The sequence below is a fragment of the Halobacillus halophilus genome (genome assembly GCF_020171985.1).
In the GTDB taxonomy this organism is placed as follows: Bacteria; Bacillota; Bacilli; order Bacillales; family Halobacillaceae; genus Halobacillus; species Halobacillus halophilus_A.
The window spans coordinates 1-115,343 of the sequence record NZ_JAIVAL010000008.1 but is presented as its reverse complement, the minus strand read 5'-3'; the positions used below and the strand labels follow the sequence as shown (position 1 = coordinate 115,343).

At 41.8% G+C, this 115,343-nt stretch carries 87 protein-coding genes, 2 tRNA genes, 1 pseudogene and 1 riboswitch; of the genes and pseudogenes, 65 read left to right on the top strand and 25 right to left on the bottom strand.

Annotated features, from left to right (window positions below):
• Positions 1-188 precede the first annotated feature (188 nt).
• Positions 189-1,004: a histidinol-phosphatase gene (locus tag LCM11_RS13830; RefSeq protein ID WP_224894876.1), complete on the bottom strand. Its 816-nt coding sequence runs from the start codon at positions 1,002-1,004 to the stop codon at positions 189-191.
• A 167-nt stretch (positions 1,005-1,171) separates the two neighbouring features.
• Between LCM11_RS13830 and LCM11_RS13825 the strand changes: the two genes are divergently transcribed.
• The 4 genes from LCM11_RS13825 to dnaB all read left to right on the top strand — a co-directional run bounded on the left by LCM11_RS13825 (position 1,172) and on the right by dnaB (position 6,078).
• Entirely contained in the window at positions 1,172-2,116 is a 945-nt protein-coding gene (locus LCM11_RS13825) for a YybS family protein (RefSeq protein ID WP_224894875.1), read from the top strand.
• A gap of 30 nt (positions 2,117-2,146) precedes the next feature.
• Positions 2,147-4,120: a DHH family phosphoesterase gene (locus tag LCM11_RS13820; RefSeq protein ID WP_224894874.1), complete on the top strand. Its 1,974-nt coding sequence runs from the start codon at positions 2,147-2,149 to the stop codon at positions 4,118-4,120.
• Positions 4,117-4,563: a 50S ribosomal protein L9 gene (gene rplI, locus LCM11_RS13815; RefSeq protein ID WP_089750437.1), complete on the top strand. Its 447-nt coding sequence runs from the start codon at positions 4,117-4,119 to the stop codon at positions 4,561-4,563. Before LCM11_RS13820 ends, rplI begins: the two co-directional genes overlap by 4 nt.
• A gap of 153 nt (positions 4,564-4,716) precedes the next feature.
• Positions 4,717-6,078, top strand: coding sequence for a replicative DNA helicase (gene dnaB, locus LCM11_RS13810; protein WP_014645346.1), 1,362 nt, complete (start codon positions 4,717-4,719; stop codon positions 6,076-6,078).
• A 105-nt stretch (positions 6,079-6,183) separates the two neighbouring features.
• On the opposite strand, the gene LCM11_RS13805 is transcribed toward dnaB, so the two are convergent.
• The gene (locus LCM11_RS13805; RefSeq protein WP_224894873.1) at positions 6,184-7,038 is read right to left on the bottom strand and encodes a Cof-type HAD-IIB family hydrolase; all 855 of its coding nucleotides are present in this window, start codon (positions 7,036-7,038) and stop codon (positions 6,184-6,186) included.
• A complete protein-coding gene (locus tag LCM11_RS13800; protein WP_224894872.1) occupies positions 7,029-7,808 on the bottom strand; it encodes a DeoR/GlpR family DNA-binding transcription regulator in 780 nt (259 codons plus the stop codon). Before LCM11_RS13800 ends, LCM11_RS13805 begins: the two co-directional genes overlap by 10 nt.
• 227 nt (positions 7,809-8,035) lie before the next feature.
• On the opposite strand from LCM11_RS13800, the gene LCM11_RS13795 reads away from it, so the two are divergent.
• On the top strand, positions 8,036-9,325 hold the full coding sequence (locus tag LCM11_RS13795) for an adenylosuccinate synthase (protein ID WP_224894871.1): 1,290 nt from the start codon (positions 8,036-8,038) through the stop codon (positions 9,323-9,325).
• Positions 9,326-9,400: 75 nt separating this feature from the next.
• Positions 9,401-9,955 carry a TIGR00730 family Rossman fold protein gene (locus LCM11_RS13790; RefSeq protein ID WP_224894870.1) on the top strand — a complete coding sequence of 185 codons (555 nt, stop codon included), beginning with the start codon at positions 9,401-9,403 and terminating at the stop codon, positions 9,953-9,955.
• A 30-nt stretch (positions 9,956-9,985) separates the two neighbouring features.
• Here the strand turns inward: LCM11_RS13790 and LCM11_RS13785 are convergent, their stop codons facing one another.
• Positions 9,986-10,468: a hypothetical protein gene (locus LCM11_RS13785; RefSeq protein WP_224894869.1), complete on the bottom strand. Its 483-nt coding sequence runs from the start codon at positions 10,466-10,468 to the stop codon at positions 9,986-9,988.
• Positions 10,469-10,624: 156 nt separating this feature from the next.
• Here LCM11_RS13785 and LCM11_RS13780 point away from each other — a divergent pair.
• The 9 genes from LCM11_RS13780 to LCM11_RS13740 all read left to right on the top strand — a co-directional run bounded on the left by LCM11_RS13780 (position 10,625) and on the right by LCM11_RS13740 (position 20,070).
• A tRNA-Asp gene (locus LCM11_RS13780) sits at positions 10,625-10,701 on the top strand.
• A 197-nt stretch (positions 10,702-10,898) separates the two neighbouring features.
• Positions 10,899-10,971: transfer RNA gene (locus LCM11_RS13775), tRNA-Phe, on the top strand.
• A 312-nt stretch (positions 10,972-11,283) separates the two neighbouring features.
• Complete coding sequence (locus LCM11_RS13770; protein WP_224894868.1) at positions 11,284-12,585, top strand: M23 family metallopeptidase; 1,302 nt, start codon at positions 11,284-11,286, stop codon at positions 12,583-12,585.
• A gap of 535 nt (positions 12,586-13,120) precedes the next feature.
• Positions 13,121-13,825 (top strand): response regulator YycF, encoded by a 705-nt coding sequence (gene yycF / locus LCM11_RS13765; protein ID WP_224894867.1) that lies wholly within the window; start codon positions 13,121-13,123, stop codon positions 13,823-13,825.
• Positions 13,826-13,832: 7 nt separating this feature from the next.
• Positions 13,833-15,662, top strand: coding sequence for a cell wall metabolism sensor histidine kinase WalK (gene walK, locus LCM11_RS13760; protein WP_224894866.1), 1,830 nt, complete (start codon positions 13,833-13,835; stop codon positions 15,660-15,662).
• The gene (locus LCM11_RS13755; protein ID WP_224894865.1) at positions 15,659-17,014 is read left to right on the top strand and encodes a YycH family regulatory protein; all 1,356 of its coding nucleotides are present in this window, start codon (positions 15,659-15,661) and stop codon (positions 17,012-17,014) included. The genes walK and LCM11_RS13755 overlap by 4 nt, the downstream gene beginning before the upstream one ends.
• Positions 17,015-17,031: 17 nt before the next feature.
• On the top strand, positions 17,032-17,976 hold the full coding sequence (locus LCM11_RS13750; RefSeq protein ID WP_224894864.1) for a two-component system regulatory protein YycI: 945 nt from the start codon (positions 17,032-17,034) through the stop codon (positions 17,974-17,976).
• Positions 17,973-18,767, top strand: a complete 795-nt coding sequence (locus tag LCM11_RS13745; RefSeq protein ID WP_224894863.1) for an MBL fold metallo-hydrolase — start codon at positions 17,973-17,975, stop codon at positions 18,765-18,767. The genes LCM11_RS13750 and LCM11_RS13745 overlap by 4 nt, the downstream gene beginning before the upstream one ends.
• Positions 18,768-18,846: 79 nt before the next feature.
• Positions 18,847-20,070, top strand: coding sequence for a S1C family serine protease (locus LCM11_RS13740; protein ID WP_224894862.1), 1,224 nt, complete (start codon positions 18,847-18,849; stop codon positions 20,068-20,070).
• Between the two features lie 450 nt (positions 20,071-20,520).
• Here the strand turns inward: LCM11_RS13740 and LCM11_RS13735 are convergent, their stop codons facing one another.
• Positions 20,521-21,216: a DUF2306 domain-containing protein gene (locus LCM11_RS13735; protein ID WP_224894861.1), complete on the bottom strand. Its 696-nt coding sequence runs from the start codon at positions 21,214-21,216 to the stop codon at positions 20,521-20,523.
• A 133-nt stretch (positions 21,217-21,349) separates the two neighbouring features.
• On the opposite strand from LCM11_RS13735, the gene ltaE reads away from it, so the two are divergent.
• Entirely contained in the window at positions 21,350-22,369 is a 1,020-nt protein-coding gene (gene ltaE / locus LCM11_RS13730; RefSeq protein ID WP_224894860.1) for a low-specificity L-threonine aldolase, read from the top strand.
• Between the two features lie 118 nt (positions 22,370-22,487).
• Positions 22,488-22,664: a hypothetical protein gene (locus tag LCM11_RS13725; RefSeq protein WP_224894859.1), complete on the top strand. Its 177-nt coding sequence runs from the start codon at positions 22,488-22,490 to the stop codon at positions 22,662-22,664.
• A 142-nt stretch (positions 22,665-22,806) separates the two neighbouring features.
• On the opposite strand, the gene LCM11_RS13720 is transcribed toward LCM11_RS13725, so the two are convergent.
• Positions 22,807-23,382, bottom strand: coding sequence for a hypothetical protein (locus LCM11_RS13720; protein ID WP_224894858.1), 576 nt, complete (start codon positions 23,380-23,382; stop codon positions 22,807-22,809).
• 353 nt (positions 23,383-23,735) lie between these two features.
• Positions 23,736-23,839: riboswitch (purine riboswitch) on the top strand.
• Positions 23,840-24,025: 186 nt separating this feature from the next.
• Between LCM11_RS13720 and LCM11_RS13715 the strand changes: the two genes are divergently transcribed.
• Entirely contained in the window at positions 24,026-24,895 is an 870-nt protein-coding gene (locus LCM11_RS13715; RefSeq protein ID WP_224894940.1) for a 5'-methylthioadenosine/S-adenosylhomocysteine nucleosidase, read from the top strand.
• A 125-nt stretch (positions 24,896-25,020) separates the two neighbouring features.
• Here LCM11_RS13715 and LCM11_RS13710 read toward each other — a convergent pair whose 3' ends face one another.
• The gene (locus LCM11_RS13710; RefSeq protein ID WP_224894857.1) at positions 25,021-25,197 is read right to left on the bottom strand and encodes a hypothetical protein; all 177 of its coding nucleotides are present in this window, start codon (positions 25,195-25,197) and stop codon (positions 25,021-25,023) included.
• A 260-nt stretch (positions 25,198-25,457) separates the two neighbouring features.
• Between LCM11_RS13710 and LCM11_RS13705 the strand changes: the two genes are divergently transcribed.
• From LCM11_RS13705 to rbsK, 4 genes are all read left to right on the top strand, one after another.
• Positions 25,458-25,919, top strand: a complete 462-nt coding sequence (locus LCM11_RS13705) for an NUDIX hydrolase (protein ID WP_224894856.1) — start codon at positions 25,458-25,460, stop codon at positions 25,917-25,919.
• A complete protein-coding gene (locus LCM11_RS13700) occupies positions 25,909-26,388 on the top strand; it encodes a hypothetical protein (protein ID WP_224894855.1) in 480 nt (159 codons plus the stop codon). The genes LCM11_RS13705 and LCM11_RS13700 overlap by 11 nt, the downstream gene beginning before the upstream one ends.
• Before the next feature lie 81 nt (positions 26,389-26,469).
• A complete protein-coding gene (locus LCM11_RS13695) occupies positions 26,470-27,732 on the top strand; it encodes a M48 family metallopeptidase (RefSeq protein WP_224894854.1) in 1,263 nt (420 codons plus the stop codon).
• Positions 27,733-27,888: 156 nt separating this feature from the next.
• Positions 27,889-28,773, top strand: coding sequence for a ribokinase (gene rbsK / locus LCM11_RS13690; RefSeq protein WP_224894853.1), 885 nt, complete (start codon positions 27,889-27,891; stop codon positions 28,771-28,773).
• Positions 28,774-28,840: 67 nt separating this feature from the next.
• Here the strand turns inward: rbsK and LCM11_RS13685 are convergent, their stop codons facing one another.
• Positions 28,841-29,818, bottom strand: coding sequence for a Gfo/Idh/MocA family protein (locus tag LCM11_RS13685; protein ID WP_224894852.1), 978 nt, complete (start codon positions 29,816-29,818; stop codon positions 28,841-28,843).
• 216 nt (positions 29,819-30,034) lie between these two features.
• Between LCM11_RS13685 and rlmH the strand changes: the two genes are divergently transcribed.
• Both rlmH and LCM11_RS13675 read left to right on the top strand, forming a co-directional pair.
• Positions 30,035-30,514, top strand: a complete 480-nt coding sequence (rlmH, locus tag LCM11_RS13680; protein ID WP_224894851.1) for a 23S rRNA (pseudouridine(1915)-N(3))-methyltransferase RlmH — start codon at positions 30,035-30,037, stop codon at positions 30,512-30,514.
• 273 nt (positions 30,515-30,787) lie between these two features.
• Positions 30,788-32,038, top strand: coding sequence for a GTPase family protein (locus tag LCM11_RS13675; RefSeq protein ID WP_224894850.1), 1,251 nt, complete (start codon positions 30,788-30,790; stop codon positions 32,036-32,038).
• A gap of 481 nt (positions 32,039-32,519) precedes the next feature.
• On the opposite strand, the gene LCM11_RS13670 is transcribed toward LCM11_RS13675, so the two are convergent.
• Entirely contained in the window at positions 32,520-38,339 is a 5,820-nt protein-coding gene (locus LCM11_RS13670) for a DUF3320 domain-containing protein (RefSeq protein ID WP_224894849.1), read from the bottom strand.
• 412 nt (positions 38,340-38,751) lie between these two features.
• On the opposite strand from LCM11_RS13670, the gene LCM11_RS13665 reads away from it, so the two are divergent.
• The 5 genes and pseudogenes from LCM11_RS13665 to LCM11_RS13645 all read left to right on the top strand — a co-directional run bounded on the left by LCM11_RS13665 (position 38,752) and on the right by LCM11_RS13645 (position 42,615).
• On the top strand, positions 38,752-39,702 hold the full coding sequence (locus LCM11_RS13665; protein WP_224894848.1) for a LytTR family transcriptional regulator DNA-binding domain-containing protein: 951 nt from the start codon (positions 38,752-38,754) through the stop codon (positions 39,700-39,702).
• 205 nt (positions 39,703-39,907) lie between these two features.
• On the top strand, positions 39,908-40,756 hold the full coding sequence (locus LCM11_RS13660; protein WP_224894847.1) for an ABC transporter ATP-binding protein: 849 nt from the start codon (positions 39,908-39,910) through the stop codon (positions 40,754-40,756).
• Positions 40,756-41,454, top strand: coding sequence for an ABC transporter permease (locus tag LCM11_RS13655; RefSeq protein ID WP_224894846.1), 699 nt, complete (start codon positions 40,756-40,758; stop codon positions 41,452-41,454). The genes LCM11_RS13660 and LCM11_RS13655 overlap by 1 nt, the downstream gene beginning before the upstream one ends.
• A gap of 198 nt (positions 41,455-41,652) precedes the next feature.
• A pseudogene (locus tag LCM11_RS13650) lies at positions 41,653-41,853 on the top strand (23S rRNA (pseudouridine(1915)-N(3))-methyltransferase RlmH); the annotation flags it as partial.
• 216 nt (positions 41,854-42,069) lie between these two features.
• The gene (locus LCM11_RS13645) at positions 42,070-42,615 is read left to right on the top strand and encodes a GNAT family N-acetyltransferase (protein WP_224894845.1); all 546 of its coding nucleotides are present in this window, start codon (positions 42,070-42,072) and stop codon (positions 42,613-42,615) included.
• A gap of 267 nt (positions 42,616-42,882) precedes the next feature.
• Here LCM11_RS13645 and LCM11_RS13640 read toward each other — a convergent pair whose 3' ends face one another.
• Positions 42,883-43,959 carry a hypothetical protein gene (locus LCM11_RS13640; RefSeq protein WP_224894844.1) on the bottom strand — a complete coding sequence of 359 codons (1,077 nt, stop codon included), beginning with the start codon at positions 43,957-43,959 and terminating at the stop codon, positions 42,883-42,885.
• Positions 43,960-44,195: 236 nt separating this feature from the next.
• On the opposite strand from LCM11_RS13640, the gene LCM11_RS13635 reads away from it, so the two are divergent.
• The 4 genes from LCM11_RS13635 to LCM11_RS13620 all read left to right on the top strand — a co-directional run bounded on the left by LCM11_RS13635 (position 44,196) and on the right by LCM11_RS13620 (position 48,579).
• Positions 44,196-45,446 carry a PucR family transcriptional regulator gene (locus LCM11_RS13635; protein ID WP_224894843.1) on the top strand — a complete coding sequence of 417 codons (1,251 nt, stop codon included), beginning with the start codon at positions 44,196-44,198 and terminating at the stop codon, positions 45,444-45,446.
• A 103-nt stretch (positions 45,447-45,549) separates the two neighbouring features.
• Complete coding sequence (gene ald, locus LCM11_RS13630) at positions 45,550-46,680, top strand: alanine dehydrogenase (protein WP_224894842.1); 1,131 nt, start codon at positions 45,550-45,552, stop codon at positions 46,678-46,680.
• A gap of 60 nt (positions 46,681-46,740) precedes the next feature.
• Entirely contained in the window at positions 46,741-47,859 is a 1,119-nt protein-coding gene (alr, locus tag LCM11_RS13625; protein WP_224894841.1) for an alanine racemase, read from the top strand.
• A gap of 219 nt (positions 47,860-48,078) precedes the next feature.
• A complete protein-coding gene (locus LCM11_RS13620) occupies positions 48,079-48,579 on the top strand; it encodes an RDD family protein (protein ID WP_224894840.1) in 501 nt (166 codons plus the stop codon).
• Between the two features lie 128 nt (positions 48,580-48,707).
• On the opposite strand, the gene LCM11_RS13615 is transcribed toward LCM11_RS13620, so the two are convergent.
• Together LCM11_RS13615 and LCM11_RS13610 are read right to left on the bottom strand one after the other, a co-directional pair.
• Positions 48,708-49,451 carry an ABC transporter permease gene (locus LCM11_RS13615; protein ID WP_224894839.1) on the bottom strand — a complete coding sequence of 248 codons (744 nt, stop codon included), beginning with the start codon at positions 49,449-49,451 and terminating at the stop codon, positions 48,708-48,710.
• Between the two features lie 17 nt (positions 49,452-49,468).
• Positions 49,469-50,380 carry an ABC transporter ATP-binding protein gene (locus LCM11_RS13610; RefSeq protein ID WP_224894838.1) on the bottom strand — a complete coding sequence of 304 codons (912 nt, stop codon included), beginning with the start codon at positions 50,378-50,380 and terminating at the stop codon, positions 49,469-49,471.
• Positions 50,381-50,597: 217 nt separating this feature from the next.
• Between LCM11_RS13610 and LCM11_RS13605 the strand changes: the two genes are divergently transcribed.
• From LCM11_RS13605 to LCM11_RS13590, 4 genes are all read left to right on the top strand, one after another.
• Complete coding sequence (locus LCM11_RS13605) at positions 50,598-52,082, top strand: type I restriction-modification system subunit M (protein WP_224894837.1); 1,485 nt, start codon at positions 50,598-50,600, stop codon at positions 52,080-52,082.
• The gene (locus LCM11_RS13600) at positions 52,075-53,373 is read left to right on the top strand and encodes a restriction endonuclease subunit S (RefSeq protein ID WP_224894836.1); all 1,299 of its coding nucleotides are present in this window, start codon (positions 52,075-52,077) and stop codon (positions 53,371-53,373) included. Before LCM11_RS13605 ends, LCM11_RS13600 begins: the two co-directional genes overlap by 8 nt.
• Positions 53,370-56,318, top strand: a complete 2,949-nt coding sequence (locus tag LCM11_RS13595; RefSeq protein ID WP_224894835.1) for a type I restriction endonuclease subunit R — start codon at positions 53,370-53,372, stop codon at positions 56,316-56,318. Before LCM11_RS13600 ends, LCM11_RS13595 begins: the two co-directional genes overlap by 4 nt.
• A 78-nt stretch (positions 56,319-56,396) precedes the next feature.
• Positions 56,397-57,476 (top strand): endonuclease NucS domain-containing protein, encoded by a 1,080-nt coding sequence (locus LCM11_RS13590; RefSeq protein ID WP_224894834.1) that lies wholly within the window; start codon positions 56,397-56,399, stop codon positions 57,474-57,476.
• A 42-nt stretch (positions 57,477-57,518) separates the two neighbouring features.
• Here LCM11_RS13590 and LCM11_RS13585 read toward each other — a convergent pair whose 3' ends face one another.
• Positions 57,519-58,247, bottom strand: coding sequence for a M48 family metallopeptidase (locus LCM11_RS13585; protein WP_224894833.1), 729 nt, complete (start codon positions 58,245-58,247; stop codon positions 57,519-57,521).
• Between the two features lie 168 nt (positions 58,248-58,415).
• A complete protein-coding gene (locus LCM11_RS13580; RefSeq protein ID WP_224894832.1) occupies positions 58,416-59,414 on the bottom strand; it encodes a tRNA dihydrouridine synthase in 999 nt (332 codons plus the stop codon).
• Positions 59,415-60,025: 611 nt separating this feature from the next.
• Between LCM11_RS13580 and LCM11_RS13575 the strand changes: the two genes are divergently transcribed.
• The gene (locus LCM11_RS13575; RefSeq protein WP_224894831.1) at positions 60,026-61,888 is read left to right on the top strand and encodes an ATP-binding protein; all 1,863 of its coding nucleotides are present in this window, start codon (positions 60,026-60,028) and stop codon (positions 61,886-61,888) included.
• Between the two features lie 624 nt (positions 61,889-62,512).
• Here LCM11_RS13575 and LCM11_RS13570 read toward each other — a convergent pair.
• Together LCM11_RS13570 and LCM11_RS13565 are read right to left on the bottom strand one after the other, a co-directional pair.
• Positions 62,513-63,961, bottom strand: a complete 1,449-nt coding sequence (locus tag LCM11_RS13570; protein WP_224894830.1) for a 3'-5' exonuclease — start codon at positions 63,959-63,961, stop codon at positions 62,513-62,515.
• A 13-nt stretch (positions 63,962-63,974) separates the two neighbouring features.
• Complete coding sequence (locus LCM11_RS13565; RefSeq protein WP_224894829.1) at positions 63,975-65,789, bottom strand: UvrD-helicase domain-containing protein; 1,815 nt, start codon at positions 65,787-65,789, stop codon at positions 63,975-63,977.
• Positions 65,790-65,919: 130 nt separating this feature from the next.
• Between LCM11_RS13565 and drmA the strand changes: the two genes are divergently transcribed.
• From drmA to LCM11_RS13495, 15 genes are all read left to right on the top strand, one after another.
• Complete coding sequence (drmA, locus tag LCM11_RS13560) at positions 65,920-69,258, top strand: DISARM system helicase DrmA (RefSeq protein WP_224894828.1); 3,339 nt, start codon at positions 65,920-65,922, stop codon at positions 69,256-69,258.
• Positions 69,259-69,261: 3 nt separating this feature from the next.
• Positions 69,262-71,046 (top strand): DUF1998 domain-containing protein, encoded by a 1,785-nt coding sequence (gene drmB / locus LCM11_RS13555; protein WP_224894827.1) that lies wholly within the window; start codon positions 69,262-69,264, stop codon positions 71,044-71,046.
• Complete coding sequence (locus LCM11_RS13550; RefSeq protein WP_224894826.1) at positions 71,039-71,812, top strand: phospholipase D-like domain-containing protein; 774 nt, start codon at positions 71,039-71,041, stop codon at positions 71,810-71,812. Before drmB ends, LCM11_RS13550 begins: the two co-directional genes overlap by 8 nt.
• Positions 71,813-71,851: 39 nt before the next feature.
• A complete protein-coding gene (locus LCM11_RS13545; RefSeq protein ID WP_224894825.1) occupies positions 71,852-73,279 on the top strand; it encodes a DNA cytosine methyltransferase in 1,428 nt (475 codons plus the stop codon).
• Between the two features lie 22 nt (positions 73,280-73,301).
• The gene (locus LCM11_RS13540) at positions 73,302-73,958 is read left to right on the top strand and encodes a hypothetical protein (RefSeq protein WP_224894824.1); all 657 of its coding nucleotides are present in this window, start codon (positions 73,302-73,304) and stop codon (positions 73,956-73,958) included.
• 646 nt (positions 73,959-74,604) lie between these two features.
• Entirely contained in the window at positions 74,605-74,757 is a 153-nt protein-coding gene (locus tag LCM11_RS20565; RefSeq protein WP_412098150.1) for a restriction endonuclease, read from the top strand.
• A gap of 21 nt (positions 74,758-74,778) precedes the next feature.
• A complete protein-coding gene (locus LCM11_RS13530) occupies positions 74,779-75,186 on the top strand; it encodes a hypothetical protein (RefSeq protein WP_224894823.1) in 408 nt (135 codons plus the stop codon).
• Positions 75,187-75,254: 68 nt separating this feature from the next.
• On the top strand, positions 75,255-75,386 hold the full coding sequence (locus LCM11_RS20425) for a hypothetical protein (RefSeq protein WP_263622578.1): 132 nt from the start codon (positions 75,255-75,257) through the stop codon (positions 75,384-75,386).
• Positions 75,379-79,032 carry an AAA family ATPase gene (locus tag LCM11_RS13525; protein WP_224894822.1) on the top strand — a complete coding sequence of 1,218 codons (3,654 nt, stop codon included), beginning with the start codon at positions 75,379-75,381 and terminating at the stop codon, positions 79,030-79,032. The genes LCM11_RS20425 and LCM11_RS13525 overlap by 8 nt, the downstream gene beginning before the upstream one ends.
• A 145-nt stretch (positions 79,033-79,177) precedes the next feature.
• Complete coding sequence (locus LCM11_RS13520) at positions 79,178-81,604, top strand: UvrD-helicase domain-containing protein (RefSeq protein ID WP_224894821.1); 2,427 nt, start codon at positions 79,178-79,180, stop codon at positions 81,602-81,604.
• The gene (locus LCM11_RS13515) at positions 81,579-84,089 is read left to right on the top strand and encodes a hypothetical protein (protein WP_224894820.1); all 2,511 of its coding nucleotides are present in this window, start codon (positions 81,579-81,581) and stop codon (positions 84,087-84,089) included. The genes LCM11_RS13520 and LCM11_RS13515 overlap by 26 nt, the downstream gene beginning before the upstream one ends.
• Positions 84,073-85,725, top strand: coding sequence for a UvrD-helicase domain-containing protein (locus tag LCM11_RS13510; RefSeq protein ID WP_224894938.1), 1,653 nt, complete (start codon positions 84,073-84,075; stop codon positions 85,723-85,725). The genes LCM11_RS13515 and LCM11_RS13510 overlap by 17 nt, the downstream gene beginning before the upstream one ends.
• 1,052 nt (positions 85,726-86,777) lie before the next feature.
• Positions 86,778-90,143, top strand: a complete 3,366-nt coding sequence (locus LCM11_RS13505) for an AAA domain-containing protein (RefSeq protein WP_224894819.1) — start codon at positions 86,778-86,780, stop codon at positions 90,141-90,143.
• A gap of 15 nt (positions 90,144-90,158) precedes the next feature.
• The gene (locus tag LCM11_RS13500) at positions 90,159-91,775 is read left to right on the top strand and encodes a hypothetical protein (RefSeq protein WP_224894818.1); all 1,617 of its coding nucleotides are present in this window, start codon (positions 90,159-90,161) and stop codon (positions 91,773-91,775) included.
• Positions 91,772-94,231, top strand: coding sequence for a TrmB family transcriptional regulator sugar-binding domain-containing protein (locus LCM11_RS13495; RefSeq protein WP_224894817.1), 2,460 nt, complete (start codon positions 91,772-91,774; stop codon positions 94,229-94,231). The genes LCM11_RS13500 and LCM11_RS13495 overlap by 4 nt, the downstream gene beginning before the upstream one ends.
• A gap of 253 nt (positions 94,232-94,484) precedes the next feature.
• On the opposite strand, the gene LCM11_RS13490 is transcribed toward LCM11_RS13495, so the two are convergent.
• On the bottom strand, positions 94,485-94,940 hold the full coding sequence (locus LCM11_RS13490) for a hypothetical protein (RefSeq protein ID WP_224894816.1): 456 nt from the start codon (positions 94,938-94,940) through the stop codon (positions 94,485-94,487).
• A 457-nt stretch (positions 94,941-95,397) separates the two neighbouring features.
• Between LCM11_RS13490 and LCM11_RS13485 the strand changes: the two genes are divergently transcribed.
• Complete coding sequence (locus LCM11_RS13485; RefSeq protein WP_224894815.1) at positions 95,398-96,267, top strand: alpha/beta fold hydrolase; 870 nt, start codon at positions 95,398-95,400, stop codon at positions 96,265-96,267.
• A gap of 39 nt (positions 96,268-96,306) precedes the next feature.
• Here LCM11_RS13485 and LCM11_RS13480 read toward each other — a convergent pair whose 3' ends face one another.
• The gene (locus tag LCM11_RS13480; protein WP_224894814.1) at positions 96,307-96,753 is read right to left on the bottom strand and encodes a hypothetical protein; all 447 of its coding nucleotides are present in this window, start codon (positions 96,751-96,753) and stop codon (positions 96,307-96,309) included.
• Between the two features lie 717 nt (positions 96,754-97,470).
• Between LCM11_RS13480 and LCM11_RS13475 the strand changes: the two genes are divergently transcribed.
• Positions 97,471-97,842: a CidA/LrgA family protein gene (locus LCM11_RS13475; RefSeq protein WP_224894813.1), complete on the top strand. Its 372-nt coding sequence runs from the start codon at positions 97,471-97,473 to the stop codon at positions 97,840-97,842.
• Positions 97,839-98,528, top strand: coding sequence for an LrgB family protein (locus LCM11_RS13470; protein ID WP_224894812.1), 690 nt, complete (start codon positions 97,839-97,841; stop codon positions 98,526-98,528). The genes LCM11_RS13475 and LCM11_RS13470 overlap by 4 nt, the downstream gene beginning before the upstream one ends.
• A gap of 61 nt (positions 98,529-98,589) precedes the next feature.
• Here LCM11_RS13470 and arr read toward each other — a convergent pair whose 3' ends face one another.
• Complete coding sequence (gene arr / locus LCM11_RS13465; protein WP_224894811.1) at positions 98,590-99,006, bottom strand: NAD(+)--rifampin ADP-ribosyltransferase; 417 nt, start codon at positions 99,004-99,006, stop codon at positions 98,590-98,592.
• A gap of 214 nt (positions 99,007-99,220) precedes the next feature.
• A complete protein-coding gene (locus tag LCM11_RS13460) occupies positions 99,221-100,807 on the bottom strand; it encodes a solute:sodium symporter family transporter (RefSeq protein ID WP_224894810.1) in 1,587 nt (528 codons plus the stop codon).
• A gap of 422 nt (positions 100,808-101,229) precedes the next feature.
• On the opposite strand from LCM11_RS13460, the gene LCM11_RS13455 reads away from it, so the two are divergent.
• From LCM11_RS13455 to LCM11_RS13420, 8 genes are all read left to right on the top strand, one after another.
• Positions 101,230-101,790, top strand: coding sequence for a sugar O-acetyltransferase (locus LCM11_RS13455; protein ID WP_224894809.1), 561 nt, complete (start codon positions 101,230-101,232; stop codon positions 101,788-101,790).
• 930 nt (positions 101,791-102,720) lie between these two features.
• The gene (locus LCM11_RS13450; protein ID WP_224894808.1) at positions 102,721-103,983 is read left to right on the top strand and encodes an MFS transporter; all 1,263 of its coding nucleotides are present in this window, start codon (positions 102,721-102,723) and stop codon (positions 103,981-103,983) included.
• A complete protein-coding gene (locus tag LCM11_RS13445) occupies positions 103,937-104,563 on the top strand; it encodes a TetR/AcrR family transcriptional regulator (protein WP_224894807.1) in 627 nt (208 codons plus the stop codon). Before LCM11_RS13450 ends, LCM11_RS13445 begins: the two co-directional genes overlap by 47 nt.
• A gap of 337 nt (positions 104,564-104,900) precedes the next feature.
• Positions 104,901-105,272: a VOC family protein gene (locus LCM11_RS13440; protein ID WP_224894806.1), complete on the top strand. Its 372-nt coding sequence runs from the start codon at positions 104,901-104,903 to the stop codon at positions 105,270-105,272.
• Between the two features lie 207 nt (positions 105,273-105,479).
• A complete protein-coding gene (cls, locus tag LCM11_RS13435; protein ID WP_224894805.1) occupies positions 105,480-106,982 on the top strand; it encodes a cardiolipin synthase in 1,503 nt (500 codons plus the stop codon).
• Between the two features lie 11 nt (positions 106,983-106,993).
• Positions 106,994-107,170 carry a hypothetical protein gene (locus LCM11_RS13430; RefSeq protein WP_224894804.1) on the top strand — a complete coding sequence of 59 codons (177 nt, stop codon included), beginning with the start codon at positions 106,994-106,996 and terminating at the stop codon, positions 107,168-107,170.
• A gap of 216 nt (positions 107,171-107,386) precedes the next feature.
• The gene (locus LCM11_RS13425; RefSeq protein ID WP_224894803.1) at positions 107,387-108,322 is read left to right on the top strand and encodes an aldo/keto reductase; all 936 of its coding nucleotides are present in this window, start codon (positions 107,387-107,389) and stop codon (positions 108,320-108,322) included.
• A gap of 199 nt (positions 108,323-108,521) precedes the next feature.
• The gene (locus tag LCM11_RS13420; RefSeq protein WP_224894802.1) at positions 108,522-110,024 is read left to right on the top strand and encodes a malate:quinone oxidoreductase; all 1,503 of its coding nucleotides are present in this window, start codon (positions 108,522-108,524) and stop codon (positions 110,022-110,024) included.
• Positions 110,025-110,088: 64 nt separating this feature from the next.
• Here the strand turns inward: LCM11_RS13420 and LCM11_RS13415 are convergent, their stop codons facing one another.
• The 4 genes from LCM11_RS13415 to LCM11_RS13400 all read right to left on the bottom strand — a co-directional run bounded on the left by LCM11_RS13415 (position 110,089) and on the right by LCM11_RS13400 (position 113,488).
• The gene (locus tag LCM11_RS13415) at positions 110,089-110,895 is read right to left on the bottom strand and encodes an NlpC/P60 family protein (protein WP_224894801.1); all 807 of its coding nucleotides are present in this window, start codon (positions 110,893-110,895) and stop codon (positions 110,089-110,091) included.
• Between the two features lie 258 nt (positions 110,896-111,153).
• The gene (locus LCM11_RS13410; RefSeq protein WP_224894800.1) at positions 111,154-112,599 is read right to left on the bottom strand and encodes an esterase/lipase family protein; all 1,446 of its coding nucleotides are present in this window, start codon (positions 112,597-112,599) and stop codon (positions 111,154-111,156) included.
• Between the two features lie 78 nt (positions 112,600-112,677).
• On the bottom strand, positions 112,678-112,863 hold the full coding sequence (locus tag LCM11_RS13405) for a hypothetical protein (protein ID WP_224894799.1): 186 nt from the start codon (positions 112,861-112,863) through the stop codon (positions 112,678-112,680).
• A 271-nt stretch (positions 112,864-113,134) separates the two neighbouring features.
• Complete coding sequence (locus tag LCM11_RS13400; RefSeq protein ID WP_224894798.1) at positions 113,135-113,488, bottom strand: hypothetical protein; 354 nt, start codon at positions 113,486-113,488, stop codon at positions 113,135-113,137.
• 182 nt (positions 113,489-113,670) lie between these two features.
• On the opposite strand from LCM11_RS13400, the gene LCM11_RS13395 reads away from it, so the two are divergent.
• Positions 113,671-114,870, top strand: coding sequence for a DUF819 domain-containing protein (locus tag LCM11_RS13395; RefSeq protein ID WP_224894797.1), 1,200 nt, complete (start codon positions 113,671-113,673; stop codon positions 114,868-114,870).
• Between the two features lie 288 nt (positions 114,871-115,158).
• Here the strand turns inward: LCM11_RS13395 and LCM11_RS13390 are convergent.
• Positions 115,159-115,343, bottom strand: a 185-nt coding sequence (locus tag LCM11_RS13390; RefSeq protein ID WP_224894796.1) for an IS3 family transposase, incomplete at its 5' end; no start/stop codon positions are given.

Here is a 115,343-nt window from a genome sequence, read left to right as displayed (position 1 = left end):
TCAGCACATGCCCGCGAAAAGCGAAATCGTCCCCCGCAGGACCAAATTCTCACAAAAGTCTCGAAATCGAGTCTTCAAGTAATGGGAGCTTTTCTGTAAGAAGCAGTAGCGAATTTGATAGTAGTTATTGGGCCACTATTCCTGATTAAAAAAGAGCCGGTTTTTCCGGCTCCTTTAAATTTTCCTATTTATTTAAGAGGGTGGACGGAGGCTTCACGGTTCGTAAACACGTGGACTTCCTCATATCCAGCAGATTTTGCAAGCTCAACGGCCTCTTCATAACGATGACCTACATGATCCGGTTTATGAGCATCGGAACAGAGAACGATTCCAACGCCCGCATCCTTACAGATTTGCAGCAGTTCAGGATCCGGGTACATTTCTCCTACCGGTTTTCTGAGACCAGCTGTACTAATTTCAATACATGTACCTGTAGAAGCCAGTGCTTCAGCTGCTCGTTTATACTGTTCACGCAGGAATTCCTGATCGTCAGGACGGTAGCCAAATACTTTAATAACGTCAATGTGACCGACAAAATCAAATAAGCCGGACTCGGCAAGCGTCACGACGCGGTCGAAGTATTGTCGGTAGACTTCATAAAGATCCCTTTTCTCATATTCTTCACGGAAAGTAGCAAGGTCAATTCCCCACTCATCAATCCAGTGAACGGAGCCAATCACATAGTCAAAAGGATGCTCAGAAATAAAAGCTTCCATTTCTTTTTCTTTCCCAGGCATATAATCCATTTCAATGCCCATTTTGATCGTCAGACCTTCCTTTTTAGCCTGGTCAAACATATTCTGATAAGTACTGAAATCGAGCGTTCGGCGGTTTTCCACCCACGGATTTGAGAGGATCGGTCTCGTCTCCTGAAAAAAGTAGGCGTGTTCAGAAATGCCTAGCTCTTGTATTCCTTCTGCTTTTGCTTTTTCAATGTAAGTTTTTAAATAATCGACCTCAAGGTTACCGGTTTCGGCCATGTGTACATGATAGTCAGTCCGCATGATCATCCTCCTAAAATTCGCAATATTACATTTAATCATATCAGACAACAGACATTTCTACCAAAATCGTCACTTTCTATAAGAAGAATGAGAAGAATAGGAAAAACGATATATGTTAAAATAGATAAGCTAGTAGTTGGATGATAGAAATAGAGGTGTTTCTGGAAATGAATGACACAAAAAGAATTACGGAAGGGGCTTTAATGACAGGCGTTTATCTGCTATTGTTATTGGTAATTATTTTCATGCCAATCTGGTTTGGACCTGTCCTGTTATTTACGCTTCCCATTCCTTTCATATTTTACAGCTATCGGCACGGCTGGAAAGCAGGAGCTTTAATGTTTACGGCTGCTTTATTGTTTACCCTGCTATTTGGACCCGTTTTTTCAATGTTCACTTTATTAGCAGGGATTGGCGGGGTCTTCTTAGGCGGAGCCCTGTATAATAAACAATCTTCTTTAGAGGCGTGGGCTTTTGGATCAGTCGGCTTTAGTATTGGCGCAGCCGGTATTTATCTGGCCTCTCAGTTCCTATTCGATATTAACTGGGGAGAGCAGATTAGTGCGAGTCTAGATGAGGCCTTCACCAGGACGAATAATATGCTTCCGGGAATGGTCGGAGGCGAGAGTACAGAAGCTTCCTTAGAAGCTTTACGTGAAACGATTGAATTCCTGCCGGATATTATTCCAAGTATTCTGGTTATGACAGGGATTGTTTTTGCTTTCATCAGTCAGTGGCTGACGTATAAAGTGATTAACCGAGTGGATAAAAAACAATTCCGCTTTCCTCCATTTAAAGAATTTAAGCTGCCGACCGCAGTTTTATGGTATTACTTCTTTGCATTGATTTTAACCTATATTCCTACGAATGAAGAAGGATTGCTTTACTTAGGGTCGATCAACGTCTACACGTTGGCCGGAAGCCTGCTCGTATTGCAAGGGTTCTCTTTTATCTTTTACTATGCAGAAGTGAAGAAATGGTCAAAGGCCATACCAGTCGTAATTGTCGTGATTTGCCTTTTACTTCCACAAATCTTACTGTATCTTGTGCGAATCTTAGGTATAATTGATATAGGATTTTCTCTTAGAGAACGGATTAAAGGAAAGAAATGAGCTCGTATAAGATGGTAGGAGCTGAATGGAATGCCTAACTTTTTTAAAAAGCCAACGATGAGCGGACACTTATGGATTATTTATTTGATTTCCTTAGTGCTGCTTGCATTTATTTGGTATTATCAGTGGACGCTTGGGATGATGATGACGCTGTTTTTAGCAGCCTCCATCTTCTACAGTGTTCGAACTGAGCAGAACATGATTAACGAAACGGAAGAATATATATCGACTCTTTCCTACCGGGTGAAAAAAGTAGGGGAAGAGGCGCTGCTTGAGATGCCTATTGGAATTATTTTATTTAGCGAAAACTATAAGATTGAATGGGCTAATCCTTATATGAATCGATTTACAAAGGATGACACGATCGTAGGTAAATCTCTTAAGCAATTATCTGAGCAGTTAATTGCACCTATTAAAGAGGACGAGAGTGAAGTCTGGATTACAGTAGGGGACTACAAACTTCAGACGATAATTAAAAAAGATGAACGCTTACTCTATTTATTTGATCGTACAAAGCAAACGGAGATTCATAATCTTTATCAAAACGAACAAACCGTTCTGGCCATCATATTCCTGGATAATTACGAAGAAATTACGCAGGGAATGGATGATACGGCCAAAAGTCACATAAATTCGCAGGTTACCTCTATCTTAAATAGATGGGCTGGTAATTATGGAATCTACTTGAAGCGTACCTCTCAAGAACGCTTTGTGGCTGTCATGAACCAGGAAATTCTGAAGAAATTAGAGAAAGCCAAATTCGAAATCCTTGATGATGTACGTGAGTTGATCACAGATCAGAACGTGCCTCTCACGCTGAGTTTCGGTATCGGCGTAGGGCCGATCAGTCTTCCAGAACTGGGCGAACTTTCCCAGTCAAGCCTGGACCTTGCTCTCGGGCGCGGCGGTGATCAGGTTGCGATCAAGGATGATACAGGAAAAGTACGTTTCTATGGCGGTAAAACGAATCCAATGGAAAAAAGGACACGTGTTCGTGCCCGTGTTATTTCCCACGCCATGAAAGAATTGGTTCAGGAAAGTGAAAAAGTTCTGATTATGGGGCATAAATCCCCGGATATGGACTCGGTTGGGGCATCCATCGGGATTTTGAAAATTGCTCAGGCTAATGATAAACAGGCCGCTATTGTACTTGACCCCAATGATATTGATACGGGCGTTCAGCGTATGATCGAAGAAATTGAGCAGGATGAAGAGCTGTGGCAATACTTTATCCCGCCGGAAGATGCTCTGGAAATGGTGACGAATAACTCCCTTCTGGTCGTAGTGGATACGCATAAGCCTTCCTTAGTCATGGAAGAGAAATTACTCTCCAAAACTGAGCATGTGGTCGTCATTGACCACCACCGCCGGGCGGAAGAGTTTATCTCTGATCCTACACTTGTCTATATGGAGCCATATGCTTCATCAACAGCGGAACTGGTGACGGAATTGCTGGAATATCAGCCTAAGAAACTGAAACTTTCCATGCTTGAATCTACGGCCCTGCTTGCAGGGATTATTGTTGATACGAAGAGCTTTACGCTGCGGACCGGATCCCGGACATTTGATGCTGCTTCTTATTTGAGGTCAAAAGGAGCGGACACGGTCCAGGTTCAGAAGTTTATGAAAGAAGATCTGGATGTTTATATCCGAAGAAGTAAGTTGATCGAGCGAGCGGAAGTGTACCGGGACGGAGTAGCCATTTCAACTGGTCATAAAGGGGAAACCTATGGCCCCGTCATTATTGCGCAAGCTGCCGATACACTCCTTACGATGAGTGGTGTTGTCGCATCCTTCGTTATATCCGAGCGTAAGGACGGTCGTATTGGAATCAGTGCCCGCTCTCTAGGTGATATTAACGTTCAGGTTCTTATGGAACGGATGAATGGAGGCGGCCATTTAACGAACGCCGCTACTCAGCTTGAAGACACAACGATTGAAGATGCAAAAGGATTGTTGCAAGATATAATTGACGAGTATTTTGAAGGGGGAGACACAGAATGAAGGTAATTTTTAATCAAGATGTAAAAGGTAAAGGGAAAAAAGGCGAAATCAAGGACGTATCTGATGGCTATGCCCGCAACTATCTTCTTAAAAATAACTTAGCGGTGGAAGCGACTAAAGGAAACGTCCAGGCTCAGAAAGCCATTGATGCCAAGCAGGAGCAGAAAGCCCAGGAAGAAATCGATGAAGCTGAAAAGCTGAAAGAAACCTTAAAAGATATGGAAGTCAAACTAACGGCTAAGTCCGGCGACAATGGTCGTCTTTTCGGTTCTATTACAAGTAAGCAGATTGCTGAAGAATTGAAGAAAGCTCATAATATTAAAATCGACAAACGAAAAATCGAACTGGATGACCCGATCCGTAATCTTGGTTACACGAATGTACCGGTGAAGCTTCACCCAGAAGTTACGGGTACGATCCGTGTTCACATCGAAGAAAAATAAACGACCTGACGATGATCTGAATGTTCGTTTATGAAGCATCTATTATGAGCGCCTGGCCTTTTAACCCTCAGCACGATTGGAACATGTGTGTGAAGCAGTGAAGGGGTCGGGTGCTTATATTTTGTTTGGAACCAACCAGAGGAGGAACAGCTAGTGAGTGAAGTATGGAATGACCGGACGCCGCCCCATAATATTGAAGCTGAACAGGCGGTACTGGGTGCGGTCTTTTTAGAGCCTGAAGCCATGTCCACTGCCTCAGAATATTTGCTGCCCGAAGACTTCTATCGTGCCAGTCATCAGCGGATTTTTGAAGTGATGATGACGCTGGCTGATAAAGGAGAACCAATTGACCTGGTAACGGTAACTTCGGCTTTATCCAATAATAAAGTATTAGAAGAAGTGGGAGGGGTCTCCTATCTTACCGATGTGGCAAACTCCGTACCTACGGCAGCCAATATTACGTACTATACGAAGATTGTCAGCGAGAAATCAACGTTAAGAAGTCTGATCAGGACAGCCACGAACATCGTAACCACCGGATATTCGGAAGAAGAAGACCTGGAGGATGTCCTGAACTCGGCTGAAAAAGATATACTGGAAGTTTCCCAGAGAAAGAACTCCAGTGCTTTTAAAAGTATTAAAGACGTACTAATCGATGTTTACGATAATATTGAACAGCTTCACAATCAAGAAGGCGGCGTAACCGGAATTCCCACAGGTTATCGTGATCTTGACAATATTACCTCCGGTTTTCAGCGGAATGACCTGATCATCATCGCAGCCCGTCCTTCTATGGGTAAGACCGCCTTTGCTTTGAATATTGCTCAGAATGTGGCTGTTCATACAGAAGAGAATGTGGCAATCTTCAGTTTGGAGATGGGAGCGGATCAGCTGGTTTCCCGTATGCTATGTGCGGAAGGGAATATTGATGCTCAGCGGCTTCGTACAGGTCACATGGAAGCAGAAGACTGGAATAAGCTGACCATGGCGATGGGGAGTTTATCGAATGCCGGAATCTATATTGACGATACCCCCGGTATCCGTGTGAGCGAAATTCGCTCCAAATGCCGACGGTTAAAGCAAGAACACGGTCTTGGTATGATCCTGATCGATTATCTGCAATTAATTCAGGGAAGCGCTAATTCCAAGGAAAACCGACAGCAGGAGGTTTCTGAGATTTCACGTTCCCTGAAGGGGCTCGCGCGTGAGCTTAACGTTCCTCTCATTGCCTTGTCTCAGCTGTCACGTGGTGTGGAGTCTCGTCAGGACAAGCGCCCCATGATGTCCGACCTGCGTGAATCAGGGTCAATCGAGCAGGATGCCGATATCGTTGGCTTCTTATACCGTGATGACTATTACGACCAGGAATCTGAGAACCAGAACATTATTGAAATTATTATATCCAAACAAAGAAATGGTCCTGTCGGCAACGTCGAACTTGCCTTCGTGAAGGAGTATAATAAGTTCGTAGATTTGGATCACCGCTATAGCGAAGCAGACATTCCTCCGGCCTAATTCTTATCATATCAAAACCCCCGTCAGAAGCTGATCATCAGCTCCTGGCGGGGGTTTTTGTCTGTCTAATATTTCCACCTCAGGTCATCCATATATTGGGATTCATTATTTTAGCCAATGGTAGATGGCCTGGGCTACGCCGTGGCTGTCGTTGTGAGCGGTTATAAACTCACTGGCTTCTTTTACGACATCTTTGGCATTTTCCATAGCCGCACTATGGCCGGCCGTATGAAGCATGGATAGGTCATTGGAACTGTCTCCAATCGCAGCGGTTTCGCTGATTGGAAGGTACAGATGGGCAGCGAGCTTTTGCAGGGCAAGCCCTTTGGACGCATTTTTATGCTCAAACTCAAAGTTATGGTTGGCTGAACTGACAAGGGTAAGGTCTGGGTTCGATTCAAAGGTGTGCCAGCCTTTGTCGAGCTTTTCCTGTTCAAATGAGAAGGCCAGAATATTATAGACAGGTGATCCCGACTCCGTAATATCCTTGTAGGAATCCACATGATAAAAACCGGTCTGGCTGAATTGTTTTTCCAGGGCTTTTTCAAGCTCTTCTATATCAGCCTCGGGGTTGGCGCTCTTAATGCGATCCATTTCTATTTGTAAGAGGCGGCGTCCATTTTGAGGGGTTAAGATGGAAGAATCACTGAATACTTCGTAATAGAATTGCTCCTGTTCAAGCCAGCTTAATATAGCTTCCGCGTCTTTTTCTTCAATAGGTACCGAATCGAACAGCGTGCCGTTCGGGCGGTGGATGGTAGCTCCATTTGCGCCAATGACCCAGGTGGCGAGATCCGTATGAGCGAATACTTCCCGGACATCGAACTCAGCCCGTCCAGTAGCGACGACCACTTCTACTCCTTGAGCTTGCGCGTATTTTATGGCCTTTATATTCTCTTCGCTAATCTTGTGGCTGCTGTTAAGCAGGGTACCGTCTAAATCTATTGCAATTAACTCCATATGTCTTTCTCCTCCTCCGTTACAAGTAATTCTACCTGATTCATTTCCAGCAGGTCGCGGAAATTCTGTTCAGGCGTGCGGTCTGTTATCATAACGTCAATATCTTCTAATGTAGCGAACTGAAAGAACTCCGTGACGCCGATCTTAGTGTGGTCGGCAAGCACAATCACCTGCCTGGCTTGTTCCATCATCTTGCGCTTCACCATTCCATCCTCTTCATGCCCAATAGTCAATCCTTGCTCTGATATACCTACCACACCTATAAATGCTTTATCGACATGATACTGGTTCAGTTTGTCGATGGTAGAAGTTCCGTACAGGAAACCATGTTCTTTATGAAGCTCCCCGCCAAGAAGATGAATCCTGAGATGATGGTTGCCTGATAGAATCTCAGCCTGATGGATGGAATTCGTGATGACGGTCATCTCCGTGTCTTCGAGTTCTCCCGCACATGCCTGCACAGTGGTGGAAGTATCAAGAATAACGGTATCACCTGGGGCCAGGATTGAAGCGGCCCGCTTTCCAATTTCTCTTTTTTCAGCCGTTACGCTATGAAGGCGGTGCCGATAATTCTTGATTTCAGGGCTGGTTCCAGGTGAAATGGCCCCCCCTCTGGTTCGGACAATCGCTCTTTTATTTTCTAATTTAACAAGGTCTCTTCTTGCGGTATCTCTGGATACATCAAATAACTCACAAATTTGATCCACGGAAATACGCCGATTTTCGTTTATGTAATCCACGATCTCCACCAATCGTTCTTCCTGATACATCGATTCCCTCCCTGTATGTATTATATAAGTCATCATAAGTCAGGAAGGATAATATTTCAATCCTTATAAGTAAATGTAAGCAATCATAATGAAATGCGATTTGTGATAACCGAACTATTAAATGGATGAATTGGTTTATTGTTCGGGAATTGCGTTGACTTGCAAGGATATCATTGGTAAACTGACGGTGGAAATAATATAAAACAAATTTTTGGCGGAGGTGCCTTATGTCGTCAGTAGTTGTAGTCGGAACCCAGTGGGGTGACGAAGGAAAAGGCAAGATAACCGATTTTCTATCACAAAATGCCGAGGTTGTTGCACGTTATCAAGGTGGAAACAATGCCGGGCATACGATTAAATTTGATGGCGTTACTTATAAATTGCATTTAATACCGTCTGGAATCTTTTTTAATGATAAAACTTGTGTGCTGGGCAATGGAATGGTCATTGATCCTAAAGCGCTGCTTGAAGAACTGAAATACTTACATGATAAAGGAGTATCTACAGATAACCTTCGAATCAGCAACCGTGCACACGTCATTCTTCCTTACCACTTGAAGCTCGATACCCTGCAGGAAGAACAAAAAGGTGCAAACAAAATCGGTACCACGAAAAAAGGGATCGGACCGGCCTATATGGACAAAGCCGCACGTATGGGTATTCGTATAGCTGATCTGATGGATAAAGAAAGCTTTAAAGAAAAGCTTGAACAGAACGTGGAAGAAAAGAATCGTTTGTTTGAAAAAGTTTATGAAACAAAACCGTTTACGGTCGAGGAAATCCTCGAAGAATACTACGAATACGGACAGCAAATCGAAAAATATGTCTGCGATACCTCTGTGGTGTTGAATGACAGCCTGGATGAAGGCCGCCGCATTCTATTTGAAGGCGCACAGGGAGTTATGCTTGATATCGATCAAGGAACCTATCCTTTCGTTACCTCTTCCAACCCAATTGCCGGAGGAGTCACCATTGGTTCCGGTGTCGGCCCGTCTAAGATCAAGCATGTAGTCGGGGTGTCTAAAGCCTATACGACTCGCGTAGGAGACGGTCCTTTTCCAACCGAACTGGATAATGAGACGGGTGATCAAATCCGTGAAGTTGGGAAAGAATACGGCACCACGACAGGCAGACCCCGCCGTGTCGGCTGGTTTGACAGCGTAGTGGTCCGCCATGCCCGCCGCGTGAGCGGAATTACAGACCTGTCCCTTAACTCAGTCGATGTATTAACGGGTATTGAGACGTTAAAAATTTGTACCGCTTATAGGTACAGAGGAGAAATTATGGAAGAATTCCCGGCCAGCTTGAAGGTGCTCGCTGAATGTGAACCGGTATATGAAGAACTGCCGGGCTGGACAGAAGATATTACCGGTGCCAAAACATTGAGTGATCTTCCAGTCAATGCACGCAATTACATCGAACGCGTTTCACAGCTTACGGGGATCCCTCTTTCTGTATTTTCGGTAGGGCCGGATCGTAACCAGACTAACATTGTACGGAGTGTTTACAGCGAATAAATGATGTTTCAACGCCTGGCTTGGCTAAGTCAGGCGTGTTTTGCTTATGATAAGAGAAGAAGGAGAGTGTTTCACGTGAAACAAATATGTGTATTTGCGGGATCAAGCGCCGGTCACAACCCAGCCTATACGGAAGAAGCCAAAAAACTCGGAAAAGCATTTGCTGAGAAAAATATTGAGCTGGTGTACGGGGGAGCCAAAAGTGGATTAATGGGTGTACTTGCCGACAGCATTCTTCAGCAGGGAGGAAAAGTCACGGGGGTCATGCCTACGGAATTATTTGACCGTGAAATCGTTCATACGGAACTGAGCGAATTTATAGAAGTGAACACGATGCATGAGCGAAAAGCAAAGATGAGTGAACTTGCTGATGGATATATCGCGCTCCCAGGAGGATTTGGAACGTTCGAAGAATTATTTGAGACCGTGAGCTGGGCACAGATAGGACTGCACAAAAAGCCAGTTGCTTTATTCAATATTGAAGAATACTATACCCCTTTAAAACGATTAATTGAGCATGCCATTGAGGCGGGATTTGTGCCTGAAAGCAATCGGAGCATTGTTGTAGATTCTTCTGATCCGTATGAACTGTTAAACAAACTGAATACTTATCATTCAACCGATCAATAAAAAAAGATCAGCGCCTGCGCTGGTCTTTTTTTATACATTAATGGTTTTTACGAATGAAATCCCCAGGTAGCGATACGTCACATTGATCCGTTCAATCGGGGTGTTTTCCGTTATGCTTAAACCATAGATTCTTGCAGGGTTTTCAGAGCCCGCTTTGGCCTGCTTGGAGAATGGTATCGGAGCACTTTTGGGTTCGAGTGTAATCGTCTCGTAGTCTTTCATTCCGTATTCTTCTTCATAAGGCTGATAAGTATCTGTAATGATAAAACCTTTCGTAGAGTTACTGACCTGCATCCGTACCTTCGCAGGCGCCTGGTTGGCATTTATCGAAACGTCGGTAATGTGGATGTCCCCTAATAAATTCTTGTTACCAAGGGCCACAATAACAGACAGCTTGTCACTTGTCGTTCCAATCGAACCCTGCGTCAGGGGCGGGTTCATTTTTAAGTAGCCGAGCACGGCAATCAATAAAATAATAAGGACCAAAGAAATAGAACGTAAAGTTTTCTTCAAAGGATCCCTCCTTTCTAAAACGTAGTCTTGTAAAAATTATATGTGAGCTTGCACGGGTGATATGAAAAGCAAAATACGTCCGATAAGAAAAAATAGTATTGCGCCTGATATATGCATATGATATGATGTTAAACGTCGCAGTAAGAAAGCGATCATGGTCCGGTAGTTCAGTTGGTTAGAATGCCTGCCTGTCACGCAGGAGGTCGCGGGTTCGAGTCCCGTCCGGACCGCCATTGCTATTATAACATGTTGAAAGTTAGAAATTTAACGAATAAACGTGAATAGTTTTTGACAAATATATGTTTTTTTACTTCATGGACTTGACGAAATTCGTCCAATTGTAAAGGTATAAGTAACTCTCTGGCTCGACGGCTGGTGGAAACGTCGAAATCCATTTATGTGGAGCGACAAAAAGAAAACTTTATAGTACGGCTCGGTAGCTCAGTCGGTAGAGCAACGGACTGAAAATCCGTGTGTCGGCGGTTCGATTCCGTCCCGAGCCACTCTCTCTAGAAAGTCTGCGATAAACTCGCAGGCTTTTTTTATATTTAATTTTCTCAGTTCCTGCTTCTATTACTAATATTTTCATATAGTTTAATGAAAAATGTGGAAAGTTAGTATAATTTATAATATTTTTGGGTATGCATAAGGCGGAAATATTAGCACTGGTACCTGGTTTTGGTAAGTATATGATAAGAATATTACATTTTCTCTCCCCTATTTTATTAATAATTTTCATATGATAGGTTTATTAAGTGAAAATATTAATAATAATGATGATAAAAGAGATAGATAGATTCACAGGGGGAAAGAAAATGAAGAAAGATAGAAAAGCGGTTGTGACAAAGGCTGCTTTTACAGGAGCGCTGGTATTAAGCTTAACCGTGGGCACAGCTTATGCAGAGAAGAATTTAAATACGGTCTATCAGGTATATGTGGATGATGAACCCATTGGAACGGTAGAAAATAAGGAAGACATTCAGTCCTTTATCGAGGATCGTGTTCATAGAGCGGAAATCACATATAGTGAAGAAGATCTTAACTTGAACGAAGATATCACCTTTACGCCTGAGAAAAATCTTTCGTCTGAGAGTAAGAAAGCGAAAGTGCTGGAACGACTAGGGGAATCGATTTCGGTTTCCGCTGAATCCGTTCAAGTAAACATAGATGATCAAACGGTCGCTCACCTTTCTGCCGATGAGGAAATAGAAGAAGTTAAACAGCGGTTGAAAGAAAAATATGTGGAAGAGGAAACTCTTACTCAATTAGAGTCCCAAGATTCGAAAGGTAAACCAATAGAGATGGAAGAAAGGGCATCCGGTATTTTATCGGTTGAACTCAGCCATGAAATTAAAGGAGAGAGCTCGGAAGTACACCCTTCCCAAATATCTTCCGTTTCGCAAGTCGTGCGAGAGGTGAAAAAAGGAACCGTGGTGGAAAATAGCCAGGGAGGAAATAAGCCGGTGGAGGGGGAAGTTTCCGAACCTCTGACCGAGGTCGTCGTTCAAGAAAAAGACGTGGAAGAACAAACGATAGAGTCCTCCCGAAAGATTGTAAAAACCAATGATCTATTAAAAGGTGAAACAGAAACAAAACAAGAGGGCAGTGATGGAAGAAAAGAAATCCATACTTTGATTACCAAAAAGAATGGAAGCGTGGAGGCGAGAGAAACCTTAAAAGAAGAAGTGGTCGAAGAACCTGTCGAAGAAGTGATTCTTAAAGGAACGAAAATCATCCCTTCCCGTGGAACGGGGACGTTCGCCTGGCCTGCAGTTGAAGGAACGATTACGAGCCATGTGGGTGAAAGATGGGGAAGGTATCATAAAGGAATCGATATTGCAGGTGTGGATGACCGTACAATCAAGGCCGCTGATAATGGAGAAGTCGTTACGGCTGAATATCAGTCTGGGTTTGGAAATAAAGTCGTCATTGATCATAATAACGGCTATGAAACGATTTATGCTCACCTTGATTCGATTGACGTGGAGGTAGGAGAAACTGTTCGAAAAGGAAACAAACTAGGTGTTATGGGGACAACAGGCAACTCCACAGGTATCCACTTGCACTTTGAAATTCACAAAGATGGAAAACTCGAAGATCCAGATTCATTTTTCTAATAACCCTGTTCTATTTCCATGGTGTTAAAGAAAAGCTCCGTTACTTGAAGACTCGATTTCGAGATAAATGGGTCCGTTACGTTAGATGGATAAGGGTTGGTGGGGAAATAAATCGCTTTCCTGTGGCCCTACATGACGTAGGGTCGATCGACATTGCCACAGGACGTGGCGAATTTAGTCGATCCTCCTTTTTTCCATGAGCCTCCTCAGTCATTTCACTCCTTGTGGGGTCTCACCTAGATCCTTCTCCCACGGGAGTCTCGCCATTTCCTCACCACCCCAGCCTGATTGTGAAAAACGGACCCTTCTGGAAGAGAAAGGTTCTCCTTCTTAATATGAAAAATCAATAAGAATTTTTAACGGAGCATTTAAGTCAGAAACCGCTGTGGCATGTTGGTCACAGCGGTTTTTTGGTAGAAAAAATTATGTTTTCTGAATACATTTTTCATAACTTTTTATTAGAAAAAGACATTTTTCCATAAATAAGTTAAAATAATAGATGGTATAGAAGTCGAGGAAAGGGATGTGACAGTGTATGGCACTGAAGATCTTAGTTGTAGACGATGAAAAGCCAATTGCAGATATATTGAAATTCAATTTAGAAAAAGAAGGATATGAGGTCGTGTGTGCCTATGACGGCGATGAAGCCATTCAAAAGGCAGACGAAGAAGACCCTGATTTAATTCTATTAGATATCATGCTTCCGAATAAGGACGGAAACGAAGTCTGCCGGGAAGTGCGCAAGAATCATAATATGCCAATCATTATGCTGACAGCCAAAGATGCGGAAATAGATAAAGTCCTTGGACTTGAAATGGGTGCCGATGATTACGTGACTAAACCGTTCAGTAATCGCGAACTGATTGCCCGCGTCAAAGCTAATTTGCGGCGTCAGCAGCAGGAGCCGGAAGAAAGCTCCCAGCAGCCTAAAGACATCACCATAGGCAGATTATCGATTCATCCAGATGCTTATACCGTGACACGGGACGGTTCTTACATTGAATTGACCCACCGTGAATTTGAATTATTACATTACTTAGCCCGTCATATCGGCCAGGTCATGACGCGTGAGCATTTACTGGAAACCGTCTGGGGCTATGATTATTACGGAGATGTGAGGACGGTAGACGTCACCGTGCGTCGACTGCGCGAGAAAATTGAAGAAAATCCTAGTAATCCTGTTTGGATCGTTACCAGACGCGGGGTTGGGTATTATTTAAGAAATCCAGAGCAGGAGTAATGTTTTTATGAAGAAAGTAGGTTTTTTTCAGTCCGTCAGACTGAAGCTGATTCTCGTTTATATTCTGCTTCTTTTATTAGGCATCCAAGTGATTGGTGCCTATTTTGTTGAGAGGTTGGAAAATAATCTGACGGAAAATTTTACAAACTCGATTGAAGGACGCTTAAATTCACTCACGTATAGTCTCCAAAATGCCTTTGAGGCAGAACGAGGCGAGGGTGATCCCTCTTTGCAGGCAGAAGTAGAGGGGTTAATCAACGAATTTAATGAATCCGATATCAAGAAATTACAAGTGATTGAAAAAACAGGGCCGAATATTATTGCCTCGTTTGACAGTGGCAGTGATGATCGCGCCAATATCGGTAAAAAAGTGACCGATGCCCGGATTACTAAAGTATTTATTCTGGGCGAGACCGATCCGCGGACTGTACGGCAGGATGGCAAAAACTTGTATGTAGGAGAGAAGCCTATTACAACGGAAGCCGGAGAAATAGTCGGGGTACTCCACTATCAGGCCCGCATGGATGGTATCTACGAACAAATGCAGTCGATTAATAGTATATTTGCCAAGGGAACCCTGCTTGCGATCACGGTCACGGCTCTGCTTGGGATCCTGGTCGCCCGTACCATTACCAAGCCCTTAACGGAAATGAAAAAGCAGGCTCAGATTATGGCTACCGGCGATTTCTCCCAGAAGGTTGATGTAAAAGGTAATGATGAAATTGGACAGCTCGGTCTTACGTTTAACGACTTGAACGATAAACTGAAGTTAGCCCAGGCAACAACAGAAGGGGAGCGGCGAAAATTAAGTTCCGTTTTGTCGAATATGTCGGATGGTGTCATTGCTACGGACCGCATTGGAGCTATCATTTTAATGAATGCGCCAGCCTCTAAGCTGATTGGACAATCGTTTGAAGAAGTCCAGGGTCAGTCTTTAATCGATGTTTTTGATTTAGGCGACCAGATGGATGATATTTCAGAAGTCGAAGAAGCGGGCTCGATGATTATTGACCTCAGCAGTGAAGATAAGCATCTGCTGATCAAGGCTAATTTTTCAGTGGTAGAAGATGAGAATGAAGAAATGGACGGATTTATTTCGGTAATTAGTGACGTTACAGAACAGGAGAAAGTAGAGCAGGAACGCAGGGAGTTCGTGTCGAACGTTTCCCATGAGCTGCGTACACCGCTTACGACCATGCGTAGCTACATTGAGGCCTTAAACGATGGAGCCTGGCAGGACCCTGAGATTGCTCCGAGATTCTTAGATGTCACCCAGAATGAAACCGATCGTATGATTCGTTTAGTCAACGATTTGCTGCAGCTAACGAAGATGGATCATAAAGAAACGACCTTAATGAGAGAGCGTGTCGAGTTTGTCGGCTTCTTTAATCAGATTATTGATCGTTTTGAGATGAATAAAGATGAAAATATGGAATTTGAAAGAAACCTTCCGAAGAAAAACATGTACGTTTGGATGGACAAGGATAAATTGACACAAGTGCTGGATAATGTCATATCCAACGCTGTAAAATACTCACCTGAAGGCGGCACGATTCGTTTTGATGCGTATTCTACAAGGAAGCAGCTTCGTGTGAGTGTGACGGATGAAGGAATCGGGATGCCGTCAGATACAGTAGATAAAATCTTTGACCGATTTTACCGGGTAGATAAATCACGGGCTAGAGAAATGGGCGGAACCGGTCTTGGTCTCGCTATTGCCCGGGAAATGATTGAAGCCCATCACGGTAAAATATGGGCAGAAAGTAAAGAGGGTAAAGGGACCTCGGTGCACTTTACACTTCCGTTAATGAGTCAGAAGCGGAGGGCAAATTCATGAACATGGAAACAATGAAGTCCGTAACTTTAGTTATACTAATTGCTCTTAGTCTAGTGTTAACTGTCGCTCTGTGGAACTATCAGCCAAGCGGTGAAGTCGTTGAAGAGGGAGAAGAAGTCATTGATACCACTCAATTAGACGGCGAAGAAAATGATATTGTGAGCCTTGTGGAGCCGGAGCAGTTCGTTTTTCACGAAAGCGGCGCTTCTTATTCCTATGAAGATCCGGCAGACAAAACGGCAATGTACGACAGAATGCAGCAATGGGAGCTTTTGAATGTGGACGAAACTCCAGAACAGCCCCGTTTTGATGAGGATAGTCATGTAGTGGAAGCCATTTTTTCTGAGGAGCTTCCTCTAAAGGTACTTGCGAACATTTTCACTGTCAGTACAAAAGAGCTTTCCGAGACACAGGTGTTTAACAGGCTGTTCTTTATTCATGGACACGATGATAATTCGTCTTCTTTTTATCAGGTGCTGGCCGTCGATTCGACGGATGATGTAGCCCCGGCTAAGCTCAGGGCCACCATTGATGGAGACTATGGGAGCCAATTATTTAATGAACTCGAGGAGAAGAATGACTTAATCGAGCAGATTGCTTTGGATGGTACGATCCCCCTTCTCGGGGATTCAGAGATTGAAAGTACGATCTATCTTCCTAAAGGTCGTGTGGCATATCCTGAGGAAGTCCTGCAGACTACTCCAATACCACTTGTTCCGATTCAAAACGATCTTTTTCCACCTAATGCCGTGGTCTCATCTTCATCGATTAATGGTCACCGGCGTCTGGCTACAACAGACCGGCGATTGGATGTTCTGGATAATGAAACAAGACTTAAATATGAGTATATGATTCCTAACCGTGCGAACCCGAGTCCGCTGCTTGAGTATGATTTATTAACTCGGAGCATCAGTGACGTGAACAACCACGTTGGCTGGACCAACACGTTTTATTTGGACAGTATTTCCTCGACTATGGAGAAGGCAACGTACCGCATGCATTTCAATGGCCTGCCTATTCTTTCAAGCGAAACCAATGTAGAAATCATGTCTATGAAATATGAGCAAGGTTCGATCCAGGAGTATATTCGCCCGCTTGTCAGTTTTGAGCGTTATCCTTATGATAATACGTCCACGGACGAGCTCGCTTCAGGAGAAGAAGTGCGGGAATTTCTAATGAACACAGACAAATATAATTTAGACGAAGTGGACGGAGTGAAGATCGGGTATCAGTTGAAAGAGCAGCGGCCAAACCTTGCTTATTCCCTTTTTCCTGGATGGTTTGTTAGACTTTCGGGAAGCTGGGTCCCTCTGGAAATGGAAGAATTAAGCCAAAATGAAGAAGTATCCTAGGAAGGAGAAGGGTGTAAATGCAATGGGGACAAATTAAAGTATTATTTATCCTTAGTTTTTTAGTGCTGGATATCTTTCTCCTCAATCAGTTTATGGAAAAGCAGCAGGCCTCGGAGCTTGGTCCGATTGCTACAGCTAACTCTGAGGATTTTGAAGACGAGCTTGAAAACAATAACATTAAGGTTTCCTGGGATAACATCCCAACCGAAGTGCCGTCCGTTCCTCAGACGATTTCTTCAGGCAGCGAGTTTTCAGAGGGGATCCTTTCCCAGATCCAACAATTACGAGAAGGTGACGAGCAGACGGTTGCTGTACAGAATAACAGTGTCTTAAAAGGCAAACTCGATGAGCCTGTTGAAGTTACAGAAGAAAATGTCGAGGAGCAGGTCAACCGTGTGGTTCCTTTTAGTAATCAGTATGAATATTGGAACTGGAACAAGGAAGAAGGAGTGATCCTGTTCTTCCAGAAGAAAAATGAGCGCACCATCTTTTATAATAGTGGAGGCTTCTTAATGCTTCAGGTTGCAGACGGGAAAATAACAAGCTATATCGCTACGTTAATATCGTTCTCGGATGGAGAAGAACAAGCATCAAGCTCCAGTACTAAGGATCCGCAGTTGATTCAGCCGAGTAAGGTCATCCAGAAATTAATGGATGAAGAACACTTAGTCTCTGGAGACGAGGTTACCAATATGACGGTCGGTTACTACAACAGTATTAATTTAGTACCAGGCGAGGAGAATGGCCCTCAAGTATTTGCACCAACGTGGAAAGTGACGGTAAATGGAGAGAAGATCCTGTTTGTCTATGCGATCACGGGAGCGATTATTGACGAAGAGGAGTCAGCCTTTATCGAGAAGATTAACAGATCCTTTAATTTAAGTGTGAATAATACACCTGCCCCTCTGGTGGATAATGAGAAAAGTAATGAAGAAACAAACAATGGAGTGTCTAATGAATGACTTTACGTATGAGTGTACTAGCTTCTGGCAGTACAGGTAATGCTTTTTATATAGAATCTGGGGAAGAAAAGATTTTAGTCGATGCAGGATTAAGTGGGAAGCGTATCGAAAGTTTATTGCAGCAAGTGCATATTGATCCGAATGAGTTATCCCGAATTTTAGTTACGCATGAGCATAGCGACCATATTAAGGGACTTGGAATTATGGCAAGACGTTATAATCTCCCTGTCTATGCGAATGAAAAAACGTGGCACGCCATGGAAGGGCATATCGGAAAATTATCATTGGATCAGAAATTTCATTTTAATATGGAAGAAACGAAAACGTTCGGAAATCTTGATATAGAATCATTTGCAGTCTCGCACGATGCTGCGGATCCAATGTTTTTCACCTTCCATCAGGACGGAAAGAAAGTAGCGCTTGTAACCGATTTGGGCTATGTATCTGAAAGAATTAAAAAAACGGTGGAGGATGCCGACGCTTATATTTTTGAGTCCAATCATGACGTAAGTATGCTCCGCATGGGACGATATCCGTGGAATGTAAAACGGCGTATATTAGGAGATTCCGGTCACGTCTCGAATGAAGATTGTGCTCTCGCCTTAACCGATATTCTGACGGACCGCACGCAGCGTATCTATCTGGCCCACTTGAGTCTGGACAATAATATGAAGGACCTGGCGCGTATGTCCGTGAGAAACATTTTAGAGGAACGGGGATTCCACATTGGCTCTCGCTTAGAGCTTCATGATACCGATCCGAAACAGGCAACTCCGATTTATGAGGTGTAACAGCGTTTTATTTTTGATAAAACTGGAAAGAATACGTGAGTAGATCATAAACGAGCGAAGAAAGGATGGGTGAAGCCGCGTGGGCTACTATGATGACCACTCCCCAGCTGCCCAGCAGAAGAACAGTCGACGACGTTGGGTTATGCCTACCATTGTAGGTGTGATCCTTGGTGCAGTTTTAATCTTATTAGCACTTCCAGCACTAGTTCAAACCGAATTACTTCCTTATGAGATTACCATTCCTGAAGATGACAGCGGACTGGTCGATGATGACCAGGGGCTAACAGGAGATACGACGAAAAATGTGAAGCTTGACGTAACGACGCAAATCACAGAAGTCGTAGATAAAGTAACTCCTTCCGTAGTAGGTGTGGTTAACCTTCAATCTCAGCAGAATTTCTGGGAGCAGAATGGTTCCAGTCAGCAAAGCAATGTAGGCTCAGGCGTTATCTACAAAAATGAAGATGGCACGGCTTATGTGGTGACTAATAATCACGTTATCGAAGGGGCCAGTGAAATTGAAGTGGTCCTTGCCGATGAAACGAGAATTAAAGCCCAGCTTGTCGGAAGCGATGTATTTACCGATCTAGCGGTTCTTAAGATGCCCGGGGATCAGGTGGAGCATACGATTGAACTCGGAAGTTCAGAAAACCTTAAAATCGGTGAACCTGCGATTGCTATCGGTAACCCATTAGGGCTTCGTTTTTCCGGATCGGTCACGCAGGGAATTATCAGTGGCAAGCAGCGCGCTATTCCTCAGGATTTTAATGGAGATGGTTTAGAAGACTGGCAGGCAGAGGTTATCCAGACGGACGCGGCCATCAATCCAGGAAACAGTGGAGGAGCCTTAATCAACATAGACGGTCAGTTAATCGGGATTAATTCTATGAAGATTGCTCAATCGGCTGTGGAAGGGATAGGATTCGCTATTCCGATTGACTCAGCTAAACCGATTATTCAAGAACTGGAACAATACGGACAGGTGAACCGCCCGTATATTGGAATCGAGGCTTACGGCCTTAATGAAGTTCCAAGCTCGGAATGGGAAGGTACGCTGAATTTACCAGAGGAAGTGGAAGGCGGTCTGTATATACGAAGTATTAAGCAGATGTCGCCGGCAGCTAAAGCTGGATTGCAGCCACTTGATGTCATCACTTCACTCGATGGCAATAAAGTGAAGGATATTATTGATCTTCGGAAATACTTATACAACGAAAAAGATGCCGGAGATGAACTTGAGATCACGTACTACCGTGATGGTGAAAAGAATACGACGACCGTAACCCTTGGTTCACAAGAATAGAACGTGCAAAAAAGAGGTATCCTTAAAACTTAAACCGTTGGGGATATCTCTTTTATTGTCGAAAAACCTCATATTATTGTCCACAGCCTGTGAATAGTGTTCTGGATAAATAGCATATATGGTGGCGAACGTAAATTCTACTACCATATACCCCTCCCATTTTGTGTATATGTGGATAGTTTTGTGGATAACCTGTTTACATCAGGGGAAAACCTGTGAATATTAGAAAATTAACAATAATTGTGCATAAGTCTGTGGACAATTGTGGGTAACTAAAATCGTTAGTTAGATTTTCCACATGTGGGTAACTTTTGACCCTTAAATTATGAAGCGCATGTAAGGATAATGAAAGCTTCGTAAAGGAGGTAAACAAATAGGAAGAGTAATTTTATACTGTAGTTGTAGTTGGACTCCCATTTCTCTAACGATATACGAAAGTGTGGATAAATATCACTTGATTGTAGATATTCGGAACTTTTTCCGGTAATAACGTGAAAAACCAATAATCAATGGCGTGAGGACTACAGTTGGTAAAAACCACAGAAAGATGCTGATCGACGAAATATTTAATAAGCGCGGGGCGCCGAAAACGGTAAAAGCAGTAATGGTGGCGATGGAACACCCAATTAAGTTGCCGAAGTGTTCAAAATACCAGTGCATTTTCGTTTGTGGAGGCGTGAGCCAGTATTTGAGCTGTCCATAACCTAAAAAGAGTCCAATCACCGGAAAGTACTGCAACAAAGGAAACTGATTCACCCAGCCGATCGCGATCGTAATGATGGAACTGAGAACGAGTAACAACGAAATCCCTGTATCTATACTGAATAAACGGTGTCTCTTTGTTCTTCGCTTGAATCTCAGCACCCGTATTCCGTTCCAGGCTGTAGAAGCGCTCAGAATCGCTATAAACAGTAGAAAAAAAGCAAAAGATTTGTCTGCCGCATTTTGTGAATCGTCAAATCCGATTCGATACGTCCCCATGTAAAAAGCGGTAGCAGCTACGATCCCCATGGCCCACACATACACCCACCCCACACGTTTATGAATCCTCCCTCCTTTTTTTGTGACTAAAGGTATCCAAAATACCGTAAGTGCCGTAAACCCAGCCAGGACGTGAAGATATAGCAACATTTGAAACGTATTCACCTGATTTCCCCCTTTGGTCATCGATCGTTGTTAGTTTATTTATATCATAAGAAGCAGGCGAATCGTCTTAGTTATTCCTATATTTCCATCTTTCTGAATTGTTTCGTACAATAATAGCAGAGGAGGAGATAGTGTGATTGATCTACGAAGTGATACGGTAACCAAGCCCACCCGCGCCATGCGTGAAGCTGCCTTCGAAGCAGAGGTGGGAGATGATGTATATGAAGAGGATCCAACGGTCAAAAAGCTTGAGAATCGAGCTGCTGAAATCACAGGGAAAGAAGCCGCTCTTTTTGTGACGAGTGGTACGCAGGGGAATCAAATCTCTGTGCTGACTCATTGCAATCCCGGGGATGAGGTTCTAATGGAAGCGAGTGCCCATCTGTTTTTATACGAAGGAGCTTCCATGTCTGCCCTGGCCGGCGTACAGCCGAGAACGCTGCAAGGTATAAGAGGGGCGATGAACCCTCAGGAGGTTAAAGCGGCGATCCGGCCTGATGATATTCATTTTCCGGAAACGGGACTGATTTGTCTGGAAAATAGCCACAACAAGGCCGGAGGAGCGATTCTTCCGTTAGAAAACATGCAGGAGATTTATCAAACGGCACAGGCCTCTGGTATTCCGGTTCATTTGGACGGAGCACGAATATTTAATGCTTCGGTGGCCTCTGGTATTACTATAAAGGAGTATGCCGAGCAGACGACGACTATTCAATTCTGCTTATCCAAGGGGTTAGGAGCACCGGTGGGCTCTATGATCGCCGGATCAGAGGATTTTATCCGTAAAGCGCGCAAATGGAGAAAGCGTCTCGGCGGCGGTTTGCGTCAAGTGGGAATGATTGCGGCGCCAGGTCTTGTGGCTCTGAATGACATGGTGGAGCGGCTGGCGGAAGATCACGAGCATGCGCGTCAGTTAGCGGAAGGGTTAGGAAATATAAAAGGGCTGGAAATTGAGAATCACGTGGACACGAATATTGTCTTAGTCAATGTGGAAGGCCGGGGGAAGACTTCCCATGAGTTTCTCGAAGAGCTGAAGCATGAGGGCGTGCTTGCTGTACCTTTTGGACCCTACACAGTTCGGTTTGTTACCCACTACGATGTTTCACGTGAAAACATCGGTCACGTGATTGAACGAGTCAATCAGTGCTTGTAATATATGGAATTGTACATATTCGGCGGCTCTCCATCATAAGGTGAAGTATGAGATCACCTGGAGACAGTTCATCAGTCAAAAGAGGGACTCGAAAGTTTACACTTTGGAGGTGAGTTCCATGCCGGAACTTGAGACTGGTCAAGGTATGAGAAAGCATCTGTCAGCCGCCCAGCACCGCATTTTCGCTGAAATGTTTGATAAGGATCGCTTTGTGGACGGTATTCCATTGGATGAACTCAGTAAGCATGTTAGGAAATCTAAATCGTATAAGAAAACCACTAAGCGAATGAAATGACCTCCCCTCACCCCTTTGGAGAAATCCGGAGGGGTTTTTTTTATGGGGGGCTATTTGTATAATTGTAGATATTCGCTAAAATGAACAGGCTGTTTTGAAATGAAGCGCTTAGGTCTCAGAGAATATGTAGATTTTGCGCGTATTATCCATGGAAATTTAAGTCTATGATAAGTCCAAGTGCTATAAATAGATTATAGTATGGCGATAGTGGATCTTTAATATCTATTTTATATACATCGAAAGAATCGAAAAAGTTTTTGAGGCTTGAAGGGAGCGTCGTTTTCTTTACACTCATTAATAAACTATTGTTATTATCAAAGAATTCAAACCTGTAAGCACTAAAATCACCTTTTCCTTTAATAATTTCTTCATCACCGCTATAAATAGTGAGGGATGTTTTCGGATCACTTAACCCGGCTTTAGCTTCAATAGAATAAATTTCCTCATCAAAAGATCTATATGTATAGGTATTTGAAAAACCTTTTTGTTTTTTTAACTCTCCAATAAGTTCGTTTTTCTTAGTCATTATATTTAAATCAACACTGGTAAAGGCAAACAAGCTGATACTTTTTAAAAGCCTGTTAATTGTGTCTCTGGAACTGGATGTATCCTCTTCAATGATCCCGACAACTTTCTCGTTACTTGCTAGTCTGTAATTTTTACTCTGGCTTCTAAATCTGTTTTCTTGCTTTAAATAAAGTACACTATAATTTTCCACCAATGACTCTCCTTTATATGAATGAAATTCCAGGGGGATGGTTGTGTTTTCAGAGTTACAACTTGATTTGAAATCGAAAGCAACCTGAACCTTTGCTTAGTATGGTTAGAATGCTCACGTCTTTAGCCAAATAGAATCCAATTATCCCTTTATTATAATGATATCAAATAAAACATCTATCAATCCCTAAGCTATTCGTGAGCAATTACGGAGCGGTAGAAAGATAAAATGTGAATAGGGAAGACTTGTTCAGTTCCTAATTTTTGTATAAATACGAACATTGATGTATATATTTTTATTTTTGTTCGTTTTTTGGTTGAATGTGTCGAATGAGTCTGCTATATTATCACAGTAGCCCAATTACATATCCAACTCGTATATTCTCGGAAATAAGGTCCGAGCGTCTCTACCCGGTTCCCAATGAAAGAACTGGACTACGAGTTAAAGTACACCCATAATCAGCAGGTTTCTGATGGTCTGGTTTATCATACTTGAACAGTGGTGTGCTTTGACTTTGTAGGTCTAGAAGGTAGAGAATTCTACTTTTCTAGGCCTATTTTTATGGACGGAAGAAGAGAGTGCGAGGAGCATATGTGGGTTCTGGAAAGCTATTATTCTATTGGTTAAGGAGAGATTTATTTTGATGAAAAAATACGCACTACTCGCTATTATTTCTATTCTATTCGTATCATTACTTGCAGCATGCACATCATCCGATCAGGCAGCGGCTGAAGATGAAGAAAACGCCAAGCAGCCGATTATTGTGCAAGGCCCAATGCCGATTGAAGCGGAAAAGTTTGCTGAGCGCTTAGAAGATGTGGAAGAGGAAAAATCCGGATCGTTTGTTTTTTATAAAGGAACCGTGAATGATTATCCCGTCATCGTAGCCAAGACCGGTAAAGGAATGGAAAACACAGCGGCAGCTACGGCGATCGCGATTGAAAAATACGATCCGGCAGCGATTATTAACCAGGGAACATCTGGCGGACACGACCCGGACCTGCATGTCTATGACATCGTCTTAGGAGAACGTACGACGAATATCGGGTCACTGAAAACAGGAAGCAGAGCAGATGGCGAAGGGATCGCTCCGAAAGAATGGATTCCTATGGACCTCATGGCTTCTGAAGGAAGCGCAGGCGAAGATCCTGATGCAGAAAATATCCGTTACTTTGAAGCGGACGAAGAACTACTTGCTGCGGCTCAGGCTGTGAAAGATGTTCATGAGAAAGGAAAAGTGGTTGAAGGTACGATTGGCTCAGCGGACGTCTGGAACAATGAAGTAGACCGCATTCAGTGGTTCCACGAGAAGTATGGAACTTCCGTTGAGGAAATGGAAGGGGCTGCCGGCGCGCAGATCGCCAAAGAGTATGATGTGCCGTTCTTAGGGATCCGTATCCTTTCCAACAACAAAGTGAACGGGGGAGAGTACGACCCGAATACAGCGGAAGCGAACCAGGCTTATGTGTATGAAGTCGTGAAAGAATATATTTCTACCCAAACAGGCGAATAAGATAGGAAAAGCCCCTGGTCAAGCTGCTAAACGGACCAGGGGCTTTCTTGTATTCTTCATATCTTTTAGAGAGCGGATTGTAGTCCTGCTTTATTAATAAAGTTCCAGGGCTGATTAAAGTGCGGTTAGAAGAAGAAATCCACGTAGCCTAGTTCTTCCATCTTCATTCCGCTTTGGATGCAGACACTCATCGTATTGATCGATTGTGTAACGTCTGCTTTGGAAATCACCTGTGCAACTAGTACCCGGTGGGTAGCCGGATCAAACGTGACTTTTAGCTGTAAATTTTCAGGGGTTGGCATAAATCTCGGGTGATGGTTATCTTGATTTTGTGTGATAATGTGAAATCATTCACATTATAAACTATGAATCTATTATATAAGCGGATTGAATAAATAGCAAGAGTTTTGTTCAACATTTCACATAGTGAGGTTGAGGTATTTTTTGGCACCTCAGGTCATCCATATTCTGGTTAACCCATAATTTGGATGACCTGAGGATCCAGATTATTCCTGTGTGTGGTACATTAGAGGGTAGACAATTCTATGGGGGAGGAATGGAAATGGATGTTAGGTTTCAGACGGGATCGAAGCGTTTTAATTATCGGGCGGCGGGCATACTGATTGAGCAGGATCATGTGTTACTACATAAGCAAGTGGACGACAAGTACTGGGCGCTGCCAGGGGGCAGAGTCAAGCTTGGTGAACAGGCAAGAGACACGGTCGTCAGGGAAATGAAAGAGGAACTTGGGTACGAGGTGCACGTAGACCATACACCGTGGATTGCGGAGAATTTCTTTCACTATGATGGACATGACTATCATGAGCTTGGCTTTTACTGCACGTTAATTTCTAATCAGTCCTATTTCCAGAAAGGACCGTACCACGGGCTGGAAGGGGAGCGGCTCATTTATCAATGGATTCCGATCAATGAACTGAATGAAATCGTTGTGCAGCCTGAGTTTCTGACTGCTGGACTGCGCAGGGTTCCTGAACATACGGAGCATGTGATCGTTGAGAATTAAAACTATCCTATTCGTGCTGTTCATCCTGGCTGTCCTCCCAGGGTGCAGCTCGGAAGTGCCACTTTATGATTACGATCGAAGTTCAGTCTTTGAGGTGTCCGATAAATTGCCTGAAAATGCTAAGCTCCCCGAACAGCTTCCTTTTAAGGCATTCGACGTTCAAGTTAGTAATGATATGGTCGGCGGGGGCTCTGTTATATCCTTCATTAATGAACACAACAGTGTATTACGTGTTATGGTCAGTGATTATGATTTTCAATCGAATAATGCCCTTTCCTATGAATCAGAACCGCTTAAAATCTCCGATGATTGGAGGGGGGAGTACATTGTAGATGCCGAGGGGCACTCGATTTTATGGAAGGAAGAGAATCTTTATTACAGACTTGATTACCACTCGTTTTCAAGTGAAGATGATCTCTCCAGAGAACAAGTCCTCCAAGTGATTCGGCAGTTTGAACCTCTGCCCTGATCTTGTGACCGGGAGCCTTTTGTTCTAAAATGATTTCAATGCTCGTACAATAAGGGGTAGAAAACATCCGGAGGTGACGAAGTGAAGAAACGATTCCTCACTTGGACACTCATACTATTTGCGATTTATGGCGTCCTGATCGGTCTATACTTATTTCAATGGGCCGGGTTCGGTGTGCCCGAAGCTTACCAGGGAACATCGGCTGACCCAGCTACTTTTATGACGGCAAAAGAGCTCGCGCAGAGTCAGGATTATTCCCGTTATAAAGATTTTCTCTACTTTGTCAGTCTGCCGCTCGAGTGGATCATTTATTTAGGTGTGATGATCTTTGGAATATCCACGGTTTTTAAACAGTCCGGCGAGAAAGTGTCCCGTTTTTCAATTGTACATATCCCGGTGTATGTCCTGCTTCTTTCCACATTAACCTGGATACTTACGTTTCCGGTTGATTACATCAGCCGCAGGCTTTCGCTCAGCTATGGCATATCTACCCAGACGTTTTCCGACTGGATGAAAGATGAACTCATCAGTTTCTGGGTGGGCTATATCATTATGGCGCTGCTCATTACGGTTTTGTACACGCTGATGAGAAAGTTCGAAAAACGCTGGTGGCTGTACGCTTCGATTTTAATGGTGCCGTTTTTAGTGTTTATGATGTATCTTCAGCCGGTGGTGATTGACCCGCTATACAATGAGTTCTCGGATCTGAAGGATAAAAACTTAGAAGAAAAGATACTGAACCTCGCGGATGAAGCGAATGTTCCGGCTGAGCGGGTCTATGAAGTGAACATGTCAGAAGAAACGAACAGTATGAATGCTTACGTGAACGGCATTGGATCCAATTTACGCATTGTCCTCTGGGATACGACACTTAACCGCCTGCAGGAAAAAGAAGTGCTGTTCATCATGGCGCATGAAATTGGCCATTATGTGATGCATCACCTGTACTGGAACCTGTTCGGAGCGGTCGCTGCCGCGTTTATTGGACTGTATCTGGCGTATCATCTCATGAAATATTCCGTACGTAAGTGGGGAGATCAGCTAAACATAAAGTCCGTCTCCGATATCGCCGGGCTGCCGGTCCTCTTCATCATCCTGTCGTTACTAAGCTTTGCAGCCACTCCTGTGGAGCTCGCGATTTCGAGAAACGCAGAGATGGATGCGGACGTGTACGCGATTGAAATGACACAAAATCCAGAAGCGGCGGTCGGCGCCTTTCAGGAGCTGACGGTGAACGGACTTAGTGAAGTGAATCCTCCGGCTCTAGTGAAATACTTGCGCTACGGTCATCCGACCATGATGGAGCGCATTCACCTGCTCGAACAGTACCAGCAAACCGAATAAAGGGAACAACCAAAAAATACCACCTCAGGTCATCCATTTTCTGGATGACCTGAGGTGGTAAAAATTAGCACCTTTAAGGGTGCTTTTTTTATTTGTGCTAGCTGTATTGGTATGATGGTTAAAGAGAGAATATTCCCGCATGAAAGGAGCTCACTTATGGAGAAGAGACCAAAGGTTACCATAGTCGGCAGTATTAATATGGATTTGACCGTACAAACGTCCATTATGCCCAAGCAGGGAGAGACGGTGCTCGGTGACCACTTTGCTACATATCCAGGCGGAAAAGGAGCCAATCAGGCAGTAGCCGCCGCTCGTCTGGGGGCAGATGTCTGTTTACTGGGCGCTGTTGGTGACGACGATTTCGGTACAAACCTTCTAAATCATCTAAAGGAAGAGGGAATTAGTACATCGTCTGTATCTATGGAGGAGAACATGTCCACCGGTACAGCTACGATTATCTTATCGAATCAGGATAATCGGATCATTGTGGCTCCCGGAGCTAATCGAATGGTTACTCCTGATTATATTAAGGAGCATCTACACGTCATAAAAGAGAGCGACATTATTCTGACGCAGTTAGAAATTCCCCTCGACACGATTACTTATCTTGCTTCTTTATCCAAAGAGTTAAAGATTCCGATGATCTTAAATCCTGCACCTTACCAGCCGCTGCCTGCTTCTGTAATTGAAGCCTTTCGCTACATAACCCCGAATGAAACAGAAGCAGAGCTGTTCAAAAAAGAATTACAAGAAGGAATGGAAGGGGAGCAATGGATCACGACGAAAGGGAAAGAGGGCGTCATTATCTATCAACAAGGAGAAGAACTAAAGATTCCAGGCTACCCAGTGAACGTAGAAGATCCTACAGGTGCCGGTGATACCTTTAATGGAGCTCTGGCTGCCTATCTTGGACGTGGAGACACGCTTGATGATTCCGTCAGGATAGCGAATGCAGCCGCTGCTTTATCGGCTACACGGAAAGGAGCTCAAAGCGGGATGCCGACCCAGGCAGCTGTGGAACGCTTCATGAAAGAGAACTAAAATAAAGGAAAAAACAACCACCTCAGGTCATCCATATTATGGATGACCTGAGGTGGTTTTAAATGCATTAATGATTGGTTTGTTTACTCATCTCTTCCTGTAATTTCTCTACGACATCCAGATATGTTTTGGTTGCTTCATGATAGGGTTGTAAAGATTCCTGGTTGTTAATCGCATTCATAAACGTTTCCACCTGGAGGCGGTATTGATCCCCTGTTTCATGATAAACCAGCTTTTCTCCATTAACTTTGGTTAAGGTGATCTTTCCTAAGTGTTCTTTCGCATCGGGTCGATAGGCGTGGTGGACGTGGATCATCCCTTCTGTTCCTACTACCTGATATTCATCTCGGAATAGCACGTCAAAGCTGCATTCGATGGATACTTTCACATCATTCTCTAATGTAAGGGCGGCCAATGTCGTCGTGTCCACATGGTAAGTGGGGTGAATACTGGATGAAACATTCCAGTCTTTCACTTGTTCATTTACAAGATTTAAAGCTGAGTGGACCCCGTAACATCCCAGATCCCAAAGAGCGCCCCCGCCCTTGTCAGCGTCCAGGCGAATATTGTAGCTTGATGGATCCAGGTTGAACGAAAAGGTGGGCTTGATCAACCGAACATCTCCAATATGCCCCTCCTGAATCAACTCTTTAACACGCTGGTGCTGAGGGTGGAATTGGTACATGAACGCTTCCAGGAAATAGACACCATTTTCGTTACAAGCCTCAATCATGTCTTCGACGTCCGCCCGGCTCAAGGCGGCAGGCTTCTCGCACAACACGTGCTTCCCTGCACGAGCGGCTTTAATGGTCCATTCTTTATGAAGATGATTTGGAAGCGGAATATACACGGCCTCCACTTCCTCATCGGCAAGCAGCCCTTCATATGTATCATACGTTTTCGGGATATCGAAGGATGCGGCGGTTTCTTCAGCATTTCCGCTCAAGCTGGCAATGGCTTCTATCTCCGCATTTTCTGCACGTTGAATGGCTGGAATCACCATTTTCTTGGCGATATTCGCGGCACTCATGATGCCCCATTTCATTAGAATTCCTCCTTTTAATATGACAAAAATAGGTATTGATTATAATGGTAGCGTTTTTGTAAGGGTTTTACTAATGAAAAGGTTTTCTTACAGAGAGCGAGTCTTTATCGTATAAAAGAAGTGCTGGAGCAGAGGGTATAAGCGTTCCCAGGGAAAGGTTGAGCCTGCAGGTTTTGTGATACACTAAAACCAACATAAATTACGGAGGATTTACCTATGAAAATTACAATCGTGACTGTCGGAAAACTAAAAGAAAAATACTTAAAACAGGGAATCGAAGAATATGTGAAACGACTCGGCCCATATGCCAAAGTGGACATTATCGAAGTTCCGGATGAGAAAGCACCAGAAAACCTGAGTGAAGCTCAAATGGAAGAAGTGAAGCAGAAAGAAGGGGAGCGGATCCTGTCTAAGATTTCCCAGGACACGTATGTGATGACGCTTGAAATTGAAGCGAAACAGCTGACTTCTGAGAAGCTTGCCAGTCATATGGACAGTCTTGCGACATATGGAAAGAGTAAAGTGGCGTTTGTGATTGGCGGATCGCTTGGGTTGAGTGACGAGGTGCTGAAGCGGAGTGACTTTAGCCTGTCATTTTCTAAGATGACGTTTCCGCATCAGTTGATGCGTTTGATGCTGGTGGAGCAGGTGTACCGGGCGTTTAAGATTATGAAGGGGGAGCCTTATCATAAATAACGTTCAATAGAATTATTTGGATATCAAAAATGTTTCCTCTGTTAAAGTTTAGGGTTCATGACTAACAAAAAAAGAGCTTCACACTGTGTTGTGGGACACTATTGGTTTATTCTCTATTTTAATTACAAATGGAACATTACATTTTATTAATTAATAAAGCTTTTACTAATAAACAAGGAAGTTTGGCTTTTATGTCGAATTATATAGGCATATTAGAACATTTCAAGACCGCAAGAAGCTTCAAAAACTTTTCTATACGAGAGGAGATTGTTAGTGGCAATTGATAAAGAAAAAACAAAAGAATTGTTAGAAGCTATTGACGAGTTATTTGATGTTTTTGCAGGAAATTTAAATGAAGAAAACAAGAATTTCGTGAAAAGAGTTGTAATGGGGCCAGCTATAGAAGAAATTAGAAAGTTAGTGGAAGATAGCAGACCTCCAATTATGTTGTTGATGGGAAGAAGTGGACATGGGAAATCTTCAATTATAAATGCACTTTCAGGGAAGCAAGTAGCTACTATTAATGATGTGAAGCCCCAAACTCCTGAATCAATACCTTATGTGATCACATTTCCAGAGTCACATTCAACATGGCAAGTTATAGATACAAGAGGAATATTTGAAACTACAAAGCCCTCTGAAACTTTAGAAGATGATGCAGTGGCTGTGTTGAAAAATAGCATAATCAAGTATTCTCCAGATGTTATAATGCATGTCATTAGTACTCCTGAAACTCGTAATCTATCCAATGATTTTTCAATTTATAATGAAATTATGGAGGAAGTAAAAAAAGAACATAAGTTAAAAATCCCTACTATATTAGTACTAAATAAGGCAGATACAATTGGAAACCCAAGAGAGTGGCCGCCTGAAGAGTATGCGAAAAAAGCTGGTCTTCTAACTGAAACTTTAAACTATATGGTTGATGATGTATTAGGTTTGGAAAAAGCAAACTTGAACCATAATAACCCTTATTATGGTTATGAAACGACTGAAAGCAATTATGTTGGTGTTGTTCCTGTTTCTTCATTAGAGGGTGATTTATGGAATATAAACACTTTGTCTGATTTAATAGGTAATCATTTAGAAGAGTCTGCCAGATTGGATTTTTTTCAAGCACAGAAAAGGTCTGAACAATTAAGGGGAATCTCATCTTCACTAATAAAGCGGTTTACCGGTATTTCAGGAGGTATAGGTAGCTCTACAATACCGTTATCTGACATAGCTTTGTTGACACCTCTTCAGTTGTTGCTAATATCAATAATTGGAGCTTTATCTGGCAGAGATGTTTCAAAAGATACCGCATTTGAATATCTAAGTGCAGCAGGGATTAATATAGGGGCGGCATTTGGTATAAGAGAAGGAGCAAGGCAACTAGTAAAATTGTTACCAGTTGGTGGCGCGGCAATATCAGGGTCAATCGCTGCTGGAGCTACATACTCTATTGGTAAATCAGCAGAAGCATATTTCTTTTATGACAAAAAGGTAAAACCCGAAGAGTATAAGAAAGGATATGAGGAATAATCTTTGCATGTTAAAGTCTATTACGCATTAAATGAGTATCAACTTTTGAAGAAATAAGTAACGGGGGCATATCATAGTGATTTGCTCCTTTATCTATGTTATGAAATTTTACACTTGGAAGCAACATTTAAAGATATATTTAACTATAAAATAATGTGGGGAAAAGGAATCCTCCATATAAATTATACTTTTGATATTGAATTCAAAATCCTTCTTTAGTGGGGGTGAACTATAATAAAGAACCACTGCTTGTGTAAGTAAAAATTCTAAGTACATAGAGTAAATTTACCGGGGAGCAGTATGTATTTATAGCACAAAATTAAAATTTTAATGAACTAAATAAAATGAATGAAAAGCTTGATTAATTAAATGGACCTAGTCCATTCAGAACACGAATTATAATTTTGCTAGTAATCATCACTAAACTATAACAGAACCAATAAAAACAGAGTCCTATACGAGATAGGACTCCTAGTTACCATTAACCCCCAATAAACTCAATATACCCCTCAGAATCCTCTCGAATCCATCCCTTCTCCACATTTAAATCTAGGGCTTTCTTTACATATACCTCCGCCTTCGTGCTGGTCCTGCTGTAACCCAGCTGTTTAGAAATCTCTCTCATTAAATCAGCCTTAGGCAGTCGAAGAGCTGTTTTCATAATTTGAATCACGCCATTGGAATATTCAACCGTACTAATGTCTTCTAAACTTCTGCGATGCTTTTCCTTCACACGGAATTCACGATAGACTTCGATTTGTTCCGCATCCTTCCATAGAAACTTCCTGTCATCTTCCATGGTTTCGTAAGCCATCAACCCCCTTAAGGTGTCCTTTATGACTTTATCCAGCATAGCCCCACTTCTGGTGAAACCCCACGCATTAATAATGGTTTTGGATAACTTTGAAAAGCTAACAGGTGCTTCATTTTCAATGATTGTTTTGATCTGCTCCTGAATAATTGGTTTACCTTCAAGAGTGTAGAAATAATCATTCGAAATGTTTACCTCTTCTAACACCGTTGGAACATAATAGCTTACCTGCTGTTTTGAAGCAGTAGGTATAGTAAGGTTACTGATCTTATCCTGTATGGTTTCTTTATCCTTCCTAACAGGAGGAACTTTTTTAAACTGCTCTGTATCTCGAGGAAGTTTTTCAATTTCATGAAGCTCGGCTAACAAATCGTCCATTTGCTTTTCTTCATTATGCCACCATTCGACGGACCACACTTTGATCATGTGCCACCCCAATTTCTTTAACATCGTTTCTCCGAGTTTGATCCGATCCCGGGTGGCTGTAAAACTAGCATATCGATGTCCATCAACTTGAATGGCAGCCAGATATTTCTCTTTATCTTTCTTATCCACGACGGCTAAATCTACTTTAAAGTCACTGTGTCCCACGTTAGTTTCTACTTGATAACCATGTTGCTCCAAAGCGACTTTTATTTTTGGAATAATCACATTCGAGTTTGTTTTAGTTGATTTTTGATTTCCAATGGGGGTAGGGATTTTCCCTCTTTTTGCAAATTCCATAAAGGATCTCAGACTACGAACCCCTTCAGCATTTGTCTTGGAGAGGTTAATTTGATCAGGTTCCATGGAAGCGAAAATAACCATCTCTTTTTTTGCCCGGGAAACTGCAACATTTAGCCTTCGCCATCCACCATCTCGGTTTAATGGACCAAAATTCAAAGATACATTTCCTTCCTGATCAGGGCCATAGCCTACGGTGAAAAGAATAAGATCTCTTTCGTCTCCCTGCACATTCTCCAGATTTTTAACAAAGACCGGATCTTTGACCTCGTCTGTAAAATACTTCTCGAGAGCAGGGTCTTCTCTAAGCCGCTCGTCAATCATATCCTCAATCAAGGTCTGCTGCGGCTGACTGAATGTGACTACCCCTATACTTTCGCCCTGGGTTTCAGGGTTGAGCAACCTTAGAAAAATTTCATTGACGATGGCCTCAGCCTCTATCTTATTCTGTCTGGTCTTCCCCCGGTCATAAGTACCTTCCACATTTAAAAATGAAACTCTGGAATGAATGTCATCAATAGAGGGGAAGGTGACTAATTTATTATCATAAAAGTGACTATTCGAGAAGGATATTAAACTCTCATGTTCACTTCGGTAATGCCATCTCAAATGCTTCTGAGGAAGCTGTACGGCAAGACTATCATCCAGGATACTTTCCATGTCCTGCAGATCAAAATTTTCTTCTTCCTGTTTCGTTCCAAAAAAATCAGTAGGAGGCAATTGTTTAGGGTCGCCTACGACTACCACATTCTTGCCTCTTCCCATAGCGCCAATGGCTTCACTTGTGGGCAGCTGGGAGGCTTCATCAAAAATGACTAAATCAAATTTAGGGAATGACGGTTCCAGGTATTGAGCTACAGATAATGGGCTCATCAACATACAAGGTTTTATTTTGGGAAGAAGGGTTTTAGTTCGGTCAAATAGCTGACGAATGGCAATGCCTCTTCCTTTACTTTTAATCGCTTTGGCTAAGATGCCAGGTTCAGAGGTTTGGATAGAATTGTTCATTAAATCCGGAACGCGAGCCATTAATTTTACATACACCTCTAGTTTGGTTAGTTCACTAAGTTCCTCATCAAATGCATGAAATTTATCAACCTTATTTTCAAAGCTTATCTTGGAAAACTGTGCTAAATCTTCACGTGCAGAGATCTCTCCATCGATCCTGATCCGGTAAAATGCGTAGAGATAAGATGAAAGAATCTTATCGTTTTCCAGCTTTCCAGCCAGGTAAGGTTTCGTTACATTACCCAGACTAGCTTCTTCGGCTTTCTTAATAACACTAGCAAGCTGGCAATTATCTTTCAGCTGGGGTAATGCGTCAATGAGAGAGCAGGCCTTTTTGCTGCTATAGTCAGCCCAGTCCGGCCGAGAGGGTTCATGAAAATCCTCAAGGAGTAACTCTTTTTCAATGGCCTCCCAATGCTTCATAGTTTTCTGGAAACCAGTGGTATAATTATCCATTTCTTTTTTAAGCTCACTGCTCATAAACTCTTTTTTATGAGCATGAAGATTACTGGCGTTTTGAGAAAGCCATTCTTGGGATGGCTGCAGTTCTTTAATCGCCTCACGTACATCTGTCATCCACTGCAGGGCATTATCAATATCTATCCAATCTCCACTAGCTTCATCTTCATTCCACAAATTTGGAAAGTACTGATTCATCACATTACTATGTTGAATTAAAATTTCTTTCTTCTGCTGTATGTCTCGAATGCTTTTTATAATGGTTTCAATTTCATCTGTTTCTATTTTATCTTTGGCTATTAAATATTTCTTTAGTTCTTTTTTAATTTTCATCTTGTCCAGCATTTCCTGGAGAAACCAGCTGTTCTCAGCCACTCTAAAATTTTGCAGCAGTGTTTCTGCGTCTAGTTTCAATATCGAGGGATCGAAGCGATCTTCTATTTTACCTTTCGCTTCATCATGCGATTCCCCGGCACGAATGACCTTATTAATTTCAGATTTCACACTTTCAAACTGTTCCTCTCCAATAAGCTTTAATTCAGCATCAGGCAGATTGTGCAGGAAAGGAATCATCTTATAGATGAACAGGTACCAGCTATGATCTTTTAGACTATGAGAAAAACCGAGCTCCGCTAAGCTTCTATCTAAAGAAAGAAGTTTTTCCTTTTCGTATTGAATTCCAGTCAGTTCTTCTTTCAGAGCGTCATGCAGACTTAAGGAATAATGCGTTTGCTTGATTCCCAGCCAGGGGTTATCTTTTACACGTCCGCAAGCCTTGCTGATCACTTCTAATTCTTCGATGATTTGTTTCGTACGCCGCAGTTTAATCTCATCCATTTGCATAACGGGTTTTTTTTCAAACTCAATTAATTCTTCAGGAGCGGCAATTTTTGAATAGGTTTCAATCATTTCAAAAACACTCTGACCGAGTGAAGTCCTTTGGTGAAGTTCGTCAACATACTTATTTAATTCTTTTTTTAAAGATTTTACTTCCTCAAATTTCCGTTCCCAATTCGTCCCTTTAACTTCTTTGTGCAAATCGAAGGATTTCTCCAGCTGCTTAAGTATATCTTTCTTCTGTCCTTTATTGGAATGGACCTCAAGGCAGAAGTCATCCAGGCCAAGCGAAGCTAATCGGTTTTGTACGACATTGAGAGCCGCCATTTTTTCAGCCACGAAAAGAACAGACTTCCCGGTAGCCAGTGCATGAGAGATCATGTTCGTGATCGTTTGTGATTTACCTGAACCAGGCGGCCCATGTAAAACAAAACTCTTGTCACTGCTTGTGGCCAGGATCGCTTCTGTCTGGCTGCCATCGGAGCTTAATGGAGCATATACTCTGGTTTCTTCGTCGTCCTTTCTCGTCAGATAATTAAACGTCTCATCGTGAGGGTTAGAATAACTTCCTTCGATCAGACTTTTCACGATCTTATTCTTCTTTAGTTCCTCTGAATGATTGACGAGGTCATTCCACATCACAAATTTAGAAAAGGAAAATACACCTATGCTGGCTTCTTCATAGACATCCCAATTCTTCATCTGCATAATCATTCTTCGCATATTCGTTAACACTTTTCTAACGTCTGCTCCATGTTCGTCTTTGGGGATCGTGTAGAGCATGGAGGCATCAATACCGAAAGACTGCTTTAAGTACTCAATTAAAGAGATGTTGATTTGTATTTCTTCATCCCGGGCTCTTATGTAGTATCCCTTCTTAGCAGAAAGCCTGACCAGGTCGACGGGAAGAAGAAGGATAGGCGCAAACCGTTCCATGGATGGAGATTTAGGATCAAACCACTTTAAGAATCCTAAAGCGATAAATAACGAGTTAGCTCCGGTTTCTTCAAGGGTATTCTTAGCTTTTCGATAGAGTTTTACGAGTTCTTTCTCTAATTTCACTTCGGAATGAAGCGATCGTAACCTGTTGTTCTTCACATCTTCCGATAAAATCTTACTGTTTACTAATTCTTTTTGGTCTTTAAAATCTCGTATTCTATTTCGCCACTCGTTTGGTAAAGGTTCTATGAAAACTTTTTTGCCCATGGCCAGGATATCCTCGATCTTGTCAATGTCCGAGGTAACCACAGGGATTCCCTGGCTCTGAATCCGATAATTAAGCAGATTGTTACGCAAACTCATATCAATTAATTTATTTTGCCAATAGGTGATTTTATCTTGAGAGTCGTCCGGGTGAATAGCGGAGTGCTCATCTTCAGGGATAACCTCCACTTTTTCAAAAGCAAAATTGCTGTTAATTCGCACAGGCTCTTCTGGCTGCACCTCAACCTGCATGTTGGAATCAGGGCTGAATTTTAAAGAGAGAGGTTTAATTTGACCAATTCTGCTTCTGCGTACATCTACGAAAAAATGAAAATAATAGGGTTTATTTAAACTGCTCTCTGCAGCTTGAACCGCGCTACTAAACGTGGAATGTTCATCAGTGAGATAAGTAGATTCTACGGCAATAACCTCATTTATACCGCCCGCCATACTTTTCGTTAATATGCTTTTATCATCCTGATAACTCTCCGGAGAGGCAAATTCTTTCAGCCAGAAAGCAGGATAGGCATGTCCCTGGAAAAAAACAATGAGAGGGTGAATACCTATGGCTTCTGCACACGCGGCATACAAGAGGGTTAAATCAAGACAAGTGCCTAATTTGTGTTTTTTAATCAAATCAGGAAATCGTACCTTCTGTCCCTCAGCTTCAAAGCTTGCAGGAGGGTTAGCATACGTGATTCTTTGCTCTGAGATAGCGGAGTAGATCGCTGACAGTTGGGCAATTACACGATTAGGATCTCCGCTTTGATAGCCATCCATAGAGGAAATTCCGGTGTTTTTATGCATAATTCCAGATGCCTGTTTTATAATTTCCATAATAAAAGGACGGTTTGGCGTTACAAAACTCGAAATGATTTCAGGAATGACACTGGAGCCCGGCCAGCTATCGAAGGACAAAATATCCACAGCTAAGTTTTTCTGATAGACTTCCAGCTCGCCCATTTCTATTTTTATGCTGAAATAACCTTTCATGCTTTCCTCAAGATTACTAAGGTAATCGGCAGACAATTGGATATCTGGTTTTAATTCAATAGATTCTTCAGGATTTAATGAGTCTAAATAGATGGTTTTGGTTTCAAAAAAGGAAGGGTTGGAGGTAAGAGTTATTTTAATACCGTTATATTTTTCTTTACTAGGATTCTCAAGCGTTAAACGATTAATAAAAGGGACATGGTTCTGTTGGAGCGCAAAACAAACTCTCTCATCATATTCGCAATCACAGGAAATGAGCTTTTCCACTAATTAACCACCTCGTATTTAATAAGATAGGTACTTTATATATTATACCAACCCCACAGAGTAATTTGTTCAAAAAAGTATAATATTGTAAATTGCGTCTTCTTTTTTTTACTGATAAAGGGATCAATTTCTTTAGTTGCTTCCTTTACTTAACGCTATGGTTGTTCTGAAAATAAACGACGATTAAAGTGTTCCCTCAAGTTTCAATGATGATCTGCGCACAGGTATTGCTTTAATCAGTGTAGAATAACTAAAGGCGTATCACTCATATCGAGGCGCGATACGAATGACAAATTCGGTTTGAAGATACTTAAATGAAGTCGTTAATGTAAAATTACTATTTCCTTATTTTTCACTCACCGTGTAAGCTGTATATAGAAGCGAGAATACTAATAATCCTGGAGTGATTTGGATGTCAGAGCAGCCCATCATATCAATACAAAACCTAGGTAAGGTCGATGGAGATAAAGTATGGTTTCACCCTTTTACCTTCCAGCTCAACCAGGGAGAAGTAGCAGCCATCCAATGCGACCATATCGTGGGTAAAGTACTATTAAGCATCTTGACCGGACAGGACGCCGGCTCAGGAAAGGTGTGTTATTTTGGCCAAAATGATTACCCTCCTTCCCGCTGGAAGCGATATAGTAATCGAATTGGATTAGTGCAGCATGAGGAAGGAATCTATGAGCGGTTAACTCCTTATGAATATTTGAAATTTCACCAGCAGCTTTATGGCAAAAAGGCGGATATTGATGAGTTATTACATAAAGTAAATTTATCCGCTAAGAAGTCTCAAGGGATTAAAAAGCTTACTTTCTCGGAAAGAAAGCGCCTGTCCTTTGCTAAGGCCCTTGTTCATAAGCCCGCTCTGGTGATTTTGGAAGAGCCTGATCAGAATATTGATTTAGAGAGTAAGGTGATCTTGAGTAGCTTAATTAATGACCATAAAGCAGAGGGTGGAGCGGCTTTAATTATAACGAGCAATATGGAAAGTGCGGTCATTATTACGAATGAAGTGTATCGCCTGAATGAAGATGGATTAAAGAAAATGGATGTGCAGGAACCTGATGAGCAACAGGAAGAGGTTGAAAATGAACAACAGGAACCTGAATCCAGCACTCAGGTTCATTTGGAGAGGATTCCTGCAAAGGTAAAAGAAAAAATTATTCTTTTTGATCCTACAGAGATTGATTACGTGGAAAGTGTAGATGGCACCGTTCAGCTGCATGTGAAAGGCGGAGTATTTCCTTGTACGATCACTTTGCAACAATTATCGGAGCGGTTGGAGCCATTTGGATTCTTTCGCTGTCATAGATCCTATATTGTGAACCTGCAGGATCTAAAGAATGTATTGCGGATGTAAGTAAATATTTCCCGGGAAATGTCGGTAGAAGTCGTTTGCTGGACCGGTTATGATTACGAGTAAGCCATTTCGGTGTTCCATTCACAATCGTATAGCTCCATTCATCTAATCATACCCTCCTTCCATGCTTGATTTAATGCTGTGACCATAAGTTCCTTTTAAACTTAGGATAGTCACTTGCGAAAGCAGGAAAGGGGAAATAATGATGAAGGAGATTATTGAGGTTTCAAATGTTTATAAAGATTTTGACGGGAAGCGAGCACTGGATGATCTGTCGTTTTCCATCCAAACAGGAGAAACATTTGGGTTTTTAGGGCCGAGCGGGTCTGGAAAAACGACGACCATTAAGCTGCTGACCGCGCAAGAAGGTTATCAGTCCGGCAGCATTCAAGTGTTTGGAAAGCCAGCAGAAGACTTAAAAAACCCGAAGCAAATGAAACGAATTGGTGTGTTAACCGATAATACCGGTTTGTATGAACGTTTAACGGTAAATGCAAATTTAAAATTGTTTTGTAAACTGTACGGTGTGTCCTATAAGCGTATAGGTGAGGTGCTGGATGAAGTGGGATTAAAAGGGGAAGAATCTAAAGTGGTCAGCAAGCTGTCGAAGGGCATGAGGCAGCGTGTGACCTTGGCGCGGACGATTCTGCATAAGCCGGAATTGTTATTTCTGGATGAACCGACGTCTGCCCTGGACCCTGTAAGTACCGAGCGGATTCACCGCATTTTACGAACGTTGAATGAAGAAGGAACCACCGTTTTCTTAACGACCCACGATATGTATGAAGCGGAACGAATCTGTGATCGAGTGGCTTTTCTAAATAAAGGAACCATTCAATTGCAGGGGCCGCCACGCGAACTGCGGGTCAGACATTCGGATTCCTCCATCACTCTCTTGTTGAAGGATGGGAGAGAACAACTCGTCGGTAACGATCATGCGGGAGCGGAACGTATTCAGGAAGTGATCGCCCACCAGCAGCTGGCTTCTGTGCACTCCAATGAGCCAACCTTAGGCGATATTTTCGCACGAGTTACAGGAAAGGAGCTGTTATAATGACTTCCATCAGACGAATCCAGGCTGTATTCATCAAGGACTATCGCGATTTTCTAAAAAATGCGTATATGCTTTCCACGGGTGTTATACCGCTGTTCTTTGCTTTTATTTTCAACCAGGGAGAAGGGGTTCAGTCAGAGGCCGCTTTTATGCCGATCGTCCTGTCCATGGTGATGGTAGGTTCATTTATTCAGGCAGGCGTCATTGCGGAAGAAAAAGAGAAGAACACGCTAAGAGGGCTCCTTCTTTCCCCATTGAACACCGCAGAAATTTTCATTGGAAAAAGTTTACTTTCGGCTGTCTTAAGCGTAATTATGATCGCTGCTGTCATTTTCATAGGGGAAATTCCTATGCCTGATCAGATCTTCCTCGTCGCTGCAGCGATCCTGATAAGTCTCGTGATCTTTATCAGTATCGGGACCATACTCGGGCTGATTTCGCGTACGGTAATGGAAACCTCGGTCATCGGCATCCCTGTTTTATTTATTTTCGGTGTGGGAGATATCTTTCAAACGATGATTGAATCCGAGCGGGTAATTCAAGTGATGGGCTATCTGCCGGATCAGCAATTTGGCCATTTGCTTATGCAGTTAAGGGAGGGACAGTCGGTTGGGGAGCCTTTCCTGGTTTTATCTCTGTGGGCAGTAGTCAGTATAATAGTAACCATCTTTATATTTAAGAAGCGTCGTTTTGATTAATAAATCATTATAGAGGAGAAGAGAGCTGCGGTGAAGTACTGCAGCTTTTTTGTTATTCCAACTATAAATCGTGAAGAGGTGAGACGTTGTATAAAATCTGCGAGCTTAATCCAAATTCTCTTTAGATTTCACTTTATGTTTTCTATTCTTAACCTCGGTAAACAGGTTATCTGAGTCACCTTACAGCTGACATCTGCAAAGCTTGCCAGTCATATGGACAGTAAAGTGGCGTTTGTGATTGGCGGATCGCTTGGGTTGCGTGATGAGGTGCTGAAGCGGAGTGACTTTAGTCTATCCTTTTCCAAGATGACGTTTCCGCATCAGTTGATGAGGCTGATGCTGGTGGAGCAGGTGTGCCGGGCGTTTAAGATTATGAAAAATGAGCCTTATCATAAATAGTGGAAACTCCAAAATTAGTATCACTTCCATTAAACAGTAGTTATTACACTGTATGTGAACTAATGATCAAACAGAACTACAACCGTTGGAGAAGCCCGCCACTCCCACGACGACCTGTATCGAACGTAAACTCAAATCAAACTTGTTTTGGTATATCCTTTAGGGGAAATAATAGGACATAAGAAAGTGGAGTAAAAATTGTAAAGGGGATAAATAGTGACTAAATCAAAAAGATTATTTCAAACAGAGCGTTTAATAGTAGATCGCGCAAATCATAATGATATTTCAAAAATTATAGAAATGGAAGAGGCTGAAGGGGCACGTGATTTTGTTTGGAGTGGCACTTATGATGAACACAAATTAGAGGTCGATGACCCAAATTATGAGCTTATGATTATCAAGTTGGAGAATAAAGATGATCCTGTAGGTTTTTCATTAAGTCGGTTAGATTTTCAATCAAATAAATGGGAATTGAAACGTATTGTTATTACAAAAAAAGGTGAAGGTTATGGGAAGGAAATCTTAATTGGGCTTCTTAAGTACGCGTTTGAAACTTTGGCCATGAATCGTTTTTGGCTAGAGGTATATCTTGATAATGTCGTAGGAATTAAACTGTACGAAAAAGTAGGCTTTTATCGTGAAGGTGTTTTAAGAGCGAGTTATAAAAGTGAAAGGGGATATTTAGATCAAGCAATCTATTCTATGCTTCGTGAAGAATATAAACAGAGGCAATCCAACTTAACAGGAAATACTTTTAACTAGTTTCAACTTGCTTTCTGAACGAGAATCTAGGTACTATTCCTCCACTTGCGGATTACGTGCGTACGAAAATTTCTTAAAACTTACGGATAAGATGAACTTTGAAAGTACGAAAACCATGAATAGTCATGTAACCATCAAACCTCAGTTTAAATGGTTACGGTGAGCCTTATCATAAGTAAGTCAAAAGCACATCCGTACCGAGGCAGAGAACGTAGAAATCCATCTAAACAATGAAAAAAGGCCGCCAAATAGAGGCGGCCTTTTAATTTATGCAGATAAACGTTCTTCTTTCTGTTGGGATTTCTTCAACCGGAACGGAGCGGTAATTAAAGCTAAGATCAGGAACAGCCCCATGTATCCAATCAATGGATAGAAGAATGCGACAAGTTCGGTGAATCCTACAAAGCTGAGTCCGAAAGCTACTACACCAGTAACAAGGACAAACTTTTTGTGATTGCTTGTTCCGACTTTTGTGTAACGAGCAGCAAAAGAGAAGAACATGCTGACGGCTGTATTGAAGACCATCCCGAACAACACCACAGAATAGAACATGCCTAATATTGGGGACAGGTTATCGACAAGTGCAAGAAGCGGCATATCATAGGCAGCTACCGTGTCGACTTTCGAGAAAATCGCCAGGTGACTGAGGACAATCATGATGCCGAGTCCGAGACCTCCAAGCAACCCGCCAATAGCAGATGTCCGCTCGTTCTTTTCATTTCCTCCCATCAGTAACGACATGGATGCCCCCACGGCTACGTTAAAGGAAACGTAATTAATAGCGGATAGAAACCAATTAGATAAGGCTGAAGGCTGTTCGACCGCTGCAGAATTTAAATCACCAAAGGACTGATCCATCGTAAACAAACTGTAGATGGATATGATGATCACGGTCAAAATTAAAAACGGGGTAATACTGCCGATGACATTGACGACTTTGTCCACGTTCATCATCACGGTGGCCATAACGATAAGGCTCATAATAATAACCCCTACAAGCGGAGACATTCCGAACTGCTGGCTTGGAATGGAACCCGCTCCTGCGATCATGACGACTCCGACACCGAACAAGGTCAGAATGATGACGTAATCTACAATCACTCCTAAAGGTTTGTATCCACTTACTTTGTAGATCGCTTCTTTATGCGAGGTGGCCTGCGTTCGTGTACCAAGTTTGACCAGCATCATCCCCATGTAGGCAAACAAAGCGGTGGAAAGAATCGTGCCAATCGTCCCTAAGTATCCGAAACTCGTAAAGTATTGAAGAATTTCCTGTCCCGATGCAAAGCCGGCACCGACAATAATTCCTATGAAGGCGCTTGCAATTTTAAGTACTTGTTTCATGAATGGGTCCTCCTATGTACCGTAATGTCTGTTGAGTCTTCCATTTGTAATGAAGCGTTTTCATATGGAAGAAGTCTCTTAACCTTATCATGAATGCGTTTTCAAAGGTTTGGTGGAATCTACAAATCCACTATCCTATATTCGTTTATTTTGACAAAGATTTCAATAGGAGAATGGATGGTTTGTGTGGAAAACCATGATAATATAATTATATCCACCCGATAAGGAGTATCACTATGAAACTATCACCAAATTGGACATATTCATATAAAGATTTCATCGATTCACCCGAAGGACTTGCCGATAGCATTGCGGAAATCCTGGGATGCCCGGTCACCATTGAAGATGCTAATCATTTCATCGTCTCCTATAGCAAACACGAACAGAACGTGGATCATGCGCGGACTGCGACCATCATGAGACGGAAAGTACCGGAGCATGTGATTAACGGGCTATGGAAACACGGATTTATGGCCAAGCTTTTTGAAAGTGAAGAGCCTGTGGTTGTTCATAAAATTGACGACATCGGCCTCGGGGATCGCCTGGCTATATCTGTTCGTAAAGACAACGAAATCCTCGGCTTCATTTGGGCACAAACGAATGAATTGCCGGTTACTTCCGAGCATTTGGAAGAAATAAAAGAAGCGGCCCAGTGGGTAAGTCACTATTTACTCAGACAGCAGGCTAAGAAGAAAAAGACGGACGAAAGCAGCAAAGAATTCTTCTGGCAGTTGCTGACAGGCTCTTTAAAGAATCCGTCAGAGATCAAACGGATGGCGAAAAAGTATCAAATGAACTTGAATGGTCAGCTTTGTGTAGCCGTCTTCGAATTTACAGAAGATATGAGTCAAGCCGTTGAACGACACGCGTATTATTTAACAGAAACCCTTCATCAAACGCGGGTTGTGAACCGGATATTCGATGACCGCCAGCTTATTCTGCTGGTCCGAACCGATGATAAAGAAGATGCGAATGAGATGAACCAGGCGTTCATTCGTGAATTCACACAAAAAATGAAAGAACGGCTTCATTTTGAAGATTTAAAAGGGGCGTTCGGGTTGATTTACGATTCCCCGTCCTTCATTAGCGACAGCTATAAGCAGGCGTTGAAAGTTCTGAAGTTGAAGGAGCAGTATTCCGAAGGTCTAAAGCATGTCGACAACTATCAGGACCTCGGGGTCTACCAATTCATTCATGAACTGGCTGCCCTTCAAAAAAAGGAAAACTATAAAAATGATGCTCTCAACCATATCCAAACATACGATGAACGCCATAACTCCATGCTGCTTGAGACCTTGAGAGTCTTTCTGGAACATAACAGTAATGTCCACCAGGCCGCTGCCCATATGCATATTCATACGAACACCCTGAACTACCGCTTAAAACGGATCAAGGAAATCGGAAACATCGACTTTAAAGATATGAATCAAAAAACGATGCTTTATTTAGATCTATTGATTTATGAAAACGAACAGGAGGATTTGTGATTTTACACAAATCCTCCTGTTTATTTTTTCAGTTTCACCTAAACAAAATTAATAGCAGAAGAGCTATACTTTTCCTACATACAACTTGAAAGGTGGACTCCCCATGATTATCGGAATTCCAAGAGAAATTAAAAATAATGAAAACCGCGTAGCTATTACGCCTTCAGGTGTCGTCAACCTCATCCACGCCGGACATAAGGTTCGTGTTGAAACACAGGCAGGTACTGGCAGTAATTTTACAGATGAAGAGTATCGTGAAGCTGGTGCTGAGATTGTTGAAACCGCTTCCAATATCTGGATGAATTCTGAGATGGTCATGAAAGTGAAGGAACCTCTACCATCTGAATACGGATACTTCCGAAAAGGACTGGTATTATTTACGTACCTTCACCTTGCTGCTGAGCCTGAATTAACGAAGGCCTTAGTAGAGAATGAAGTGACCGCGATTGCTTATGAAACGGTTGCGGTTGATCAGAAATTGCCGCTTCTGACTCCAATGAGTGAAGTAGCGGGCCGCATGGCTACTCAGGTAGGAGCGCAATTCCTGGAAAAATCATTCGGTGGAAAAGGAATCCTGTTAAGCGGTGTTCCTGGTGTTTCACGTGGAAAAGTCGTCATTATCGGCGGAGGGATCGTCGGAACCAACGCCGCAAAATTGGCGATCGGAATGGGAGCTCACGTTACGATCGTGGATCTGAACCCGAATCGTCTGCGCGAGCTGGACGACCAGTTCGGTTCAGACATTCAAACCTTAATGTCCAATCCATTAAACATTGCCCAGGCCGTCAAAGAAGCGGATCTGGTCATTGGGGCTGTGTTGATTCCAGGAGCTAAAGCGCCGAAAATTGTGACGGAAGATATGGTCAAAGATATGAAAGAAGGGTCTGTCATTGTGGATGTTGCCATAGACCAGGGAGGCAACTTTGAAACCGTCGATCATATTACGACGCACGATGATCCGATTTATGAAAAGCACGGGGTCCTTCACTATGCCGTCGCAAACATCCCGGGAGCGGTGCCACGCACCTCCACTATCGCCCTGACTAACGTAACCATTCCTTACGCGCTGCAAATCGCTTCTAAAGGCGTGAACCAAGCAGTCGAAGGAAATAAAGCCATTGAAGCCGGAGTGAACACGGCGAATGGTCATTTGACGTATGAAGCCGTCGCACGTGATCTTGGTTATGAGTACAAACCAGTTCGTGAAGCACTTCAGCCAGTCGCACACGTATAAGTTTAACCTGCTCCTCCACAGCTGCTGGAGGGGCTTTCTTTATAGACAGGAGGAATAACCATGACGAACTATCGCCCCACATGGGCCGAAGTTTCCCTGGAAGCGCTCAGCCACAATGTAAAAGAGTTCAAAGATTATATACATAACGATTGCCTGTTGATGGGAGTGGTCAAAGCGGATGCCTATGGCCATGGACTTGTGCCGTGTGCCCATTCAATGGTTCAGGCAGGGGCCAACCGCTTAGGCGTTGCGATTATTGAAGAAGCGATTGAGTTAAGGAAAGCAGGCATAACTGTACCCATCCTTATATTTGGCTATACTCCGAGAGAAGCCGTTCAGGAAGCCGTTGATCACGAGCTGACGCTGACGGTGTTTACCGACGAAATTATGGAAGAAGTGATTCGTGCAGCAGAAGAGAAACAGAAGCAAGTGAACATCCATATCAAAGTCGATAGCGGCATGCATCGAATCGGACTAAAAAAAGAGGAAGATGTGCTCCAACTCTTAGAAAAAAACCGCTCTCCTAATGTTCATGTAGAAGGGATTTTCACTCATTTTTCCGATGCCGATAATGAAGACCCTGACTATACAGAGCGGCAATTCCACCACTTCCTGTCGGTCGTGGAAGAGGTGGAAAGGAGATATGGGACCATTCCCATCACCCACTGTTGCAATAGTGCAGCCACCATTGCCTTTCCTTCTATGCACATGGATATGGTGAGAGTGGGCATCAGCTTGTATGGCCTCTATCCTGGTGAACATATGAGAGAATGGATTTCGCTTCAACAGGTGATGAGCCTGAAAACAAAGCCTGTCATGATCAAAAAGGTTTATCCAGGTGAGCCCATCAGCTATGGAAGATCCTACGCTCCAGAGGAGCCGATAGAAGTGGCAACTGTCCCGATTGGCTACGGAGACGGACTGCCCCGTGCCCTATCCAATCAAGGCCACGTTGTCATTAACGGCCAAAGATGCCCGATTGTAGGGAAGATATGTATGGACCAAACGATGATTGATGTAAGTGCTGTGGAGGAATCCTACAGAGATGGTGTCTACACCTTTTTCGGCGAACCTGAAAAAGGGAACATTTCCCTTAAAGAAGTCGCCGACCAGCTTCAGACCATTCATTACGAAGTCACATGCCAAATCGGCCAGCGTGTACCGAGGAAAAATATTTAGAATAGATAATTAATAGACCAGGTCTTACAATCATTTCCTTTCAAAATTTAATTTAACTGGAAAAGCGTCCTTTCGCTGTCTGTGTCATGGAGGGGGCGCTTTTCTTCTTTCTTAAGCGACCGCATGTACTTCTAATCCAGATTTTCCTGTCGCCAACCGCACCGGCTCAGTTACACCCGAAGCTCCCATTGAAAAGCCCTTGGTTCTTCCGAAAAATGAGTGCCATCCCGCCACTCCCAGAACCTTTCCTGTCACGTTTCCATAGAATACAGGACAGGGGGGGAGGGGATTACCATAAACGAAAAGAACCTGTTACAACGGCTCATCGCCGCCGGACTCGAACTCATCATCGCGGGCTTTATTGCTGCCATATATACGCAATGGCAGGATACCGGCCGGGGATTCGATCCGAACCCAATTTTCTGGAGAGCTTTCATCGTCACTCACTTCACTTTCTTACTCGCCATTCCACTATTTGCAAATGGAAGGACACTGGGGATGCTGCTGACGAATTTAACGGTCACATCCAAAAACGGAAACAAACCGCACTTCTCTCAAATTATTTTACGAGCAGTGCTTGGATTTGGGCCCGTTATTCTCACCAACGGGCTGTGGTATTTCGTTTCTTTAATTGCCGGTCTGGTTGATAAGAATGGGCGTGGCTGGGGAGAAATGATCTCTTGTACCACCGTGAAACGAAAGGAAGAGCCTTTTGATTAAGTACTGACAAGGATCAGTGCTTTTTTGTGTTTATAGAAGGGATTTTCGGTTCATGTATCTCCTCAGAAAAAAAGCCCCTCAGGTCCCCCATAAAAGGAAGTCCTTAAGGTGCTTCATGAATTTGACTATTAGCTTCGTGACTGCCGTAAAAATCTAGGATAAGATACCAAAGCCAACACTCCACCAGCCACACCCGCGACAATTAAGAACACTAGATGAAACCAAATATCACCGACCCCGCCGCCAGAAAGAATAATCTCCTTATACCCCTGCAGCGCCCAGTATTGAGGCAAGGCTTTACTAATGTTCTGAACGACCTCAGGCATAAACTCGACCGGCATCCAAAGACCACCGAGCAATGCCCCTCCTAAGGCGAGAATCTGCGTCATGGCAATCCCCATATTTTCCGTTCGTACGATGACAGCCATCGCCATGCCCCATCCGGTCACGATAAATGCAAGCGCCAGGGATAAGAGAATGAGAGCAAAGGGGTCGCCAAGCGGCAGATCATAGACCACGACACCAAACCCAAACAGAACTGTGATCTGGACAAGCACGACGATCATGAACGGCAGCCATTTGCCGAAGAAATATTGATGGATCGAGAGGGGAGTGCTGGCAATTCTTGCGACCATCCCGCGCTCTCTATCTTTTACAAAAACAATCACCATAGAAATCATAATAAAGAAAGCGAACATGATCGTGTAGCCCGGGATGATCTGGGTCACCACTTCTTTATAGCTCGTGCTCTCATCACCGGAGAAAATCGCGACAAAAGCGACAATAAATACAATCGGAAGAACAAATGTCCAAAACCACAGCCCTTTGTCCTGGACCGTCTTCTTCAGTTCCGTACGAGCGATTGCCCACATATGGATTCCTCCTTTTCCTAAGCATCTCTTAATTGCGTGCCGGTCAAATTGAAGAAAATATCTTCGAGCCGCGGGTGATAAAGCTCCAGCCTGCGTGGCTCCAAACGGTGCTCGCGGCAGTGCGCCACCAATTTCTCCAGCGTGAGAAGCGGTTCCTCACTATTCAGTAAATAGCCATTTCCTTTCGCTTCAGCCTCTCCAAAGCTTTGCAGCATTCCAAGCTCAATGCCCTCTCCCGCAATAAACAACGAAGGCTTGGCGTACTTCTCTAACAACTCTTCCATCCGGCCGAACTCCATGAGTTGCCCCTTATCAATGAGGCCAATGCTGTCACACAGCTGCTCGACCTCCTCCATATAGTGACTGGAGTAGATGATCGTGCTTCCCTCAGCTTTCAGTTGATGAATAATTGAAAAGATCGAATTCCGGGATTGCGGATCAATGCCGACCGTCGGCTCATCCATAATGACGATGCCCGGTTTATGCAAAAGCGCACAGCCGATGTTCAGCCGGCGTTTCATACCTCCGGAGAACGTCACGACTTTATCCTTAACCCTGTCCGTTAAGCCGATCTGATCAAGCACCTCATCCATACGATGCTGCAGTTCTTTTCCTTTCAGCCCATATAAGTTGCCAAAAAGGATGAGGTTATCACGAGCGGTCAGCGTATCCTCCAGGCAGATCTCTTGAGGAATATAGCCGATCTGCTGCTTGATCTTGAGGCGGTCCTTCGAAACCTGCCAATCTCTCACATGGATGTCCCCATCAAAATTAAGTAAAATGCCGGATAAAATCTTCATAAGCGTCGACTTGCCGGCTCCATTCGGTCCAACGAGCCCAAAGCACGTGCCTTCGTTGATGGTGAAACTGATGTTATCGAGTGCTTGTAGTGTGCCGTAGTGCTTGCTGATGTTTTCTACTTTGATCACAGAACTGTCTCCTTTCCGTCAGACCCAGCCAAGTTTATTAACCGCCTTTTATACGTATGCTAGGGATTATTGGTTTCAGAATTTTGGGAAATTAAAAAAGGGACTTATTCTTTGTAAAATCACACACAACACCTACGTGAGGGGGTGAGATGGTTGAAAAGTTGTTTCTTTGATACAATTAAGAGATACAAGACAATTAATATGGGGGCACAAAGATATGAGTAAATTGACACTGCCACAACTAGAAGCTCATTTATGGGAATCAGCAAATATATTAAGAGGAAGCATTGATTCTTCAGATTATAAGAATTACATATTCGGATTATTATTCCTGAAACGGCTGAACGATGTTTTTGTTGAAACCGCTAAAACGATTGAGAAGGAAGAAGGGGACGATTACGGCTGGTATGACCGTGATGAACACCAATTCTTTGTTCCAGAACGAGCGCGTTGGGCTCATGTCCAAACGCAAACGCAAGACATCGGTAACACGATCAACAAAGCGTTTGAAGCATTGGAAGAGGAGAATGCCTCATTACAAGGAGTCCTTGCGAGCATTGATTTTAATGACAAGGAAAAGCTGCCTGATAAACTTCTCCTTCAATTGATTCAGCATTTTTCTTCTATCGATCTATCAAACACTAACCTTTCAGAGCCTGATATGCTGGGGCGAGCTTATGAGTATCTCATTAAGCAGTTTGCCGATGACGCTGGTAAAAAAGGTGGCGAATTCTATACACCAAGTAAAGTCGTAGAGTTGATCGTTAAGCTTATCAAACCAGAAGAAAACATGCGCGTGTGTGATCCTACAGTCGGTTCAGGAGGTATGCTCATCCAATCTGTTGATTATATTAAAGCGAATCGAGGAGACCCGCGTAAAATCTCTCTTCACGGACAGGAACGGAACTTGAATACTTGGGCGATTTGTAAGATGAATTTGCTGTTACACGGGTTGAGTGATCACCGAATAGAACGAGGCGATACCATCCGTGAACCTAAACTAACTGGGGACGGCAAAGAACTTCTTTTGTATGACCGTGTTATTGCCAACCCTCCTTTCTCCCTCAAAAACTGGGGAAGAGAAGAAGCAGAAAGTGATGAATACGGCCGCTTCCGTTTCGGACTTCCACCGAAAAACGCTGGTGATTATGCGTTTGTCCAGCATATGGTTTCAACTTTGAATCATGAAGGAAAAGCGGGAGTCGTTATGCCACACGGTGTGCTCTTTCGTGGTGGATCAGAAGGGAAAATACGCGAAGAACTTCTGAAAGAGGATCTGGTAGAGGCGATTATCGGGTTACCATCCAACCTTTTCTATGGAACTGGGATTCCAGCTGCTATCCTCATATTGAATCGCAATAAAGACGAGAATATGAAAGGCAAGGTCTTCATGTTGGATGGGGCGAAAGACTATCAGGAAGGGACTAACCAAAATACTCTGGGTAAAAAGGATATTTCAAAAATATTGGATGCCTATGAATCATGGGAAGATGTCGAAAAGTATTGTAGAGTAGTAGGTTTTTCTGAATTAGAAAGCAATGAATTTAACTTAAATATTGCAAGGTATATCGACACTACGGAAGAAGAAGAAAAGGTCGATGTTAATGCTGCTTTAAGAGAATTAAATAATCTTGAAAATAAGCGAAGTGAAATCGAAGGTCAGATGAGAGTGTATTTAAAGGAGTTGGGTTATAATGAGTGAAATTTCCAAAAAGACTCCTTTTGGTCTTATTCCTTCAACCTGGAGTTTTGCACCCTTACGTTCAATAGTATGTAGAATTACTGAGAAGAATGAGAACCGTTCAGAAAACGTATTAACAATTTCAGCAAGAGATGGGCTAGTAAATCAGAGAGACTACTTTAATAAATCAGTAGCAAGTAAAAACTTATCTAAATATGTCTATTTAAGAAAGGGAGACTTTGCATATAATAAAAGCTATTCAAACGGTTTTCCTTATGGTGCTATAAAAAGGTTAGAAAAGTACCCTGTAGGGATAGTCTCAACTTTATATATTTGCTTTCGAAATAGTTCAGAAAGCATTGATAATGAATTTTTAAAGTATTTATTTGATAGTCCTTTGTGGCATAACGAGGTAAGAATGATTGCAAAAGAGGGGGGGAGGGCTCACGGCTTATTAAATATAGGAATAAACGAGTTTTTTGATATTATGTTACCTATCCCACCTAGAAAAGAGCAACAAAAAATCGCAGAAATCCTCTCCTCTGTCGATGAAGCGATTGAGAAGACCGAACAAATCATCGCCCAGACTGAGAAAGTGAGCAAAGGGTTGATGCAGCAGCTTTTCACGAAAGGAATTGGTTATTCTGAATTTAAAAAGTCTTCCTTTGGTATGATTCCTAAAGGTTGGGAAGAAGTTCAAATGAACGAAATATCAGGCAGCATTCGAAATGGTTTTGTTGGAACGGCTTCACCTTATTATTCTACCGACGAAAATTCTATTCCGTATTTAATGAGTAATAATGTAAGAAAGAATAAATTAGATTTAAACAAGCTGGTTCATGTGGATAAATCATTTCATGATAAAAACCAAAAATCTATTCTCTCAAAAGGTGATTTGTTAACAGTACAATCTGGCCATATTGGTACGACTTGCGTAGTAACTGACGAGTTTGATGGAGCAAATTGTCATGCGTTAATAGTTACTTCTCTCTCAAGTTCTAATGTTATTCCCGAATATATATCATATTTCTTAAATTCTTTTGAAGGATACAGAAGGTTGAGAGGGATATTTGTTGGATCTACAATAAAACATATAAATGTTAAAGATTTCAAAAAATTGTATTTGCCCATACCTTCTTCTATTGATGAACAAATCCAAATTGTTAAAATTCTTAAAAGTATGGATTTCAAAACAGATAATGAAAAGAAAAAAGTAGAATCATTATTAAAATTGAAAGAAGGATTAATGCAACAACTTCTCACTGGGAAAGTCCGTGTACCTGTAGACGAAGACGAGGTGATTGAGGCATGAATATCACCCGTGACTGGAACGAGAAAAAACTCGTCGAAGACCGTGTGATCGATCATTTGAAGAGTTTAGGCTACACCCACGTCACAGGAACACAGCTCGAACAGGAACGTGAAGCCAAAAGCGAAGCCGTCTTGAAGAAACGGTTAACTGAAGCGGTTGAACGTTTAAACCCTTGGATCAATGAAAACAATCTAAACAAAGTTGTCCGTTCCCTGACCCATATGGAAGCGGTAAGTCTAATGGATGCTAACGAGTCCTTCTATTCCAAGCTGATCAACCGCATTTCCGTCCAACAGGATGTCGGGAAAGGCAGAAAGAGCCAGACCGTCGAATTAATTGATTTCGAGAACGTCGACAATAACGAATTCCTCGTCGTCGATCAGTTCTCCATCACTAGTGCTCAAGGCACCATCCGTCCTGATGTACTGGTGTTCGTCAACGGTCTTCCGCTCGTTGTCATTGAATGCAAGAGTCCAACACTCGCCCCTGACGAACAAATGTCCCAAGGAGTTAAACAACTGAAACGCTACCAGAAGGAAAGTGAGACGTTGTTCCACTATAACCAGTTCATGGTCGCGACCAGCAACGACCGTGCCAAAGTGGGGACGATCGGAGCAAAACTCCAGCATTATAGTGAGTGGAAGGATCCTTATCCGAAGACGACCCATGACATCGGGCCGAATCCTTCCCCTCAAGACATTCTAGTAACGGGGACGCTTGAGAAGGAGCGGCTATTCGATCTCATTCAGAATTTCATCGTCTATGAACCAGAAGAAGGACGGGTTATTAAGAAGCTTGCACGCTACCAACAATACAGAGCCGTTAATCGTGCCGTGAAGCGTATACTTTGCGGAGAGAAGCCGAAAGAACGCGGGGGGGTTGTCTGGGCGACACAGGGGTCTGGGAAATCCCTATCCATGATATTTCTTGCAACAAAGCTGAGACGGCTGAAGGAAATGGAAAACCCGACGATCGTCGTGGTGACTGACCGTCAGGATCTCGACCGTCAGATTACTGATACGTTTAGACGTTGCGGGTTCCCGAATCCCGAACAGGCAGAATCAGTGGCGAATCTTCGTGACCTCCTGAGTCAGGGACCTGGTGCGACGATTATGACGCTTGTCCAGAAATTCCAGGAAGCGGATGATGAAGATAGTTTCCCTGAACTTACCCGTTCAGAGAATGTCATCGTTATGGTCGATGAAAGCCATCGTAGCCAGTATAGCGAAATGGCCCTTAACATGCGGATGGCAATGCCGAATGCGACGTATATCGGATTCACGGGTACACCGATTGATAAGAAAGACAAGAGTACTCGTCGAACGTTCGGTGACTATATCGACAAGTACACGATTGAACAGTCAGTCGAGGACGGAGCGACGGTCCCAATTTTCTATGAATCGCGTATGGTCGATCTCCACGTTCAGGGTCAGACCATAGACCAGTTGTTTGACCGTTTCTTCCGCGAGTACTCGGAAGATGACCGTGACCGGATCAAGAAGAAATACGCAACAGAAGAAGCGATCACCGCTTCACCTAAACGGATCCGTAGCATCGCGCTGGACATCGTTGATCATTATGAAAAGCACATCCATCCAAACGGATTTAAAGCGCAGATTGTGGCAGTCTCCCGTGAAGCGGCAGTCCAATACAAAAAGATGTTGGAAGAGCTGAGCGACCATGAATCGAAGGTGATCATCTCAAGTGGTCACAACGATGATGAAGGGATGAAGGAACACCATCTTTCCAAACAGGAAGAGAAAGAAGTTATCCAGCGTTTCAAAAAGCCGATGGAGGAAGATGGACTAAGCTTCCTTATCGTCTGCGACAAGCTGCTTACAGGCTTCGACGCCCCGATTGAACAGGTCATGTACCTGGACAAACCTTTGAAGGAGCATAATCTTCTTCAGGCGATCGCCCGTACGAACCGTACGTACGATAAGAAGACGTATGGATTGATTGTTGATTACTACGGCGTTTCTCGCTTCTTAGAGGAAGCGCTCGGTATTTTCCATGAGGAAGATATTAAAGGGGCATTAAGTAATGTCGAAGCGGAACTGCCGAGATTGCAGTCCCGTCACCGCAAAGCGATGCGCTTTTTCGATTATAAGAACAAGGAAAATCTTGAGGCATGCCTGGCCGTCCTAGAACCTGAGGATATCCGGAACGAGTTTGACACGGCTTTCAAACAGTTTTCTGAAAGCATGGACATGGTCATGCCGAATCCAATTGCGAAACCCTATCTTTCCGATCTTCAATGGCTCGGGAAAATCCGTAAACTGGCCAAGTCCCGCTATCATGTTGAAGATGGTATGGACATCTCTGACTGTGGGGAGAAGGTACGTAAACTGATCGAAGAACACATCTATGCCTCGAGCCCGAATATTTTATTCGAGCCGATCGACATCCTTTCCAACCGCTTTGACGAAAAGCTGGAGGAAATCAAGAGTCCAGAGGCAAAGGCAGCCGAGATGGAACATGCCATAAAGCATGAAATCCGCATTAAGCTGGAGGAAAACCCTGTCCATTACACATCTTTAAAAGAGCGTTTAGAAGAATTGATTGATAAGCGGAGAGAACGACAGATGTCAATTGATGAACTGCTGGAAGAGTACAAGGACATACGTGAAGAGATGCGCAACACAGCAGAGGAAAGCAAGGAGCATGGGTTTGAACCAAAGCAGTATCCTTTCTTTCAATTGCTTGAGAAAGAGCTTTCCGATCATGGAGAAGAGAGTGTAAAAGAGCTGACGCACATCATCACCGACGTTATTCGTAGTTATGCCGTCATCGATTGGACGGAGAAGGATGATGTGAAAAGGGAAATGCGTAAAAGAATAAAAAAACAACTGCGGGCGAGTAACTGTCCTGGCAAACAAGTGGAAAACGTTGCAAGACAGGTTATGAGCTTGGCAGAAGTCCACTATAAGCAAATTTCGTACTAATTCACCAAAGACATGACACTGTGAGGAGGTCATGTCTTTTTTATACTCAAGAACATTAATTGAAAGGAAGGATTTTATATGCCAGTAGAAGTTGGGCTATGGCGGGTAGATGGGGGAATTAAAAAGGTAGACTACACCTCCATGGAATCAGAGCGGAAGCTTGAAACAATTTTGGAAAATGATCTTTCTATTCTATCGGAGGACTTACTTCTGGTTGGTCGTCAGGTAAGCACGGGTTTTGGAAAGTATATCGACCTTTTAGCTATCAATAAAGAGGGTGAACTCGTCATTATCGAGCTGAAGAAGCATCATACCCCGCGAGAGGTAGTGGCACAAGTCCTTGATTATGCAAGCTGGATTCAAGATCTCTCCTATGGTGATGTCGTAAAGCTCTATGAAGATTTAAACTACAAGCCGTTAGAGGAAGATTTTGCGGAAGTGTTCAACTTTCCTTTAACAGAAGAAATCAATTCATCGCATCAAATGTGGATTGTAAGCGCTGGTTTGGATAATGAAACTGAAAGAATTATCCAATATCTTTCCTCCAACTTCGATGTTCCTATCAACGCGGTTTTCTTTCGCTACTTTAAGGAAGGAGAGGCTGAATTCATCTCGAGAAGCTGGCTCGTGGATCCCTCGGTAGTAGAAGAGAAGTCTAATGAATCTATGAAGGATAAAAAGAGGGAGTCATGGAATCAAAGGGATTTTGTTTTCAACTTTTCGGATGACGGCAATTACAGAAGCTGGGAGGATGCAGTAAAATATGGATTCGTTTCAGCTGGTAATGGAGAGTGGTACACTCGTACGCTCAATCAGTTATTCATCGGAGCTAGAATATTTTGTATGAGCCCGAGCCAGGGGTATATCGGGATAGGGAAGGTCGTGAGTGAAGCTCAGCCGATAAAAGAAGTGTATGTTGATATTGGAGATGAATCAATAAAGTTGGTTGACCTTCCATTAAAAGCTAATAATATGCTGCATGATATCGATGATTATCAGAAGTGCGAGTATTTGGTAGGGGTGCAGTGGATTAAAACAGCTCCAATAGAAAAGGCTTTCTGGGTGAAGGGATTGAAAGCAAACCAGAATACTGCATTCAAGCTCCGAAGTCAGTATACGATCGATAAAGTAGAAGAATTCTTTGGTATTCAATCATAAGTAAAAGAGGCATGGAGGCGTTACCGCCACCATGCCTTTTCTTCACCCCACGCTATGGAGACTTAATCCGTGTACACGCAGCCATTCTTTATGCTTTTCATAATCAGGAAGTATGGCTTTAACGGTTTCCCAGAACTCCTGGTTGTGTTCAGGAACAATTAAATGAACCAATTCATGGACAATGACATAATCTATGACTTGAACGGGAGCCATTACGATTCGCCAGTTCAGGTAAATATCTCCTTTAGGGGTACACGTTCCCCAGCGCTTTTGTTGGCTTTTCAGATTGAGTGTACGGGGAGCTACTCCAAGGAGGGACTGGTAGTAAGCGGCTCTTTCTAATACTTTTTGATATCCATGCTTTCGATACCATTTAATCAATTTTGTCTCAATTGTTTCTTGGAGAGCGGATTCCTCCCAGTGTGAAGGAACTATTGCTTTAAATTTCCCCTGAAAAAACCTGAATTCTACCTGGCTTACAGCTTCTCTATAAACTTTCAAGCGGTACTGCCTACCTAAATAAGGAAGCTTCTCTCCGCTCACATATTCTTTTTTCTGATATTCGGTATCTACTTGCTTAAGATCTTTAAGCTTTGCCATAATCCATGGCGACTTCTTTCTGATAAGCTCTGTAGTTTTTTCATCTGTCAGGTGTTCTGGGACATATACTTCCACTCCATTGACTAGATCAATGGAAAGTTTAAGATCTTTTCTATTTTGTTTATAGATAAGGTATTCGATATCAGTAGTTCCGTAGTTGACTATAGGCATGCTTAATACACCCTTCCTTACTTAAACACATATCAATAATACCATATTAGGGCTTTGAAGCAGCTTTATGGTTGCACCGCTTACCTAATTTTGTTTATAAAAAAAGAGAAGAGCGCGAACAGCTCTTCTCTCCAGTGAAAATCTAGAAATGGTTAAGTTTAAACCAACTTAAGAAACAGAAAAACTTTCCTCTTCGTGCACGCCATCTCTCTCTGTAAACTCATCAAGCAGCGCACGTACTTCATCAGTAGAATTTGTACTCATCAGCTCATTACGCAAGGCACTCGCTCCACTGAATCCGCGGACGTAAATCTTAAAGAAGCGACGAAGCGGTTTGAACATCCGAGGCTCCAGTTCTTTAGAGTACTTATCATGAAGATCAAGTTGCAGTCGCAGGAGATCGAGCAGTTCTTCACTGGTATGCTCTTTCTTCTCTGTTTCGAAAGCGAACGGGTTATGGAAGATCCCACGGCCGATCATCACGCCGTCCACGCCATATTTCTCCACGAGTTCAAGTCCCTTCTGACGGTCAGGAATGTCCCCGTTGATCGTCAGAAGCGTGTCAGGGGCAACCTTGTCACGAAGTTGCTTGATCTCTGGAATCAGTTCCCAATGAGCATCGAAATTACTCATTTCCTTTTTCGTACGGAGATGGATGGAAAGGTTGGCAATATCCTGTTCCAGGAGGCGCTTCAGCCAGGCTTGCCATTCCTCCACCTCTGTATAACCGAGACGGGTCTTCACACTTACGGGCAGTCCACCCGCTTTGGATGCCTGAATGATTTCCGCTGCAACATCTGGACGACGGATCAGCCCGCATCCTTTACCTTTGGCTGCAACATTCTGTACAGGACAACCCATGTTGATATCCACGCCGCGAAAGCCCATTTCGGCTAGACCAATACTCATCTCCCGGAAGTGTTCGGGATTGTCTCCCCAAATATGGGCGACAATCGGCTGTTCATCTTCCGTGAACGTTAGACGCCCCCGTACGCTGTCTTGTCCTTTCGGATGGCAGTAGCTATCCGTATTCGTAAACTCTGTAAAAAACACGTCCGGTCTCGCTGCTTCACTCACTACATGACGAAAAACGACATCCGTCACAGCTTCCATCGGTGCCAGAACAAAAAAAGGCTTCGGCAACTCATGCCAAAAATTATCTTTCATAATATATCTGAACCCTTTCCTTAAGGGAAACGATGTTCCCAAAATTAAAAAGTGAAAATACTTATATCTTATCCATTACCAATAAGGTTGGATTCCAACCATTATATACTTTAATGGTATCAAACGAAAAGTGCAAGGGAACGAGTCATTTCGTTTGACGTATCGCGACGAACGACTTCCTGAGCGACTGGATCCTCCCTGCGGTTTAGGAAGAGTCAATTAAATCCCATATTGAGCATCTAGGTTAGTTCCGGCGCCTTCTGACAAGCCTCTTTATCTCGTTAATCATCCTAATATAGTCACGTAGTGAATTCTCAAGCTGTTTTTTGTAAATCTGTAAAGCGCACTCCTTCCATTAACCACTTTAAATATTCAATTTCTCCGACAGGGGATAGCACCTAAACGTTTATTTCTTCTATTATGGCTAATCCACTTAAGGATATATGTCCCTTCTTTCATAAGTTCCTCCTTAACAAATGAAAGAGGACGCAAATCAAGAGCTCTTGCTCTCAATCTGTGTCCTCTGGTTGGCCAGCATACCTGGTAATATTTTCTTGAACTATATTATACTATATTAAGCGTTTATTCTATTATACAAAGGAGAGTTCCAGATGGAAGATCTTTCAATGAGATTCCAATTAAAAACAATTGATCATTTAGGTGTCAAATTATACAACTATTTCCCCCCTGTAATTGCTGAATTAATCTCTAACTCGTATGACGCAGATGCTACGGAAGTTACAATTACTATAAACTATGAGGACAAAGAAGTTGTTGTAGAAGATGATGGGCATGGAATGACTTTAGCCGAATTAAACGATAACTTTCTAGTGATAGGCAGAAATCGTAGATCTCAAGATAATGATGGTTATTCGCCAGGTGGCAGGAAAGTAACGGGTAAAAAGGGATTAGGTAAACTTGCTGTATTTGGAATCGCTGAGGAAATCACAATCTCTTCAGTAAAAGATAACCTAAAAAACGAGTTTACAATGAACTACCCAGATATTAAAAATAATCATGGAGAAGAGATTTATCATCCTAATCTTATTCACAAAAATTTACATACAAATGAAAGAGATGGTACAAAGATAATTATTACCAACATTACTATTAATAATATAACTAAAATGGATACACTCTCTGAAAATTTATCCTCTAGGTTTAAATTTTTTGACAGTGATTTTGTAACTAAAATTATTAATAAACAAACTAATAAAGAATTAATTGTAACAAACGAACTCTACTATAATAGGATTGATAAAGAATTTGAATGGAACTTTCCTAAGGACTTCCAAGATCAAATTAATGAAAATGCGTCGATAAAATGGTTAAATGACAATAATATTAGCGGAAAAGTACTAACACAACGGACCCCATTACAAAAAAAGCATTCAGGATTTATTGTTTACTCCAGGAACAAGTTGGTACAAGAAAATACATTCTTTAGTGATAGGTCTAACGACAACTTCCATACCTATGTCACCGGTCATTTTTCTGTAAATTTTATCGATGACGATTTGGAAAAAGATTTTGTAGCGACTGATAGAAAATCTTTATTGTGGAATCAAAGTGATGAACTTCAAAATCTTAAATACCACTTAAATAAGTTAGTGAATAAGATAGGGAACGAGTGGAAAACAAGAAGAAGAAAAAAAAGAGAAGAGGCAATTGAAGAGACCATTCCTCAGGACTTTTATGATGGCATAACCCCCCCTGACAAAAAGATACTCCAGACGTTTCAGCGTCAATTAGCCAATAGTATAGAAACGGATGCTGATGCTGCCAAGGTTGGCGCAGTAATGGAATCATTAAAAAAACAATTTAAATTTGAGTACTTTAAAAATTACGTTTTCGAAATGAACGATACTGAGGTGACACTAGAAAACATGGAAAAAATAAGTGATGATTGGGAATCTATTGAAATCCATGAAATGTCTAAAATTGCGTTGGGTAGAATTGAAACTATAAATAGATTTGAAAAATTTATTAATGAAAATGCTAGTGAAACTAAATATATTCAACCTTTCTTAGAGAAGTTCCCGTGGATTCTTGACCCGAGAATGTCCACGTTCGACCGAGAAGTTACATTTAGTAGATTGTTAAAAGAGAGGTATCCTGATGAGAAATTAGATGAATCAAACCGAAGAATTGATTTTCTTTGTTCAAATGCAAATGGTCTAGTCCATATCATTGAACTTAAGAGACCTAATATCAAGATTACACCTGAGGAATTATACCAAGCTCTAGATTATTCGAGATTTATTGAAGAACACCGAACTGAACTGAGCAATGTTAGAACGTTCTTAGTTTCAGATAACTTAAAAATGGATCCTACAACTGAAAAAATATATAACTCTTTAAATAGCACAGGCGATTTAATCATTAGATCTTATACCGATATGATTGACCAAGCCAAAAGTTATCATAAACAATTCATAGATGCTATAGAAGAAGTAAAAGAGGCTAAGAGTTAGAATCAAAAAGTCACCTTCTCAGGTGACTTTTCTAGGCTGGTGAAAATCCTTCCTCAATAGCTTTTTTTCTATCATTAGTTTTGATCATCGAATCCATAGATAGTTATGTATATCCGATGGGCTGCAAACTTTCTTATACCACAATGGCACCGTGAAGGATATCGCCATTAAAAAGCCGTCTGTAGGACTGCCCTGGTTGCCCCTTGCGGTAGGGTTGCTATTCAGCCAATGCGAAACATCGAACCATAACCCGGCATATTTGGAAAGGAGAGAAGGAAAAGCTCCAAGCCAAAAAGCGAACCGAAAACGCTAAGCGCATATATAAGTTGCGAAGCTCTACGCTTGAGCGGAGCTTCGCCATATTCCAAAGAATTCCATGGTTTTCGCTACGCCAGGGACCGAGGGCAGAAGTGCGTCCATGAACAAGCTTCCATAACCGCCACAGCACAAAATTTAAAGAAAATGGTTCTCCTATTGAAAGAAAGAGGGTAAGAATCCCTCTTTTCAAATGCCACAACCCCATTTACATAAGAATTAAATGGTTAAAAATAGGCTTAAATACTAGTGAAGTTATGTTTCTTAACAAACTGCAAAGGACCGTTACTGTTTCAACGGTCCTTTTGTTTAAGTAATGACTTCGTAATATTTTTCATTAAAATCTTTAACAAAAGAAGAATACGTTCTTGATGATATCAAACACAACGTTTTCTTAGCTCTGGTCATAGCAACATACAATTTCTTTCGTTCTCTCGACATAAATTCTTCTTCGTCATCGCCTGGGGTTGGTTTTTTATATGGAATTTTCCCTTGTTTTAATTCAGTTACCAGCACGTGATCAAATTCGAGACCTTTGGAAGAATGGTAAGTGATGAGCTTAACACCAGGGGATACGATGTCAGCATCTTCGTCTTTTATTTTATAAACGGGGACCCCATATTCTTCTAACAATTTTTTATATTCATCTAATCGCTTATGGCTAGTGGCAATTACTCCAATAGTATCTTCCGGATAAGATCCTCTTATTTTCTGAACTTGTTTAAGTACCGCTTTTTCTTCATCTGCTTTCTTGTCGCAATAAACTAACTCTGGTACTTTTCCTTCAATATCTGGAACAGCTGGTTTTTGATAATCTGCGTCACTTGTAATAAGAAGGTCTTTTTCTTGGAAATCGTTCGCCAGGGTAACAATTTGGCGAGTAGAACGAAATGTTTTTTTTAAATACTTACTTCTTCCACCCTTTATTTCTATTCCGGCACTTTTCCAAGTGAAACTTCTACGGTAAATTTGTTGTCCTTTGTCGGCACCTATGGTTAAACTCTTCTTAGCAAATGTACTAATAGCTTTTAATTGAAGAGTGTGAAAATCCTGAGCTTCATCTACCAGGACGTGGTCGGATAATAATTTTTTTGAAACTTCATTTGACCGTTCAATTAAGAATTGTGATAAATCTTCACTGTCGATTCCACGATGTCTACGGTCTTTATTTAAGAGTTCGTTATATTTTTCCAATATATCATAGATTGTTTCTCTGTGATCTTTAGTTACACGAACATCCTTACCACGTCCGGAGCGCTTTATATTAAGGTAATCATTTCGTGTATTGATGCCGTTGCCTTTTATCCATTCTATTTCGTCCCCAAGGAATTTTATTAGCTGTTGGTCATTTTTCTTTCCCTCTTCGATTTTAGGAAAAGAAGCACTCTCGTTATGTTTATTTACAATATTTTTCGCATAGCGAATGATTGCATCACGATCTTTACCTAACTTAAGCTTGGTGTTGGGATAGGCAGTGGTTTCTAACAATTCCTTTGCCCACTGATGAAAAGTTTTCGCTTCTACGTTACTAAGTCCTATTTTGTCAGCTAGTTGCTTTATATAATTCGTAAGGGTTCTGTTAAAGGTCAGAAATAGAACTTTATCATTAGGGTATTTTTTCATCAGATATTGAGCTCTCGCAAGAAGGATAGTAGACTTCCCACTCCCAGGAATGCCTTGAACAAGTAAATCCCCTTTGGGTTTAAATGTTACACATTGATCCTGGTCTTCAGTAAGCTTTACTTGTAGCTGTTGCAATTCGGTCATCCTCCTAATCATTAAAGAGACCTTGCAGGTCTTCCATTTCGTCAATTATTGAAGTTTGTTTATTACCTGTCCGATCAATAGCTTTTTTATCCTTATTCGAGAACCCAGAGGAGAATTTTTCTTCCATAAATGTATGATAAGGAATATGTTTCACATCAGTAAGAAGGCAGTGGTCGAGAAAACTCTCAAAGTGCAGTCCTTTTTTTCCTATAATATAAAGTTGTTTTTGCGCGCGACTTAAACCGACATATAATAGTCTTCTTTCTTCTTCAATATCTGGCTTGGAACTATGAGGAAATTCTTTATCACCGAGATAAATAATGAACACATAAGGAAACTCCAATCCTTTGGCGCTATGAACCGTTCTAATATGGACGGCTTCCTTCTGAGTTGGGGTGAAACTTTCTTCTATTTCTTCCAGTTCTACCAGATACTCTAATAGATCTTCAGAGTCAGTGGCTCCATCGCTCATACATTCTTTAACAAATTGTTTTGTTCTCTCATCTTCTATCGTTTCAATGATATCTTCTAAATCTTCTCCCTGGTTTTGTTCCTGGAGGCTTAAGACTTTTTGGCTTAAAGACTTCTCTGTCTTTCTGTTACTTACCTCTTCTGTGTATTCTATCTCCAGTTGATTCAGATGTTCTTTAACCGTATCGGCCTGCGGGGAATGTTCAGAGTTTTTGCGATAAAGAATACATATGTTTGATGGAGTGACTTTTTCCTGATTAATAAGTTTTTCAATTTCTGTTGAAATATAATGCGAAGCTAGTTGGTAGTTGTGTGTTTCTACCACTACTGGTTGTTGTAATGTTCTAGTTTCCGAATAAACGTAATGTTCTTCGTGAACTAAAGAGTTTGTAACATCCAAGATTTGTTGGGGAGAACGGTAGTTTCGGTTTAAAATAATTTTAGTAGGTTCGGTGTTATAAAGGCTTGTAGCCTGCTGAAAAAAACGATCTAAATTGTAGCTGTTAGAGCCGTTAAAACTATAAATGGTTTGATTTTTATCACCAACCACTGTTACATGTTGTTTGTTAGAAATAAGAGCAAATAATAACATCTCCTGAGCTAAAGAAGTATCTTGGTATTCATCTACAAAAATGTAATCATACAGATTAGTGAAATATTCATACGTTTTTCCTTTGTTTTTTAGGATGTTTATAGCTTCGGTAATCATACCATTATAATCTGTTACACGAAATTTTCTTTCAATCTTATCTACACGCTTCCAGAATTCTTTCAAATCTTGTCCATTAACTAAAAGCCTACCAAATACGTAAGTTGGGACATGGTAGATTTCATCTTCTTTTACTTCTTTCCAAGATAACGAGGGCCCATCTAATAAGTTACCTTGTCTTGCTTTATTAAAAGCTTCGCAAAGTGCATGTTTTTTAGATTCCCCATCTTTGTATTCCTTACAAAGGTCTTTCATTAAGTTAGGTTGATAAGATATTAAATCATGAGTATCTACGTGCTCTATATATTCTTTAAACTTGGAGTCTCCTAATTCGATGGCTTTCTTAATTATCCGAAAAGCCAGACTATGGAAAGTTAAGATCGGTGGCTTACCTCCGTATCCTAATTGATCGGTAAACTCCTCTAATTTATTTAAAAGATGGGATTTAGCAGAGCGGGAGAAAGAAATTCCGACCATATTGGAAACTGGGACTTCTAATTCAACCTGTGTATAAAGCATTTTTGCACCTAGTGTCGTAGTCTTTCCAGTCCCTGGTCCAGCATTAATCTGAATAAACTGTGAGGTGTCTTTCACTGCGCGAAGTTGCTGGTCATTTAATTTATCTAATATTTTATTCATAACAAATGGTCCCTTCTGTTACAATTGGACTATACCATTAGTTTATCATATGTGGAATTATTTTTTAATATTATGGATGAATTTGTAATTTGATATTATTAATATATATGTTGTAAAGGGGGATATTTTCTTGTCTAAGAAGAATCAAAAAAGAAAAGTACGCCATGAGCTGATAGATCGGATGCGAAAAGAGTTAGTGGGGCCAGTACATAAAGAAGAAGTACTATCTGTCGCTCCTATTCAAAAGTATCTTGCAGGAGTCTTGTGGCCAATGAGATCTGAGTTAGCGATGACAGAAGATGAACAAGATAATCAACAGGATAAGGATTCTAAACGTGAAGATATTGAATCAGTCGCCCCATTAGCGAATGCTATGAATCCTTCCGCAATAGGAATGTCCTTCTTAGTAGATAAAGAGAATCCTAAGATAAGTGTAAATGTATCTCTTGGAATGTATGAGAACATGGACGATGATAAAATTTGGAAAAGACTGCCACACTCATTGAGAGTAGAAATAAATCTTGAGGAAAAGATAGGGGAAAAACAGAAGCAATTCATAAAAAATGAAAATGATAACAATGAGATGAACCAGAACCTTCGCCTTGAGTGGATTGTCCGCAATTATCACAATTGTTTTGCAGTTAGCTTATTCTTGGTAAATAGATATGTTCAAGGTGTAGACGAAAAAAATGTTGATCATAAAACAGCTTTTCAACCTAAAATTACTGTTGAAAGTCAAAATAACAGTTCTTTTATGGTTAGAAGTGCATTTTCTAAATCCAACGGTCGGACACCTGCGTTTGAAACAAAAGATATGAAATCCAATGAGCTACTCTACAGGAATGAAGATGTCTTTGCTGTTGGCCATAATATCGCTGTATATTGGGATAGAATAGATAAAAAAAGAAAAGCAGGGAAGTTAGCAACTGAAGTTATCCCTGCACATGAAGTGCCTATGGTTATCCCTCCAGATTGGGGTGGTAAAGGGACACTTGGTATGTATGAGCTTGCGAACATGTCTTCGGCTGAAAAAGTTGACAACGCTCTCTCTCCATTATTGAATGAATATCAGCAATGGATAGAAGATAGGAGAGAAGAAATACCAACTTTGGAGGATAGACAGGATACAGCTAAAGAGCATATGGATAATTGTGAGAAATCTCTCCAACGGATGAGGGATGGTTTACAATGTTTAAAGGACGATGAGGAAGCATTTAAATCATTTCAGTTTGCCAATTTAGTCATGACAAAGCAAAGAGCTCATTCTATTGCAGCAGAAAACAATGATACACCAGACTACGATGAGCCAAAATGGCGTCCTTTCCAGATTGCTTATGTATTACAGAATATAAAAGGAGTAGTGCACCCTGACTCAGAAGATAGGAAAATCGCTGACCTTTTATTCTTTCCAACCGGTGGTGGGAAGACAGAAGCGTATCTTGGTCTAGCGGCCTTTACTTTAGGGTTAAGGAGAAGAAGAAAGATAGAAGGGTACAGAACCGATGTAGGTGTTTCGGTTATTATGCGTTATACTTTGCGCCTTCTCACTATACAACAATTCCAACGTTCTACAGCAATGATATGTGCCTGTGAGGAAATTCGAAAGAAAGATCCTGAAATATGGGGGCAAACGCGATTTAGGATTGGATTATGGGTTGGGAAAAGTAGTGTCCCAAACGACTATGATGAAGCTGCTGACATTATTTCTTCTAAAAAGGATGAAATTAATGGAAGATCTGGAGGGGGGAGAAATGAGGCGGGAACTCCAGTACAACTTGTTTCCTGTCCCTGGTGCGGACATAAGTTAGTAGATGAAAAAAAACCAAAAGTTTTTCTTGCAACATACTGGCATTTCACCAAACAAAGAAGAATTAATATCACTTGTCCAAATAGTGGGTGCGCTTTTCATAGAAAGAATTCGGTGAATAAAGAAGGGTTACCTGTCCTTGTAACAGATGAAGAAATATATAGGCTATTACCCGATGTTGTTATCGGGACTGTAGACAAATTTGCCAGAATGCCCTGGCAACCTGAGATCCAAAACATGTTTGGTAAAGTAAAAGGTGAAGTACAAAATTGGGGGTTCGTTTCTAATGGAGAAACGAAAAAAGAAGTCTCCAATGCAAAGAATGTATCCGGGTCTACTAGTATAGTAAATGGTACTTCTATACATCCTCCTAATTTAATAATTCAGGACGAGCTCCATTTAATCTCTGGCCCCCTGGGTACAATGGTGGGATTATACGAAACAGCAATAGATTACTTATCGACAGTAGAATATAACGGTAAGCAGGTAGGGCCAAAGGTCGTAGCATCCACTGCAACGATTAAAAATGCAGATCAACAAATCGAAGGACTTTACACAAAGAAAGCTAGCATTTTCCCAAGCCCTGGTATATCCCATGTTGATTCTTTCTTTGCTCAACAACAACCATTGGATGAGACTCCCGGTAGGATGTATGTAGGATTATTTGCGCCAGGTCGAAGTATGAAGACGTCTTTATTAAGAGCATATTCTAATTTGCTATCCAGTGTTACAGCAATGGAAGAAGAATTCGACAGAGATGCTCTGGATCCTTACCATACATTAGTTGGTTACTTTAACAGTTTGCGAGAGCTTGGAGGGGCTGTACGCCTAATTGAGGATGATGTTCCGGCAAGAATGAAGACGCTAGAAAAACTAAATGACAAGAATCGGTCATATCGATTTAAGAAGAGAGAGTTAGATAGAGAGGTAGCAGAGCTAACTAGTAGGATTGATTCGGGCAAAATCCCCTCTTTGTTATCTAGATTAGAAACCAAGTATTATCAAACGGGTGATATTACTCCAGTAGATGTTCTGCTGGCAAGTAATATGATTTCTGTAGGTGTGGACGTATCTAGACTAGGATTAATGGTGGTAAACGGACAACCCAAGACTACTGCAGAGTACATACAGTCCACTTCTAGAGTAGGGCGTAAACATCCCGGGTTAATATTTACTACGTATAATTGGGCACGCCCACGAGATATCTCTCACTATGAAGAGTTTTACGCCTATCACTCCGCTTTGTACAGGTACGTAGAACCTATAAGTGTAACTCCATTTGCTTCTAGAGCAAGGGATAGAGGGTTAGGTGGTGTTATGGTTTCGATGCTAAGGTTGGGTCATGATGACTTAACATCGAATAGTAGTGCAAATGAAATTGAGAAAGTAACGAATTATTCAAAAAAAATTATTGAGTTCTTTATCAAGAGGGCTACAGAAATGAACTTGTCAGTCAATGAAATAGAAGAGCATTCAAATAAATTAATTGAAGAGTGGAATGTTGCAGCTCAACAAAGTAAACTAAATTATTCTAATTCCAATCAAAAGAATACAAGTAATCTTCTATATCCTATAGGCGATAAGCCGAAAGGGACATTTAAAACACCAAATTCAATGCGTGATGTGGAACCAACCGCGAGAATTTATATAGGGAGGGACTAATAAATGAGTAATTATGTAGGAGAAGTTCGCCCTAGCCAGTTTATTACTACCTTCGGTCCAGGAGCTATTGTTGATTTACCAGACTACTCTATTATTATGGCAGGAATAAATAAATGGCCAAAAGAATATGTTTCTGGTGCCAGGACTATTGAAGAACCAAGATTAACAAGAATGCTTAATATACAACAAATTAAAACGATACCTGTCAAAGAAAAAGAGGGGACTTTACCAGCATATAAGTTTCCAGAGTATCATGTATGTCCAAAGTGCAGAAGGTTAGGAAAGTATAATGGCAGAGATTTTGTGGAAGAGGATGGGGTTCTTTTCTGTAAGAACCCCGATCAAGAAACCCCATGTAACAAGATAAAAACTCACCCTGTCCGTTTCATCACAGCTTGTAAGAAGGGGCATATTCAAGACTTTCCTTGGTTATACTTTGTTCATAAAAAAGACGGGTATGATATTAAGAAATGTAAATTGTACTTGAAGGATGAAGGTGAAACAGGTTCCATCAGTGACCTGAAGGTTTATTGTTCTACGTGTAAGCAGGAAAGATCACTAAAAGAAGCATTCGATAGTCCTAAGTTGCTAGGGAAATGTTTTGGCGACCGGCCATGGCTTCGTGATCAGGAAGATTGCGATGAGCAAAAGCAATTGTTATTGCGAGGGGCTTCTAATATATACTTTTCTTCCTTGTTAAGTTCTATTGTTATTCCATCTGATAGTCATAGTGACATGGAATCTCTAGTAGAAGATAAAGTTAATTTAAATGATGAGGAGGCGTTGGAAGACTGGTCTTTATTCAGAGCTATATACTCTAGAATCCCCGATGTGAATATACTGGGATTAAAAGAAGTGTGGAGGATCGCACAAAAAATTAGAAATAAGAATAGTAAAGAGGATAAGGAAGATCTAAAAACACCTGAATACCAGGCATTCTTACGAGAACAATACAACTATGACGGGGAAGAGTTTGAAGTCGAAAAAGAGCAAGTACCTGCCAGGTATGATGGTTTAATAGAGAATTTAATTAGAGTAAAACGACTTAAAGAAGTAATGGTCCTGAAAGGATTTACAAGAATACAGCCCTTACCCGATGTAACAGCGAGACTCTCTGTTAATGAAGAAGATTCTGAAAGTGATCAACCCAAAGAAGCTCCAATCACAAATGAGAAAAAGCCAGGCTGGTTGCCGGGTATTGAATCCTATGGAGAAGGGATTTTCTTTACTATAAAAGAATCTGAGTTAAAACGATGGGAGAAAGAAAATGAAGCATATGAAGCTTCTATGAAAGACGCACATAATAAGATGCATCAAGAAAGAGGAAGAAAAATGAGTGAGATACCTCCATTTCCAGGGGTGAGATATGTATTGTTACATACGTTATCGCATGCCTTGATGAGGGAGATTACACTACACTCGGGTTACTCCTCTTCTGCTTTGAAAGAAAGGATTTATTCAAGTCGAGAAGAGGGAATGGCAGGCATTCTTATTTACACATCTACTGTTGATTCCGAGGGAAGTTTAGGAGGATTAGTGGAGCTAGGGAAGTCGATTAACTTTGAGTCACTACTTGCAAGAGCATTAGCTAGTGCAGGTTATTGTTCAGGAGATCCTCAGTGTGCAGAACATGGAGGAGAAAAACTAATCGATGTAAATGGCGCTGCCTGTCACAGTTGTTTATTAGAATCAGAAACTTCCTGCGAAAATTCTAACCGATATTTAGACAGAACGATTCTTGTGAATACAGTACTCAACCAACAACGGGAATTCTTTTATAATGCCTAGTGTTTATGGTAACATAGCTCATTTCATAAACGTGGTCTTATCCGAGTACTCTGAATCATATTTGAATAAAATTATAAAGGAAATTGAATCATCAGAAGAAAAAAATTTAATGTTATTTTCCCGGAGGTTAGATTTACCTTTCCAATTAGAATATTTATTCCATGAAGTGATTAAAGAAGCAAGTAACCAAGATATAAGTTTGCAAGAATTGCTTCTACTTCTGAAATCCTCAAAGGCAAGTGCTGAGTACCAAATCAAATATCAACCTTCTATACATCCGGTCTGGACAGGACCGGATGTTGAAGGTTATATCTCTAACAAGACTTATGACACAGTAAAAGTAATGTTCCAGCATGCGAAAGATGAAATATTTATTGTTGGTTACGCTTTTTCGTTTTATGATAGTAGTGTACTAGACTTACTTAAAGAAATAGAAAATGCAGCTTATAGAGGTTGCAGAATAAACATAATTGTTAATAGAAATGAAAAGAATATAAACCAAATTTTTGATAACTGGAGCATAGATAGACATAAATTAAATGTATATAAATGGTACAGTGAAGTAACAGATTACACTAGTTTACACGCTAAGCTTATAATGGTAGATCAATTAAGATTATTAATTACTTCTGCTAACTTTTCATTGCATGGTTTTCATAAAAATGTGGAAACTGGAGTTGTAATCGAAAGCCACTCATCCATACGTGATATATGGCTGCAATATCAGTCCTTATTAAGGAACGGACATGTAGTAAAAGTATTTTAAAGTTAACATAAAATTAGGTAGTAATAAGGAAGGACGAACATGGGTACATTAAAAGTTTTAGATTTATTTGCTGGAGGAGGAGGGTTTTCCACTGGTTTCCTCAATGCAGAATATGCTGATTATACCTTTGAAATAATCAAAGCAGTTGAGCTAGATCCTGATGCTTCAGAAACACTAAGACAACATTTAGGTGAAGAAAAAGTCATTGAAGGAGATATCACGAGTTACGAAGTAAAAGAAGAAATTTTTACGAGTTGTAAAGATGTGGATATAGTTATTGGAGGACCACCATGCCAGACTTTTTCTCTTGCAGGCCCGGCTAGATCAGGAACAAATGAAATGAGAGAGAAGTTAAAGCATGATCCTAGAAATACACTCTATAAACATTTTCTAGATATCGTCGAAGGACTACAGCCTGGGTATGTGGTTTTTGAAAATGTAGAAGGAATGCTTTCAAAGAAATCTGAGAGGACGGAGGGTATTTCTACTAAACAGTCCCAAGTTATTGAACTCATTTGTGATGAACTAGAAGCAATGGGTTATAATGTCGGATTGGAAGACAGCTTAAATCGCTATCAAGTATTAAATGCTGCAGATTATGGGACACCTCAAATCAGAAGAAGAATAATTATTTTAGCCAATAGATATGGTCATGAAAATCCCGTACCTATAGAGTCACAACAACCAGAGGATTATCAAACCTTGAGAGACGCAATCTATGACTTGCCTGTAAGACTTCCTTTCATTTCGAAAAGGAATCTAGATAATCTGAAGAAAATGGGAGTTGTTTACAACCATTATGAAAGTTTACTTGGTAAGTTTTTAAATTGTATAGAAACCCTTGCAAGTAATGCGCAGGAACCAATAATGCATGTACGATTAAAACGACTACATTCAGAATTAAAAGAAAAATTCGCAGAAATAAGTGGAAGTTCTGAAAGTACTAGAGATAAACTATTAATGTTCATTAAGAAATATAATGAATTACTATCACATCTCGAAATAAACCAAATATTAGAAGAACCTGCGACAACCACCCATCAATCAAGAGCTCATAACCTTCGAGATATCATTATATTTGTAATGACTAAACAGGGTAGTAACTCAGCCAGATTTATGAATGAAAAACATGACGATTATAATGATCTCCTCTCAGAGTTATATCCTTATTCCAAAGAAAAGCATAAAGACACGTATGTTAAGCATAGTTGGGATAGACCTTCAAACACAATCTTAGCTCATATGGAAAAGGATGGTTTGAAGTTTATACACCCTGAGCAACCCAGGACATTCACGCCATATGAAGCTCAATTATTACAATCTTTCCCTGAGAATTTTACGTTTTTCGGGGGGAGAAATGCGCAATATAAGCAAATAGGAAATGCTGTACCTCCGAAATTAGCTCAGGCCATAGGCCAATCTATTCTGAAGAAGTATGTGTCTTTTTCTCAAATAGAAGCTATTTAAATGGTTTTAAAGGGGAGTCTGCATGAATGGTTTTTCATTTGATCGAAAAGTTCATTCTTTGCAAGTAAACTTATTAGTTTGGGGAGAAGAAAATTTTAAAGATTATCCCTGGAGATATACTGGAAATTTATGGCATGCTTTAGTAGCGGAAATAATGCTTCAAAGAACCAACGCAGACCAAGTGAAAGAAAGTTATATCTATTTTACAAAAAAATATTCTTCTCCACTGGAATTCTTACACTCTGGTGACAAGACGATATTTAAATCATTAGGCTTACAATACAGACAGGAACGTCTGTATGAAGTTGCAAGAGAAATTGTTGCAATAGACAATGCAGTTCCTACAGATAGAGGAGAGTTATTAGAATTAACTGGAGTGGGACAGTATGTTGCTAGTGCTATAAGATCACTGCATGCGAACATCTACGATACTATTATAGATAATAATATTGTTCGGTTTTATAGTAGGTATTTCGGTATAGAAACAAATGATAATACTCGTAGAAGTAAATCCTTTAAACAATTCACCGAAGAAGTTACTCCTTTTAACTCTCATCGAGAATACAACTATGCGCTGTTAGATTTCACAAGAGAAATCTGCAGGTACCAACCAAGGTGTGAAGAGTGTATGCTCCGCTCTCACTGTGACTATTTTAATAATAATCTAAAAAATATATAAAATCTCTGATTCGCCGTGGTTCTCAATATTATACTTGCTAATGGCAGCTATAGAGCTATTAATTTTCTTTGGTTTTGGAATCAGTGGTTTGAATACACACATTAAAAAGAGAAACCCCTCACGCTAGTATTTGCTAGCGTGAGGGGGTTTCTCTTTTTTAATCAAGAATTAGAAACGTATTGATATTATGCCACCTTAATAGTAAAGTTCTGAACTTGGAATGATTTTTCATTAGTAACGCCCAATTATTCCTCTGCGCATATGAATCCTTCTATTTATAGGAAAATTTTTCTATGAAGATTAATGACATACTTTAACCATATTTTTTCATTTAGCATGATTAACGAATAAATATGGAATAGATCTTGGGCTTAAAGAAATTGAACAATGGCGATTAAATTGTTCCTTATTTTCCTCTATTCATTGAGATGATTCTATGGGCGGCATGATGTGATACATTCCCCCATTCTATAAAGAGATGGCGAGCAAATGCTCTCCATCTTTTTTGTTCAAAAAAATATAATCTTAATCTGTTATCACTATAGCGAAGTGGGTCCAGGTACCTTTTTAATGTTATAATTTAGTAAATATTGTTGGGTGAATAGTTCAATTTAGTAGATAGTTTCGGGTATAGAGGGGGGACAATATAATAAATCTCAAAGAACTATCAATAGAGGGTACAGATTTAGAAAGATTAATAAGAGAAATTTTTGTTCGTGAGGGTTATGAAACTCATTGGACTGGTAAAGGTCCAGATGGAGGACATGACCTGATAGTTGAGAAAGTGCAAGTGCCATAAAGTAAATTTGAGAGGAAATGGTTGGTTCAATGCAAACATAAATCACATTCCGGGAAACCTTTAGGCAAAGACGAGGTTAATTCTTTAACAACAGATTGTAGAAGGATTGGAGCAACCGGTTATCTAATGGTTTGTACAACTGCTCTTATGTCTGGATTAATTAACACTTATAGAGAGTTAGAATCCAGCGCGAATATAGTTATAAATTATTGGGATGAAGTTCGTTTAGAAGATAGATTATTAAAACCCGGTAATTTTCCTTTAATTAATCAGTTTTTCCCTGAAAGTTCTGATCGAGTTAGTTGGAAAATTTATAACACTAATACCTCATCTTTTAGGGCTACTCACTATAAAAAAGATTTTCATCGGCATGCTAAGGAATTTTATACACCATTTATAGATAATTTAAAAAACGGCTATCTTAGATAAGATTAATTCATCTTAAGTAAGTGTAGATTTATTGAGCAATTAACTATTTCTAAAAGGAAGTTGATTTAATGCGTAACAAAAAATCCTGGAGAGAAGACCTGCCTAAGGTGTCAGATGCAAAACAGAGGATCACTTCAAATGTGTTTGTGAGTCTTAAAACAAAAGCGATGTTGTATGAAGGGCCTGACTCAAATGACTAATCAAAAACCCAAAAGAGCGAAATACGTACAACATTTCTCAACGAGAATACCTTGGAAGGATAATGGTTTTACGGGAAAAGTTGATGATAACCCCAAAAACAATGTTGCTAGTCAGGTGATTCCTAATATTGCTTCATTAAGGGATTTGGAATTTGAGGATAACAATAAGGGTATGGATTATCTTGTAGCAGGTCCCTTAGAAATGCAACATTGGATTACTGAGAATGCGGCTTTTATGAGTGAAACGAAGATTCCTTTAAAGTTAAACCACCCGTATAAAAAAGGTAATGAAAAATTTAATCATTTTGAAGAAACATTATTTGAACTTCAGCCTTATTCTTTTTTATTGCGTCCATTTTCATGGACGTTGAAAGATAATGCCAAGAAGAAGGCTAAATATTATAATTTTCATTTTGATTTGGATAAAACTGAGCGAATGCTTACTTGGAATAGTTCGTGGGTTTCGCACGGGGATTCTCAAAAAGGGATTTTTGATTATTTTTTCTCAGGTGTTAAATCGGATGAGTCTATTATATTTCCTTATTACAAGCAAGTTCCTTTCATCGAAGATAACCGCAGGGTGATTGCAGGAATTGGAAATATCATTTCTCCGATCAATATACAAGAATATGACACTGATGGTACACGCGATGAAAAAAATTATATTTGGGAAACAAATGCAGCGCATTCTATTCGTGAAGGTGGGGACCAAGGTTTCTTAATGCCTTACCTTGAAATTGAACAATATGCAAAATTAAATCCGGATTTTGATGTAAGTACAGTTACTATATTTGAACCCACGGGATTTCGTGACGAGTTCTCCTATGCAGCAGAGTGGGTTAGTTTCGACGCAACAATTGATGTGTTAAATCAAACAAAAATTGCTCTGAAAAACATCGCTGATTTAAATTTGAAAACTGCTAACCGTACTTGGGTGAATACTCAACTTAATTATGTAGAAAAACAGAAAGAGAATGTTTGGAATCAACGTGGAATCTATCCCGGGCTTGGAGCAATGTTATCAGCTTTTGGTGTTAAATATGGATTTGATATTTCAACGTATATTGATACTGATAATAGAGATTTGATTACTGAATTAGGGGACTATTTTTCAGGAGATAAAGAAATAGGTGATGAAAAACTAGATGAAAGTCTCGCTGAAAAGGAAGATGAGTTTAACGGTCTTCTAAAAGATGCAAATAAAATAAGATATTTTGACTTGTTAGCACGCATCAATTTATCAGTGGATCAAGCGTTATTTGCTTGGGAAAAGTACAAGAATCAACCTAATGAAGTTATTGAAAACCCTTACCGACTATATGAATTATCTCGCAAAGAGAAAGAGGTAGGGAAGATCAATATATCTCAAATTGAAAATGCGGTGTTTACAAATAAATTGGTTATAAATAATCATCCTTTAAAGAGACCGTCAAAGATGCGTACTAAGGGAGATAAAAGGCGTTTCCGGGCGATGGTGATTTTTGTTCTTTCGCAAGCTGCGGACAGAGGACATACATTTTTAAGTTATGATAGAGTTATCGATTTGATTAATAAATTGCCGCTAGACTACGATACTGACTTCTCTGTGGAAAAAATTCATGGAGTTGTAGAATATTTACAAGAAGGCGACTTATATGTCGATGAAACAAATAATTATATAAAATTATTAGAATATCAGAAGTATAAAGAACTAGTTCTAGAGATTATAAAGAGCCGCCTTAACATTAAGTTACCTAACTCGCAAAATTGGAGAGAAGTTATTGATGAGCAGTTTGGTCAACTGCAAAATGAAAATGAAGAAAATGACCAAAAAGCTCGTGAGGAAAAAGCAAATGCTTTGGTAGCATTAGAATCTTCAAAGTTGTCTGTTCTAATTGGAAGGGCAGGAACTGGTAAAACATCAGCTTTAGGCATTCTTGCCTCATCTGAAGAGATAAGATCAGGCGGGGTCTTAGCATTGACTCCTACTGGGAAAGCAAGGGTCCAACTTGAAAATTCATTTAAGAAAAGCGAAGTACATGCAGAGTTTATAACTGTTGCACAGTTCTTAACTCGTTCTGGTGGATTTAGCTGGGATAGAATGTCTTATAGAATGCCAGAAAAGCCAAGCACTAGTGTGGCGCAAACTGTAATCATTGATGAGAGTTCGATGTTAACAGAAGATATGTTCGCTGGTATCTTAAAATTAGTTCAGTCTCATGCACACAGGATTATATTTATTGGAGATCCTAATCAGTTACCTCCAATTGGAGCGGGACGTCCTTTTGTAGACTTGATAAACTATCTTAAACATAATTATCCAAACAATCTGGCGGAATTACAAACGGAAATGAGACAAGGTACAGGAGGCTATGATTTATCATTTGCTCAACTATTTTCAAATGCAGATCAAATGAATAAGGATATAGTCTACAAAATACAAAATAAGCAAATGAATGATAGACTCAAGTACATACAATACGATTGTACTGATGAGCTTGAAGAATCATTACTTTCTCAGTTAGTTGAAACACTGGAGATGAATGATGACGATGATGTTAATGGATTTAATAAAAGCTTAGGCGCAGAGAAGAACGGGAAATATACTAATTATAAAACGAGTAGGTTTATTGAAGATTGGCAAATACTCTCGCCTACAAAATTCGTAGGATCAGGAAGTTATTATTTAAATAACCAAATTCATCAGAAGTATCGCCAAGCTATTGTGGAAAACTGGAATAAAAATCAATGGTCTAAGAAGAATCCACAATCAGTTCAAAATATTGTCTACGGTGATAAGGTTATATCAAATACAAATGGAGAACGTAAATATTGGGATGGTTCTGAGGGCAGTGAGTATATCGCAAATGGAGAAATTGGATTAATGTCTAGTTTTCCTGAACAGTATGGAAAAAACGATAAAAATAAAAAATATTACAAGTTCCGCTTTGGTTCTTTTGAAGGTAAAGTTTTTTCATATACGAAATCGGATTTCGGCGGAGAAAACAATGATACAAAGTTAGAACTTGCATATGCTTTGACTGTTCATAAAGCCCAAGGATCTAGCTTTGGTAAAACGATTGTTGTTATCAATGGGCGTAGTTCTTTTTTAACAAAAGAATTATTGTATACAGCTTTTTCACGTCAAAAAGAACAACTCATTATATTAAGTGATTTAAGTGTTCAAGAGTTGGTTCAGTATTCCAGTGATTGGTACTCAGACACAAAGCAACGTTATACAGATCTATTTGAGGTCCCCAATCTCAAAGAAATCGAAATTAATAATCAAAAACGTTTTTTCGAAAATAATCTAATTCATAAAACAGTTGGTGGGGAACTGGTTAGATCTAAATCGGAAGTGATTGTAGCTAACATTTTAAATCAATTAGGTATCGAATATACCTATGAAGAACCTCTAAGGGTTAAGGGGAAAACTTATATGCCGGACTTCACAATACGTCATCAAGGACGTATTGCTTATATAGAACATCTTGGTATGTTGAATATTGCTTCTTATAAAAGGGATTGGGATGAAAAACGAAACAACTATGAGAAGGTAGGTATTTCCGAAAAAGAGGGTAATTTGATAATTACTAAAGATGGACTTGATGGTAGCCTAGATGCATTAGAAATAGAAAATAAAATTACTTCTTGGATTAATGAATAAATTAAGCTAAAGTCATTCTTTGATTCGCAACTTGCAAAGTCGTTTGTGAAACGTTACCCATCATCAATGACAAGTCAGATACAAAGTTACTATATAGTACACTGGGTATATATGTTATTTCAAAATCAAAAGGTGTGAAAATGAAATGATAGAACAACCTCAGTATTCGATATTAATCTATCAGCCAGAGTTAGAAGACTATCATTACCAGGAAATTGCCCGTTACTTATCGGAGGGTATAAAAGTATATGTCATTACGATGGATCCTATCGATCCTTTTCAAACAGACGATTTTTTCAAGAAGACTTTAGAGTATGATTTGCTTCGGACGTATGAAATCCTCTATTCGGAAAGGTTCCTGGTACCTGAAAGATGGATCGACGGAAAAGGTTACAGCCAGGAACTGATTGATTTTTTTGATGAATCGAGTGCTTTTAATAAGCAGCAATATATCGTAGAGCACTTTCAAGAGAAGGAACATCTAATTATTAAAGCAAGTGCGGGTACGGGGAAGACGACGGTTATGCTCGATCGATTAATGTTTCTGAAGCATACCACCCGCCATGTGCCTTTCCGTGAGTATGTGCTGATTACTTTTACCAATAAAGCAGCAAATGATTTGAGGGAGAAGCTATTAAAGCGTCTCTCTAATTATTATGATTTAACAGGAATAACACGTTATCTGGAATGGATGGAAGAATTGAATGAAGCGATCATCGGAACCATTCATTCGTTTGCCAAACAGTTCATCGGAAATCATGGGGATGTTATCGGCTATTTTCAAGATGTAAAAGTACGCAGTTATATCCGTGATAAGAAGGCAATAATTAAAAGGGGCATCGATATTTTTGCTCATGAATATCCTGACATTTATAGTCAATTTAGATTTATCCCTCATTATTTGATAGAACAGCGGATTTATAGAGTGTTAGCAATGTTTTCGAATAAGGCATTACATAAAGAACAAGTAAAACAAATTGACTATGGCATGGACCCTGCTCAATTTAACCGTTTGCTTCAGTTTATCGTGTCTTATCTATATGACCAATTGGATGAACTGAAAAAGAAAGAACAGGCTATCGAGGTCGATGATTTAATCAGCCGGCTAACCAGTATCACAAGCTATTCCCTTGATCTGAAAGATAGATATAGAATGTTCATGGTCGATGAGTTTCAAGACACAGACGACGCTCAGATTTCATTCATCAAATGGCTTGCCAGTACCTATAACGCTCAACTTCTGGCGGTAGGAGATACTAAGCAGAGTATTTATCGTTTCCGGGGAGCTGATTATACGGCGTTTGAACAACTCATCAAGCAAATGGCAGAGGCAGGAGAAACTTATCAGGAGCTATCCCTTCGTAAGAATTATCGCACCCAGGAGAAATTACTGGATATGTTCGATCAACAATTCCAATCATGGCAGGATGTCATTGCAAAGTTCCGTTATGAAGAGAATGACCGCCTGATTGCTACGAAGAAAGATGATGTAGAAGAAGATCTAGTTACAATTCCGCTGGATGATCAAAATCTTTCTTATATCCTCCGAAGGATACATAAAGAGGATACCTGTATTTTGGCCAGATCGAACCGCCATGTTCAGGAGATTGTTGATATTTGTGAAGGGCAGGGATTTTTCTGTGAAGCGATCCAGCCTGGTGCCTTTTATCGTTCGGTGGCAGTAAGAGAGTTTTATTTATTACTGCGCCGCTTTACTCATCCGCATATTTGGAAAGACCGGATGGCTTTCCACCTTTCCTCTTATGGAGAGAGAAAAGTTACCATGAAAGAGATGCTAGCATCCTATTCGCCGGTTAAAAAATACGCGGCATCCTTGTTAAGAGATTACGACCAATTTCCAGAAAACGATCATATAATTAATAAAAATGCGATGGAAGCGTTAGAGCAAATTATTAATAGGCTAAATCCTGCTGACCTATACAGGCGCCTTTATTATAAGCAACTGAGAAAAAATAACCCGCAAGCCGATAAAACCATACAGCAGGCAGAAGCGCTCGTCCGAATGAAAGAATACGAGCGTAATTTAGAGAAGCTGCTTTACATCCTCCGGGTGGAATTTGATTCCACGCCACCTTCCTTAGCACAATTGGAAGTGTTTTTACGGATTAAAATGAATACAGATACCATCATTGATGAAGCAGTGGTTACGGAAGAAGCCGATCATCGTATCAAAGTGATGACTGTACACCAGGCGAAAGGACTGGAGTTTGATTACGTCATCCTCCCTAAAACGGACTTTGACTTAACTTCCGGATTCAGTGACCGGATGATTCTCGATAAGAATGACAACAATCAATGGAGCTTTGGTTACCACTTTTATTTACAGAACCAGCACTTCCAAAATGACGTGATGGATAGAGCCTATCATAAAGAAAGGAAAGAGCAGGAGGCAGAAGAAACGCGATTATTATATGTAGCATTAACGAGAACAAAGAAGACAGCTTTTGTCCACGCTTCCGGGGATGGCTACCAGTCGCAGAAAGTCAGCTCATGGAAAGATCTTTTGTCACTAGGAGGTGCCGCCCATGTTTCAAGTAGAAACGTTCAATAACAGCTATGAATTTTATAAAAATCTCCCTGCTTCGGAGCAGGCGTTGCATATTTTTCCGACCTCCTCTTTAAAAAGTTTTGTAGAGAGTCATCACTCTCACCTGAAAGCGTATGTAATCTCTTACCGGGTTTTGACGAGGAAGCTATTTAAAGAGTGGGAAGATCCCAGGACAGATGTTTATTTTATTTCTCGTATCCGGGAGATTCTAGCAGAGATGGAAGAGACAGAGGCGACAAGAAGGCTGGACCACAATTTGCAGGAAGCAGCCAACAGCTTCCGATTTATCGCTGAATTATTCGGCCTCCCGTTGACCGATAGAGAACAATTGAGTGAAGATGAACGGCTGTTCCAGAAAATCAGTAATGAATTGCTGAAAGACGATAAAGTGAGTAGATACAAAGAGCAACTGTTTGCGATTAATGAAAGTACTTTAGCTGAAGCTGTCGGTGTACCAGCGATTAAAAAGGTTTATGTGTATCAAGAGGATTTTGTGTTTGCTTCCCGGGTTGTTCTGTTTCATTTGCTAGAGCGGGCAGGGATTCAGGTGATTTTCCGGATTCCTTATGATAAGAGATTCACTCAAATTAATAAAGGATGGAAACAAGTTTATGAAGAACTGACCAGAACAAGTATGAACACGTGGAAACAGCTATCTCTTCCACAAACAGCAAAGGGAAGTCGGTTTGCCTATTATTTAGACCATCAAAGTGAAAAAGCAACCGAAGATGCTGCCAGTGTGAAGGTCTTCTACTATAATCATCCTGTGACCTTCTCCCATCACTTAAAGGAGAAGGAAATACGCCCTGGCGAATATGAAATAGCCAGTCTCGAGAATGAATTCTTAAATCATTATTTAGCTCTTACCTCTAAGGATAAGTTTTTTTCCAGTCCTTATGGGAAATTCATTCGTTATCTGCCCAATTGTAAGAAGAAAGAGAATGATATTGAAATCTCTTATGACGTATTCCGTGAACTGCTATTATCCGGATGGGTCCATACGAGCAGCACCTCCGGACAACGGGCCGCAGATCTATTAATTGACCTGGAAGATTATATGAGCGGAGTCACCCATCTTTCGGAGATCTTCCAGCGATTAGAAGGTCTTGTGGGGCTTCGGGAGGTGAGTTCGACGTTTGATGACTTGTCCAGCGAGCAGACGGGCAGTGATCGGGTCAAACGATATATGTCTAACCCGTTTCGTTCCTTTTCCTATGTTCATGCCGATCGTTACTCTGTTACACCGAAAATACTGTTGGATTTAGGGAGAGACCTCCAGCAAAAACTAAATGACTTGCTTTTGGAAGAAGATGAACGTGTAAGCATAGAAGCCTACCGGAATCGGTTATTGGCTATATTCAATCGGGTTAGAAGGCGTTGGGATAATGAGACCGTAAATATGATAGAAAAGCGCTTGCGCTTTTCGGTACAGGAAAACTGGCAATTAAATCAGGCGGATATGTTACAGCTGCTTTTTATCGAGTTATCCAGGGACGAGAAGCTTGATTTTCGGTATAGCGTACAGGACTATTCCGATGTAATTGGCGCAGCCATGAATGCGAATGACTTTCATGTTTCTGGATTATCACTGGAAAACTTCCCTGGCAAAAAGCCGACGCTACCGGACTACTTAGATTATTCGTGGCTGAAAGAATCTATCCAGCTTCATTTTCACAATCAAGCGAAAACCGTTCTCCTGCATGCCTTGGTCACGGATTACCATTCCCGGCAACAGGTGAGCGTGTTTATGCTATATAACCTGTACCATGTTCTTGCTTATCACCAGAAAGGCTGCGAATTAAGCTGGATAGGAAGCCAGGAAGAACAGGGGGGCTCGTCCATTTATCTGAATATAATCAGTCATCTTTATACAGATGGGATTATTGATAAAGCTGAACCGATAGAAAAAGGAATCGATGATTATGATTGGGAGGAAGAAGAGGAGGATCCATGGAACAAAGAGTTGCAGACTTTGAAACTAGTGCCGGATCTTTATTGGACGGACCTTGATTTCTGTGCTCGTAAATTTGCTTTTAATCTAGTGGAGCACCAGCCGGTCTATGATAATGAACTTCACCAACAATTGACCTTTGGTATGGTAGGTTCGTTGCTTTCTGAACAGCATCAAGGAAGCCGGGAATTCGCAGAAACGATCTTTCCTCTCTTCCCGCACTGGACCGGTACCCAGAAAAATAATTTTATTGATACGGAGTCGATCAGTGGGGTTCGTGAGTATAAAACCTATGAAAATATCAATTATCCTAAGGCACTTGTAAAGGTGCAGCGGTTAAGGGGGAGAAGCACCCGCAGCTATTACCATAACCGCTATAACGACGATAATTTGAATGCTGCTAAAGGCATAAAGGAATTAGAGAATGCCTTTGGTCCATTGGAAATAGACGCTTCTCCGGGGACGCATTGTCGCATGTGCCCTCATTTAACGATTTGTAAGGAAGGGGAGTACGCTATTGATGAACTCAACTCCTGAAGTAAAAGAAAAACGGCTTAGCTTTGCCCTGAAGTCAGCAAAAGTATGGCAAAACTACTTTGAAACGAAGGGCGTCCTTCCGGATATTACCTTAAGTGATGAACAAAAAGCTGTTGTGCAGCAGGTGGATGACCAGCTCCTGATCAATGGATCCGCCGGGAGCGGGAAGAGCATTACGCTGTTGTATAAGCTAATCAAGACGTTGGAACAGGAAGAACCGGGAAAGCGGATATTGTACTGTTCATTCAATGATACGCTGATCGTAGATACGTACAAGCGTCTGGGCCAATCCGAGAAATACCAGAAGCTGAAAGACAAGCATACGTTGCATATCAATACCTTCCACTACATGGCGGCGAAGCTTCTGCATGCGATTGGCATGAATCATGTACCGATCCGATCTACCAATCAATCAAAAATTGAAAAGATAGAGGATAATATCCAAAGAAGAACAATGGTGTTGGTAGATAACTTCATGAATTCGCCTAACCATAAACATTTACCGGAAGCAGAAAGGTTGTATAAAACACATGCTGGCAATTTTCTAAAGGAAGAAATAGCCTGGATCAAAGCCAACGGTTATTCCAAAGAGGACTACTTTACCAAAGAAAGAACTGGAAGAGGCAGCCATCCACGTTTGACGAAGATGCAGCGAAAGACAATTTACCGCTTGTATGAAGATTATTTAGAGATGACGAAAAAGGAATTTCATGACTACCTGGACTACGAAGATTATGCTCTCTTGCTACTGAAGCATATGGATGAAATACCGGATGGTTTAAAATATGATCACCTTTTCATCGATGAAGTGCAGGACCTCCAGCCGATGCAAATTATGGCTCTAGTCAAATTAACGAAAAAAAGCATTGTATTATCCGGTGACTCCAAGCAAAAAATCTACCAACGGACACCCCTCTCATATAAAGACTTAGGCTTGAAATTGGAGGGGCGGAAAAATAAGACGCTGAAAATCAACTTCCGTTCCACCAAACAAATCATGGATTTCGCAAGTACCATCGAATTTCTCGATGTGGAAAATGACCGGGAAGACGATCAGAAATTTGTACGTGAGGGTCCAAAACCTGAGATCCGGTATTATGATAGTGAAAATAAGCAATCACGTTATCTCATCAATAGCATCAAAGATATACGCATGGGGACCCCTGAAGCGACTATCGCCATTGTGCATCGCTATGATAGTGATGTCCATAACATCAATAATTCTTCAATTTTCCTGGCTTTAAGCAGAGAGTTCAGCGTAATCAGAACTGAGCAATACGGAAAGAGTTTCAATTATTCAAAAAAAAAGAAACCAATTTATTTCACTGATCCTTTCAGCATCAAGGGTTTAGAATTTGATTATGTATTCATCATCCATTTTGACCGGGAACACTACCCGAATCAAAAAAGGATCAAAGAGCTGGATCAACGGTCCGGAGGAGATACGTTTTCTGATTCTTATTTGAAAGATGAAGACAGTATTCTGAACGATGAGAAAAAGATTCTGTACGTAGCGATTACAAGGGCAAAGAAGAAGGTGGTTTTGTTAGGGAGTGGCATAAAGTCGCCTTTCCTTAGACAGTTTCATCCTAAGAATTATGAGGCGCATAACTTTAAGAAAATGAGGTTTAGATAGGGAGAAGCATAACAAAAACAATATAATTTCAAATTTGATTAAAAGGAAAATTATGCTTATTAGAATGATTACTTACTTTAATATTAGATTCTTTTAAAAAAGGTTGATGTGAAAATGGGTGATAAAATGATTGAGTTTTAACTTATTCAGCTAAGTATGAGATTACTGAATTTTCAAACTATATCAAGGCAACGCTAGTGGTAATAAATATAATGCTAAACTTGCTTTATTGGCTAATTTGTTAAATAGTTAAATGACATCATCCGAAATATTGTATGCTATTATGCTGTATTTAAGTGAAATCCACAGGCGGCATGATGTAATTCATTTTCCCCCGCCATAAAAAGGTGGCGAGCATTATGCTCGCCACCTTTTGTTCGTAACATGGGGACAATTATCATGTTTGTTTATTACTTCACTAACGCTAGAACCTTCCCCATATTTTTAGTACCCTTTTTGAAAGATCATCGCTGATATTAATTAGAATATTGTAAAATTCAGATAGTAGTTGATTTATATTTTCTTGACACCGATTCCCCCTCTTTTCAGTAACAATAGTATCAAGTAGCAAACTATTCCAAACTACTATTTGATATAACTTATATTATTTGGTCAAGAGAATCATCAGCTTCTGTTAAAACAGACGGATAGGTACACCTCATAGAGTGTGAGGGTAATTATTGGTTGAACCTTGGATTGCCAATAATCTAGCCATTATTATATGAACTATGTTGATGAGGATAGTGTATCCGCGTTGTAGTAAAGTTTTTGAAAAATAAAGTCGTGGTTATAATAGTCATTTCCTAAACGCTCGATGATTTGAGTTTGCTATTTTTTGGCTCTTTAGAGTTCTATAACAAATTGCATCGATCTTTAAACATTTCTTTAAAAGACCACAACCTAGTGTCTATGCAATTTTAAGTTCGGCCCCACACTGACCCTGCCTGTCACTCCGTAAATATTTTCTTAAAAATTCCAATTATTCACCAAAATATGTCTCTAAAGTTGTATAATGTGAATATATTTTCCTACATCTTGGGAGGAGTCACACAATGAATCTCTATTATAATGCTCTTTTTGAAGATTCCAGAATAGCTGCTAATATGACAAATGCCGTGTCTGATAATTTAAGTAAATTTGAGAGATACTTAAACTTGGCGATCAATACTTTAAGAGATAAGAAGCATTTGAAGGCGAAATGGGACAGGGTTGATAATCCCTCTATCTTGAGTTTTAAACCGCTTACATATGAGCTAATTGTCGAAAAATCCATTTCCATTGAAGTTTTTATTGAAGAGAGATTTTTGGAACTGAATGTCCATAACTCCGTCCTTTTTGACCATTCACATGGAATCCGGCTTGACCAGAATTGGACGCCTCTGCTGCCGGAGCAATTTACCTTTTATTCAATTTCAAGTCACAGGCATGTAGTCAGTTTAAGTGATTGGGATTTATATAAAGGGGAAAAGCAGGCTTCCACGATCGATGGAAGTAGTGCATATATATCACCCTTTAATTTTTCAAGCATTCAGCAGGATGGCCGGGAGCTCCCAATACTGGACAAACAGTATGATCATTCCCGAAGGTGTTACATATTAACGGTGTCCGGGGAAGTTGACGAAGAATCTGAGATATTTTTAAACGGGCTTCATGTAGACGTGAATGATTGGTACACCCTTGTTTCTCAAGACACCAATTATAAAGATGAAAGAGACAATCCCCTTCCTGTCAGGGCTATTCAGGGGAACACTATGTATATTGATGCTTCATATCCAGTCCCTTCTACTGTTTATCAGGGTCAAAAGCAGATTCCGTTTAAGGTGAAGGAAATTACTGTGCCGAGAAGAATTGATCTCGGCAAGGATAAAATTACAGTAGATAAGGAGGCAGATTTTTATACTACCCTTGCGAACGTGGACTTCATTGGGGAGGGTTATGAATACTTCCACCCTACTCTGAATATTCCACTCTTTTTGATAGAGCTTAGCAGGAAGCATAAGCAACGTGGCCGAAAGGGGCAGATTGCAATCCGGTTGAGGGAAGATGATGAAGAAGACTTCTTCTCAAAGTCTGCAATTGATTACTTCTTTGAACAGGAAACAAGGGAGCTTGAGGGGTTTATTGATGGAAAGAGGGTCGAATTCCAGGTGACCGGAAGCAATGAAGATGAGCGCATCCTCTTCCTTAAGGGGCCATATAACGGATCGCCTCTTGAATATGAAGATATTCCTGAAGTTTTGTCTATCAAGATCAGTACACTACAATTGAAGATGCAAAGGGATGCCTTGATTCGGTTGAAGAATACTCCCTTGTTGGAGCACAAACCCCTTATCAAGCTTTCCCAGAAGAAAGAAAGGAGCAATGTATGGACCGCCAATACTGTAGAAGAGGTATATGATTGGAAAGTTCTTACCGAATCGGAAAGGGAAGGTGTCCGTTCGCAAAGGGATTTTGTCCAAAAAGCACTTTCAACACCAGATTTCGCCTTATTGGAAGGACCACCGGGTTCTGGAAAGACCACGACGATTCTCGAATTGATCCTTCAGCTGATCAAAAGGGGAAAAAGGATTCTTCTGTGCGGTTCCACTCATGTAGCGATAGATAATGTGCTTGAAAGACTAAAAGACAGGGAGCTTATGGAAGGCATCTTTCCGATGCGGATCGGAAACGTTGAATCTGTCAGTGAAAAAGTAAGGGAATTCTGCTGGAATTCTTATCAGGACCATAAATTTGGGAATGTGATGATGGAGGCGGCCAACCTAGTTTGCGGGACTACCATTGGAATTCTCGGCAAGAATAGTCCGCTGTTTCAGTTAGAAAAAAACGAACCAGCTGTTCCGATTTTTGATTATTTGATTATAGATGAATCAAGTAAAACGACTTTCCAAGAATTCCTGATCCCTGCCCTTTTTGCAAAAAAATGGATATTGGTAGGGGATATCAAGCAACTTCCACCCTTCAATGATAGAGATCAAATCCAAGCCGGTATCGATGATGATATGAAACTGAAGCCCCCTTTAAAAAGGGCATCACTCTTGATCTATCAATACCTTCATAATCACAAAGTAAAGATGCCCGTGTGTATTGTAGAGCCAGAGGAAGTCATGAAAGAGATAGGAAGTGAGCTTTCCGCGACCAATCCGGCTGATATCAAGAAGCGTGTCGTCCTTGTGGAAGAAGAGCCTTCAGTGGAGTCGGTAACCTTTGTACCGGTTTCCATTTCTGATATCCGAAACAGGCACCCGAAAGTTTGGACGTTGAATGGCGCAGATGTGCTGTTCATAAGCGAGAAGGTATTCCAGGAAGTACAGCCATTCATTCCAGCTCACATGGTCGTCCTCAAGGAGGGCTGGGAGGGCTCGGCCCACCATTATCAAGTCAACGCTCTATATGGAGATCATCCGAAGGAGCTTCATCAGGCACTTAAATTCACTTGGAAGAAAGATAGGAAGCGCGAACTGCTCCCAATCGATTTTCTATACGAGCAGCAGAAGTTTCTGAAGGAAAAGAGTTGGTCGTCTGAATACGGGTGGAGAATGGTGAGAATTTTTGAACTTGAAAACGTTGAAAATTCAAGGACAAGACAGAACTATAAGAAGAACCTTGAACTTCTTGCTCCAAAAACGGCTTCTGAGTGGGCCGTGAGAGAAATCAATAACGTCGGTGATGTAGCACTGCCTTCCATTCTGCAGGCCCTTCAGGTGGGGGTGGGTAAAAATCGAGAACGCTCACTCGCTACCACCCTGAACTCTGGTTTTAACAAGGAGGAGAAGAAATCCCGTTTTGTAACACTAGACTATCAGCACCGGATGCATCCCGATATTTCAAAATTCCCAAGAAAGCAATTCTATAATGATCTTTCTCTGATGAATTCCGCCTACACCCAGAAAAACAGGGAGTGGTCCTATCCGCGTTATCAGAGTAGAAATATCTGGCTCGACGTTCAAGGGTGGATGAAAAGGTCCAGTAATGAAGCGGAAGCATCTGCAATCATCAGTGAAATCAAGCATTTTGTGAAATGGGCAGCTCTTAACCCAAGTAAAGATCCTGAAAAGGAACGCTGGGAGATTGCTTGTCTATCCTTTTATAACGGTCAGCGGAAACTAATGGCAGATAAACTGAAAGAACTGACAGGACAGAAAGCCAATATTGCCAACTTCTCTATTGAAAATGTCGATATTAAAAACTACACGGTCGACAAATTCCAGGGTCAGGAAGCAGATATCACCTTTCTATCCATGGTCAGAACCGACAGGGGAATGGGTTTTATGGATAATCCAAACCGATTGAATGTAGGAATCACAAGGGCTAGGTTCCAGCGCATCATAGTCGGAAAATATCACTACTTTTTGAAAAACAATCAATCTGAACAGTTAGAGCTTCTCGCAAGAGAATCCGTTTACATGAAAAACAACTAGGAGAGTGGATAGACAATGAGGATGACTCTTCAGCGAAAAGGACAAATCAAATCATTTGAAGCAGTCTTGAAAATCGAAAAAATGACACCGGAACGAAAAGATTTAGTCGAAATCCTGCAGTTCATACATGAAAACGGCGGTGTGGCCACAGAAGACCTTCTAGAGCATAAAATCGGAGCGGAAGTGCCTACTGTGGTAATTAAGGGCATTATCAGTCACTTAAAATCTATAGGTTTGCTGACCCTGAACGGTGTTATATCTTTGAAAGGGAAGAAAGTAGTAGAATCAGGCGTAGTCCCTGTTGCCGAGAGGGGACAATTTCAGGTTTATTATCTGCAAGATGAATTTCTTAAACATTCTCTGCTCCATTATGAGCGGACAGCAAAGGGAAAGAGGTCTGATGTGGCCTCCCCTCTTAAGGGCGACTTGTTTACAGGGATGTCCTGCAAGTCTGTAAACACTGGACATGAATTTAAGATAAAGGAATTCGATGGGCGCAATCCTTCGGGATTCTTGGCTGAAGACAGCGGAACATATGAAATCATTTGGAGTATCGACATCAACCGGGAGAACTCTTCCATCTTCTATGTTTCAGGAGAGTTAAAGGTATCAGCTTCTTCTCTTATAAATTTCCGCCAACATGAAGTGGAGGGAGTCCGTGATATTAATGTTAAAGAATTGCTTTACATGATTATCGATAAATGCAAACCATCCAACATGCATTGGAATGTTGACACAGAGTGCCTAGAAGTCCCTTTTAATGAAATCAATGAAATCCAATGCCAAAAATTAGAAATGTCCTTGAAAATTCCTCCGTTCAAAAAAGAAGGCATGGGAGCCTTTGAAGCCACTGAGATTCATAACATCTCAATCGGCCCTCAGAATGCTGAGGATGCAAAGAAATGGATTAGAGTCCTTATCAAGAAGTTTACTGAAACAGGATATAAAAACCATCAAGAGCTGATGAATTACCTGGCGGAGCTAAAAGAACATAAAGCCTTCCTCCATTATAAGTATATTATTGATACTATAACTATGGAGGAACTTGCTAGAGAATTGCATGCTAATTCAGATTTCGAGTCTTACTGGAATCTGCAGGCACCTAAGGATTTATTCTTGGATGTGGAGGACCGTTTTGTCGTTCATAATCGGAGGATCAACATCGCACCGGGCAAAAGATTATCAATGATGGAAATTGTTCAAGAAGTAGTCGGGAATGACAGGCCTGAAATACTTGTCTTTTCATCGAAATATGTCATAAATCCGGCTCAAATCAAGAAGTTCCATGTATTTGTTGATTGCTTCAGGGATAAAGGAGTCCAACAAATTCTGCTTGTTTCAAAGATCCCTGTTGAGATGGCTGCGAAGGATGTGTCAATTGAATTATATGAAGATGTATATCCGGGGATCCAGCCACATGATCGCTATTTCGCTTATAAATCAAATGGTGTCTGGCATCGTTTCAAGATGACAGCCGAGCTCGACCAGTGCCGTTATGAAAATTGGCGGAACGCAAGGGAACATACCATAGGTACCTGGCAGGACATCAGTTTCATTGAAATCATGCCGGAGGTATTCCCGCAAGGATTGAACGAAAAATTAAATTCCTTAGAAGAGGTGCTCTACTTATGACGAACACAGTACCTGTGAAATATTGCGAAGAGAAAGTATCCAACCTTGATTCGGTTTTAACCAATGTATGGAGAAAATATCTAGATTTGGATCCTGCCTCCCAATATCAGTCAATTAAGAACCTTGTTTTGAATCAAATGCGGGAAGCAGAAGAGCTTGTCTGCATCAGTAGCAGCGATAGGCTTCCAAAGGAAATCCTCCAGGAGATTCCCAAGCTTGCAAAAAGGGGAGTTAGAATCTACCTCCTTTTGAATGCCTATGAAGAAATCTATAATGAATTCATTCATAATAAAGCCCTTGTCAGGGTTGACGTGGAAGTGGCAGGTCTTATGGTCCTTGTAGATCCAAGAGCTGACCTCGAAACGAAAAGCGGCTGTTTGTTCGGTTACAATGGCTTGAGTATCGAGAACGGTCTGGATTACTCAGTTGTAATGAACGGATCACAAATTAAGGAAGCCTTTCACTATTTCGTCTACAATTTCTGGAAAGCACCTGAGGAATACAGGGGGAGAGACGGATCGTCTAGTGCCGGACTGCGTGCTCCTTTTGACACTTATCCTTTGATTGAACCAGACACCTTTTTCTTCAATGACATGGAGAAGCGTTATCTTTCCAGGAAAGTGGAAGAATTGATTATTGAAGCGAAATCTTCTATCCACATAGCTTTATCGAGCCATAAAGAATATAAAGAGCTCTTCCAGTTGGTCGCGAAGAAGTCGGATAGGGGTGTGAAGGTTTCTTTTTACACCGATTTAAAGGAAGATCACCTATTCATTAAGGACCTGTCCGAATTTAACAATATCAAAATATATTCTATGGAAAACCTGAACAACTTCTTTGTGATGATAGATGAAAGGAAGGGCTTGCTGCTTAGCGGCTCTATCCTTGACACCAATGAAATCAGCATTTCTTTAAGTCCTGCAGAGACGCAAAGTCTCATTCATCGTCTTCGAAATAACAGAGGAAAGTTTTGGGAGTATAAGTCCACCACCACTCTCGGTTCCCTAGAATCTGATAAAGTCATTTTCGAACATTTCAATAAGAAAATGGAGGAGGAAAAAATCAATGAGTCCTTGGTCGTGGATTATGATGAAATAATTGTTGATCGTCTCAGGGACTATTTTGAAACAACCGTGAAACCGACATTTACTGCTGAAAAGCAACTTGCTAGAACTGTTATCCACCGTTGGAAGCTTGTTCCAAAAGTGTTAGATTCAAAGGCAAAAGTAGATACCCTTTATGACCAGTGGGAAAAGGAGACGACAAAACTTAAGACCCACTTAGAAAAGGTCCTTGAATATGCGAATACAGTCAGCAAAGAGAGAAAGGATATCCTTACCTCCCTTCTGGGTAGGTTTTTTCAGAGAGATAACCATAAGGAGTCCGAACATGTAAAAAAAGAACTAGAAGCAGCCCTTACTGCCATCAATCTTGGGGTATTTGAGTGGAGTGAAGTATCCCGTTTGCTCGTAACCATCGACTCTTATACCTCTGATTTGCTTGAAGAACAGCTGGAACTCCACGAAAAGCAGGACTACCATAAAAAGAAGGAAGAATGGCAGTCAGAAAAAGAACGATTGGAAAAGGAGAAGAATCAGTTAGGATATGCATTATCTCAGACACAAAAGAAAGTAAGCGAGTTAACAAGCGAAATGGAGCAGGTCTCTCCTGAAGCAGAAGCGGAGATAGAGGAACTCGATACTGAAATCGATAGGTGTGTTCTTAAGCAGATGGAAATGGAGGAAGAGCATGGAGACATAATCGTGGCAGCTGCTTCTGAAAAGAAGGTCTTGGAGCTCTGCTCCTACTTAAATGACAACATTAATTCCTTCTCCACTTTGAAAAAGAGCCTGAGAAAGAAAAACGTCTATTTTGAAAAAACCATCAAGCCATATTTAGTAAGTCAGCTTGAGAAAGCAGGCCAAAGCCAACTCTCAATTTTTGAGGAAATTATGAGTAAGAGTAAAATCAATGAATCCAAGGAAAATATGAAGTATGTCATGAAGGAATTGGCGACCCATTCTGGACTGAGAGTCAACCTCACGGAGGAACAACAGCAAATCTTCAAGCAATATGAAGAAGTTTCGGACAGAATCGAGGAGTTTTCAAAGGAGAAAGAAGCAATTCACAAGGAAAGTCTACACGGTAAAATCGAGGTTAAGTCACTTCTTATCGAAAAGGAAAAAGAATTGAAGAAGCTAGAGAGTGAGTGGAAATCCTATGGAGATAAATTGGAAAAAATCGGTCGGGAATTCAGCTATACTCCAAAGCAAAAAGACCTTAAATTGCCGTTTTCTTCTATCACGTTTAAATTGCCTGAAGAAAAACTGCCGCTCACTGGAACCTTGTACCGGTTAGGAAAAAAACGGAAATTGGCGATAAAAGAAGAAAAACACCTGGATTTAGCCGAATTCGAAGCTGAAAGGCTCAAAGCTGAATTAGTACTTGAAATATAAGAGGGGCCGGGAAAAGGTTCTATAGAAATGATTAAATCGCAGGAAAACAAGCGGCAATACCTTGATTTCCTGCGGTTTTTTTATTGATTTACCTCTTTGTCAGGGAGGGGTGGAAATAGGGGGAATTGACCATGCAGAGAGAGCAGGAAGGTAATGCCACAGTGGACGGTTTTCAATGAGCTGGTCCACGACCTGTTCAACATCTGAGGGCAATTCTTTATTGCTTATAGCGGATGGAAGCATTTCTCATTTTTTAAGCAAGTTCTTCTGTCAGTATGCCCTGATCACTTCCCACTTCTTCCATTATAATGCTCGCTATAGGCCACTGAGTCTGTGCTTTCATTTGGAAGCTCTCAGAATTTCTGTACTGGTCATAAACTACGATATCATAGTCTTCATGAACTGCATCCTCAAACATATAAGCATAGATGGCATTCCCGTCTTCATTTTCTGCTTCTACATAATAGACTTCATGTGCTATTCCTTTAATCAGACCCGCCAGATGCTCTTTTTTGAGCAACTGCCCATATATATGCAATTCATTAATATTGTCTTTTTGTAATTCAGTGTTACTCCTTTTCAAGGCTTCAATGGTATAGCCGTGCTCTTCTATATCTATTTGAGAGCCTTGTGAATAGAAGTGTCCAAGGGCGGTGGCAATTCCAATTTCATCCCGATTCTTTTTAATAATTTTTTTAACCTTATCCATTCATATTCTCCAATCCGGTATTTACAGTCTTTATTAATCTTCTTTCCTCCCCTTTTTCCAGACTTGACGGCATTAATCAAAGATTCCTTGCCCGGTTCTCTACCTTTCGCCTTCTCCAAGAAGTAAAGGTCGATTGCTTTTCCAATTCCAAATGTAAGACCGGCTACAAGTAGTAATGCCATAAAACCAATAAATCAGGGGAGTCCTAATTTTAAGTGAATTTTAAATTCTTCCATAACCAAAACTCCTTTATGTAATGAATTTTCTCTATGGAATAGTTTAATAAGGCGTGAATGCTTTTATGTCATAAAAGAAATTGGGCTTATAAGGAGCTATTCATTTGCTAGGTTATTTTTCTTAATTATCCAAAAAATGAGACTTTCTAATTGCCCTTTCCTGTGAAGAGGAGTACAGTGGCACCATATTGAAAGTATTTGTAGGAGAGGTGGTAAGAATCATGCAAAAAGGATATGTGAAAGTCAACGATGTCAATCTTCATTACGTCGAAGAAGGAGAAGGCGAACTCATGCTGTTTCTCCACGGGTTTCCTTACTTCTGGTACAACTGGCATCACCAAATCGAAGAATTTTCTAAGGATTATCGTGTCGTCGCGGTGGATATGAGAGGGTATAACCTTTCCGATAAGCCAGAAGAGGTGGCCTCCTATGACATGTCGATTCTCGTGGAGGATGTAAAACAGCTGATTGAAGCCTTTGGTGAGAAGGACTGCATTTTAGTTGCCCATGACTGGGGCGGGGCGATTGCGTGGACGCTTGCGTACACGGAACCTGACTATGTGAAGAAACTAATCATGTTTGATGCTCCTCACCCGTACACGTTCAGGCGTGAACTGAAGGAGAACCCGGGGCAGCGCGAAGCGAGCAGTTATATGGGCTATTTTCAGCGTCCGGACTCGCACGATAAGCTTCTGGAGAACAATGCGGAGCGGTTGAGGAAGATGATGACGATTCCTGGACGAAGAAAAGGGTATTTAACAGAAGAAGATGAGCAGAAGTACATAGACGCGTGGATGCAGCCAGGTGCGATGAAATCGATGCTTCATTATTATCGGGCGGCTTCTTTCTATCCGTTCGAGGAGCATGTGAAACAGCCGCTGGATCTGCCTTATCAAATGTTTGATTCGCCGACGTTGATCATCTGGGGTGATGCGGATCCTGCTTTTGAAAACAGTAATCTGGACGGAGTGGAAGACTATGTTCGTGACCTTACCATTCATCGTATGGAAGGGGTCAGCCATGCTCCGCATCATGAACAGCCGGAAACGGTCAATCGGTATATGCGTGAGTTTTTAGAAGAAAAGCAATAAGCGAAAGGGTGGTCCTCACGGAGAGGACCGCCCTTTTTACTATTCAGAGACACAAATCCATACCTCTCCATTGGTTACTTCGGCATAAACATCCCGGTCGCAGCCGTAGAGGATATGATCCGCTTTCAATTCTGTGGTGGTATCCTGAGATCCTTCTTTTACCTGGATCGTTTCACCGTCTCGTTCTTCGATCTCTCCGTAGTTTTCTACATAGTAGCCGTCTTCGTTCCATTGCTCTAACGCTCGATTGTTTTGATTGAAGGTGATCTCCCCATCTGCAAGCGTAAATAATGCGATTAGCAATCCTGTGAATACGAGCGCCCAGGACACGTAGCGCAGGCGGTCGATTTTCACCCGTGGCAAATCAAACTTGCCCTTCGAAATAGCGATTGATAAAGCTACGCCTCCCGCCGCAATCAGGATTGCTATCACTAGCCATATCCATACTGTCCCAGTTGATCCGTAATCCCGTATCAGTTCTTCCAAGCGATCTCCTCCCTATTTGTATGAACTTCCCCTTTTGCGGTTTAAAGAAAACGTAAAAAGACCTAATTTTTTTACAAAAATATAGGTCTTCATTCATGTATGATTCATTGGTTCTTATGTGACTAGTCTTTACCGCTTGCTTGAAAAAGTGATGCTCCTTTACTTAAAGCCTGAACATCAGCTATGGCTCTCCGGTTAATCAAGAGTGGGAGTCGATAACGATCGATGTGAATGTAGGAGGACATGTAATCGTTTTCTATGGTGATCGTTCTGCATCCGTTCTCTCCCACAGGGTTAGGTGCTTTATTAAATACTGTAAATCCATCGGAAATAAAGTTATCATAGTGGAGGTATTTAAAGATGTTTTATCTGGTGGAAATCTTTTTAGTACAGAAACATCATAAGTAACATGAGGACACTTGTGCTTATAAAAATCCAGGCAGCGGGTTTTCTTTTTTCCAAGAAAGATTGGATTCCCAAAAAGAAAATCATCAAGAATAAGGCTAGAGTGGTCAAGCCTGGGGAATAAGGCAAGTCTGTATATCTTGTTAATAAGAGATATCCCACTAGTATAAACGGGAAAACGATGGCAAGCCATTGAATTATGTTTTTCATAATCTTCAAAAGACCCTCTCCCTTAAAATAGAATGGGTTCTAAGTTATTCTATATTCAATCTTACCAAAATGCAAAATTTTCCATAGAGAGAAGGGTTCAAGTTGTTCAAAGATAAAGCCATTATCATACCTATACAAATTGCCATGCTATATTTGATTTATTTAGCCGGCAAAGGGATCCAGAACCTGTTTGATCTGTTCATCCCAGGCAGTGTAATCGGGCTGTTGATCCTGTTTACGTTACTGTCTTTCAAACTGGTGCCGGAATGGATTCTGCAGCAAGGAGTCTCCTTCATGGTCAGGCACCTGCCTTTCTTCTTCATACCCGCTACGGTTGGGATCATTAGCTATGCGTACGTATTTAAAGGAAAAGGGGTACTACTGATCGGGATTGGTCTCTTCAGCACGGCGCTCGTCATGGCGATGGCTGGCCGGGTTACCCAGTGGATGGTCAAAAGGAGGGAAGAAGCATGAATGCTGTGATTGTAGCTTTATTTATGATCGGATTTACGATTGCTGCTTATATCGGGTCTCTCCGCCTTTACCGGAAGCACCGACGCATCTACACGACCCCAGTCATTGTTGCAACACTTGTGATTATCGTGTTTCTTCTGCTTTTTAATATTTCCTATGAAACCTACATGACGGGCGGCAAGTGGGTAGATCGTCTGTTAGGTCCTGCGGTTGTGGCACTTGCTTACCCGCTCTATCAGCACCGGGATATTTTGAGAAAGATGCTCGTGCCGATCATGACCGGGACAACGGTCGGAGCGCTAGTCGGCATCAGCTCTGGTCTTTTGCTTAGTAAATGGGCCGGCTTCAGCAGTCAGATTATTTATTCGATCGTGCCTAAATCGGTCACGACTCCTGTTGCGATGTCGATCTCCGAATCCACAGGGGGCGTGATGCCTCTTACCGCCGTATTCGTGATGATCGCCGGGATCGGTGGGATGCTGATTCATCCCCTCGTCATGAGATACAGCGGTCTGACTCACCGAATTGGCCGTGGTGTCGGGATGGGCAGTGCTTCCCATGCAATTGGTACAGCGGCTTCGATGGAACGCGATTCGCTGGAGGGATCGATCAGTACAGTGGCGATGATTCTGAGTGCGGTGATTGTCTCGATTATTGCGCCGGGACTGACGCTGCTGCTGTTGTAATAAAAAAGAAAGCTCTGATCCATTAAGGGTCAGAGCTTTCTTTGTGATAGTGGGAATAGGATTAATCGTAAATAACGGCTTTTCCCTGATCGCGCAGCTTATTAATAGAAATAACCATGTGATGGATTTCTTCCTCAGAATGTCTTTCCCATGAACCAAGCTCAGCTACAATTTTCAAAGGCGATTTAGACCTGAAAGAACGTGTAGGGTTGCCGGGAAATTTTTTGTCCGTTACGTTCGGGTCATTTTCGAAATCGCCTAATGGTTCTACGACATAGATTCTTTCCTGAGATGAAGGGGAGGCTAATTCGGCGCCCCATTTGGCAGCTTCCAGCGTGGCTGTAAAATAAATGTAGTTCGATTTCTTGTCCTGATAATTGGAGCGGTGTTGCGGTTTTAACAGCTCGCCGATTTTCAGCTTGGCTTTCGTTCCATGAAAGAAGGGACCAGAATCTAAGACATCTTTTTTCTCATTCATATGGATACACCTCTCAGGTTAGTAGACTTGTATATAACAGTATAGGGCAGGGTCCATAGAAAGAGTAGTCTATAATTTACCGCCAGCTCGCGGTATAATGGAAGTAGAAAGATGAGGTGCCGTCCTTCCTCCAGAAGCGTTCAATTAAAAGTAATTTTTCATAAAAAAGGGAACTCAAAACTCTTGAGTTCCCTTTTGCTATCGGTTATTAGTTTTACAGAATGCCAACCGGAGATAACAGTGTATAGATAATGATCATCGCGACGGTTGCGGCAATTCCAACTGGATATAGCAGCTTCCATGGCGTCATATCTACTTTGGACTTCTCTTCCAGATAGAAGTCTTCGTTTCTTGGATAGAGCTTTCCGATAATTAGCATGAGCGTTGCACATACGACGAACAAGATACCCAGGATATGCAGGAAGTGTAAGCCGGTATCCCAGAATAACTGCGTCGTTGCGTAAGTGGAGATAAATACAAACAGGGATATCTTCGCTGCAATGGCCGGCACTCGTTTGGTCAGATAACCGACAATCATAATCGTGAAGATCGGTACGTTATAGAACCCGTTGACCATCTGCAGGTATTGGAAAAACCCTTGCGGTACTAAATCGATTAATGGTGCGATACTGATCGCGAATAAAGCAATGACCGTACCGACGTATTTCCCTTTGCGGACCACTTCTTTATCAGAGGCCTGTGGTTTGAAATAGGGCTTGTATATATTTAAAGAAATCAAGGTAACGGATGAGTTCAAGGCTGAGTTAAAGGAAGAAAGAATAGCCCCGAATAACACCGCAGCGAAAAAGCCGACTAAAGGCGTTGGCAGAATCTCATTTACCAGTCTCGGATAAGCATTGGTTGGTTCCATATCCGGACCGAACATATTGAAAGCGATAATGCCTGGCAGGATAAGAAAAACTGGTCCCAGCAATTTTAGGAAGGCCGCAATCAGAACGCCTTTTTGACCTTCTTTTAAACTTTTCGCTGAAATAGCCCGCTGCATAATGTGCTGAGCCGTCCCCCAGTAGAACAGATTCACAAGCAGCATCCCGGTAAACATAGTGCTGAATGGGACGGGGCTTTCAGAATCCCCGATGGAATTCAATTTCTCAGGAGAATTTTCCAGAATGGTCGAAAAGCCGGCGCCAATGGAACCATCCCCGAGGACGAATAAGCCGATAACCGGAATCATTAATCCGCCAAATAAAAGTCCAATCCCGTTAATCGAATCGGAGACGGCAACCGCTTTCAAACCTCCGAAAATAGCGTAAATAGAGCCGACAATGCCTATAGCCAGTACGGTTACATATAAAGAAGGAATCCTGCCGATGCCGAGTGCTTCTGGAATGTTGAACAACCCATTCATGGCGACGGCTCCGGAATATAAAATCGGCGGCAATAGATTTAATATATAGCCGAATAAAAACAGGATCGTAACGATTTGCTTGGTCCCAAAATCATAACGGTCTTCCAGGAAGTCCGGAATGGTCGTAATGCCGCCTTTTAAATACCTTGGTAAAAGGAAAAAGGCGACGACGACTAATGCAATGGCCGCTCCTACTTCCCACCCCATAACGGCAATGGTGTCGGAATACCCTTGAGCGTTCAGCCCGATTAATTGTTCCGTTGACAGGTTGGTGAGCATTAAAGAACCTGCAATCGTCCAGGCACCCAGACTTCTGCCTCCCAGGAAATAACCATCCTGCGAATTCAAATCTTCTTTTCTCGTAATATAATACGAAATTAAAGCAACTAAACCAGTAAAAAATAAGAACGATACAATGGTGAATAGATTCATATTTTTCTCTCCTTCTCATTAGGGTGGGGACGTTCCTTTGGTCTGCATAAGCATGAAATGGATCTAAGACTTATGTAAGGGCGTGAAGTGATCGTCTATGTACCGAATTCATATTGAATGCGTTTGCAAAGTAGTTTGTTAAATAATTTAATTAATCATATGCTAATCTAACATATGGTAGCCTGTTATAAAAGGCATAATGCAAATTTTCGGGAAATTTCGAGAGTTTTATAGATAACTTCGTTAAATTAATTTATTTTTAGGGGGGGAGTTCAATTGGAATACCTGGAAGCGTAAGAAAGCATGCCTGGATTGAACGAACCTTGTTCCACTACCAGGGAGAAATTCAAACGTGAAAAACGTGGTGGCTGGATTCCTCCAGGAAAAGAGAGTACGTAAATAAAAAATAAAGGAGCCAGCACATGAATACAGAAAAAGAAAAGATGATCAACAGAGAGCTGTATAACCCGGAAGATCAAGAATTGCAGAACGACAGAACTCGTTCAAGGATCCTGGTGCGTTCCTTCAATGAAACCCGTGAAGATGCAGAAGAAAAGCGCAAGGCTTTATTAAAAGAGTTATTTGGATCGACGGGTGAACAGATTTATATAGAATCAACGTTTCGTTGTGACTATGGATACAACATCCACGCAGGGGAAAACTTTTATGCAAACTTTGACTGTACGATATTGGATGGAGGTCCCGTGACGATAGGAGCGAATTGCATGATGGCTCCGGGTGTTCATATTTATACGAATACTCATCCGGTCAATGCGGAAGAGAGAATCTCCGGGATTGAATATACAAAACCAGTTACGATAGGGGATAACGTTTGGATTGGCGGACGTGCCGGCATTAATCCGGGCGTATCCGTCGGAGATAACGCTGTTATCGCGTCCGGGGCTGTGGTCACGAGAGATGTCCCGGATGGAGTGGTTGTTGGAGGGAATCCAGCTAAGGTTATGAGGGATCTGGAGCGTTAGGGTTTGGAACTAATGTTTAATTAAGATAGTGTAGATTTGAAGAAAGGCATATTGATAGTGCACCTAATTGCTTCCTTTACGGTAGTAAGCGTCGTTCGGCTTTAAAGCTATATTTTTGTTCTAAAATAAAATGTTGGATTATTTGTGAAATAATTCACAAAAATGCCACAAATAACTCCGTTCAGTTCACTAAATAGGGGTATAATAAAAGTGTAAAGAAGATAACAAACAACTAAACAACTTAGGTGGCTCAACCATCACGAGTTCGTTTCCAAACGAACAAAGAGACCTGCCAATTAAGGATGTGCATCCTTTGAAAGGATGAAGAACAAACTTTGAATGGTCAGGTGCTCGAATAACCTACAGTTCGTAGGTGACGTGAAGACTTGGTAAGAGGATACTTCCCCCTTAAGGTAGGTCAAGGATTAAGTGTCCAAACATAGAGACCCACCTTAGCAAGTGCTTGATCTCTTCATTTAAATTTAGGAGAAATGGAGGAGAAAATGGACTGAACAGAAGGAGGAGACGGACTCTCCAAGGATTGTCCATCAAGCAAGTAGAAATTCAAAAGTGTTTAGAATCAAGGATGATTCTTACATGGTTGGGTCACCTAAGTTGTTTATCTTAGCCCTCTCACTCAGTGACAGGGCTTTTTATTTTGAATTTTTTCATGTAACTCTTACCGAGGGGGTAGCGTAAGGGAAATATAAATTTACAGTCACCCCATTTTCCTAAAGTCTGAGAGAAGCTCACCTGGTCGCGGTTTCTTGCAACCAGCATGGATACTTTACAGAGCAATCGCTCGAAATGTTCAACTATTATCACTTAAAGAGCCAGATTTTAAAAAAAGATTGCAAAACGACACTGGTGTCGCTATAATTAAAAGTACCAAAACGACACTGGTGTCTTTTTAGGGAGAGGAGAACGTACATGAAGCGTTTATTAAAAAACAAAGGGTATATCACCTTGATGTCCGCGCAGGCGATTTCCAGCATAGGCGATTGGCTGAGCATTGTCGCTATCATTACATTGGTCGGATTGAAGTGGGAAGCAACCCCGCTTGAAGTTTCGTTCGTATTCCTATGCTTAGCGGTGCCGATGGCGTTGTTCGGTCCTTTAGCCGGTATGGTAGCGGACCGTTTCAGCCGGAAAACGCTTATGATCGTATCGGATGTGGTCCGGGCAGGGTTGATTCTTCTTTTAACCGTGGCTTCATCGCTCTGGATGGTCTATGCCACGCTGCTCGCGGTCGGGATTTTTTCCTCGCTGTTCATTCCAGCAAAAAACGGAAAGCTGAAGGAAATCGTGGCAGAGGAAGATATGAAAGGGGCGATGTCGATCACCTCGATGATCGATTCGTCCACAAAGATTCTCGGTCCGCTTGTAAGTGGCTTACTTGTGACGGTATTCGGTGCCCAGCAGGTGTTCTTGATCGATTCAGCCACCTTTGCGATTTCGGCAGTGGTCCTGCTGTTCATCCCGAACGCCTTGCAACCTGAATTATCAGAAACGGAAGGGTCGCAGGAGTCCTTCAAGAAGGAATTCGCGTTAGGATTTTCTTTTATTAAATCAAGCCGCTTCATGTTATTTGGTTTGACCCTGGTGGGGCTCAGCCTGTTGATCCTGCAGGCTGCCGATTCACAACTGATCGTCCTGATCAGAGAACTGACCTATGCCTCTCCTGATTTATTCGGATACCTTGTGACCGGGTCAGGGCTCGGGATGTTCATGGCTGGCTTCTTACTAACGAAGAAAACCGACTACAATCCTTATCCACTCATGCTGCTCGGAGTATGCGGGATCGGCGTGAGCTTTGGCATGATGGGGGTTCTTGCCCATTACGACCTTGGCTATTCCACCCTGTGGGGGCCGGGACTCGGATTCACGGCCGGCTTCTCGGCGAGCCTGATTTTCGTCCCTTTCCAGGCGACCGTCCAAGTCCATACGCCTGTCCATATGACGGGGCGCGTGTTCGGCGTTCTCAACAGCGTGATGACCACGGCGACAATCATTGGCCCGCTGCTTGGAGGCTGGATTGCCACGATCATCGGTGTAGTTCCGACGTTCACGATTACGGCGAGTCTTCTCGTCCTGGTAGCACTGATCGGATTTTTGACAAAACGAAACGTAGAGCGAGGGAATGCAGATGTCTCCACGAGTAAGCAAAGAGCACCTGAAGCAACGACGAGCTGATATTATGAAGGCCGCCACGCAAGTTTTTATTGAGCAAGGCTATGAACATACGACGATGAAGCACGTGATGGAAGCCGCCAATGTCAGCCGGGGCGGACTTTATCAATACTTTTCCAATAAAGAGGACCTGTTCGAAGCGATTCTTGAGGAAGGACTTAGTGAGGAAGCGGAAGATACCGGTTTTTCTCTTGAGGAAGCGGCCTCTCCGCAATGGACGCTGCTTATGAAGCTGATGTTCGGGGAAGATGGAAGACCGGATACGAATATGGACCCGCTCGCCCCGAGCAAGCTCGAATTCTTTATCACCGGCCGTCATGATGAACGGCGTCGTACCTATGGGGAGAAGCGGTACGAAATGGGTGTAAACATTTATGACGAAGTGATCAAAGCTGGACAGGAAACCGGAGAGTTCAGCGACCGCTATGATAGCGGGTTGTTAGCGAGGTCGATCATTACGTTTGTAGATGGTCTGGCGCTTGATCATGCCATTCAGCCTGAGGAAAAGGTGAGATTGAAGGAGCAGTCGGAGTTGTTTGTCGAGTATTTAAAGATGGCGCTGGATGTATCCTCCTCTTCATGAGGGGGATTTTTTGTTCCTTTATATAAGGGTGAAATTTACATAAAATCCTGATTAAAACTGGTATGATAGAGGGAGAAACAGACCGTGAGGAGGGGAAAAAGGTGGGGTTACTCTATATAGCCGCATTTTTTGCTGGCCTGGGTATTTTCTTTGTGGGGATCGCTTGTTTGTGGGCCGTTTCGATCTATGACAAAAAGGTGAAAAAGCCATAAGCGGGCAGGCTATGAAATCTTCATGGTCAGGTGAAAACTTCTTCACCGTCAAAAAGCAGTGGAGGATTTTCACATAACAAACGCGAACTTATCTAAGTACAACTAATTATCCAGGAGGGATTTTTATGCGTTTAGGTGCTTTTTCTATCAGTTTGAGTGTAAAAGACATTCATACATCGAAAGCCTTTTATGAAAAGCTGGGATTTGAAGTGTTCGGCGGCGACATTACCCAAAATTGGCTGATGATGAAGAATGAAAGCAGTGTGATTGGTCTGTTTCAGGGAATGTTTGAAAACAACATTTTAACGTTCAATCCTGGCTGGAATCAAAATGCCGAAGATGTGAATCCATTTACAGATGTGCGGGACATCCAGAAGCAGCTGAAGGAGCATGGGGTTGAGCTGGTATCGGAAGCTGACGAAACAACGGAGGGGCCGGAAAACATTACTATGATCGACCCTGATGGGAACCCCATCCTGATCGATCAGCATAGATAGTTTTGTTGGTTTCTAACGTGCGTCATTTTTCAGTAAAACACGTCCTTGACGTGTTTTTTTATCTATATTTTTAACAGCAGCATCTGGAACAAAAGATATCCCTGTTTTTACCTTCTGCGATCATGTTTATTTCATTTTTTAAAAGGGTAATTTGCAGATGTATTATAGGAAGATTTACACAGAGAAAAAGAGGGAGACGTACACTTAATGAAGCAAATGAGACAAATCGTTTTCATTCTACTACTCGGCGCTACATTTTATCTGACATTATTCAGCGAGCAGCCCTTTCCGATCAGGGCATCGGCCGCCGCTGTTTATGTCATCATCATATTATCTGTCTGTTATGTACTGATGCTGGAAAACCGTGCCCCCCACAAAACACTCTTATGGCTTTATTCGATTATATTCTTTCCGGTGGTAGGTTACGTTTTCTTTGTTTATTCAGGTCAATTACAGGTCAGAGGGCACTTATTTGAAAGTAAGAGAGAGGACAATCAAAGGTATCTGGATTCGTCCATTGATAAAAACACATCGAATGGCTGGAATCAGCTGACCAGTGAGGAACAATTCATTTCCAATCGAATCGAAGCGGAAAGTGGTTTTCCCATTACGTTCTCTTCTGAGGTATCCGTTTTGAAAGATGGAGACGAGACGTTTCCTGCTATTAAAGAACGGTTACGGGAAGCTGAAGAATACATTCACATGGAGTATTATACTTTTCGTGATGACCAGATTGGCCAGGAGATTATCGATATTCTGAAGGAAAAAGCGGAAGCTGGTCTTGAGGTTAAAGTAATTTATGATGCGGCCGGCAGTATTGGAATGTCGGGGAATGCAAAGCGCAGTATGAAAAAATCCGGTGTCGAGATGGCATGTTTTCATCCTATATCAAGCGGGTTCTTTAATCAGAAGATTAATTTCCGCACTCATCGGAAAATTATTGTGGTCGATGGCGACACAGCGTTTGTCGGTGGCTTAAATATCGGTGATGAATATCTGGGACGACATCCTAAAATCGGTTTCTGGCGGGATACGCACTTGAAAGTAAAAGGAGAATCCATACGCAGTCTCCAGACCATTTTCATGATTGACTGGTCCTATTTGAAAAATGAGACCCTGGATCTGGATACGTACACGCCTGTTCAGAATAAGGAGGAGTACTCTGGCGGGGTGCAAATACTGGGGAGTGGTCCTGATGCCAATCAGGGTATGATCGCGGAGCTTTATTTCGATATGATTGCGACCGCTAAGCATTCTGTTTGGATCGCTACGCCTTACTTCGTGCCGGATAAGGACATTCGTACGGCCTTGTCCATGGCGGCGAAGAAAGGGGTCGAGGTGAAATTGATGGTCCCTGAGATCAGTGATGGTTATTTACCGAAATATGCCACCCGGTCTTATTTTGGCAAATTCCTCAATAAAGGAATTGAAATTTATCAGTATCAAAAAGGGTTTATGCACCAGAAAATTATGATTGTAGATGGTCAGTCTGCATCAATCGGCACGGCTAACGTCGATTTTAGAAGTCTAAATTTAAATTTCGAAGTGAATGCCTTTTTATTCCGGACTTCAAGCGTGCAGAGTCTGATTGATAATTACAAGCATGATATGGAGAACAGCCACAAAGTAGATGCAGAAGCCTTCCATAATCGAGGGATCATGGTGCGAACGAAAGAATCGTTTGCCCGTTTATTTTCACCTGCTTTGTAGGAGTGACCTAAATGACTATAAAAAGAGCTTCCCGCAGAGTGGAAGCTCTTTTTTATGTGATGGATTGTGAAAGAAATCGAAAAGTTAGAGATCCCCGTCATAGAACCTTTGGAAATCTAACGTTTTTTCTAAGTGATACTCCGCTTGAAATCTTCTATTCGTTTGGGAGCCTAAGCTATTTGGCTTGATCTCAGAAATGGCCCTAATTCTTTTAAAAGAATTTGTATAACAGCGGTGGATCATCTTCCTATTAGAATTTGTTAGTTTTTGGGTGTAAACTATTACGGGAAGGTTTTTATTATTGATATCCTTCATCGAAAAAGAAGTACTGACTAGGAAACATTCATTTATTCTACTTAATTCGTACCTTGAACTTAAAAATGAAACAGAGGTGGAGAACAAAATTGAAAACACGCAGCCTAGGTAATACAGGAATGCAAGTGTCTGAGGTTGGTTTTGGAGCGTGGCAATTAGGTAATGAGAAAGATTGGGGAAAGATGTCGGATAAAGAAGCTATGGATCTAGTGAATGCAGCTATGGATTCAGGCTGTAATTTCTTTGATACCGCCCCGAATTATGGCGCGGGTAAAAGTGAGGAACTGCTGGGAAAGGCCTTGAAGGGCAAAAGAGATCAGGTGATCATCAGCAGTAAATGCGGTCATCATCCCAATGATGAACAAGACTTTGATCCTGAAAGATTGATAGGATCCGTAGAAGATAGTTTGCGAAGGTTGCAGACGGATTATCTGGATAGTCTTCTCCTGCACAATCCTCCTTTCTCATCTCTTCATGGAAATAGTCCGCAGTTTGAGGTATTACAAAAATTGAAAGATGAGGGAAAGATTAGAGCGTTTGGGGCTTCGGTTGATACGGGAAAAGAGATGTCGGAACTACTGAATCATACGGAAAGTCAGGTCATCGAGGTCATGTTCAACCTTTTCCATCAAGAACCAGCGGACGCCATGTCATCAGCTCATGAGCAAGGAGTTGGCGTTATTACCAAGGTTCCACTTGATTCTGGCTGGCTTACTGGAAAGTACGATGCGAGCAGCACTTTTAGCGGCATCAGAAGCAGATGGAGTGCAGAGGACATAGAAAGAAGAGGAAAGTTAGTCGAACAAGTTCGTCGTATTGTAGGAAGTGACTACTCTATGGTACAGGCTGCCCTGCGATTTATTCTTTCCTATAAAGAAGTGTCAGCCATTATTCCCGGAGCAAAAGATATTCCACAATTAAACCAGAATCTGAATGCATCAGAAGATGATTTACCCGCGCAAATGGTTAAGGAATTAAAAGAGTTTTGGGCAGAAGAAATCAAGGATGCCAGCCTGGGGTGGTAATGGGCAGGGATTAGAAATCCTTACCGGATAATTGAACCTTTTTTTACCAGTTATAAATCATGTATAATAGGTAAGGAAGCATGACTTTTTCACGGATAAAGCGTTATCATATAGGTAGCTAGTATTTTATTATTGGAGAGGTGCGACTGAATGACGCCCGCAGCTTCTCTGCAAAACTCAGGAATAAGGATGGTTAACAATGACCAACAGAGAAACGAGTAAGGATGTGATTCTGATCGGCGCCGGCATCATGAGTGCCACGTTAGGATCGCTTCTGAAAGAATTAGCACCCAATTGGAATATTAAAGTGTTTGAAAAGCTTGATAAGACAGGTGGAGAAAGCTCGAACGTATGGAATAATGCCGGAACCGGCCATGCGGCACTTTGTGAACTCAATTACACAAAAGAGCAAAGCGATGGTTCGATCGATATTAGTAAAGCGATTAAAATCAATGAACAGTTCCAGATTACCAAGCAGTACTGGTCCTACCTCCTCACCAAAGGATATATCCATAACCCGGAAGAGTTCGTGCGATCCCTGCCTCATATGAGCCTCGTTCACGGGCGGGACAACATTAACTTTCTGAAGAAACGTTATGAAACGATGACGGACCATCCACTGTTTAAGGGGATGGAATTTTCCGAGGATCCGGAAAAGCTGAAAGAATGGATTCCGCTTATTATGAAGAACCGCACTCTGGATGAACCAGTGGCGGCGACGCGAATGGAAACCGGGACCGATGTAAACTTCGGAACCTTAACCGAGAAGATGTTTGATCATCTGGAAAGCCAGGGAGTACAACTGAACTACAATCAGCGCGTGGACGATGTGAAACGTGCGGATGACGGCTCATGGATGGTGAAAGTCCAGCATATGGACAGCAATCAAACGGCGCTTCATTCCGCGGATTTCGTCTTTGTCGGCGGCGGTGGCGGCAGTCTGCATCTGCTGCAGAAATCCGGTGTCCCTGAAGGAAAAGGCTTCGGCGGTTTTCCGGTAAGCGGCCAGTTCATGGTCTGTAACAATCCGGAAGTAGCCAAACAGCATGAAGCGAAAGTCTATGGCAAGGCGGCAGCAGGAGCTCCTCCGATGTCGGTTCCTCATTTGGATACGAGGTATATCGATAATGAGCAGTCGCTGTTGTTCGGTCCGTTTGCCGGCTTCTCTCCGAAGTTCTTAAAAGCAGGTTCACTTGCTGATTTATTTACATCTATTAAAGTGAGTAACATTATGACGATGCTTGCCGCTGGTGTCAAAGAGATCGCGCTCACGAAATATTTGATCGGGCAAGTGCTGCAGACGAAAGAACAGCGGATGGAAGCGCTGCGCGAATTTATCCCCGATGCGAAAAGCGAAGATTGGGATCTCGTTGTTGCAGGCCAGCGTGTGCAGGTGATTAAGGACACAGAAGAAGGCGGCAAAGGAACGCTCCAGTTCGGTACAGAACTTGTGAATAGTGCCGATGGATCAATTGCGGCTCTGCTTGGTGCCTCGCCAGGTGCTTCTACGGCTGTGCATGTTATGATCGACGTGCTGGATCGCTGCTTCCCGCAGTATATGAACGAATGGGAACCGAAACTTAGGGAAATGGTTCCTTCTTACGGGAAGTCGCTGAGTGAGCATCAGGATCTGCTGAACGAAATTCACAGCTCCACGGCAAGAACGCTTGGACTGAAGGAAAAAGAACCGGTTCATCAATAATAGGATGATCATATAAAAAAGGATGACCTCTGCTTTGGTGCAGAGGTCATCCTTTTTCTAATGGTTATTGAAAAGACTTCGTTCCTAAATAATGATCCTGCCAGTAGTCATTCGTCAGATCGGCGTATTCAATGCCGTCACTTCCTGCGTGAACGATCTTGTTATCGCCCACATAAATGCCGCTGTGAGACGCGCCATCTACATCATAGGTGCCTTCAAAGAAGACAAGATCCCCAACATCAGGTGAGTCAACGAATTCTCCGTTGTTACTCCAATTCGCACGGTGAGTACGGGACAGGTCTATTCCGGCTTGCTCATAAGCGTATTGAATGAAGCCGCTGCTGTCGAAACCATCTGGTGTGGTACCGCCCCAGACGTAAGGGACGCCGATGAGATCTTCGGCAACCTCAGCCACTTCGCTGGATTCAGAATCCACCTGGCCGGAAGCGGATACTTCTGATTCAGGTGCTTCTTCTGTTTCCTGTGCCTCGTCATCTTCCTCTTTATCTGACTCTTCGATCGAGGATAGCGCGGCCATCGTGTTCGGTCCGGCTAATCCATCGACTTTCAGACCTTGATCGGCTTGAAACTCTTCCACGGCATCTTCGGTAATCGGGCCGAAAAGGCCGTCCAGGCTATATGTATAATAACCAAGCGATTGAAGTTCAGTTTGCAGCGCTTCTACGCCTTCCCCTTGATCTCCTCTGTGAAGAAAGCTGATTTCAGAGGTCTCACTAGTGTTATTTTCCTCTATTTGGTCTGGATTCGCCTGCGCAAACACGCCTTGAGTGGCCATAGGCGAGAGAACGATGGTTGCGGCCACGGTGGACGAAACCACATATTTTCGTACGGATGATCTAGATTTATACATTCAAACTCCTCCTTGTTGTAAATTCCTGCGGACGTTGGACATTAGAAGTTTGAAAGGGAGTAGCTATTGTATTGGATTTATGTACTTGCTGTCGTTTTGAATCGATGGATGTTGAATAGTGCGTTTCTTTCAAACTAATCCTTAGTCTAACAAAGTATGGATCCAAGGAGGTTTCAGGAAGATTAAGCTAATATGATAATCATTTTACAAATATCTACAGAATATTACAGAAGCGGAGGACCCACCACTCCGCTCGCTTTAGTAGAGATTTCCGTGGCCATCTGCATAGACGGATTGAATGATCGTACGCCGGAAAGGCTGCTGGGCATAGCTTCCGTGAATGTTCATCGTCATATTATATATTCCTTCTCCGAGGTCGGGGACCTCGAAAGCTTCGCTTGCCTGACTGACTTTCTGATCGCTGAGCTGCAGCTTGCCATTTTTGTAATAATCGATCGTTACATCGGTTTGGAATTGTAAGTTATGCGTCTTTATCTTTATATTCCGGTCCTCACGGGAAAGTGCTGTACTGAGTAAAGCGTTAAGAGGACTCGCGAAGCTGACATTTAATAAGTAATGCTCCTTTTGCGCAGAGCTCGCTTCCAGTGTCCATTCTCCAGGTGCAGGCTGGTGAATGGTGAGGGTGTGATGATACGCTCCTTCGAAAAAAGCATCTGGATCCTGATCCGTTGTGAAATACGGATGGGGATTCCGATCAGGGTCCATAAGGGTTAAATGAGCATCGGCCTGGTTATTCACCCAGGTGACGGTCATTTCGTGAACGCCTGTTTCCACATGGATGATTTCGTTTGTCGTACCGGTAAAAGCTCCGCCGCTCACGTAGTTGCCAGCTTCGGGATCCTGGACCACGTGGTTTGCGCTTGCGGCCTGGCGATTTGCGAAGGACTTTACTTCTTCCTGTAAAAATGGCTTAAAAACGCCGAATGTCGAGGAGCCCTCTTTAATCGTTGTGTGGTTCCATTCCCCGGCTTGAATCTCGGTCGCATACTTAATCCGGGAGCTTTTCACTGTAACGGCTCCGTCATTACTGCCGTACGCGCGCAAGTATAAGCCGCCCCAGTATAACGAGCTGCCGAACCGTCCCCATTTCGTACCGGCGAGGGTATAAATCGGCGTCTGATACACATTCGGCTGGCTGTCTGTTTCAGAGCGGAAACGGTTCATGTAGCCGGTTTGCAGGGAGTAAGTGGCTTCATTCTTGCTTCCGAGTATGTTCGCAAGCCAGCTGCCCCAGCGGCTGTACGCTAAATCCGCTAATTGAGAACCGTAATAAGGAGTGGACAGGGTAATCATTCGTTCGATGTAGGGATCGGCCCCATAGTGAACGAGAGCGGTCTGTGTATCAAGACCGCCTTTACTGTGAGCGACCACCACGATTTTTTCTCCAAAATGCTGGTAGATGTCCTTGATTTTCTGCGCGAGCAAAGCTCCGTTTTCCCACATGTTTCGGTCCGGATAGACATCAATAAAGGCGGTTTCGTAGCCATTATCGTAAGCGGTCGCGTACATATCGTTGCCTTCATACCACGTGTCAGACGATCGATTAAATCCATGAATGAAGAGAATCGGACGTCTGGTATCGGAGACGGTGTCGGGTGTGTCTCCGAGATACCATTCGCCGGGATTGCCGGAAGCTTTGTTTTGGAAAGGTAATGAATCATGGTGCGGCTGCTTTGGTGTCATCTTATCGGCCTCCTTTTTCTGTCATATTCCTAAATAGGAACTGGTGTAAAGAGTAAGTGCCTGCGGCAGGGTATGGATTTAATGAGGCTGACCCATCCCTGACACCGCGATGGCTGTATAGATTAAAAAAGCTACAGGCAGCGCAAGAATGAGAGAAAGGACCGCAATCCACTTCCCGAAGCCTTTACTGACAAATAAAGCAACTAAGCCCGTTATAGCCGCTATGGCTAAAAGAGTAAAAATGGTCGTTGCCGGATAGCTCATAGATTTCCCGGGCGCGTCACCGTTGAGAAGCGTGGTGAATAATAGGATAGCCGTCATATTGATGAGGAGTGATACCTAGCTAAGCCAAGTATTTTTCAGCGAAAACATGTTCCGGAGAGATTCAGAGGGATTAACGTCGCTCATATGAATACCACCTTTTTTACTCATTTTACCATAAATGTCCATTTATTATTAATGGGATTGGTGAGGATCAAATTAACCCTTTAAATAAATAAAAAAGCGCCTGTCCGCCCGGGACAAACGCTGCGCTTTAATAATGGATAAGCTGAATGGTATAGGTGCCTCGATCGGTAACCAGGGAGAAATGATTCTCGCCAAATTGGTACTGAGTAGAGTCCTCTAAAGGAATTTCGTAATACGTAGACGGAAGCGGCTGAACGTTATAGGCATCTGTCTCCGTTCTGCCTGTACCGTGCAGGTGCAAGGCATGCATTGGCTCATACTCGTCCATTCTTCTCGTATCTTTCGAATAATCAATATGATCTAAGTTCATATAAACGGTGTCCTGATCACGAAGTTCATGCTTCGTAATGCGGATGGTATTCCCACTCCATTTCTGCAGAAGTTCGTTAAATTCTTCAATTGATAAGCTGCGTTCGTCCATGGTGATCCCTCCTGCTTTTAGAGTCTCCCAGCGGACAGGAATCATTCGTTTGCTTGTTACCTTAAATTGTTAAAGCATAATTATTTTGTCGGTCCGAAATATGTGCTACACTCCTTAAATGCGAAATTTTATCACTATAATATTTTGACAATTCAAAGGATTTTGCAGTTAGGAGATGCACCATGAATATTGGACAAGCTTTTATACAAGAACCAATGGCGATTTTTGCTTATTTAATCGCGATTGTCGGCATTGTGTTTATGTTATCTACCGTAGCCAGTAAGCCGCTTAAGAAATTCTTCGGCTATCTTCCGCCGTTGATCTGGATGTACTTTTTACCGATGCTTTCAACCACGTTCGGAATTATTCCGCAAAGCTCTGATTTGTACAGCTTTATGGGTACGTATATGCTCCCGGCAGGTTTGCTTCTGTTGATGATCAGTACGAACGTGCCAGCGACCTTCAAACTTGGAGGCAAGGCTGTACTGGTGTTCCTTGCCGGTACCATTGGTGTCGTAGTAGGCGGACCCGTGGCCTTCGCCCTGTTTCAGGGAATTCTGCCTGATGAGGCCTGGCGTGGAGTCGGGGCGCTCGCAGGAAGCTGGATTGGCGGATCTGCCAATATGGGTGCGATGATTGAAGCCTTCAGTACACCTGACGATATTCTAAGTCCGATCATTTTGACCGATACGCTCGTCGGTATCGGATGGATGGGTGTCATGATTTCATTCGCTAACTTCCAGGACCGATTCAACCGCTGGAACGACGCAGACAATGCTCAGATTAAAAAAGTGAATGAGGAAATTGCGACGGATGTACAGCGTAACGCGAAGCCGCTTCAGCTGCCCCAGCTATTTGGTATTATAGCTGTCGGTTTTGCCGGGTCGTATTTGGTTCGGTTGTTCGCAGATTTATCCTTTATTCCAAAGACGGATGTCATGAACACGTCCACGTGGACATTCCTTATTATTACTGCCGTCGGGATTCTTCTATCCTTTACGAAGGTACGGAATCTGGAGTATTACGGAGCGAGTAAAATCGGGTATCTCGGGATCTACTTGTTCTTAACAGCGATCGGTTCCCAGGCGAATCTGCTGGATATCATACAGGCTCCGCAATTTATTTTGATGGGAATGGTCTGGCTGTCCATCCACATTATCTTTATCTTCACCGCCGCGCGACTGCTGAAAGCGCCGCTTTTCTTCGTAGCAGTCGGATCGCAGGGGAATATAGGAGGTACAAGCTCGGCTCCTATTGTCGCGTCTGTATTCCAGCCGGCCCTTGCGCCTGTAGGCTTACTGATGGGGATTCTCGGTAATGTGGTCGGTACCTATGCTGCCCTGCTCTGTGGTCAGCTCGCACGGATGATTGCCGGCGGTTAATTACCCTGAGCTCATTTGAAAAAAGTGAAACATCGTTTGAAAAAGACCTTATGCATGGAGGGATTGCCTCGCCGCATAAGGTCTTTTTAATCACATTAAACTTCCGTGTTAACTTTAAAGTAAAGCTCCCGTTAGCGAAAGACTCAGTTCCGAGATAAATTGGGTCCTTTACGTTAAATGGAGAAGGGCTGGTTGGGAAATAACTCGCTTTCCTATGGGGGAACGGTGAGCTTCCTCGCTCGTTTCACTCCCTGCGGGATCTGGAATGTCAACACTTGATTGGACAACTTAATTAAGGTGGTAAGATTTGTATTCTACTGGACTTAAGTAGCCCAGAGTACTATGAGTTCGGAAATTATTAAACCAATGCACATAATCAAATAATTCAATATCCAAGATCGATTGATGGGCATATACCTGGTTATGGACAAATTCAACTTTGATAACCTTAAATGTTGCTTCAGCTACGGCAT

What these genes read in the sequence shown, in the direction of transcription:
- LCM11_RS13505 (WP_224894819.1), top strand. Translation starts at nt 86,778, where the DNA reads ATGAATCTCTATTATAATGCTCTTTTTGAAGATTCCAGAATAGCTGCT.
- LCM11_RS13450 (WP_224894808.1), top strand. Translation starts at nt 102,721, where the DNA reads ATGAAGCGTTTATTAAAAAACAAAGGGTATATCACCTTGATGTCCGCG.
- LCM11_RS13520 (WP_224894821.1), top strand. Translation starts at nt 79,178, where the DNA reads ATGATAGAACAACCTCAGTATTCGATATTAATCTATCAGCCAGAGTTA.
- LCM11_RS13415 (WP_224894801.1), bottom strand. Translation starts at nt 110,895, where the DNA reads ATGTATAAATCTAGATCATCCGTACGAAAATATGTGGTTTCGTCCACC.
- LCM11_RS13575 (WP_224894831.1), top strand. Translation starts at nt 60,026, where the DNA reads ATGGAAGATCTTTCAATGAGATTCCAATTAAAAACAATTGATCATTTA.
- LCM11_RS13820 (WP_224894874.1), top strand. Translation starts at nt 2,147, where the DNA reads ATGCCTAACTTTTTTAAAAAGCCAACGATGAGCGGACACTTATGGATT.
- LCM11_RS13715 (WP_224894940.1), top strand. Translation starts at nt 24,026, where the DNA reads ATGAAAAAATACGCACTACTCGCTATTATTTCTATTCTATTCGTATCA.
- LCM11_RS13725 (WP_224894859.1), top strand. Translation starts at nt 22,488, where the DNA reads ATGCCGGAACTTGAGACTGGTCAAGGTATGAGAAAGCATCTGTCAGCC.
- LCM11_RS13445 (WP_224894807.1), top strand. Translation starts at nt 103,937, where the DNA reads ATGTCTCCACGAGTAAGCAAAGAGCACCTGAAGCAACGACGAGCTGAT.
- LCM11_RS13615 (WP_224894839.1), bottom strand. Translation starts at nt 49,451, where the DNA reads ATGTGGGCAATCGCTCGTACGGAACTGAAGAAGACGGTCCAGGACAAA.
- LCM11_RS13550 (WP_224894826.1), top strand. Translation starts at nt 71,039, where the DNA reads ATGCCTAGTGTTTATGGTAACATAGCTCATTTCATAAACGTGGTCTTA.
- LCM11_RS13545 (WP_224894825.1), top strand. Translation starts at nt 71,852, where the DNA reads ATGGGTACATTAAAAGTTTTAGATTTATTTGCTGGAGGAGGAGGGTTT.
- LCM11_RS13410 (WP_224894800.1), bottom strand. Translation starts at nt 112,599, where the DNA reads ATGACACCAAAGCAGCCGCACCATGATTCATTACCTTTCCAAAACAAA.
- LCM11_RS13705 (WP_224894856.1), top strand. Translation starts at nt 25,458, where the DNA reads ATGGATGTTAGGTTTCAGACGGGATCGAAGCGTTTTAATTATCGGGCG.
- LCM11_RS13500 (WP_224894818.1), top strand. Translation starts at nt 90,159, where the DNA reads ATGAGGATGACTCTTCAGCGAAAAGGACAAATCAAATCATTTGAAGCA.
- LCM11_RS13770 (WP_224894868.1), top strand. Translation starts at nt 11,284, where the DNA reads ATGAAGAAAGATAGAAAAGCGGTTGTGACAAAGGCTGCTTTTACAGGA.
- LCM11_RS13755 (WP_224894865.1), top strand. Translation starts at nt 15,659, where the DNA reads ATGAACATGGAAACAATGAAGTCCGTAACTTTAGTTATACTAATTGCT.
- LCM11_RS13685 (WP_224894852.1), bottom strand. Translation starts at nt 29,818, where the DNA reads ATGAAATGGGGCATCATGAGTGCCGCGAATATCGCCAAGAAAATGGTG.
- LCM11_RS13665 (WP_224894848.1), top strand. Translation starts at nt 38,752, where the DNA reads ATGTCAGAGCAGCCCATCATATCAATACAAAACCTAGGTAAGGTCGAT.
- LCM11_RS13800 (WP_224894872.1), bottom strand. Translation starts at nt 7,808, where the DNA reads ATGTATCAGGAAGAACGATTGGTGGAGATCGTGGATTACATAAACGAA.
- walK (WP_224894866.1), top strand. Translation starts at nt 13,833, where the DNA reads ATGAAGAAAGTAGGTTTTTTTCAGTCCGTCAGACTGAAGCTGATTCTC.
- LCM11_RS13420 (WP_224894802.1), top strand. Translation starts at nt 108,522, where the DNA reads ATGACCAACAGAGAAACGAGTAAGGATGTGATTCTGATCGGCGCCGGC.
- rplI (WP_089750437.1), top strand. Translation starts at nt 4,117, where the DNA reads ATGAAGGTAATTTTTAATCAAGATGTAAAAGGTAAAGGGAAAAAAGGC.
- LCM11_RS13510 (WP_224894938.1), top strand. Translation starts at nt 84,073, where the DNA reads ATGAACTCAACTCCTGAAGTAAAAGAAAAACGGCTTAGCTTTGCCCTG.
- LCM11_RS13590 (WP_224894834.1), top strand. Translation starts at nt 56,397, where the DNA reads ATGCCAGTAGAAGTTGGGCTATGGCGGGTAGATGGGGGAATTAAAAAG.
- LCM11_RS13605 (WP_224894837.1), top strand. Translation starts at nt 50,598, where the DNA reads ATGAGTAAATTGACACTGCCACAACTAGAAGCTCATTTATGGGAATCA.
- LCM11_RS13430 (WP_224894804.1), top strand. Translation starts at nt 106,994, where the DNA reads ATGACTATAAAAAGAGCTTCCCGCAGAGTGGAAGCTCTTTTTTATGTG.
- LCM11_RS13600 (WP_224894836.1), top strand. Translation starts at nt 52,075, where the DNA reads ATGAGTGAAATTTCCAAAAAGACTCCTTTTGGTCTTATTCCTTCAACC.
- LCM11_RS13485 (WP_224894815.1), top strand. Translation starts at nt 95,398, where the DNA reads ATGCAAAAAGGATATGTGAAAGTCAACGATGTCAATCTTCATTACGTC.
- LCM11_RS20425 (WP_263622578.1), top strand. Translation starts at nt 75,255, where the DNA reads ATGCGTAACAAAAAATCCTGGAGAGAAGACCTGCCTAAGGTGTCAGAT.
- arr (WP_224894811.1), bottom strand. Translation starts at nt 99,006, where the DNA reads ATGAATGAGAAAAAAGATGTCTTAGATTCTGGTCCCTTCTTTCATGGA.
- LCM11_RS13515 (WP_224894820.1), top strand. Translation starts at nt 81,579, where the DNA reads ATGTTTCAAGTAGAAACGTTCAATAACAGCTATGAATTTTATAAAAAT.
- LCM11_RS13495 (WP_224894817.1), top strand. Translation starts at nt 91,772, where the DNA reads ATGACGAACACAGTACCTGTGAAATATTGCGAAGAGAAAGTATCCAAC.
- LCM11_RS13565 (WP_224894829.1), bottom strand. Translation starts at nt 65,789, where the DNA reads ATGAATAAAATATTAGATAAATTAAATGACCAGCAACTTCGCGCAGTG.
- rbsK (WP_224894853.1), top strand. Translation starts at nt 27,889, where the DNA reads ATGGAGAAGAGACCAAAGGTTACCATAGTCGGCAGTATTAATATGGAT.
- LCM11_RS13655 (WP_224894846.1), top strand. Translation starts at nt 40,756, where the DNA reads ATGACTTCCATCAGACGAATCCAGGCTGTATTCATCAAGGACTATCGC.
- LCM11_RS13745 (WP_224894863.1), top strand. Translation starts at nt 17,973, where the DNA reads ATGACTTTACGTATGAGTGTACTAGCTTCTGGCAGTACAGGTAATGCT.
- LCM11_RS13805 (WP_224894873.1), bottom strand. Translation starts at nt 7,038, where the DNA reads ATGGAGTTAATTGCAATAGATTTAGACGGTACCCTGCTTAACAGCAGC.
- LCM11_RS13460 (WP_224894810.1), bottom strand. Translation starts at nt 100,807, where the DNA reads ATGAATCTATTCACCATTGTATCGTTCTTATTTTTTACTGGTTTAGTT.
- LCM11_RS13795 (WP_224894871.1), top strand. Translation starts at nt 8,036, where the DNA reads ATGTCGTCAGTAGTTGTAGTCGGAACCCAGTGGGGTGACGAAGGAAAA.
- LCM11_RS13400 (WP_224894798.1), bottom strand. Translation starts at nt 113,488, where the DNA reads ATGGACGAACGCAGCTTATCAATTGAAGAATTTAACGAACTTCTGCAG.
- LCM11_RS13525 (WP_224894822.1), top strand. Translation starts at nt 75,379, where the DNA reads ATGACTAATCAAAAACCCAAAAGAGCGAAATACGTACAACATTTCTCA.
- LCM11_RS13635 (WP_224894843.1), top strand. Translation starts at nt 44,196, where the DNA reads ATGAAACTATCACCAAATTGGACATATTCATATAAAGATTTCATCGAT.
- drmB (WP_224894827.1), top strand. Translation starts at nt 69,262, where the DNA reads ATGAGTAATTATGTAGGAGAAGTTCGCCCTAGCCAGTTTATTACTACC.
- LCM11_RS13750 (WP_224894864.1), top strand. Translation starts at nt 17,032, where the DNA reads ATGCAATGGGGACAAATTAAAGTATTATTTATCCTTAGTTTTTTAGTG.
- ald (WP_224894842.1), top strand. Translation starts at nt 45,550, where the DNA reads ATGATTATCGGAATTCCAAGAGAAATTAAAAATAATGAAAACCGCGTA.
- yycF (WP_224894867.1), top strand. Translation starts at nt 13,121, where the DNA reads ATGGCACTGAAGATCTTAGTTGTAGACGATGAAAAGCCAATTGCAGAT.
- LCM11_RS13595 (WP_224894835.1), top strand. Translation starts at nt 53,370, where the DNA reads ATGAATATCACCCGTGACTGGAACGAGAAAAAACTCGTCGAAGACCGT.
- LCM11_RS13830 (WP_224894876.1), bottom strand. Translation starts at nt 1,004, where the DNA reads ATGCGGACTGACTATCATGTACACATGGCCGAAACCGGTAACCTTGAG.
- LCM11_RS13470 (WP_224894812.1), top strand. Translation starts at nt 97,839, where the DNA reads ATGAATGCTGTGATTGTAGCTTTATTTATGATCGGATTTACGATTGCT.
- alr (WP_224894841.1), top strand. Translation starts at nt 46,741, where the DNA reads ATGACGAACTATCGCCCCACATGGGCCGAAGTTTCCCTGGAAGCGCTC.
- rlmH (WP_224894851.1), top strand. Translation starts at nt 30,035, where the DNA reads ATGAAAATTACAATCGTGACTGTCGGAAAACTAAAAGAAAAATACTTA.
- LCM11_RS13585 (WP_224894833.1), bottom strand. Translation starts at nt 58,247, where the DNA reads ATGCCTATAGTCAACTACGGAACTACTGATATCGAATACCTTATCTAT.
- LCM11_RS13440 (WP_224894806.1), top strand. Translation starts at nt 104,901, where the DNA reads ATGCGTTTAGGTGCTTTTTCTATCAGTTTGAGTGTAAAAGACATTCAT.
- LCM11_RS13710 (WP_224894857.1), bottom strand. Translation starts at nt 25,197, where the DNA reads ATGCCAACCCCTGAAAATTTACAGCTAAAAGTCACGTTTGATCCGGCT.
- LCM11_RS13825 (WP_224894875.1), top strand. Translation starts at nt 1,172, where the DNA reads ATGAATGACACAAAAAGAATTACGGAAGGGGCTTTAATGACAGGCGTT.
- cls (WP_224894805.1), top strand. Translation starts at nt 105,480, where the DNA reads ATGAAGCAAATGAGACAAATCGTTTTCATTCTACTACTCGGCGCTACA.
- LCM11_RS13580 (WP_224894832.1), bottom strand. Translation starts at nt 59,414, where the DNA reads ATGAAAGATAATTTTTGGCATGAGTTGCCGAAGCCTTTTTTTGTTCTG.
- LCM11_RS13660 (WP_224894847.1), top strand. Translation starts at nt 39,908, where the DNA reads ATGAAGGAGATTATTGAGGTTTCAAATGTTTATAAAGATTTTGACGGG.
- LCM11_RS13405 (WP_224894799.1), bottom strand. Translation starts at nt 112,863, where the DNA reads ATGAGCTATCCGGCAACGACCATTTTTACTCTTTTAGCCATAGCGGCT.
- LCM11_RS13490 (WP_224894816.1), bottom strand. Translation starts at nt 94,940, where the DNA reads ATGGATAAGGTTAAAAAAATTATTAAAAAGAATCGGGATGAAATTGGA.
- LCM11_RS13455 (WP_224894809.1), top strand. Translation starts at nt 101,230, where the DNA reads ATGAATACAGAAAAAGAAAAGATGATCAACAGAGAGCTGTATAACCCG.
- LCM11_RS13640 (WP_224894844.1), bottom strand. Translation starts at nt 43,959, where the DNA reads ATGAAACAAGTACTTAAAATTGCAAGCGCCTTCATAGGAATTATTGTC.
- LCM11_RS13395 (WP_224894797.1), top strand. Translation starts at nt 113,671, where the DNA reads ATGAATATTGGACAAGCTTTTATACAAGAACCAATGGCGATTTTTGCT.
- LCM11_RS13540 (WP_224894824.1), top strand. Translation starts at nt 73,302, where the DNA reads ATGAATGGTTTTTCATTTGATCGAAAAGTTCATTCTTTGCAAGTAAAC.